98 protein-coding genes, 3 tRNA genes, 3 rRNA genes and 2 pseudogenes (2 of these 106 running past the window's edge) are annotated in these 114,687 nt (G+C 66.8%); 62 read left to right on the plus strand and 44 right to left on the minus strand.

Features of this window, described 5'->3' with window-relative positions; genetic code table 11:
* The 4 genes from ACW170_RS08650 to ACW170_RS08665 all read left to right on the plus strand — a co-directional run.
* On the plus strand, positions 1–1,047 hold the 3' portion of the coding sequence (locus ACW170_RS08650) for a Mur ligase family protein (protein WP_492086332.1). Its footprint begins 483 nt before the window's first position; 1,047 of the gene's 1,530 nt are visible here — the last part of the coding sequence; its start codon lies off the left edge, out of view; it ends in the stop codon at positions 1,045–1,047.
* Complete coding sequence (locus tag ACW170_RS08655; RefSeq protein WP_492086333.1) at positions 1,044–2,222, plus strand: peptidoglycan glycosyltransferase FtsW; 1,179 nt, start codon at positions 1,044–1,046, stop codon at positions 2,220–2,222. Before ACW170_RS08650 ends, ACW170_RS08655 begins: the two co-directional genes overlap by 4 nt.
* Before the next feature lie 449 nt (positions 2,223–2,671).
* Positions 2,672–3,778, plus strand: coding sequence for an undecaprenyldiphospho-muramoylpentapeptide beta-N-acetylglucosaminyltransferase (murG, locus tag ACW170_RS08660; protein WP_492086334.1), 1,107 nt, complete (start codon positions 2,672–2,674; stop codon positions 3,776–3,778).
* Between the two features lie 15 nt (positions 3,779–3,793).
* Positions 3,794–4,945 (plus strand): mechanosensitive ion channel family protein, encoded by a 1,152-nt coding sequence (locus ACW170_RS08665; RefSeq protein ID WP_492086335.1) that lies wholly within the window; start codon positions 3,794–3,796, stop codon positions 4,943–4,945.
* On the opposite strand, the gene ACW170_RS08670 is transcribed toward ACW170_RS08665, so the two are convergent.
* The 6 genes from ACW170_RS08670 to ACW170_RS08695 all read right to left on the minus strand — a co-directional run bounded on the left by ACW170_RS08670 (position 4,896) and on the right by ACW170_RS08695 (position 10,983).
* A complete protein-coding gene (locus ACW170_RS08670; protein WP_492086336.1) occupies positions 4,896–5,309 on the minus strand; it encodes a surface-adhesin E family protein in 414 nt (137 codons plus the stop codon). The genes ACW170_RS08665 and ACW170_RS08670 overlap by 50 nt on opposite strands.
* Positions 5,306–8,743, minus strand: a complete 3,438-nt coding sequence (locus ACW170_RS08675; protein ID WP_492086337.1) for an AAA family ATPase — start codon at positions 8,741–8,743, stop codon at positions 5,306–5,308. Before ACW170_RS08675 ends, ACW170_RS08670 begins: the two co-directional genes overlap by 4 nt.
* Positions 8,744–8,755: 12 nt before the next feature.
* A complete protein-coding gene (locus ACW170_RS08680) occupies positions 8,756–9,358 on the minus strand; it encodes a thioredoxin domain-containing protein (protein ID WP_492086338.1) in 603 nt (200 codons plus the stop codon).
* A gap of 3 nt (positions 9,359–9,361) precedes the next feature.
* Positions 9,362–10,006: a DsbA family protein gene (locus ACW170_RS08685; protein ID WP_492086339.1), complete on the minus strand. Its 645-nt coding sequence runs from the start codon at positions 10,004–10,006 to the stop codon at positions 9,362–9,364.
* 131 nt (positions 10,007–10,137) lie between these two features.
* Entirely contained in the window at positions 10,138–10,380 is a 243-nt protein-coding gene (locus ACW170_RS08690; protein ID WP_492086340.1) for a hypothetical protein, read from the minus strand.
* A 51-nt stretch (positions 10,381–10,431) separates the two neighbouring features.
* Positions 10,432–10,983, minus strand: coding sequence for a DUF721 domain-containing protein (locus ACW170_RS08695; protein ID WP_492089160.1), 552 nt, complete (start codon positions 10,981–10,983; stop codon positions 10,432–10,434).
* A gap of 21 nt (positions 10,984–11,004) precedes the next feature.
* Here ACW170_RS08695 and mutY point away from each other — a divergent pair, with 21 nt between their 5' ends.
* Positions 11,005–12,051, plus strand: coding sequence for an A/G-specific adenine glycosylase (mutY, locus tag ACW170_RS08700; protein ID WP_492086341.1), 1,047 nt, complete (start codon positions 11,005–11,007; stop codon positions 12,049–12,051).
* Between the two features lie 4 nt (positions 12,052–12,055).
* On the opposite strand, the gene ACW170_RS08705 is transcribed toward mutY, so the two are convergent.
* Entirely contained in the window at positions 12,056–13,150 is a 1,095-nt protein-coding gene (locus ACW170_RS08705; RefSeq protein WP_492086342.1) for a site-specific DNA-methyltransferase, read from the minus strand.
* 744 nt (positions 13,151–13,894) lie between these two features.
* Positions 13,895–16,819, minus strand: a complete 2,925-nt coding sequence (ileS, locus tag ACW170_RS08710; RefSeq protein WP_492086343.1) for an isoleucine--tRNA ligase — start codon at positions 16,817–16,819, stop codon at positions 13,895–13,897.
* A gap of 336 nt (positions 16,820–17,155) precedes the next feature.
* On the opposite strand from ileS, the gene ACW170_RS08715 reads away from it, so the two are divergent.
* Positions 17,156–18,037 (plus strand): hypothetical protein, encoded by an 882-nt coding sequence (locus ACW170_RS08715; RefSeq protein WP_492086344.1) that lies wholly within the window; start codon positions 17,156–17,158, stop codon positions 18,035–18,037.
* Between the two features lie 139 nt (positions 18,038–18,176).
* Here the strand turns inward: ACW170_RS08715 and ACW170_RS08720 are convergent, their stop codons facing one another.
* Together ACW170_RS08720 and ACW170_RS08725 are read right to left on the minus strand one after the other, a co-directional pair.
* The gene (locus tag ACW170_RS08720; protein ID WP_492086345.1) at positions 18,177–21,071 is read right to left on the minus strand and encodes a M16 family metallopeptidase; all 2,895 of its coding nucleotides are present in this window, start codon (positions 21,069–21,071) and stop codon (positions 18,177–18,179) included.
* A gap of 556 nt (positions 21,072–21,627) precedes the next feature.
* Complete coding sequence (locus ACW170_RS08725) at positions 21,628–22,377, minus strand: phosphatase PAP2 family protein (protein WP_492086346.1); 750 nt, start codon at positions 22,375–22,377, stop codon at positions 21,628–21,630.
* A gap of 169 nt (positions 22,378–22,546) precedes the next feature.
* On the opposite strand from ACW170_RS08725, the gene ACW170_RS08730 reads away from it, so the two are divergent.
* Both ACW170_RS08730 and ACW170_RS08735 read left to right on the plus strand, forming a co-directional pair.
* Positions 22,547–23,224 (plus strand): response regulator, encoded by a 678-nt coding sequence (locus ACW170_RS08730; RefSeq protein ID WP_492086347.1) that lies wholly within the window; start codon positions 22,547–22,549, stop codon positions 23,222–23,224.
* Entirely contained in the window at positions 23,221–24,609 is a 1,389-nt protein-coding gene (locus ACW170_RS08735) for a sensor histidine kinase (RefSeq protein ID WP_492086348.1), read from the plus strand. Before ACW170_RS08730 ends, ACW170_RS08735 begins: the two co-directional genes overlap by 4 nt.
* A 235-nt stretch (positions 24,610–24,844) precedes the next feature.
* On the opposite strand, the gene ACW170_RS08740 is transcribed toward ACW170_RS08735, so the two are convergent.
* The 4 genes from ACW170_RS08740 to hfaA form a co-directional block, all read right to left on the minus strand.
* Entirely contained in the window at positions 24,845–25,528 is a 684-nt protein-coding gene (locus ACW170_RS08740) for a phytanoyl-CoA dioxygenase family protein (RefSeq protein ID WP_492086349.1), read from the minus strand.
* 340 nt (positions 25,529–25,868) lie between these two features.
* Positions 25,869–27,128: a holdfast anchor protein HfaD gene (gene hfaD / locus ACW170_RS08745; RefSeq protein ID WP_492086350.1), complete on the minus strand. Its 1,260-nt coding sequence runs from the start codon at positions 27,126–27,128 to the stop codon at positions 25,869–25,871.
* Entirely contained in the window at positions 27,055–28,071 is a 1,017-nt protein-coding gene (hfaB, locus tag ACW170_RS08750; RefSeq protein ID WP_492086351.1) for a holdfast anchoring protein HfaB, read from the minus strand. Before hfaB ends, hfaD begins: the two co-directional genes overlap by 74 nt.
* Complete coding sequence (gene hfaA, locus ACW170_RS08755) at positions 28,068–28,511, minus strand: holdfast anchoring protein HfaA (protein ID WP_492086352.1); 444 nt, start codon at positions 28,509–28,511, stop codon at positions 28,068–28,070. Before hfaA ends, hfaB begins: the two co-directional genes overlap by 4 nt.
* 118 nt (positions 28,512–28,629) lie before the next feature.
* Here hfaA and ACW170_RS08760 point away from each other — a divergent pair, with 118 nt between their 5' ends.
* The 8 genes from ACW170_RS08760 to ACW170_RS08795 all read left to right on the plus strand — a co-directional run bounded on the left by ACW170_RS08760 (position 28,630) and on the right by ACW170_RS08795 (position 35,732).
* On the plus strand, positions 28,630–29,334 hold the full coding sequence (locus tag ACW170_RS08760) for a rhomboid family intramembrane serine protease (protein WP_492086353.1): 705 nt from the start codon (positions 28,630–28,632) through the stop codon (positions 29,332–29,334).
* A gap of 93 nt (positions 29,335–29,427) precedes the next feature.
* Positions 29,428–29,856: a CBS domain-containing protein gene (locus ACW170_RS08765; RefSeq protein ID WP_492086354.1), complete on the plus strand. Its 429-nt coding sequence runs from the start codon at positions 29,428–29,430 to the stop codon at positions 29,854–29,856.
* Between the two features lie 630 nt (positions 29,857–30,486).
* Positions 30,487–31,947 (plus strand): 16S ribosomal RNA (locus tag ACW170_RS08770).
* 179 nt (positions 31,948–32,126) lie between these two features.
* Positions 32,127–32,203 (plus strand) — tRNA-Ile (locus ACW170_RS08775).
* An 84-nt stretch (positions 32,204–32,287) separates the two neighbouring features.
* A tRNA-Ala gene (locus ACW170_RS08780) sits at positions 32,288–32,363 on the plus strand.
* A 200-nt stretch (positions 32,364–32,563) separates the two neighbouring features.
* Positions 32,564–35,365 (plus strand): 23S ribosomal RNA (locus tag ACW170_RS08785).
* 87 nt (positions 35,366–35,452) lie between these two features.
* Positions 35,453–35,567, plus strand: a 5S ribosomal RNA gene (gene rrf, locus ACW170_RS08790).
* Together the 16S, 23S and 5S rRNA genes with 3 tRNA genes alongside form the textbook arrangement of a ribosomal RNA operon.
* Positions 35,568–35,655: 88 nt before the next feature.
* Positions 35,656–35,732: transfer RNA gene (locus ACW170_RS08795), tRNA-Met, on the plus strand.
* 101 nt (positions 35,733–35,833) lie between these two features.
* On the opposite strand, the pseudogene ACW170_RS08800 reads toward ACW170_RS08795, so the two are convergent.
* Positions 35,834–36,115, minus strand: a pseudogene (locus ACW170_RS08800) (integrase core domain-containing protein); the annotation flags it as partial.
* A gap of 311 nt (positions 36,116–36,426) precedes the next feature.
* Here ACW170_RS08800 and ACW170_RS08805 point away from each other — a divergent pair.
* A complete protein-coding gene (locus tag ACW170_RS08805; RefSeq protein WP_492086355.1) occupies positions 36,427–37,410 on the plus strand; it encodes a bile acid:sodium symporter family protein in 984 nt (327 codons plus the stop codon).
* On the opposite strand, the gene ACW170_RS08810 is transcribed toward ACW170_RS08805, so the two are convergent.
* Positions 37,395–37,805, minus strand: coding sequence for a hypothetical protein (locus ACW170_RS08810; protein ID WP_492086356.1), 411 nt, complete (start codon positions 37,803–37,805; stop codon positions 37,395–37,397). The two genes, ACW170_RS08805 and ACW170_RS08810, sit on opposite strands and share 16 nt — an antisense overlap.
* 179 nt (positions 37,806–37,984) lie before the next feature.
* Here ACW170_RS08810 and ACW170_RS08815 point away from each other — a divergent pair, with 179 nt between their 5' ends.
* Positions 37,985–38,635 carry a cyclic nucleotide-binding domain-containing protein gene (locus tag ACW170_RS08815; protein ID WP_492086357.1) on the plus strand — a complete coding sequence of 217 codons (651 nt, stop codon included), beginning with the start codon at positions 37,985–37,987 and terminating at the stop codon, positions 38,633–38,635.
* 237 nt (positions 38,636–38,872) lie between these two features.
* Here ACW170_RS08815 and ACW170_RS08820 read toward each other — a convergent pair whose 3' ends face one another.
* Both ACW170_RS08820 and cydD read right to left on the minus strand, forming a co-directional pair.
* A complete protein-coding gene (locus tag ACW170_RS08820; RefSeq protein ID WP_492086358.1) occupies positions 38,873–40,525 on the minus strand; it encodes an amino acid ABC transporter ATP-binding/permease protein in 1,653 nt (550 codons plus the stop codon).
* Entirely contained in the window at positions 40,525–42,138 is a 1,614-nt protein-coding gene (gene cydD, locus ACW170_RS08825; protein ID WP_492086359.1) for a thiol reductant ABC exporter subunit CydD, read from the minus strand. Before cydD ends, ACW170_RS08820 begins: the two co-directional genes overlap by 1 nt.
* Positions 42,139–42,335: 197 nt before the next feature.
* On the opposite strand from cydD, the gene ACW170_RS08830 reads away from it, so the two are divergent.
* The 6 genes from ACW170_RS08830 (at position 42,336) to ACW170_RS08855 (ending at position 47,879) form a co-directional block, all read left to right on the plus strand.
* The gene (locus tag ACW170_RS08830) at positions 42,336–43,913 is read left to right on the plus strand and encodes a cytochrome ubiquinol oxidase subunit I (protein ID WP_492089161.1); all 1,578 of its coding nucleotides are present in this window, start codon (positions 42,336–42,338) and stop codon (positions 43,911–43,913) included.
* Positions 43,914–43,939: 26 nt separating this feature from the next.
* On the plus strand, positions 43,940–45,088 hold the full coding sequence (cydB, locus tag ACW170_RS08835; protein ID WP_492086360.1) for a cytochrome d ubiquinol oxidase subunit II: 1,149 nt from the start codon (positions 43,940–43,942) through the stop codon (positions 45,086–45,088).
* Between the two features lie 19 nt (positions 45,089–45,107).
* Complete coding sequence (gene cydX, locus ACW170_RS08840) at positions 45,108–45,254, plus strand: cytochrome bd-I oxidase subunit CydX (RefSeq protein ID WP_054766299.1); 147 nt, start codon at positions 45,108–45,110, stop codon at positions 45,252–45,254.
* The gene (gene hemN / locus ACW170_RS08845) at positions 45,241–46,635 is read left to right on the plus strand and encodes an oxygen-independent coproporphyrinogen III oxidase (protein ID WP_492086361.1); all 1,395 of its coding nucleotides are present in this window, start codon (positions 45,241–45,243) and stop codon (positions 46,633–46,635) included. The genes cydX and hemN overlap by 14 nt, the downstream gene beginning before the upstream one ends.
* A gap of 124 nt (positions 46,636–46,759) precedes the next feature.
* Positions 46,760–47,425, plus strand: a complete 666-nt coding sequence (locus ACW170_RS08850; protein ID WP_492086362.1) for an OmpW/AlkL family protein — start codon at positions 46,760–46,762, stop codon at positions 47,423–47,425.
* Between the two features lie 268 nt (positions 47,426–47,693).
* Positions 47,694–47,879: a hypothetical protein gene (locus ACW170_RS08855; protein ID WP_492086363.1), complete on the plus strand. Its 186-nt coding sequence runs from the start codon at positions 47,694–47,696 to the stop codon at positions 47,877–47,879.
* Positions 47,880–47,952: 73 nt separating this feature from the next.
* On the opposite strand, the gene ACW170_RS08860 is transcribed toward ACW170_RS08855, so the two are convergent.
* Complete coding sequence (locus ACW170_RS08860; protein WP_492086364.1) at positions 47,953–48,408, minus strand: hypothetical protein; 456 nt, start codon at positions 48,406–48,408, stop codon at positions 47,953–47,955.
* Positions 48,409–48,727: 319 nt separating this feature from the next.
* On the opposite strand from ACW170_RS08860, the gene ACW170_RS08865 reads away from it, so the two are divergent.
* The 5 genes from ACW170_RS08865 to ACW170_RS08885 all read left to right on the plus strand — a co-directional run bounded on the left by ACW170_RS08865 (position 48,728) and on the right by ACW170_RS08885 (position 54,538).
* Positions 48,728–49,672 carry a DUF808 domain-containing protein gene (locus ACW170_RS08865; RefSeq protein WP_492086365.1) on the plus strand — a complete coding sequence of 315 codons (945 nt, stop codon included), beginning with the start codon at positions 48,728–48,730 and terminating at the stop codon, positions 49,670–49,672.
* A gap of 76 nt (positions 49,673–49,748) precedes the next feature.
* A complete protein-coding gene (locus ACW170_RS08870; RefSeq protein ID WP_492086366.1) occupies positions 49,749–51,458 on the plus strand; it encodes an alkaline phosphatase family protein in 1,710 nt (569 codons plus the stop codon).
* Between the two features lie 146 nt (positions 51,459–51,604).
* Positions 51,605–53,050: a pyruvate kinase gene (gene pyk / locus ACW170_RS08875; protein ID WP_492086367.1), complete on the plus strand. Its 1,446-nt coding sequence runs from the start codon at positions 51,605–51,607 to the stop codon at positions 53,048–53,050.
* Positions 53,051–53,123: 73 nt separating this feature from the next.
* Complete coding sequence (locus ACW170_RS08880) at positions 53,124–54,161, plus strand: DNA adenine methylase (RefSeq protein ID WP_492086368.1); 1,038 nt, start codon at positions 53,124–53,126, stop codon at positions 54,159–54,161.
* A gap of 107 nt (positions 54,162–54,268) precedes the next feature.
* On the plus strand, positions 54,269–54,538 hold the full coding sequence (locus ACW170_RS08885; RefSeq protein ID WP_492086369.1) for a hypothetical protein: 270 nt from the start codon (positions 54,269–54,271) through the stop codon (positions 54,536–54,538).
* 26 nt (positions 54,539–54,564) lie between these two features.
* Here the strand turns inward: ACW170_RS08885 and ACW170_RS08890 are convergent, their stop codons facing one another.
* From ACW170_RS08890 to ACW170_RS08925, 8 genes are all read right to left on the minus strand, one after another.
* Positions 54,565–55,068, minus strand: a complete 504-nt coding sequence (locus ACW170_RS08890; RefSeq protein WP_492086370.1) for a DUF4262 domain-containing protein — start codon at positions 55,066–55,068, stop codon at positions 54,565–54,567.
* On the minus strand, positions 55,065–55,706 hold the full coding sequence (rnhB, locus tag ACW170_RS08895) for a ribonuclease HII (RefSeq protein ID WP_492086371.1): 642 nt from the start codon (positions 55,704–55,706) through the stop codon (positions 55,065–55,067). The genes ACW170_RS08890 and rnhB overlap by 4 nt, the downstream gene beginning before the upstream one ends.
* A complete protein-coding gene (locus ACW170_RS08900) occupies positions 55,699–56,298 on the minus strand; it encodes a DNA-3-methyladenine glycosylase I (protein ID WP_492086372.1) in 600 nt (199 codons plus the stop codon). Before ACW170_RS08900 ends, rnhB begins: the two co-directional genes overlap by 8 nt.
* Before the next feature lie 202 nt (positions 56,299–56,500).
* Entirely contained in the window at positions 56,501–57,259 is a 759-nt protein-coding gene (locus ACW170_RS08905; RefSeq protein ID WP_492086373.1) for a 3-oxoacyl-ACP reductase, read from the minus strand.
* A 9-nt stretch (positions 57,260–57,268) separates the two neighbouring features.
* Positions 57,269–58,072, minus strand: coding sequence for a CAF17-like 4Fe-4S cluster assembly/insertion protein YgfZ (ygfZ, locus tag ACW170_RS08910; protein WP_492086374.1), 804 nt, complete (start codon positions 58,070–58,072; stop codon positions 57,269–57,271).
* Between the two features lie 57 nt (positions 58,073–58,129).
* A complete protein-coding gene (locus ACW170_RS08915) occupies positions 58,130–59,053 on the minus strand; it encodes an alpha/beta hydrolase (RefSeq protein ID WP_492086375.1) in 924 nt (307 codons plus the stop codon).
* A 26-nt stretch (positions 59,054–59,079) separates the two neighbouring features.
* Positions 59,080–59,760 carry an SdpI family protein gene (locus ACW170_RS08920; RefSeq protein ID WP_492086376.1) on the minus strand — a complete coding sequence of 227 codons (681 nt, stop codon included), beginning with the start codon at positions 59,758–59,760 and terminating at the stop codon, positions 59,080–59,082.
* A complete protein-coding gene (locus ACW170_RS08925) occupies positions 59,757–60,062 on the minus strand; it encodes a metalloregulator ArsR/SmtB family transcription factor (RefSeq protein WP_492086377.1) in 306 nt (101 codons plus the stop codon). The genes ACW170_RS08920 and ACW170_RS08925 overlap by 4 nt, the downstream gene beginning before the upstream one ends.
* A gap of 147 nt (positions 60,063–60,209) precedes the next feature.
* Here ACW170_RS08925 and ACW170_RS08930 point away from each other — a divergent pair, with 147 nt between their 5' ends.
* From ACW170_RS08930 to ACW170_RS08940, 3 genes and pseudogenes are all read left to right on the plus strand, one after another.
* Complete coding sequence (locus ACW170_RS08930; RefSeq protein WP_492086378.1) at positions 60,210–62,381, plus strand: TonB-dependent receptor; 2,172 nt, start codon at positions 60,210–60,212, stop codon at positions 62,379–62,381.
* A pseudogene (locus tag ACW170_RS08935) lies at positions 62,291–63,477 on the plus strand (PepSY-associated TM helix domain-containing protein). The gene ACW170_RS08930 and the pseudogene ACW170_RS08935 overlap by 91 nt, the downstream one beginning before the upstream one ends.
* Positions 63,474–63,656 carry a hypothetical protein gene (locus tag ACW170_RS08940; RefSeq protein WP_372705443.1) on the plus strand — a complete coding sequence of 61 codons (183 nt, stop codon included), beginning with the start codon at positions 63,474–63,476 and terminating at the stop codon, positions 63,654–63,656. Before ACW170_RS08935 ends, ACW170_RS08940 begins: the two are co-directional and overlap by 4 nt.
* Positions 63,657–63,662: 6 nt before the next feature.
* Here the strand turns inward: ACW170_RS08940 and erpA are convergent, their stop codons facing one another.
* Complete coding sequence (gene erpA, locus ACW170_RS08945) at positions 63,663–63,980, minus strand: iron-sulfur cluster insertion protein ErpA (RefSeq protein WP_492028093.1); 318 nt, start codon at positions 63,978–63,980, stop codon at positions 63,663–63,665.
* Positions 63,981–64,122: 142 nt separating this feature from the next.
* On the opposite strand from erpA, the gene ACW170_RS08950 reads away from it, so the two are divergent.
* From ACW170_RS08950 to ACW170_RS08975, 6 genes are all read left to right on the plus strand, one after another.
* Positions 64,123–65,313 (plus strand): deoxyguanosinetriphosphate triphosphohydrolase, encoded by a 1,191-nt coding sequence (locus ACW170_RS08950; RefSeq protein WP_492086379.1) that lies wholly within the window; start codon positions 64,123–64,125, stop codon positions 65,311–65,313.
* An 81-nt stretch (positions 65,314–65,394) separates the two neighbouring features.
* Positions 65,395–66,180 carry an SPOR domain-containing protein gene (locus tag ACW170_RS08955; RefSeq protein WP_492086380.1) on the plus strand — a complete coding sequence of 262 codons (786 nt, stop codon included), beginning with the start codon at positions 65,395–65,397 and terminating at the stop codon, positions 66,178–66,180.
* Entirely contained in the window at positions 66,177–67,226 is a 1,050-nt protein-coding gene (nagZ, locus tag ACW170_RS08960) for a beta-N-acetylhexosaminidase (RefSeq protein WP_492086381.1), read from the plus strand. The genes ACW170_RS08955 and nagZ overlap by 4 nt, the downstream gene beginning before the upstream one ends.
* Entirely contained in the window at positions 67,223–68,041 is an 819-nt protein-coding gene (locus tag ACW170_RS08965; protein WP_492086382.1) for a segregation and condensation protein A, read from the plus strand. Before nagZ ends, ACW170_RS08965 begins: the two co-directional genes overlap by 4 nt.
* A gap of 21 nt (positions 68,042–68,062) precedes the next feature.
* Positions 68,063–68,722 carry an SMC-Scp complex subunit ScpB gene (gene scpB / locus ACW170_RS08970; RefSeq protein WP_492086383.1) on the plus strand — a complete coding sequence of 220 codons (660 nt, stop codon included), beginning with the start codon at positions 68,063–68,065 and terminating at the stop codon, positions 68,720–68,722.
* Positions 68,723–68,812: 90 nt separating this feature from the next.
* Positions 68,813–70,417 carry an ATP-binding protein gene (locus ACW170_RS08975; RefSeq protein ID WP_492086384.1) on the plus strand — a complete coding sequence of 535 codons (1,605 nt, stop codon included), beginning with the start codon at positions 68,813–68,815 and terminating at the stop codon, positions 70,415–70,417.
* On the opposite strand, the gene ispH is transcribed toward ACW170_RS08975, so the two are convergent.
* Entirely contained in the window at positions 70,389–71,360 is a 972-nt protein-coding gene (gene ispH, locus ACW170_RS08980) for a 4-hydroxy-3-methylbut-2-enyl diphosphate reductase (protein ID WP_267515894.1), read from the minus strand. The genes ACW170_RS08975 and ispH overlap by 29 nt on opposite strands.
* A 238-nt stretch (positions 71,361–71,598) precedes the next feature.
* Between ispH and ACW170_RS08985 the strand changes: the two genes are divergently transcribed.
* The 5 genes from ACW170_RS08985 to ACW170_RS09005 all read left to right on the plus strand — a co-directional run bounded on the left by ACW170_RS08985 (position 71,599) and on the right by ACW170_RS09005 (position 74,187).
* Positions 71,599–71,958, plus strand: coding sequence for an AtpZ/AtpI family protein (locus tag ACW170_RS08985; protein ID WP_373997411.1), 360 nt, complete (start codon positions 71,599–71,601; stop codon positions 71,956–71,958).
* Between the two features lie 6 nt (positions 71,959–71,964).
* Positions 71,965–72,750: a F0F1 ATP synthase subunit A gene (locus ACW170_RS08990; protein ID WP_426026299.1), complete on the plus strand. Its 786-nt coding sequence runs from the start codon at positions 71,965–71,967 to the stop codon at positions 72,748–72,750.
* Between the two features lie 56 nt (positions 72,751–72,806).
* The gene (locus ACW170_RS08995; protein WP_008261286.1) at positions 72,807–73,031 is read left to right on the plus strand and encodes a F0F1 ATP synthase subunit C; all 225 of its coding nucleotides are present in this window, start codon (positions 72,807–72,809) and stop codon (positions 73,029–73,031) included.
* A gap of 68 nt (positions 73,032–73,099) precedes the next feature.
* On the plus strand, positions 73,100–73,672 hold the full coding sequence (locus ACW170_RS09000; protein ID WP_492086385.1) for a F0F1 ATP synthase subunit B family protein: 573 nt from the start codon (positions 73,100–73,102) through the stop codon (positions 73,670–73,672).
* Entirely contained in the window at positions 73,672–74,187 is a 516-nt protein-coding gene (locus ACW170_RS09005) for a F0F1 ATP synthase subunit B (RefSeq protein ID WP_492086386.1), read from the plus strand. Before ACW170_RS09000 ends, ACW170_RS09005 begins: the two co-directional genes overlap by 1 nt.
* Before the next feature lie 77 nt (positions 74,188–74,264).
* Here the strand turns inward: ACW170_RS09005 and ACW170_RS09010 are convergent, their stop codons facing one another.
* From ACW170_RS09010 to trmFO, 3 genes are all read right to left on the minus strand, one after another.
* Positions 74,265–74,735, minus strand: coding sequence for a DUF6789 family protein (locus ACW170_RS09010; protein ID WP_492086387.1), 471 nt, complete (start codon positions 74,733–74,735; stop codon positions 74,265–74,267).
* Positions 74,736–74,867: 132 nt separating this feature from the next.
* The gene (locus ACW170_RS09015) at positions 74,868–75,191 is read right to left on the minus strand and encodes a hypothetical protein (RefSeq protein ID WP_492086388.1); all 324 of its coding nucleotides are present in this window, start codon (positions 75,189–75,191) and stop codon (positions 74,868–74,870) included.
* 332 nt (positions 75,192–75,523) lie between these two features.
* Positions 75,524–76,918: a methylenetetrahydrofolate--tRNA-(uracil(54)-C(5))-methyltransferase (FADH(2)-oxidizing) TrmFO gene (gene trmFO, locus ACW170_RS09020; RefSeq protein WP_492086389.1), complete on the minus strand. Its 1,395-nt coding sequence runs from the start codon at positions 76,916–76,918 to the stop codon at positions 75,524–75,526.
* 76 nt (positions 76,919–76,994) lie between these two features.
* Between trmFO and ACW170_RS09025 the strand changes: the two genes are divergently transcribed.
* From ACW170_RS09025 to ACW170_RS09035, 3 genes are all read left to right on the plus strand, one after another.
* The gene (locus tag ACW170_RS09025; RefSeq protein ID WP_492086390.1) at positions 76,995–77,789 is read left to right on the plus strand and encodes a hypothetical protein; all 795 of its coding nucleotides are present in this window, start codon (positions 76,995–76,997) and stop codon (positions 77,787–77,789) included.
* A gap of 72 nt (positions 77,790–77,861) precedes the next feature.
* On the plus strand, positions 77,862–78,743 hold the full coding sequence (locus tag ACW170_RS09030) for a hypothetical protein (RefSeq protein WP_492086391.1): 882 nt from the start codon (positions 77,862–77,864) through the stop codon (positions 78,741–78,743).
* A gap of 28 nt (positions 78,744–78,771) precedes the next feature.
* Complete coding sequence (locus ACW170_RS09035; protein WP_492086392.1) at positions 78,772–79,722, plus strand: CPBP family intramembrane glutamic endopeptidase; 951 nt, start codon at positions 78,772–78,774, stop codon at positions 79,720–79,722.
* 9 nt (positions 79,723–79,731) lie between these two features.
* Here ACW170_RS09035 and uvrA read toward each other — a convergent pair whose 3' ends face one another.
* Entirely contained in the window at positions 79,732–82,689 is a 2,958-nt protein-coding gene (gene uvrA, locus ACW170_RS09040) for an excinuclease ABC subunit UvrA (RefSeq protein ID WP_492086393.1), read from the minus strand.
* Positions 82,690–82,822: 133 nt separating this feature from the next.
* Positions 82,823–83,317 (minus strand): group III truncated hemoglobin, encoded by a 495-nt coding sequence (locus ACW170_RS09045; RefSeq protein ID WP_492086394.1) that lies wholly within the window; start codon positions 83,315–83,317, stop codon positions 82,823–82,825.
* 205 nt (positions 83,318–83,522) lie between these two features.
* Here ACW170_RS09045 and ACW170_RS09050 point away from each other — a divergent pair, with 205 nt between their 5' ends.
* The gene (locus ACW170_RS09050) at positions 83,523–85,133 is read left to right on the plus strand and encodes an ABC-F family ATP-binding cassette domain-containing protein (RefSeq protein ID WP_492086395.1); all 1,611 of its coding nucleotides are present in this window, start codon (positions 83,523–83,525) and stop codon (positions 85,131–85,133) included.
* Here ACW170_RS09050 and ACW170_RS09055 read toward each other — a convergent pair.
* Positions 85,130–85,579, minus strand: coding sequence for a tRNA (cytidine(34)-2'-O)-methyltransferase (locus ACW170_RS09055; protein ID WP_492086396.1), 450 nt, complete (start codon positions 85,577–85,579; stop codon positions 85,130–85,132). The two genes, ACW170_RS09050 and ACW170_RS09055, sit on opposite strands and share 4 nt — an antisense overlap.
* Before the next feature lie 194 nt (positions 85,580–85,773).
* On the opposite strand from ACW170_RS09055, the gene petA reads away from it, so the two are divergent.
* From petA to ACW170_RS09090, 7 genes are all read left to right on the plus strand, one after another.
* Positions 85,774–86,310: a ubiquinol-cytochrome c reductase iron-sulfur subunit gene (petA, locus tag ACW170_RS09060; protein ID WP_492086397.1), complete on the plus strand. Its 537-nt coding sequence runs from the start codon at positions 85,774–85,776 to the stop codon at positions 86,308–86,310.
* A gap of 16 nt (positions 86,311–86,326) precedes the next feature.
* Entirely contained in the window at positions 86,327–87,655 is a 1,329-nt protein-coding gene (locus tag ACW170_RS09065) for a cytochrome b (RefSeq protein WP_492086398.1), read from the plus strand.
* Positions 87,656–87,660: 5 nt separating this feature from the next.
* Positions 87,661–88,533, plus strand: a complete 873-nt coding sequence (locus ACW170_RS09070) for a cytochrome c1 (protein WP_492086399.1) — start codon at positions 87,661–87,663, stop codon at positions 88,531–88,533.
* 150 nt (positions 88,534–88,683) lie between these two features.
* Complete coding sequence (locus tag ACW170_RS09075) at positions 88,684–90,342, plus strand: M28 family metallopeptidase (RefSeq protein ID WP_492086400.1); 1,659 nt, start codon at positions 88,684–88,686, stop codon at positions 90,340–90,342.
* Positions 90,343–90,407: 65 nt separating this feature from the next.
* Positions 90,408–92,057 (plus strand): M28 family peptidase, encoded by a 1,650-nt coding sequence (locus ACW170_RS09080; RefSeq protein ID WP_492086401.1) that lies wholly within the window; start codon positions 90,408–90,410, stop codon positions 92,055–92,057.
* Between the two features lie 175 nt (positions 92,058–92,232).
* On the plus strand, positions 92,233–92,628 hold the full coding sequence (locus tag ACW170_RS09085) for a hypothetical protein (protein WP_492086402.1): 396 nt from the start codon (positions 92,233–92,235) through the stop codon (positions 92,626–92,628).
* 427 nt (positions 92,629–93,055) lie between these two features.
* A complete protein-coding gene (locus ACW170_RS09090) occupies positions 93,056–95,449 on the plus strand; it encodes a TonB-dependent siderophore receptor (protein WP_492086403.1) in 2,394 nt (797 codons plus the stop codon).
* Positions 95,450–95,506: 57 nt separating this feature from the next.
* Here the strand turns inward: ACW170_RS09090 and ychF are convergent, their stop codons facing one another.
* The 8 genes from ychF to ACW170_RS09130 form a co-directional block, all read right to left on the minus strand.
* The gene (ychF, locus tag ACW170_RS09095) at positions 95,507–96,601 is read right to left on the minus strand and encodes a redox-regulated ATPase YchF (protein ID WP_492086404.1); all 1,095 of its coding nucleotides are present in this window, start codon (positions 96,599–96,601) and stop codon (positions 95,507–95,509) included.
* Between the two features lie 69 nt (positions 96,602–96,670).
* Positions 96,671–97,165, minus strand: a complete 495-nt coding sequence (locus tag ACW170_RS09100; RefSeq protein ID WP_492086405.1) for a copper chaperone PCu(A)C — start codon at positions 97,163–97,165, stop codon at positions 96,671–96,673.
* 13 nt (positions 97,166–97,178) lie between these two features.
* Complete coding sequence (locus ACW170_RS09105; protein WP_492086406.1) at positions 97,179–98,534, minus strand: PepSY-associated TM helix domain-containing protein; 1,356 nt, start codon at positions 98,532–98,534, stop codon at positions 97,179–97,181.
* Positions 98,534–100,600, minus strand: a complete 2,067-nt coding sequence (locus ACW170_RS09110) for a TonB-dependent receptor family protein (protein ID WP_492086407.1) — start codon at positions 100,598–100,600, stop codon at positions 98,534–98,536. Before ACW170_RS09110 ends, ACW170_RS09105 begins: the two co-directional genes overlap by 1 nt.
* Positions 100,601–100,666: 66 nt before the next feature.
* Positions 100,667–101,053 (minus strand): DUF2946 family protein, encoded by a 387-nt coding sequence (locus ACW170_RS09115; RefSeq protein WP_492086408.1) that lies wholly within the window; start codon positions 101,051–101,053, stop codon positions 100,667–100,669.
* A gap of 37 nt (positions 101,054–101,090) precedes the next feature.
* The gene (pth, locus tag ACW170_RS09120) at positions 101,091–101,711 is read right to left on the minus strand and encodes an aminoacyl-tRNA hydrolase (protein ID WP_492086409.1); all 621 of its coding nucleotides are present in this window, start codon (positions 101,709–101,711) and stop codon (positions 101,091–101,093) included.
* Positions 101,712–101,798: 87 nt separating this feature from the next.
* The gene (locus ACW170_RS09125) at positions 101,799–102,410 is read right to left on the minus strand and encodes a 50S ribosomal protein L25/general stress protein Ctc (protein WP_492086410.1); all 612 of its coding nucleotides are present in this window, start codon (positions 102,408–102,410) and stop codon (positions 101,799–101,801) included.
* Between the two features lie 144 nt (positions 102,411–102,554).
* Positions 102,555–104,840 carry an ATP-binding protein gene (locus ACW170_RS09130; RefSeq protein WP_492086411.1) on the minus strand — a complete coding sequence of 762 codons (2,286 nt, stop codon included), beginning with the start codon at positions 104,838–104,840 and terminating at the stop codon, positions 102,555–102,557.
* A 156-nt stretch (positions 104,841–104,996) separates the two neighbouring features.
* On the opposite strand from ACW170_RS09130, the gene ACW170_RS09135 reads away from it, so the two are divergent.
* From ACW170_RS09135 to phoB, 6 genes are all read left to right on the plus strand, one after another.
* Entirely contained in the window at positions 104,997–106,412 is a 1,416-nt protein-coding gene (locus tag ACW170_RS09135; RefSeq protein WP_492086412.1) for a sensor histidine kinase, read from the plus strand.
* 141 nt (positions 106,413–106,553) lie between these two features.
* Complete coding sequence (gene pstC / locus ACW170_RS09140; RefSeq protein WP_492086413.1) at positions 106,554–107,984, plus strand: phosphate ABC transporter permease subunit PstC; 1,431 nt, start codon at positions 106,554–106,556, stop codon at positions 107,982–107,984.
* Positions 107,977–109,281, plus strand: a complete 1,305-nt coding sequence (pstA, locus tag ACW170_RS09145; protein WP_492086414.1) for a phosphate ABC transporter permease PstA — start codon at positions 107,977–107,979, stop codon at positions 109,279–109,281. The genes pstC and pstA overlap by 8 nt, the downstream gene beginning before the upstream one ends.
* A 4-nt stretch (positions 109,282–109,285) precedes the next feature.
* Positions 109,286–110,239 carry a phosphate ABC transporter ATP-binding protein PstB gene (pstB, locus tag ACW170_RS09150; RefSeq protein WP_492086415.1) on the plus strand — a complete coding sequence of 318 codons (954 nt, stop codon included), beginning with the start codon at positions 109,286–109,288 and terminating at the stop codon, positions 110,237–110,239.
* The gene (gene phoU, locus ACW170_RS09155; protein ID WP_271163956.1) at positions 110,239–110,967 is read left to right on the plus strand and encodes a phosphate signaling complex protein PhoU; all 729 of its coding nucleotides are present in this window, start codon (positions 110,239–110,241) and stop codon (positions 110,965–110,967) included. The genes pstB and phoU overlap by 1 nt, the downstream gene beginning before the upstream one ends.
* Positions 110,968–110,987: 20 nt before the next feature.
* A complete protein-coding gene (gene phoB / locus ACW170_RS09160; RefSeq protein WP_271163955.1) occupies positions 110,988–111,677 on the plus strand; it encodes a phosphate regulon transcriptional regulator PhoB in 690 nt (229 codons plus the stop codon).
* Positions 111,678–111,714: 37 nt separating this feature from the next.
* On the opposite strand, the gene ACW170_RS09165 is transcribed toward phoB, so the two are convergent.
* On the minus strand, positions 111,715–112,638 hold the full coding sequence (locus ACW170_RS09165) for an Hsp33 family molecular chaperone (protein WP_492086416.1): 924 nt from the start codon (positions 112,636–112,638) through the stop codon (positions 111,715–111,717).
* Between the two features lie 210 nt (positions 112,639–112,848).
* Between ACW170_RS09165 and ACW170_RS09170 the strand changes: the two genes are divergently transcribed.
* Positions 112,849–114,291: an SDR family oxidoreductase gene (locus ACW170_RS09170; protein ID WP_492086417.1), complete on the plus strand. Its 1,443-nt coding sequence runs from the start codon at positions 112,849–112,851 to the stop codon at positions 114,289–114,291.
* 121 nt (positions 114,292–114,412) lie between these two features.
* Positions 114,413–114,687 carry the 5' portion of a phosphoglycerate dehydrogenase gene (serA, locus tag ACW170_RS09175; protein ID WP_492086418.1) on the plus strand. The gene runs 1,618 nt beyond the window's last position, so the window shows 275 of its 1,893 coding nt (coding positions 1–275); the start codon lies at positions 114,413–114,415; the stop codon falls past the right edge of the window.

A 114,687-nucleotide genomic window follows, 5' to 3' on the forward strand; every position in this document is an offset into this window, starting at 1 on the left:
ACGCCGGGCGCCGTCTATGTGATCGAGGTCTCCAGCTATCAGCTGGACCTGACGACCCGTTTCGCCCCGGACGTGGCGATCCTGACCAATGTCTCGCCTGACCATCTGGACCGTCACGGCGGGATGGAGGGCTATGTCGCCGCCAAGCGGCGGATCTTCGCCGCCCAGGGGCCGGACGCCGTGGCCCTGGTCGGCGTGGACGAAGACTGGGGGCAGGGGATTGGCGAAACCCTCTCCGACGGCGGCCGCCCCATCACCCGCATCTCCACCCTTCCTTCTCCCCTTGCGGGAGAAGGTGGCTCGCGAAGCGAGACGGATGAGGGGTTGCTCCCGCCTCCACCGTCCTCCGCCGTCGAGGCTGAACCGACCCCTCATCCGAGCCCTTCGGGCCCACCTTCTCCCGCAAGGGGAGAAGGCTATGTGGCGCGGGCCGGGCAGATCTTCCGCGACGGTCATCTGATCGCCGACCTCTCCGCCGCCCGCTCGCTCCCCGGCCGCCACAACGCCCAGAACGCCGCCTTCGCCTATGCCGCCGCGCGGGCATTGGGCGTATCGCATGACGCCGCCGTCAAAGGCCTGCTGACCTTCCCCGGCCTGGCCCACCGGATGGAGGCCGTCGGCCATATCGGTCCGGTCCGCTTCATCAACGACTCCAAGGCCACCAACGCCGACGCCGCGCGTCAGGCCCTGTCCTCCTATTCCAAGGTCTTCTGGATCGCGGGCGGCAAGCCCAAGGACGGCGGCATCGACGACCTGACCGACCTCTTCCCGCGCGTGGCCAAGGCCTATCTGATCGGAGACGCCGCAGAGGCGTTCGCCACGACGCTTTCCGCGAAGGGGGGCGACACGCCCCACGTCATCTCAAAGACCATGGACGCCGCCGTCGCCGCCGCCGCCGCAGACGCCCAGGCTGCGGGCGGCGACCAGATCGTGCTACTGTCGCCCGCCTGCGCCAGTTTCGACCAGTTCCCCGACTTCGAGGCGCGGGGCGAGGCCTTCCGCGCCGCCGTGCTGGCCCTCGGCGCAACCCCGGAGACAGCCCGATGAGCGCCTCCTACACCCCCGCCTTCTCCCGCAACGACCAGAGCCCGGTCGCCCAGTGGTTCTGGACCGTGGATCGCGGCCTGCTGGGCGCGGCCCTGGCGCTGATGGGGCTTGGGGTCGCGCTCAGCTTCGCCTCCAGCCCGGCCGCCATCCTGGCCGATGAATCGATCACCGACCCCTTCCACTATTCGTGGCGGATGATGGTCTTCTCGGGCCTGGGCCTGACCCTGATGCTGACCAGTTCGCTGCTGTCGCCGCGCGGGGTGCGGCGCATCGCCGTCCTGGCCCTGTTCGGCGCCATCCTCGTGATGATGGCCCTGCCCTTCATCGGCGACACGGTGAAGGGCGCTGCGCGCTGGGTGAATTTCGGCCCCTTCAGCCTGCAACCGTCCGAGTTCGCCAAGCCCGGCCTGATCGTCTTCGCCGCCTGGATGTTCGCCGAGGCGCAGAAGGGGCAGGGGGTGCCCGGCGTGACCATCGCCTTCGGCTTCTACGCCCTGACCGTCTGCCTGCTGCTGATCCAGCCGGACATCGGCCAGACCCTGCTGATCACCACCACCTTCATGGCCGTCTTCTTCATGGCCGGGGTGCCGTTCAAGTGGATGGCGGTCCTGGCCAGCGCGGGCATGGCCGGCCTGGTCTCCCTCTATTTCGTCTTCGGCCACATGCGCGACCGTCTCAGCCGCTTCTTCTCGCCCGACACCACCGACACCCATCAGATCGACGCCGCCGCAGAGGCCATTCGCGCCGGCGGCCTGGTCGGACGCGGGGTGGGCGAGGGGGTGATGAAGCGCCGGGTGCCCGACCTGCACACCGACTTCATCTATTCGGTCGGCGCCGAGGAGTTCGGCCTGGTGCTCAGCCTGATCATGATCGGCCTCTACGCCTTCATCGTGGTGCGCGGCATGCGCCGGGCCATGAAGCTGACCGACCCGTTCGAGCAGACGGCGGCGGCCGGGCTGTTTATGCTGATCGGGCTTCAGGCCTGTATCAATGTGGCGGTGAACCTGAACCTGATCCCGACCAAGGGCATGACCCTGCCCTTCATCAGCTACGGCGGTTCGTCCATGATCGCCATGGGCCTGACCATGGGCTTCGCCCTGGCCCTGACCCGTCGCCGCCCGGGGGCGTATGAGCCTGGCGCCAGCCTGGCGCGGCCGGGACGGCGGTTGCTGTAAGCGGCTTTCTTCTTTCGTCATCCTCCGGCAAGCCGCGTCTTCGCGGCGCAGACCGGGGGACCCAGCGGCGCCGAAGGCGATGCAGCCGCCGCACGACGGTTGAGATCTCGTCCGCGACAGGTTCGCGCTATCGCGCGCCGCTAGGTCCCCCGATCTCGCTACGCTCGTCGGAGGATGACGAAAGAGGGGGGCTCAAACGCGCATAATCTGGATCGCAAATCTCCGCCTTATCAAGGCGCTGACCACACCGAACCGCCTTCTCCTCACCGCCCTCCAAAACCATGCCATCCTGTCGCCTTCGAAGGTGGAGGACCAAGGGCGTAGTTTCAGACTATTCAAACGGCACGTGGCGCTTTTGGCGCCTTGTCACCCTGTTTTCGTGACACGCCCCCCGTGTCCCTGCGGCCAATTGAGCCTATGCAGACCCAGCCTTTCGGAGACCGCCCCTGATGTCCAAACTCTGCGTCGTCGCCGCCGGTGGAACCGGCGGCCACATGTTCCCGGCCGAGGCCCTGGCGCGGGAACTGGCCGCGCGCGGCTGGCGCGTGGTGCTGGCGACCGATCATCGCGGCGAGCAATACGCCCACGCCTTCCCGGCCGAAGAACGGCTGGCCCTGGACGCGGCGACCGGCGCTGGCCCGCTGGGTCTGATCAAGGCGGGCGTGGCCATCTTCAGGGGGGTGATGCAGGCGCGCGCGGCCTTCGACCGGCTGGGCGCCGACGTGGTGGTGGGCTTCGGCGGCTATCCCTCGGCCCCGGCCCTGGTGGCGGCGGTGACGTCGCAGCGCCCGACCGTCATCCATGAACAGAACGCGGTCCTGGGCCGCACCAACCGCATCCTGGCCCCCTACGTGAACCAGGTCGCTTCGTCCTTCCCCACGCTGGAGCGGGCGCCGGCCAAGGTCCAGGGCCGGTCGCACGTCGTCGGCTCGCCGGTGCGGGCCGAGATCCGCACCCTGTTCGACCGCCCCTACGCCGCGCCGGTCGAGGGCGGCCCGATCCATGTCTTGGTGACCGGCGGCAGCCAGGGCGCCCGCATCCTGTCCGAGACCACGCCCCGCGCCCTGGCGGCCTTGCCCGAAGCCCTGCGCCGCCGCCTGAAGGTGCAGCAGCAGTCCCGGCCCGAAACCCTGGAGACCGCCCGCCAAGTCTATCTGGAAGCCGGGATCGAGGCCGAGGTCGCCCCCTTCTTCCGCGACATGGCCGAGCGACTGTCGAAGGCGCATCTGGTCGTGGGCCGTTCGGGCGCCTCGACCTGCGCCGAACTGGCCGTCGCGGCCCTGCCGTCGGTGCTGATCCCGCTGAAGATCGCCATGGACGACCACCAGCGGCTGAACGCCAAGGCCCTGGTCGACGCCGGGGCGGCCGAGATGGTGCTGGAAGACGACCTGACGGTTCAGGGCCTGACCGCGACGCTGGAGGGATTGCTGTCCAACCCGGCGCGTTTGTCCGCCATGTCGGCGGCGGCGCGTTCGGTCGCCATACCCGACGCGGCCGAACGCCTGGCCGATCTGGTGGAGGCGACGGCGGGAAACGGTCAACCGCAACGGATCTGATGCGTTAGGACGCTCATGCCTCCCGAAATCATCGCAGCCACCCGCCAGATCCGCGCCCTGTGGCGCCAGTTCGACTGGCTGCCCGAATGGGCGGTGATCGGCCTGGTCCTGCTGGTCTTCGTCGGCGGCGGCTGGCTGACGCACAAGATCGTCTTCGCCATTCTGCGCCGGGTGGTGAAGAACAAGGACGTCTTCTGGCGCGGGGCGGTCGAGCGCGCGCGGGTCAAGCTGCGGGTCCTGATCATCATCATCGGCATCGGCATCGGCGTGACCGTCTCGCCGATGGACCCCGGTCCGTCCCAGGACATCCGCAACATCCTGCAGTTCCTGTTCGTTCTGACCCTAGGCTGGCTGGCCTCGGGCCTGCTGGACATGTGGTCGGTGATGCACCTGAAGCGGTACAATATCGCCGTCGAGGACAATCTGCTCGCCCGCAAGCACCTGACCCAGACCCGCATCCTGCAACGGGTGGCCAAGGTGATCCTGTTCATCGTCACCGTCGGCCTTGCCCTGATGACGATCGCCGGCTTCCGCCAGTGGGGCGTCAGCCTTCTGGCCTCGGCCGGTGTGGTGGGCATCATCGCCGGTCTGGCGTTGCAGCCGATCCTGACGAACATGGTCGCCGGCATCCAGATCGCTCTGACCCAGCCGATCCGTCTGGACGACGCCGTCATTGTCGAGAACGAGTGGGGCAATGTCGAGGAAATCACCGCCACCTATGTGGTGGTCAAGCTCTGGGACTGGCGGCGAATGGTGCTGCCCCTGTCCTACTTCATCTCGACCCCGTTCCAGAACTGGACGCGCGAGAACGCCCGTCTGATCGGCACGGCCTTCTTCTACGTCGATTACGAGGCGCCGATCGACAAGCTGCGCGCGGCCTTCGAGGGCATCGTGAAGAGCTCGAAACTGTGGGACGGCGACGTCCAGGTCATGCAGGTGACGGATATCACCGAACGGGTGCTTCAGGTCCGCTGCCTGGCCAGCGCCCGCTCCGCCCCGGTGGCCTTCGACCTCCGCTGCGAGATCCGCGAGAAGCTGATGGCCTTCATGCGCGACCAATGCCGCGAAGCCCTGCCGCGCGACCGCCTGGAATGGCCGCAGGGGGAAGAGCGGCCGGTCAATCCGCCAGCGCCGCCTGCCCCCGACGGATTGCTTCGTCCAGCCTGATCGGCTTGCGAGCAGGACCATGTCCGCACGCCACAGCCAGCAGTTCCGCCGCGTCTCCGCCCGGCGCCGCCGCATAGGCCGGGGCGGGGTCTGCGGTCGCGGGGCCTTCGGTTCCGTCTTCGCGCAGGGACGCGAAGTCGAGCCGATCCGCCGTGTGCGCCCGGCAGTCGAAGGCCCAGCGGGACCATCCGCCGACATAGGTCACATCCCCGACCTTGAACCCCGCTTCCGTGACCTGAAGCTCGCGCATCCGGGCCGTATCGCCGTCGCGTTCGATCGAGGCGACATCGGCATAGATGGCGAACCGGCCGACGCCGGTCTCGACCAGTTGGGGATCGGCGAGTGCGAGCAGCAGGGCGATCATGCGACCAGTTTCTCCGCCTGGTGCAGATCCACGCTGACCAGCTGGCTCATGCCGCGTTCGGGCATGGTGACCCCGTACAGTCGGTCCATCCGGCTCATGGTGACGGGGTTGTGGGTGATGACGATGAAGCGGGTGTCCGTGCGGGACCGCATCTCGTGCAGCATCTTGCAGAACCGATCCACGTTCGCATCGTCCAGCGGGGCGTCCACCTCATCCAGCACGCAGACCGGCGCGGGGTTGGCCAGGAAGACGCCGAAGATCAGGGCGGCCGCCGTCAGGGCCTGTTCGCCGCCGCTCATCAGGCTCATGACCGACAGCCGTTTGCCGGGCGGGCAGGCGTATATCTCCAGCCCGGCCTCCAGCGGATCGTCGCTCTCGACCAGTTTCAGCTCGGCCTGGCCGCCGTCGAACAGGGCTTCGAACAGGGCCTTGAAGTTGGCGTTGATCACGTCGAAGGCGGCGATCAGCCGTTCCCGGCCTTCGGCGTTCAGTTCGTCGATGCCGTCGCGCAGCTTGGCGATGGCCTGGGTCAGGTCGATCCGCTCGGACCTCATGCTGTTCAACCGCTCGCCGTATTCGGCCGCCTCGTCCTCGGCGCGCAGGTTGACGGCGCCCAGGGCTTCGCGTTCGCGCTCCAGCCCGTATAGCAGGCTCTCGGCGCCGGCGGCGTCGGGCGGACGGGCCACGGCTTCGTCGGTCAGCTTGCGGGCTAGGTCTTCGGGCGACATCTGGGCGGTCTCACGCAAGGTCGCCTCGGCCTCGGTCAGTTTCTCGGCTGCGGCCTCGGCGCGAGCGGCCAGACCGGCGCGAGCCTCTCGGGCCTGGGACGCGGCGGCGTCGGCGGCGCGGGCGGCGCGATCAGCCTCCGTCGCGGCGGTCTCGGCTGTGGCCATGGCGTCGGACGAGGCCTGTTTGCGCTGTTCGGCGGCGGTCAGCGCATCCAGCAGCTTGCTGCGCTGTTCCGCAAAGCCCTGGGGCGCGACCTCGGCCTGTTTCAGCAGGGCGGCGGTCCGCTCGGCGTCCTTGGCCAGGGCGGAGACGCGGGCGGAGCTGTCCTTGGATCGGGCGATCCAGCCTTCGCGGGCGCGGGTCAGGCTGCCCAGGCGTTGTTCGCGGCCCTGGCGGTCGCGGGCCTCGGCGTCGCGGTCTGATCGGGCGGTCTGGGCGGCGATGCGAGCCGCGTCGGCGGCGGCGCGGGCGGCGGTCAAGTCGTCGTGCAGGCCGGCCAGGGTCTCGGATGGGGCGTCGACGGTCTGTGCGGCGGCCAGGGCGGCTTCGGCCTCGGCCACTTCGGCGGCCAGGCGCGCCAAGGCCTCGTCCAGGGCCTGGGCGCGGGCTTCGCGGCGGGTCTGGTCGCGCATCAGGCTTTCGACGCGGTCGCGGGCGGCGGTGACGGCCTTGTCGAGGGCGAAGGGTTTCAGGCGGGCGGTCTTGACCGTCTCCTCCGCCGCGCGGAAGGCCTCGGCCGTGGTCTTCTGCTGGGCCTGGGCCTGCTCAAGCGCCGGCTTGCCCTTGTCGATCTCGGTTTCCAGCTCGGCGAGCCGGGTGCGTTGGGCCAGACGGACGGCGGCGGGTCGGGGCGCCTCGGCCCGGCTGACGAAGCCGTCCCAGCGGAACAGGTCGCCCTCGGGCGTCGCCAGTCGGGCGCCGACCGGCAGGGAGCGGGCCAGTTCGGCCGCCTGGACGCGGGGCGCGACGCCGCACAGAGCCAGGCGGGCGGCCAGTTGCTCGGGGGCCTGGACGTGATCCGACAGGGGCTCGACGCCTGCGGGCCAGACCGGCGGGCGGGGCTCGGCGCCGCCCCAGTAGGCCGCGGCGCGGGCGTCCAGGGCCGCGTCCAGGTCTTCGCCAAGGGCGGCGGCGAGGGCGGCTTCATAGCCCCGGTCGGCGCGGACCTTGTCGAGGGCGGGGGGATGGTCGCGCTTGCCGCCGACCAGAAGCTGGGCCAGGCCGCGCGCCTCGGTCTGGAGCCGACCCAGCCGGTCTTCGGCGGCGCGGGCGGCGGTGCGGGCCTCTTGCTCGGCGCGGGCGAGGTCGCCGCGCTTGGCCTCCGCCGCCTCGACGGCTTCGCGGGCGGCGGTCAGTTCGGCCTGGGCGGTCTCCAGCGCCTGACGGGCGGCCTCCAGCTCGGGCGTCTCCAGCGGGCCAAGGGCCTCGCGTTCGCGCTTCGCCTGCTCCAGCTGCGCGGTGACGCGGGACAGACGGGTCTCTGCGTCTCGGCGGCGGGCGGCCTCTGCGTTGGCGCGGGCCTCGACGGCGGCCAGGGTTCCGGCCAGGCGTTCGACCTCGGCGTCGGCGGCCTTTCGAGCCTCCTCGGCGGCGGCCAAGGCCCTGTCCAGTTCGGGGCCGCGTTCGGGGGCGGCGGCGATCTCGGCCTGGAGACGGGTCAGTTCGTGGTCCAGCCGGTCCAGCTCGCGCCGGGCGTCGGCGGCCATATTGGTCTCGCGCTCGGTATCGGCGGCGATGCGCGCGGCCTCGGCCTTCAAGCGGTCCACCTCGGCGCGGGCGGCCTGTTCGGCCATGTCGAGGCGGTCGCGCTCCAGGCTAGCGCGGTGCAGCAGGGCGGACGCGACGGCGTCTTCTTCCCGCGCCGGCTTCAGCGCCTCCTGGGCGGCGAGGGCGGCGGTCTGGGCGGTCGCAGCAGCGGTGGTGGTCTCGGCCACCGCGCGGTCGGCGGCGCGCAGTTCCTCGGCGCCGGTTTCGGCCGCCATTTTGGCGTCGTTCCAGCGGGCGTAGAGCAGGGCGGCCTGGAGGGCGCGGATCTCGGCGGAGATCTTCTTGTATTTCTCGGCCTGGCGGGCCTCGCGCTTCAGCCGGTTCAGCGCGGTTTCCAGCTCGCGGCCGATGTCGTCGAGGCGGTCCAGATTGGTCTCGGCGGCCTTCAGGCGCAGTTCGGCCTCGTGGCGGCGGGTGTGCAGACCGGCGACGCCGCCCGCTTCTTCCAGGATACGACGGCGGTTCTGGGGCTTGGCGGCGATCAGTTCCGAGATCTGGCCCTGGCGGACCAGGGCGGGGGAGTTGGCGCCGGTCGAGGCGTCGGCGAACAGCAGTTGGACGTCGCGGGCGCGGACCTCTTTGCCGTTGATCCGGTAGGTCGAGCCCTGGCCCCGGTCGATGCGGCGCGAGACCTCAAGCACCGGGCTGTCGGTGAAGGGTTGGGGCGCGCGGCGCTGGGCGTTGTCGATGGTCAGCTGGACTTCGGCATGGCTGCGCGGGGGACGGCCCGAGGCGCCGGCGAAAATGACGTCGTCCATGCCCTGGCCGCGCATGGCCTTGGCCGAGTTGGCGCCCATGACCCAGCGCAGGCTTTCAAGGACGTTGGACTTGCCGCAGCCGTTGGGGCCGACGATGCCGGTCAGGCCGGATTCGATATGCACCTCCGCCGGGTCGACGAACGACTTAAAGCCGACGAGCCGGAGGCGCTGGAATTGCATCGGTCCTGGCGTTTACCGGCGCAGCAGCGGATCGACGGCGGCCGAGAGGGCCTCCAGCGAGTGTTCGGCGACGGGCTTGCCGTTGACGAAGAAGGCGGGCGTGCCCGCCACGCCGGCTTCCTGCGCCCCTTCGATCTGGGCCTGAAGCGCGACGCCGGTGGCGGGGTCGCTGAGGCAGGTCTCGATCTGTTCGCGCGTCTTGCCGCTGGCGGCCAGGCCGGCGTCGAACCAGGGCTTGGCGCCGGTGGTGCGCAGATTGGCCTGGTCGCGCATGAAGACTTCGGCGACGTCGAAATAGCGGCCGGGCGCGGCGCAGATGGCCACGGCCGCCGCGGCGGCGGCGACATTGGCCGGGGCGGTCGGCAGGTTGCGATGGACCAGCCGGACCTTGCCAGTGTCGATATAGCGGGCCTTGAAGGCCGGCAGGACGTCGTTGTGGAAGTCGGCGCAGTGCGAGCAGGTGAAGCTGGCGTATTCGATCACCGTCACCGGCGCGTCGGCCCGACCCAGGACATGATCCTGAGCCGTCACGGGCGGCGGGGGCTCGGCCGCGAAGGCCGGCCCCGCCAGCGCGGCGGTCAGGAGGGCGAAGGCGAGGACGGCGCGCCGGGTCATGACTTACTTCGCCAGTTCGGCGTCGATGGCCGTGGACAGGTCGGCTAGGCTGGCGCCTTCGCCGCCGGGGGTAATCACCTGGGTGTCGTTGACGTAGAAGGCGGGGGTGCCGGTCACGCCGGCGGTACGGGCGGCCTGGACGCGGGTCTCCATGGCGGCGACGGCGTCCTTGTCGGTGACGCAGTCGTTGAACTGCTGTTCCGACAGGCCGGCGGCCTGGGCGGTGCGCAGCAGCCAGTCGCGCGGCGTCGAGGTCAGCATCTCCTGCTGGGTGGCCATCAGCTGGTGGACGACGTCGAAATACTTGTCCGGGCCGGCGCAGCGGGCGACCAGGAAGCCGGCGGTGGCGGCGTCGACCGGCGGGGTCGGCAGTTCGCGGAAGACGTAGCGGACCTTGTTGGTGTCGACGTACTTGGCCTTGAACGCCGGCCAGGTGTTCTTCTGCCACAGGGCGCAGTGGGGGCAGGTGACCGAGGCGTATTCGACCACGGTGACCTTGGCGCCTTCCGGCGCGCCCAGGCCCATGTCGCCCTCGGCCGCGCCCTTGGAGCCGCCGCCGCAGGCGGCCAGAGCCATGGTCGCCATGGCGGCGCCGGTGATGGCCGCACGGCGGCTCATGCGGGCGAAGCGGGTTTCGAAGTTGGCCATGGGACTTCCTTGGTCGGAGCGTTGCCGGATGATCGCGCGATTCTCTCGGAACCACGGAACCCTAGATTAGTCGAGACTGGGTGCGGCTTTTTCCGGGCCGCGACTGTCTGATAACGCGAAGTTCGCGGGGATCAAAGATCGTTGGCCGTACGTCGCTCTGGTCGTTTCCTGTCCCGACTGAGCGTCAGCTCGATAAGGGTCGATCCGATCGAGACGATGAGGGCGAAGATGACGCCTGCGGGCGCCTTGTCCATCAAGGTCGTATCAAGCGGGATCAGGACTGCTGCGATGGTGAAGCCAATTCCGGCGCCCAGGAATGAGCCGACAAAAACCCTGAACCAATAGGCCTTTCGATTCTTGCCACGCCGATCCATCAGCCCATTTCCCTCACCCAGGTCGAAGAAGGTTTCCGCGGCGAAGATTTGTCAATCGCGGTCGTTTGAACGCGACAGGGTGGCGCGGCCCAGGCGGGCCAGGGCGGCGCGGAGTTCGTCGGGGACGTCGGCGATAGAGGCGGCCAGATCGGCCTCTGCTTCGGCGGCCAGGGGCGGGGGGATGGCGGCGCGTTTGGGGCGGGCGGCGGCCTCGGTCAGGGGTTTGATCGGGCCCTGGGCGATGCGGAGGCGGTCCACCGAACCCGCGCCGAGGAACAGGTTCACCCGGGCCAGGATGTCTTCGGACTGATGCTGGACCAGAAGCGCGGCGGCGCCGGCGACGCGCAGCTCCAGCACGCCGGGCTGGCCGGCCTTGCCCTTGGTCAGTTTCTGGGGGCGGGTGACGCGGGCCAGACGGTCGCCGACGATCTCGCGCCAGCGGGGTTCCAGCGCGCCGGCCCCGCGACCGAATTTCTCGTCCAGTTTCTTGATCAGCGGCGTCAGGGCCTTGCCGGCGCGCGGCGCCGGGCGCGGCGCCGGGCGGGTGCGGCGGCGCGACAGGATCTCGCGGACCTCGGCGTCTGTGGGCAGCGGGCGGCGCATGTTGCTATATAGCGTCATCCCATGCTCCCCGTCTCTCCCAACGTCTCTCTGATCCGTTCCGAATTGCTGGCCTGGTACGACGGCCATGCGCGCAGCCTGGCGTGGCGCGCGCCGCCGGGGGCGGAGAGGCGGACCGAGCCCTATCGGGTCTGGCTGTCGGAGGTGATGCTGCAGCAGACCACGACGCCGCATGCGACGCCCTATTTCCAGAGCTTCACCGCCCGCTGGCCGACGGTCTCGGATCTGGCGGCGGCCGAGGACGGGGCGGTGATGGCCGCCTGGGCGGGGCTGGGATATTACGCCCGGGCTCGCAATCTGCTGGCCTGCGCCAGGGCGGTGGCGGGCGAGCATGGCGGGGTGTTTCCGGATACGGAGGCGGGCTTGCTGGCCCTGCCGGGGGTGGGCGCCTATACGGCCGCGGCCGTGGCGGCCATCGCCTTTGATCGCCCGGCCAATGTGGTGGACGGCAATGTCGAGCGGGTCATGGCGCGGCTGTTCGCGGTCGAGACGCCGGTTCCAAAGGCCCGGCCCGAGTTGAAGCGGCTGGCGGGTCTGTTCGTCACCGATGAGAGTCCGGGGGATTGGGCTCAGGCGCTGATGGATCTGGGGGCGGCGGTGTGTCGGCCCAAGTCGCCGCTGTGCGGTCAGTGCCCGGCGGCGGACCAGTGTCTGGGCCGGGCCGGCGGGAGCCCCGAGCGGTTCCCGGTCAAACTGAAGAAGGCTGAGCGTCCGCATCGTCGGGGTTTCGCCTTCGTCATGATCGATCCCGACGGACAGGTGGCGCTGGAGCGGCGGCCGGACAAGGGGTTGCTGGGCGGGATGTTAGGCTTGCCGACGTCGGACTGGAGCGCCTCGCCGGATGCGATGCCGCCCGTGTCCGCCGACTGGCGCGAGGCGGGGGCGGTCGAGCATGTCTTCACCCATTTCAGCCTGACCCTGACGGTGCGCATGGCGCGGGTCGAGGCGGGTGGGGATTATCAGTGGCTGGCGCTCGAGGCGGCGCGGGCCGCCTTGCCGACCGTCTTCGCCAAGGCGCTGGATCGGGCCGGCGAACCGGCCCTGATCTGACGGCCTATTGCATCCCGGCGCGGACCTCGGCGCGGAGGGCGTCGATGGATTTCAGGCCCTGGTCGGTCTTGAAGCGCCAGTAGGTCCAGCCGTTGCAGGCGGGGGCGTTCTCGAACAGGGCGCCCAGTTTGTGGATCGAGCCGGTCATCGAGCCGGACACCAGGGAGCCGTCGGCGCGGACGCGGGCCTCGCGCTCGCCCTTGGGGCAATAGAGGCGGTCGCCGGGGTGCAAAAGGCCGGCCTCGACCAGGGCACCGAAGGGCACCTTGGGCTCGGCGCGCTTGGAGCCCATGACCATCAGGTCTTCCGGATTGGCGGGAATGACCGAGGCGATGCGGGTCTCAGCGACCTCGGCATAGGTCTCGTCCCGCTCGATGCCGATATAGTGGCGGCCCAGGCGTTTGGCGGCGGCGCCGGTGGTGCCGGTGCCGAAGAAGGGGTCCAGCACGACGTCGCCGGGACGGGTGGCCGACAGCAGGACGCGGTGCAGCAGGGCCTCGGGCTTCTGGGTCGGATGGGCCTTCTTGCCGTCCGCGTCCTTGATCCGCTCTTCGCCGGTGCACAGGGCGAAGGTCCAGTCCGAACGCATCTGGGTGTCTTCGTTGAAGGCCTTCAGGGCGTCGTAGTTGAAGGTGTAGCGCTTCTGCTCGCGCGAGCGGGCGGCCCAGATCAGGGTCTCGTGGGCGTTGGTGAACCGGGTGCCCTTGAAGTTCGGCATCGGGTTGGACTTGCGCCAGATGATGTCGTTCAGCACCCAGAAGCCCAGATCCTGGATCGCCGCGCCCAGGCGGAAGACGTTGTGATAGGAGCCGATCACCCAGATCGAACCCTCGGGCTTCAGAACCCGGCGGCATTCGGTCAGCCAGGCGCGGGTGAAGGCGTCGTATTCGGCGAAACTGTCGAACTTGTCCCAGTCGTCGTCGACGGCGTCGACCTTGGAATTGTCCGGACGCAGCAGGTCGCCGCCCAGCTGGAGATTATAGGGCGGGTCGGCGAAGACCATGTCGACCGAGGCGTCGGGCAGGCTTTTCAGCACGGAGATGCAATCGCCACGGTGAATGACGTCCTTGGCGAGGACGGGGGTGTTGAGCTCGGACATGGAACGCGGCCTCGGAACAGTGAGACGGTCATGGTGAATCCTTACGGTTAAGGCAGTGTTGATTCCGGGGGTTTCTTTGCGCGCCGTGATGCAGGCGAGCGGAGGCGCCGACGCGCTTTCGCTGCGAAGTCTGGAGGGCGGGACGGAGCGCCGGGCCTCGCCCGGAGTGAATAGTTTTTACCGTTTCGACGAAGACAGACGCTCCGCGCGCAGGGTGTTTCTGCCGGCCGGGGATATTGAAGCGGCAGTTGTGATGCCTCTTCCCCAAGGCCTGCGTCAGGTCGGCGATCCCTGCGAAGGATCGTCCCGAGTGCGACCGGGTTCCTAACCCCGAGTCCTCCGCCGACGTTTCTGCGCGGGATGAGCCCACCGATGCACCGTCATGCGGCGCGAGGGAATCCCACCCCCGCCCCTGATCCCTACGCTCCCGCCGCCGCAAGGTCGCAGGCCTTACGAGCCCTCCTAGCGACGAGACCGACAGGAGTATGCGCGCGTTTTGAGGGGTGATTAGAAGTGGGGGGTGAGATTCTGTTAGAGCGTTGAAATCTTTAGGAACGGACCAGCGTCATTGTGCGCGCTGAAGACCTTCCCCCGCTTGCGGGGGAAGTGTCAGGCCGTGGCGCGCAGCGACACGCCTGACGATGGGGGAAGTCTTACTTCAGGCGACACTCCCCCCTCCGAGCCTGGTCCGCTGCGCGGACGTCGGCCCACCTCCCCCGCAAGCGGGGGAGGGTCTTTAGGGCGTCAGCCGTGCGTCTGGTCCCAGTACCGGACCGCATCGGCGTCGCGGGCCGAGAGGTCGGGGTAGGCGGGGTCGGAGCCGACGTCGGGGACACGGCGCCAGGAGCGGGCGCATTTCGGATGGTCGGCGAGGGCCACCGTCACCGCCAGTGTTTCGCCTTCGACCAGTTCTGCGCCCGAGGTGCGGAAGATCTCGGCCGCGTCCAGACCGTTGAACGGGGCGAAGGTTCCGGCCGGCGCCGTGACGGTCGGCCAGGCGTCCAGCGCCCCGCCGATTAGTTTGTCGCGACGGGCGGCCTCCAGCGATTCATTGACCACTTCCAGCACGGTGTTGATCTTCGCCCACCGCTCCGCCTCGGCCGCATTCTCCCACTCCGCCGGCGTCTCCGGAATCACCCGCGCGCAGTTCGTCCCGCCTTCAGGGAACCGCGTCGTCCACGCCTCTTCCATCGTGAACGGCGTCAGCGGCGACAGCCAGGCGGTCAGGCGCAGGAAGACCGCGTCCATCACCGTCCGGGCCGCGCGGCGACGCATTTCGTCGGGGCGGTCGCAGTAGAGGCTGTCCTTGCGGATGTCGAAATACAGGGCCGACAGGTCGTTGGAGCAGAACTCCAGCACCGGGCGCACCACGTCCTGGAACCGGTATTCGGCATAGGCCTGGCGCACATGGGCGTCCAACTCCCACAGCCGGTGCAGGATGAACTTCTCCAGCGGCGGGAACTGGTCGTAGTCGGTCAGCCGCTCGGCCTCGTCGAAGTCGGCCAGGGCGCCCAGCAGATAGCGGACCGTGTTCCTCAGCTTGCGATAGGCGTCGACCGTGGTCTGCAGGATCTGTTTGCCGATCCGCTGGTCCTCGGAATAGTCGACCAGCGACACCCACAGACGCAGGATGTCCGCGCCGCTCTCCTTGATGATGGTCAGGGGGTCGGTCGTATTGCCCTTGGACTTGGACATCTTCTCCCCCTTCTCGTCGAGGGTGAAGCCGTGGGTCAGGACCGCCTTGAACGGGGCGCGGCCACGGGTGCCGCAACCTTCCAGCAGCGACGACTGGAACCAGCCGCGGTGCTGGTCCGAGCCTTCCAGATACAGGTCGGCCGGCCAGTGCGCCGGGCGGTCGCCGGTATAGCCGTGCTCGGGCAGGCGCGGGTCCAGGGTGAAGGCGTGGGTCGAACCGGAGTCGAACCAGACGTCCAGGATGTCCTCGACCTTTTCGTAGCGGGCGGGGTCGTGGGCGCCCAGGAAGTCGCTGTCCGGGGCGGTGAACCAGATGTCGGCGCCGTGTTCGGCCACGGCCTTGACGATCCGGGCGTCAACCTCGGGATCGTGCAGGGGCTGGCCGGTCTGTTTGTCGATGAACATGGCCAGGGGCGTGCCCCAGGCGCGCTGGCGGCTGACCAGCCAGTCGGGGCGGCCCTCGACCATCGAGCGGATGCGGTTGCGGCCGGCGGCGGGGTGGAATTCGGTGTCGTCGATGGCGGTCAGGGCCGTTTCGCGCAGGGTGTCGCCCGACTTCAGGGGCTGATCCATGCGGATGAACCACTGGGGGGTGTTTCTGAAGATGATCGGGGCCTTGGACCGCCAGGAGTGGGGGTAGGAGTGTTCCAGCCGGCCGCGCGCCAGCAGATTGCCGACCTCGATCAGCTTCTCCATCACCGCGCCGTTGGCGGGCCCGAACTTGCCGGTCTTCTTGCCCTCGGTCTCCAGAACCTTCAGGCCGGCGAACAGGGGGACGTGAGGGTAATAGGCGCCGTCCGGATCGACCGTGTCCGGCACCTCGTGATGACCGTGGGCCTTCCACACCTCGAAGTCGTCGGCGCCGTGGCCCGGGGCGGTGTGGACGAAGCCGGTGCCGGCGTCGTCGGTGACATGGTCGCCGGCCAGCAGGGGCACCGAGAAGCCGTAGCCGCTGTCGAGGGCCGCCAGGGGGTGGGCGCATTCCAGGCCCGACGGATTGATGTCGTAGATCCGGGTCCAGGCGGCGATCTTGGCGGCCTTGAACACATCCTCGGCCAGCTTGTCGGCGACGATCAGTCGGTCGCCCGGCTTGGCCCAGGGCGCGAACTCCAGACCCTCTTCCATGGCCGTGACCTCATACAGGCCATAGGCGATCTCGGGGCCGTAGCTGATGGCCCGGTTGGCCGGGATGGTCCAGGGCGTGGTGGTCCAGATGACGATGGACGGGGTGCTGGTGCGGAAGGCCAGCAGGTCGTCGGGGTGGTCGTCGGACGCGCCGGTGACCGGGAACTTGACCAAGATCGTGGGGGAGACGTGGTCGTGGTATTCGATCTCGGCGTCGGCCAGGGCCGTGCGCTCGACCGGCGACCACATGACAGGCTTGGAGCCGCGATACAGCTGGCCCGAGTTCTTGAACTTATGGAACTCGGCGACGATGGCCGCCTCGGACGCGAAGTCCATGGTGGCGTAGCGGTTGGCGAAGTCGCCGGTGATGCCCAGGCGTTTGAACTGGTCGCGTTGCAGGTCGATGTATTTGCCCGCGTATTCGCGGCAGGCGGCGCGGAACTCGTCCTTGGAGACCTCGTCCTTGCGGCGGCCCTTGGCGCGGAACTGTTCCTCGATCTTCCACTCGATCGGCAGGCCGTGGCAGTCCCAGCCGGGGACATAGTCGACGTCATAGCCCAGCAGGAACCGGCTGCGGACCACGAAATCCTTCAGCGTCTTGTTCAGCGCATGGCCGATGTGGATGTCGCCGTTCGCGTAGGGCGGGCCGTCGTGCAGCACATAGAGGGGCGCGTTTTCGGATTGCCGCTGCGCCCGGAGGCGCCCGTACAGGTCGCCCCACTGCTCGAGGATCAGCGGTTCCTTCTGCGGCAGGCCGCCGCGCATGGGGAAGGGCGTCTCGGGCAGGAAGACGGTGTCGCGATAGTCGCGGCCCGCGGGGGTGTCGGTGGTGTCTGTGGCGTCGGCCATGGGTCGTCTCGGCGTCGTGGGGTGAGCGTTCGCATCTTTGTTCGCCCTATCGCGCTTCGCGCTGCGTGAGGGCGGCTTCTGTCGCCCTGATGGGCGGTCGTCCCGACGTGCGCTGGGAAAGACCCAGAAGCGCTACGCCGGGCGGCTAATCGAAATCAGGCGAATGTGGACGCGGACGGTCATTGTGCGGGCGGTCTAGCAGACGGATGCGGCATTGCGCCATCCCGAACACCGCCTCGTCTCAACGGAAACGAAAGGCTTTTGCCGTCTTGGTTAAGGCTGGATCGTCCGGAAGTCTGTCCAGACGACGTGAGAATTCGTTCGGGAGTCCCGCCGATGCGGCAGCGGATCAGGAATTGGATGCTGGGTCTGGCGGCCGGCGTGGCCGTGTTCGGCGTCGCCGGCGCGGCGACGGCGCAGAGCTGTGGTCAACCCGCGTGCGAGCCCCCGCCCTGCACCTCGTGCGAGCCTCCGCCGCCTCCGCCGCCTCCGCCTTCCTGCGGCGGCGGATCGTGCGGCGGCGGCGGGAACGGCGGCTGGAACTCGAACGCCAACGTCAATGTGAACGTCAACGTCAATGCGGGGGCCAGCGCCACGGCCAACGCCGGCGCGCGGGCCTATATCAATGCGCGGGCGGGAGGCTTCTCGGGCAGTTACGGCGGGGGCGGCGGCGCAGCCTATGTCACCGTGGACCAGCCCTATCCCACCACCATCCAGGGCCTGGCCGTCGAGGGTCTGACCCAGACCGTCCGCGCCCCCTTCACCGCCTATCGCCGCAGCATGAAGCGGGTCGTGATCCAGGCCGTCTGCATGGACGACCGCCAGACGCCGCACCCGGCGTCCCAGGTGAAGCCGGATCGCGAGATCGCCGACGGCTATGAGGGCGAGATCTACCGCTGCCTGGCCGGAACCTGGCTCCAGGCGACGATCGCCGACTATGAGGGCGACATCAAATTCGACCATGGCGCGACCCTGACCTGCAAGAAGCACGAGGCCCTGTGGTTCGGCGGCGAGGGCCGGCTGGAATGCCGCCCCGAAAAGCCCGAGCGCGACTGCAACGAACGCTCGCTGCTGCGCCGCTATGGGGCCGGGGTGAAGATCCTGACCATGTACCGCGAAGAGGAATACACCGAATACCGCGAGGAACAGGTCCAGAGCGCGACCGTCATAACCGGCGCCATCACCCTGGACGGCGGCGTCGGCGGCCGGGTGTTCTGAACCGGAGCTGACACGCTTCGTTCAGGCGCGGCTCAGGCTGGGCAACGCAAGATAAGACCGTCGGCTCTCCGTCGACGATCCTGAAGACTGGCCCCAAAAAGGCTTGGCCCCGGCTCTCACGAACCGGGGCCATTTTTTCTTACTGGGCCGGCTTGTCCGAGACGACCTCGGCGCGCCAGGCGGTGTCGGGCTTCAGATACTGCTGCGCCAGCCGTTGCAGGTCGGCGGCGGTGACGGCCTCCAGCACCGCGATATTGTTGCGGATCTGGTCCAGCGAGGCCGGATTCGACTGGGCTTCCGACAGCTGCCCCAGCCAGTAGCCGTTGTCGGCCATGCTGCGCCGCAGCCGCTCCACCGCCGGGCGGCGGGCGCGGTTCAGTTCGTCGTCGCTCACCGGATTGTCGCGCAGGTCGGCGGCGATCAGGTCCACCGCCTCGAACAGTTTCGTCAGCGACTCCGGCGGCGTCTCGGCCGCCACGGCCATATAGCCATAGCCCTTGAAGGTGTCGGAGGTGGTTCCGCTGGCGTTCGGCGAATAGGCGATGGCCTGTTTCTCGCGGATCTCCTCGTTCAGGCGGAGTTGCAGCACGGCCTGCAGCACGCCCAGCTGGCGCGCCGTCGTGCGGTCGCCGATCTGGTCGGTGGTGGGCCAGGCCACGACGCCCAGGGCCTGGGTCGCCTGGCCGGCGTGGGTCAGGCGGATCGGGGTCGCGGTCGGGGCGGGGAAGCGACGCTGGGCCGAGGCCGGCGCCGGGGTCGGCGCCGGACCGCGTGCGGGCAGGGCGGCGAAGGTCGAACCGACGGCGGCGATCACCGCATCCACATCGACGTCGCCGACCACGGTGATCTCGATCGGGCCCTGGGCCAGGGCCGCCTTGATCTGTTCGCGCAGGGACTCGATCTCGACCGACTGGAACTCGTCATTGGTCGGGGTCGCCGCCCGCTGATCGCCGCCGGCCAGCAGCACGCCGGCCTTGAGCCCGAAGGCCCCGCCGGGCGTCGAGGCCCGCTGTTCCAAGGCCTGCGGATAAGAGGCCTTGGCCTGTTGCAGCGGCGCCGCTCGCAGACCGGGATCGGTCAGATAGGCGGTCAGGATCTGCATCGTCAGCGCCAGATCCTCCGGCCGCGTCGTCCCGCCCAGATTATAGGAGTCCAGCCCCTGGCTGATGCTGGTGTTGAAGACGTGGCCCGCCAGCACCCGGTTGATCTCGTCCACCGTCAGCTTGCCCAGCCCGCCCGAGTTCAGCACGGCGTTGGCGGCGAACAGGGGCGAGAACCGGTCGGTCGGCATGCCCAGGCTGCCGATCCCCGTCGTGGCGCTGATCAGCACCTGATCGTCGCGGAAGTCGGTCTTCTTGATGTTCAGCAGGGTCCCGTTGGGGAAGCGGACCAGGGTCGCGCCCAGGTCGGCCACCTCGGTGCGCGATTCCGGCACGGCGGCCGGGCCGAAGGTCTCATAGGGCCATTTCAGTTCGGCCTGCGCGGCCGGCGCCGCCACCGGAACCTGACGCGAGGCCTCCAAGGCGGCGGTCACGGCCGCCTCGCCCCCTTCGACCGGGACCGGGCTGGTGAACAGGACCAGCGGCCCCTGGCCTTCGAACACCGGGCGGACGGCGGCGTTGACCTGTTCGGCCGTCAGGTCGGCGACCACGGCCTCGAACCGGGCCAGATTGTCCTGCGGGGTCGAGAAGACCGAATCCCCGTTGACGGCGTTCAGCAGGGCGCCGGCCAGGGCCGGGGTCGAGCGGGTCGCGGCCGTGGCCACGGCGTTCTGCAATCCGGTGCGGTATTCGGTGATTTCGCGATCCAGCTCGGCCTGGGTCACGCCGTACTGGCTCAGGCGGCGCGCCTCCTGTTCGGTGGTCTCCAGCGCCCGTTTCCATTCGCCCGGCGTGAAGGCGACCGCCAGGACCCCGGCGTCCAGACTGTCGAACAGGCCCTGATAACCGGCGTTGGCCCCCAGGAAGGGCGGATTGTCGGCCCGCGCCATCTCGCCCAGCCGGCGGTTCAGCACGGCCAGACCCAGGCTGCGGCGGGTGTCCTCGGCCCGCTCGGCCGCCGTATCGGGATCCAGGTCGGGCGCCTTGATCCAGTTGATCTGGATCGACGACTGCACGCCGGGTGCGACGATTATGCTGGTCTGGGGCTCGCGCGGCGCCACCACGCCCAGGTCGGGCTCTGGCCCGTCGGCCGCCTTGGGCGTCCAGTCGCCGAAGACCCCGCGGATCTTGGCCTCCATCGCGTCCACGTCGAAGTCGCCCACGGCGATAAAGGTCGCCCGCGACGGGCGGTAATAGGCGTCATAGAAGTCCACGAACCGGTCGCGCGGCGCGGTGCGGATCACCTCCAGGTCGCCGATCGGCAGGCGTTGCGACAGGCGCTGGCCCGGCGCCAGCAGGCCCAGCTGGGTCTTCAGCACGCGGAACTGCGGCGTGTCGCGCGTCCGCTCCTCGCCCACGATCACCCCGCGCTCGGCGTCGATGGCCTCGGACGCCATCAGGGCGTCGCCCATCATCTGGCGCATCACGTACAGCGACGTATCGACCGTCTCGTCCTGGGTATTGGGCAGCTCCAGCATATAGGCGGTCTGGTCGAAGCTGGTGAAGGCGTTGGTGTCGGCCCCGAAGGCCAGGCCCAGCCGCTCCAGGATCCGCAGCATCTCGTTCTCGGGAATATCCTTGGTCCCGTTGAAGGCCATATGCTCCATGAAGTGGGCCAGCCCCTGCTGGTCGTCCCGCTCCATCAGCGAGCCCGCGTCGATCCGCAGCCGGAACGAGGCCTGACCGGGCGGGGTGGCGTTCTTCAGCAGGGCGTAGCGCATGCCGTTCGGCAACAGGCCGTACCGCACCGCCGGATCGGCTGGAATATCACTGGCCGCCTGGGCCCAGGGATCGGACGGCGGGACCTGGGTCTCAGCCTGAGCGGCGGCGGGCGCAAAGGCCAGGGCCAGAACGGGGGCGGGAACGCTGAACGCCCCCACCGACAGAGCCAACCCCGAGGCCGCAACCAGCAGCAGATGACGCGCAGAACGCATGATATAACTCCGAAACACCGCAACCCCCGATGGAGCGGCCGATGACTGGAGTAGGCGAGGGCGGGGGCGAGGGCAAGGCGACGATTGGTCTCTGGCCAATCGTCGCCTCGGGGGCGGGCGTGCAGGTGGTGCGCTCGGCGAGTTGGACCCGCTAGTGACTCATGGCGGCAGTCGGGAACGGCGCATTGCGCTGGCGTTGCGCTACAGGGCCGTGCTTGACATTTTGCGGGCCTCGGCTGGGCCACTCTTGGAGGCCGCAGCAGCCAGCGGCGCAAGCTTCCAGCTGAGGCCCCATTGCGTGAGTGCCATTCCCGCCGTCACAATGCTGTCGGCGCCCACGCCGTACGCCCCGTGGCGCAAGTCTAGGGCCGTGGGCGCGGGCGCCTATCGCGGCGCGCACATCCTGAGCGCATCGTTGAACCTGCGGGCTGTGATCTGGCGAAGCTCCGGCTCGGTGATATCGCTCAGGGCGGCATCGCTCGGCAACGATAGACGATTATCCAGCAAAGGACCGGTCGGCCGGTTGCCCATGCCCAGCGCTGCCGGATGATAGGGGCTAATGCTGCAGCTCCGGCTCCGATTGAGGACGGGGCGACGACTGGCGTTCGTGGCTGGTCTGGCCCAGCATCAACTGATGGAGGGCGGCGAAGATGAACCCGCAGAGAAGCCAGGCCAGCACGACATCCGAGAGGAAATGCCCGCCGAAAGCGATCCGATTCAGTGACAGAGCGCCCGCGTAGACGACCGCCGTCGCTGTCGCCGCCGGCCTGACGGCCTTCGGCGTGACCAGCGCCGCCGCGACGAGCCAGGCGGCCGAGGACGCCTCGCCGCTGACGAACGAACAATTCCGATCGCACCAGTCGCTGACGACCCAAACCTTCTGGTGGACCGCGTCCCCGCCGAAGACGTCGATCGTGATCGGGCGAGGTCGACCCCAGTTCGCCTTCAGCAGTCCGTTCACCAGCAAACCCGGACCGAGGGCCAGACCGGACAGCAGCCAGATCGGCGTGCGGACGCGCGACCAGGCCAGGGGGCCTTTGACGGCCTCTCGCGCAAGACAGAACAGCGCGATCAGAACGACCCCGATCAGCGCCCAGGACGAGCTTGCGCGAAGCAAACGAAGGCCCGGATCGGCTGAAAGGACGAAGCCGTCGTCCGGGGTGTAGAACCAGCGCGTGACGGTCAGGTCCAGCGTCGGAAACGCCCAGAAGACCAGGCTAGTCGTCACGACGCCCGTGGCGAGCGCCACGGTCACCCGGTTCGAGGACACTGCGGGCAGCGGGGAAATGCGGGAGAGTGTGCTCATGGCCGAGACGCCTGCGCCCTGCAGCTTGCAGTTCGCTTGCAGCGCGGACCGCCATTGCCGGGCTGTCGTCCTGTCATTCGCCGATCTCCGGTGCACGGGCGCGTGGCGGGTCGTCAGGGCTGGGAAATCTTCGTGTTGACCAAGCCGGGGCGGCTGTGGAGAAAGCCTGATGCGGATCCTGCTCGCCGAGAATGATCGCCTGCTTTCAGAGGCCCTCGGCCAACGTCTGGGGGAAGCGGGTCATGCGGTGGACGTCTTTGCGACCGTCGCAGACGCCGAGGCGGCGTGGCGAACGACGGCCTATGACCTGTCCATCGTCGATGTCATGCTGGACGACGGCGACGGCCGGGCGCTCGTCAGATCGGTCCGCGCCGCCGGTCTGAGAACACCGACCCTGATGCTGACGGCGCGCGACGAGATCGGGGATCGGGTGGCCGGACTGGATGCGGGCGCCGACGACTATCTGGTGAAGCCGTTCGCGACCGAGGAGTTGCTGGCCCGGCTGAGGGCGCTGCGGCGACGTTCGGCCGACGCGACGGTGACCGAGTTCCGGATCGGCAACATCGTCTATGCGCCCCAGAGCATGAGCCTGGTGGTGGGGGACGGAGCAGTGCGGCTGACCGCCCAGGAGCATGCGGCCCTCGACAAGCTGATCCGGGCCGGCGACCGCGTAACGCCCAAGGCGGTGCTGGGCGAGCATCTCTATGCGCTTCATCAGGACTGGTCGGACAACGCGATCGAGACTGTGGTCCATCGGCTTCGCAGGAAGCTGTCGAAGGCGGGGGCGTCGGTGGAAGTCCAGGCGCTGCGCGGCCTGGGCTATGTCCTGTGCGAGACCCGAGCATGAAGGGGGCCTATCGGCTCGATGTCAGGCTGGCGGTCGTGGTGACCGTCGTGTCCGCCCTGACCCTGTTCGCCGCCGGGTCGATCCTGACCCTGGAGTTCACACGGGGCCAATTCGCGATCGAGGAGCGGGGCCTGGCCACTCAGGTCCGGGAGTGGGCCGGGTCGGTCCGCCGCGACCCCGACGGCCGTGTGGCGTTCGTCCGACCGGCGGAGCCCGCGTCAGAGATTGATCCGCCCTATACCGGGCTCCTGTCGGGCGCCCGCCCGGTCTATGGCTACACCGTCGTCGCCCAGGACGGGATGGTGCTGGCGCGTTCCGAGGCCAATGCCCCCGCCGGCCGGCCGGGTCCAGCGCGTGCCGAACCGGTTCTGTCCAGCGGCGTGTCGCTCGACGGCGCCGGGCCGCTGCTGATCGCCGAACTTTATGTGCCGGAAGCCGGCGTGTGGTTCCGGCTGGCGCGGTCGCGGTCGGACATATCCGCCCTCGCCAACACCTTCTTCGCCCAGTCTCTGGAAGAACTGGGATGGGCCGCCCTGGCGATGCTTCTGGTCATGGTCATCACCGCCGTCGTCATCGTCCGTGTCAGCCTGCGGGGACTCCGGCGCGTCGCCGCGCAGGCGGAAGCGATCACCTTCGACACCCTGGGCCATGAGCGTCTGGCCGGGGCGTCCGCGCCGGCGGAGGTCCAGCCGCTGATCGCCGCCGTCAACCAGGCGCTGGACAGCATCGAAGCGGGCGCCGTGGCTCAGCGGGATTTCTCGATCCATGCGGCCCATGAGCTGAGGACGCCCCTTGCGGACCTCAAGCTGCGTCTGGAAGGCCTGGCCGGCGGCCCGGACCGGGACGCGGCCATGCGCGACGTCGATGCGATGGCGCGCCTGATCGAGCAACTGCTGCACATCGCGCGACTGGACGGGGGCGCCGCGTTCGCCCTGGGGCCGCTCGACCTGGCCGAGACCACCGCCCGGATCCTTCAGGAGGCAGCCCCGCGCCTTGTGGCGGCCGGATGGTCGCTGGAGGCCGAGGGTCTGGAGGCGTGCGTCGGGGTCATCGGCGACCCGACCCTGATCGCCCTCGTGCTCCGAAACCTGCTGGAGAACGTCCGCAAACACACGCCTGTCGGCACGCGGGTCCGGGTTCTGGTGACCGCAGACGGGTCGCTCGTATTTCGTGACACCGGCCCGGGCCTGCCATCGGCCTTTCCCGATGCGGGTTTCGCGCGGTTCATCCGGGGAAGCGACGACGCGCGTTCCGGAAGCGGACTGGGGCTCGCGATCTGCGAAAGCGCGATGCGCCGCATGGGCGGCGCCTTCAGCCGGGAGCCAGGAATGGCGGGCGCGACGTTCCGAATGACCTTCCAGACGCCGGAACTATCGCAGCATTAGTCGCGCTTCAGACGCTCGTGATGTAAATCCAGCTCACAAGGCCAGGCGGCTTGACCTTGCATACCCCTACGGCCTCTTGAACTCGCTGCGATGTCTCGGCTTGCCTTTAAGCGGCCGTCGCGAACCCCTGCTTTGAGGCGGATTGCGAATGAGCATTGCACCCGAGAGCAGATCTCCGTTCACACTCGGAATGCCGTGTTTGCGGCATGGTTCGCATGTCCACACATGGCGCGTTTCAGACGCCAAGCCACTGCAGTCCGCCGGGAAGTTCGCCGACGGCATAGTCCACCTGTAGAACTCGGCGATGCGTCGCCGCAGACGCCCTATCTGACGCGTGCAGGATCGGCGTGGCGTAGGTCCAGACGTCGCCCGCTTCAGCCAGACACATAGCGACGCCGCACCTGCTCACCACCTCTGGAACATCAGACTCGGGGATTCTACCAAAGCGGTGCGAGCCCGGCGCGATAAGCAAGGGGGCGTTGGACTGAGGTACAGGGTCGAGATGGGCGCGCAGTGTGAGCATGCTGGCGAGAAGATCGAATGGCGGCGCGACGTGCAGGGCGCCATGCTTGCGCGTCCAAGGCCCGAAGCCTTCGACTTCTTTTTGTTCACGCACTGCAATCACGCGGTCTTGGTGCCACGCCAATGACCAATTCGCGGACGCTGTCTTGTCGAACAGGATCGCCCGCACCGGCCGCGCCATCTCACCCAGATTTCGTGCAGCAATGGATCCGATCGGACCGTTGGTGGCGAGGAAACCCAGCAGCCCCTCAACGTCGAATAGCCTGACGCCCGCGACGTCTCGCGGCTGGCCGGCGAGCACCTGTTCCAAAGCAGCGAGTGTGGAGCTGTCGAGCGCCTTGGGCGCTAGCTCAGCGCCGTCTCGTCCGAGTTCAAGCGGGGCAACCGGAGCAGGCATGTCGCTGCTTACCGCCAACCGGTCACGCGCTCAATGAAAGTCGGCTGTCAGGCGCTGCTCGGACCCCGCCTTCTATCCCAACACCCGCGAAAATCCCCGGCCTTTTCAACGCCCCGCCGCCCGAATCCGCCCCTCAACCCATCACGCCCCAAAACCGTGCGATACTTCTCCCGCACGGTCTTTGACAACCAAATCTCCCTCCCGTCGCCCTCTCGGGAAATGGCGCTTTGGCGCTTTGTCACCCTGTTTTTACGACAAGGTCCTTTCCACCCAGCCCCCGCGTCCCCGCGGAGACGAGACGAAAACAGGCCCTCTTTTCGCAGTGGATCGAGTCTAGTCCTCAGCCGCCCGGCCGGCTGACGTAAAAGGTAGCGCTGTTGCCCACGGCGGTCGCGCCGACCACGGCGGTGCGGCCGGCGCCGATGGCGGCGGTGGTCGTGGCGGTGACATTGGCGTCGTTGGTCTGGCTGTTGGTTACATTGACCTCGCCGCCGCACTGGGAACAGGCATAGCCGGTGACGCTGTTGCCCACGGCCTCGGCGCCGACATAGGCGTCATAGCCGCTGACGCCCGTATAGGTCGCGGTCGCCTCGACCCCGCCGGTGTTCAGCTGGATGTTGTCCAGCTCCAGATAGAGGTCCTGATTGCCGGCGATCACCTCATTGGCGACGGCGCGGGCCGAGACGGTGGTCTGGCCCTGCAGGTTGGTCTGGGCCTGGGCTGAGGCGCGGACCCGGCCCTGGTTGGTCTGGTCAGTCGCCGCGACCAGCGAGCCGCCCGCATTGTAGAGCACCGTCTGGTTGGCGCCGGCCTTGGCGCGCGCGGCCAGGTTCCAGGCGTTGTCGACATAGACGTCGGTGCGGGCCTCGACGGTCGAGGGCGCGTTGGTCTGGCGGATCGTCAGATCCTGGTGCGAGGCGCCGGTGGTCGAGGTCTGGACCGCATTGGCCACGGCCTGGGCGGAGAAGTCGGCGGGGGCCGGCATGTACTGAACGTCCGCGACGGTCTCGGCCAGGACGGTCGTCTGGGCCGACTGGTCCACGGTCCCGGTGATGGACGAGGACGGGCCGCCCAGGGCCACGCCATTGGCCACAGCCGTCGTCGCGGTGAACCCGCCCTCCAGCATATGGCCGGTGGGGGACTGAAGCGCCGTCCGGGCGGTGACCTCGGCGCCCGTCGCCGCCTGGGTCGCGTCCAGGGCGAAGGTCGCGCCGTCGGTGGCGACGGACAGCTGGTTGGCCTGGGCCCGGGTGGTCACGCCGATCACGCCTTCGGACTCGCCGTTCAGGACAAGGGTCGTCCGGGCCCGAGTCGCGCCGGTCATGGTCTGGCGCGACGTCAGGGCGCCCGAGGTCGCCTCGATGCCGCCGGACAGGGCGTTGCCGGTGGCGTAGGTCGTCACCTCCAGCTGATCGACCGTGACGTTCAGGTCCACCGCCCCGGTGACGTCGCCTGACTGGGTCTGGGCGCTGGAGCAGGTGGACCCGGTCTCCGGGTCGCACAGCGGCGTCTGCTGGGCGCTGGCCTCAGTAGCGGCTAGGGCGAACGTCGCCGTCGCGGCGATCATGCCAGCGAGACGGATCGGCGCGGGTCTGGCCATTGTTGGTTTCCGTGGTGGGGTAGGCCGGATAGAAGCCGCCGGTCGGGCCGACGGCGCTGTCGCCGAGCGGGTCGTTTGCGGCGTCGAGGCAGATTTCGGGGCCTGGGGCGCCGTACAGATTGGCCATGAACTCGACCGTGGCCCGTTCGACCAGGGCGCGCACGGCCAGCTGCGTCGGCTCCATCCCGCCGGACCCGGCCGAGATGTCGAAGACATTGCCGTTCAGGAAGTCGAACACCCCGGCGGAGATCTCGCGGCCGATGATCTGCTTCTGGTACGAGACGACGTCCACGACCTCGAGCGTGGTGGTCTGCACCAGCCGCAGGTCCATGGCGATGTTCATCACATAGGTGCGGTAGGTGGCGATGCCCGATCCGGGCCGGTCGCTGTCCACCTCGCCCATGGCGGCGTCGAACCCGCCCGAGCGGATGTTGTAGTTCACCTCGGTGATCCCGCCGACGATGTAGAAGTCCGAGCCCGGCACCTGACCGGCCAGGATGCGGCGGTACTGGGTGTCTTCCGGGCCCTGCGCGCCGGGGGTCTGGTCGCCGATCAGCTTGTTGTTGGCGTAGCGCAGCTCCAGCTCCGACACCGAGGTGTCGTAGCGTTCGACGATCCGCGCCCCGGCCTTGGCCAGGGCCGAGTTGGCCATCAGCGAGGCGCCGCCGGTGATCTGGCGCCCGCCGTCCGAGGAGACGGTCCCGGTGTAGTCGCTGATCCGCCCCACGGCCATGCGCGGCGAGGGCAGGTTGTAGCGGCGGGCGTAGTCGGCCAGGCAGTAGAGGGCGGTCGAATAGGGGGTCGGATTGGACGTGACCGGCGCATTGCCGATCGGCGTCGCATACTGGCCCGACGGCCCGGCCACCGGGCTGACGCAGCCGGCCAGCAGCAGGGCCGCAGCGGTCGCGACGGCGCCGGTGCGAATGAGGACAGGTCGGCTCATGGCAGGTTGAGGCTTCCGTTCAGGGCCGTGCCGGCGTTGACGTCGCCGTTGTTGGTCTGTTTCGAATTGACGATGACGGTGTTGTGGCTGCCCTGGACCACGACGTTCAGCTGATTGCCGATGGCGGTCGAGCCGCCGACGGTCGACCCGCCGCTGCTGCTGGACGAACCGGCGCCGGCGTAGGCCGAGGCCACGCCGCCCGACTGGCTGGAATAGGAAGAGGCGCCGGACTGGATGATGCCGTTGACGATCAGGCGGTTGCCGTTGGCGTCCCGGGTCGAGCCGGTGGTTGCGCGGGTGGCGGCGCTGCGGGCGGCGCCATAGCCCTGCTGAAACTGGGCGGCGCCGCTGGATCCCGTGGTCTGAGCGGCAGCCGGGGCGGCCAGGACCAGGATCGCGACCACGGTCGGCAGGGGGGCGATCAGCCTCTTGACCGGCATGGGGGTTGCTCCTCGCGCACAAACGAACCGCGGACCGACGCACGATCCGCACCCCAAACTGCGTTAAGGTTATTAAGAAGCGCTTGAGATACGGGAAATCCCTGCGCATGGGTGACGAATGTCCGAGCCCGACGGTCGATTCGCCGCGCCTCCCGAACCCCGGGAGCCCAAGTCCGAGAGGATGTTCAACGCCCCGGTCACGGTGGTGCTGATCGCCCTGTCCATGCCTGTGCTGTTCTTCTTCCAGCGCCAGTTGCCCGACATGGGCGGCGCCATGGCATTTGCGCCGATCGATCTGGAGAACGGGCGATGGGGCGGCTTGTTGACCGCCATGCTTCTGCACGGCAGCTGGACACACGCCATCATGAACGCGGTCGGGGCGCTCGCCTTCGGCGCGCCGGTGGCCCGTCTGTTCGGCGACCGGATCGGCCCGACTGTCTTCCTGCTCTTCTATATAGGCTGCGGCGTGATCGCGGCTCTGGGCTATGGACTGGTTCACTGGGGCTCGAACGACGCCATGGTGGGAGCCTCCGGCGCCGTGTTCGGCCTGATCGGCGGGGCGACCCGTCTGATGGGCGGGCAGGGCAGGGTGCTGGGCCTGTTTGATCGGCGCGTGGTCAGCGCCTCCCTGGCCTGGATGGCGGTCAATGCGGTGACGGGGCTGATCGGCTATGCGCCAGGCGCCGACGGAGCCCGTATCGCCTGGGAGGCGCACGCCTTCGGCTTCTTCGCCGGCCTGCTGGCCATCGGTCCGCTGGCGCGCGCCTTCGGCAAAGGGCCGCTGTCCTACGCCGCGTCCGACGAGCCCGAATCCCGGATTTGATTCCTGCGGCCCCATGAGCGATCATGGTTATCGAGCGGCCCTGTCGCCATTCCGGCCCCGCGGTCGTCTCTTAACCATAGAGAAGGAGCCGCGATGTTCGTCGCCGAGATCCTCAAGACCAAGGGAAACGCCGTCTTCTCCATCGCGCCCTATCTGACGGTGGCGCGCGCCTGCGAGGAATTGGAACTGAAACGCGTCGGGGCCCTGGTTGTCTGTGACGGCGATACCGTCGTCGGCGTGTTTTCCGAAAGGGACGTGGTCAAGGCCCTGGCCGCTGACGGCCCGTCCGCCCTGAGCCGCCCTGTCGGAGACTATATGACGGCCAAGGTGATCTTCGCTGAACCGGGCGAGGCCATGTCCGCCTTGATGACCCGGATGACCGACCGGAGGATTCGCCATTTGCCGGTGATGGACGCGGGGCGATTGGTCGGCGTCATCTCGATAGGCGACGTCGTCAAATGTCAGATCCAGGAACACGCCCGCGAGGCCGAGAGCCTCAGAACCTATATCACCGCTGGCTGAGCGGGGTGCGGCGACGCTTCGGAGATTCCGACTCCGCGAGATTCTTCATCGATCTGTCAGAATCTGGTTGCGGCCTAAAAGTCTCCCCCGTATAGGACCGCCTCGCTCGGAAACGGGCCGGCCCTGAGGGCTTCGGAGCTTCGGTTTCGAGGGTTTTGAGGGGAAGAAAGAGTTGAGAAACTTCTTGCTTTCCTGGGTTGGTTTCAATAGGTTCCGCGCTTCAATCGAATCGCCGAACGGTTAAGAGGAAGGCCTCTTGGTTTTCCTCCGGTGATTTTTTGTGGTTTTGAGGCTTCGGTCTTGGTTCTGCAAAATCTCTGAAAAGAGCGGTTGACACGAGGTTCGCGGTTCTCTAAATCGCCGCCTCCGCCGACGACGAGGCGCTAAACAAGTCGGGCCGCTGATGCGGTTTAGGTCTTTGACATTGTTGATATGGAAAGAGAAACGCAGGCGGCGGTGTTCTAGCGATAGTCCTAGAGGCTATCATACGACACTGACTATCTGCGGTCTTTTTGAAAAGATACCATGCGTCGGTCTTCGGATCGATGACGTGGGAACTCGTCAATAAAATACGTAGAACTAATGCCAAGATCACTTCGGTGGTCTTCAAGCTTAGGTCAGAAGTCAACTCAACCTGAGAGTTTGATCCTGGCTCAGAGCGAACGCTGGCGGCAGGCCTAACACATGCAAGTCGAACGAACTCTTCGGAGTTAGTGGCGGACGGGTGAGTAACACGTGGGAACGTGCCTTTAGGTTCGGAATAACTCAGGGAAACTTGTGCTAATACCGAATGTGCCCTTCGGGGGAAAGATTTATCGCCTTTAGAGCGGCCCGCGTCTGATTAGCTAGTTGGTGAGGTAAAGGCTCACCAAGGCGACGATCAGTAGCTGGTCTGAGAGGATGATCAGCCACATTGGGACTGAGACACGGCCCAAACTCCTACGGGAGGCAGCAGTGGGGAATCTTGCGCAATGGGCGAAAGCCTGACGCAGCCATGCCGCGTGAATGATGAAGGTCTTAGGATTGTAAAATTCTTTCACCGGGGACGATAATGACGGTACCCGGAGAAGAAGCCCCGGCTAACTTCGTGCCAGCAGCCGCGGTAATACGAAGGGGGCTAGCGTTGCTCGGAATTACTGGGCGTAAAGGGAGCGTAGGCGGACATTTAAGTCAGGGGTGAAATCCCGGGGCTCAACCTCGGAATTGCCTTTGATACTGGGTGTCTTGAGTGTGAGAGAGGTATGTGGAACTCCGAGTGTAGAGGTGAAATTCGTAGATATTCGGAAGAACACCAGTGGCGAAGGCGACATACTGGCTCATTACTGACGCTGAGGCTCGAAAGCGTGGGGAGCAAACAGGATTAGATACCCTGGTAGTCCACGCCGTAAACGATGATTGCTAGTTGTCGGGATGCATGCATTTCGGTGACGCAGCTAACGCATTAAGCAATCCGCCTGGGGAGTACGGTCGCAAGATTAAAACTCAAAGGAATTGACGGGGGCCCGCACAAGCGGTGGAGCATGTGGTTTAATTCGAAGCAACGCGCAGAACCTTACCACCTTTTGACATGCCTGGACCGCCAGAGAGATCTGGCTTTCCCTTCGGGGACTAGGACACAGGTGCTGCATGGCTGTCGTCAGCTCGTGTCGTGAGATGTTGGGTTAAGTCCCGCAACGAGCGCAACCCTCGCCATTAGTTGCCATCATTTAGTTGGGAACTCTAATGGGACTGCCGGTGCTAAGCCGGAGGAAGGTGGGGATGACGTCAAGTCCTCATGGCCCTTACAGGGTGGGCTACACACGTGCTACAATGGCGACTACAGAGGGTTAATCCTTAAAAGTCGTCTCAGTTCGGATTGTCCTCTGCAACTCGAGGGCATGAAGTTGGAATCGCTAGTAATCGCGGATCAGCATGCCGCGGTGAATACGTTCCCGGGCCTTGTACACACCGCCCGTCACACCATGGGAGTTGGTTCTACCCGAAGGCGCTGCGCTGACCGCAAGGGGGCAGGCGACCACGGTAGGGTCAGCGACTGGGGTGAAGTCGTAACAAGGTAGCCGTAGGGGAACCTGCGGCTGGATCACCTCCTTTCTAAGGATGCTTCTCCAGGCCGTCTCTCACGAGGCTGTCTATTGAGGCTCCAATAAACTGCGGGACGCCGCCGTCTCCGTTTCTCTTTCCACTTTCGTCATCGACGCATCGACCATACGGGTTGATGTATTGGTGACGCGATCGCGAGCCTGGGTTTTTAGCCCGGCTGTCGCTGCCATAGGCCCGTAGCTCAGGTGGTTAGAGCGTACGCCTGATAAGCGTAAGGTCGGCAGTTCGAGTCTGCCCGGGCCTACCAGGACTTCTGGTTCGCTGGGGGTTCTCAGCCTCAAGACGGCATCGCCGACAGCTCTCCTGGGCTTCGCACTGTTCCTGATGGAACGGGGCCATAGCTCAGTTGGTAGAGCGCCTGCTTTGCAAGCAGGATGTCGTCGGTTCGACTCCGTCTGGCTCCACCAGGAGCTTGTGATCGCATTCGAGTTTGCCGTTGGCCGTAAGGCCGGCGTGCATTGAAATCGTGAAGGAAGAACGTGACCGGCTCCCCTGAGCTTGAAGGTCTTGTTCGAGAAGAAGACATTGTCTGACAAAAATCAGGCTTGGTCCCCCGGCAACTTTCCAGTCGGGCGGAATAAACCAAGCATGAGTTTTGCTGAGAAACGATCAAACGTTGAAGGGCTTCTGACGGATGCCTTGGCGTAGAGAGGCGATGAAGGACGTGGCAAGCTGCGATAAGAACCGGGGAGGCGCTAGCACCCTTTGATCCGGTTATTTCCGAATGGGGAAACCCACCTTTACAGTCTTCCAACTTCGTTCTGAGCTTCATCCTTGTGGTGGGGGCCAGGGCGGCGATTGGCGGATTGTTTAAAGGTATAATGAGCTGAATACATAGGCTTCATTAAGCGAACCCGGGGAACTGAAACATCTCAGTACCCGGAGGAAAGGACATCAACCGAGACTCCCGTAGTAGTGGCGAGCGAACCGGGACCAGGCCAGTGCTCTTGTGAAATAAAGACGAACGATCTGGAAAGGTCGGCCATAGTGGGTGAAAGCCCCGTAGTCATCAAACAGCAAGAGACTCGAGTAGGGCGGGACACGTGAAATCCTGTCTGAACATGGGGGGACCACCCTCCAAGCCTAAGTACTCCTCTACGACCGATAGTGAACAAGTACCGTGAGGGAAAGGTGAAAAGCACCCCGACAAGGGGAGTGAAACAGATCCTGAAATCGGAAGCCTACAAGCAGTCGGAGCCCCCAAGCGGGGTGACGGCGTACCTTTTGTATAATGGGTCAGCGACTTCATGTGTCGAGCAAGCTTAAGCCGTTAGGTGTAGGCGCAGCGAAAGCGAGTCTGAATAGGGCGCTAAGTTCGACGTATGACGACCCGAAACCAGGTGATCTATCCATGAGCAGGTTGAAGGTTGGGTAACACCAACTGGAGGACCGAACCCGTGAATGTTGAAAAATTCTGGGATGACTTGTGGATAGGGGTGAAAGGCCAATCAAACCTGGACATAGCTGGTTCTCCGCGAAATCTATTTAGGTAGAGCGTCCGACGAATTCCTTGGGGGGTAGAGCACTGGATGGTTGCGGGCTGCGCGAGCGGTACCAATACTAACCAAACTCCGAATACCCAAGAGAACTATCGGGCAGACACACGGCGGGTGCTAACGTCCGTCGTGAAAAGGGAAACAACCCTAACCATCATCTAAGGCCCCCAAGTCACGGCTAAGTGGGAAACGATGTGGGATTGCTTTGACAATCAGGAGGTTGGCTTAGAAGCAGCCATCCTTTAAAGAAAGCGTAACAGCTCACTGATCAAGCGATCCTGCGCGGAAAATGTAACGGGGCTCAAGCCGTGCGCCGAAGATATGGGTTTGCAGTTTACTGCAAGCGGTAGCGGAGCGTTCCGTAGGCCGGTGAAGGTCAGGCGTGAGCCTGGCTGGAGGTATCGGAAGTGAGAATGCTGACATGAGTAACGATAAGAGTGTGAGAGACACTCTCGCCGAAAGACCAAGGGTTCCTGCGTAAAGCTAATCTGCGCAGGGTTAGTCGGCCCCTAAGGCGAGGCTGAAAAGCGTAGTCGATGGGAAGCAGGTAAATATTCCTGCACCAGCTGGAAGTGACGGATGGCTTAACTCGTACCCACTTATTGGATTGTGTGTGCGGGGGCGTTGTCCCAGGAAATAACTCCAGCAGAGACCGTACCCGAAACCGACACAGGTGGTCAGGTAGAGCATACCAAGGCGTTTGAGAGAACTATGCTGAAGGAACTCGGCAAATTGCACGCGTAACTTCGGAATAAGCGTGACTCACCCTGGGCAACCAGGACTGAGTGGCACAAGCCAGGGGGTAGCGACTGTTTAGCAAAAACACAGGGCTCTGCGAAGCAGCAATGCGACGTATAGGGTCTGACGCCTGCCCGGTGCCTGAAGGTTAAAGGGAGATGTGAAAGCGTCGAACTGAAGCCCAGGTAAACGGCGGCCGTAACTATAACGGTCCTAAGGTAGCGAAATTCCTTGTCGGGTAAGTTCCGACCTGCACGAATGGCGTAACGACTTCCCCACTGTCTCCAGCATAGGCTCAGTGAAATTGAATTCCCCGTGAAGATGCGGGGTTCCCGCGGTCAGACGGAAAGACCCTATGAACCTTTACTATAGCTTCGCCTTGGCGTTAGCGACCGTATGTGTAGGATAGGTGGGAGACTATGAAACCGGGGCGCCAGCTCTGGTGGAGTCGTCCTTGAAATACCACCCTTACTGTCGTTGACGTCTAACCGAGGGCCGTTATCCGGTCCCGGGACATGGCGTGGTGGGTAGTTTGACTGGGGCGGTCGCCTCCTAAAGTGTAACGGAGGCGCGCGATGGTGAGCTCAGAGCGGTCGGAAATCGCTCGTCGAGTGCAATGGCATAAGCTCGCCTGACTGCGAGACTGACAAGTCGAGCAGAGACGAAAGTCGGCCATAGTGATCCGGTGGTCCCGAGTGGAAGGGCCATCGCTCAACGGATAAAAGGTACTCTAGGGATAACAGGCTGATTTTGCCCAAGAGTCCATATCGACGGCAAAGTTTGGCACCTCGATGTCGGCTCATCACATCCTGGGGCTGGAGCAGGTCCCAAGGGTATGGCTGTTCGCCATTTAAAGTGGTACGTGAGCTGGGTTCAGAACGTCGTGAGACAGTTTGGTCCCTATCTGCCGTGGGTGTTCGAAGCTTGAGAGGATCTGTCCCTAGTACGAGAGGACCGGGATGGACATACCTCTGGTGTACCTGTCATGGCGCCAGCTGTGCAGCAGGGTAGCTAAGTATGGAATAGATAACCGCTGAAAGCATCTAAGCGGGAAACTAACCTCAAAACAAGGCTTCGCTGAGGATCGTGGAAGACTACCACGTTGATAGGCCAGGTGTGGAAGTGGGGCGACCCATGAAGCTTACTGGTACTAATAATCCGATCGGTTTGATCGTTTCTCAGCAAAACTCATTCGATGATTGCTCCTTGACCGAAGCAATCTCAGACAATGTCTTCTCATCATCCGCTGTCCGCCTTGTTGACCTGGTGGCTATGTCGGAGGTTCCCCACCCGATCCCATTCCGAACTCGGTCGTTAAGCCCTCCAGAGCCAATGGTACTTCGTCTCAAGGCGCGGGAGAGTAGGTCGCCGCCGGGTCTACAAGGCGGACAGCCGATGATGAAAAACAAATCACCGCTCTCAGCGGTCTTCTCGAAACGTTCTTCCTCACGACACTACCGTTTGCCGCGGGATGGAGCAGCCCGGTAGCTCGTCAGGCTCATAACCTGAAGGTCGTAGGTTCAAATCCTACTCCCGCACCCAGATCAACCTCACACCTTGTGAGGCCCCCAGAAGCCCCGCCCGAAACGGCGGGGCTTTTTGCTGTCTGGGCTTCACTCAGACCCAGCAACACGGCCAGGCTTCTAACCTGCCACTGAAGGTCCCTCGATCATTATGAGAGCCCGAGGGGGGATAGCTGATCTGCGTCGCCGGTGGGAACAGCCGCGGTGTTCAGGCGCACCCGGGGTCAGGCCCCCGTGCGCGGAGTGCGGCCCGACGTGGTTGTCGTCGATGCGCCGGCGCTCAATGACGGCGCGGGCCTCGGCCAGGGCGGCGAAGACCTCCTCGTTCAAGCACTCGTCGCGGAGCCCGCCGTTGAAGCTTTCGACAAGGCCGTTCAACTGCGGCTCGCCCGGCGCGATGTAACGCCTGGCGTACGCCGATGATCTGCGCTTCGTTGAACCTAGTCTTCTTCAAGTCCGTCTCCTTGATGAACACGGACTCTCACTCAAAACGAGGGACCAGAGGGAGCACGTCGAACCTTCCGGCAGGTGGGAGGTGAAGCGGGGTGCGAACTCCCGGATCCAAGATTTAGCCCGCTGTCCGAGAGGATAGCGGCGTAGGGGCGCTGGATTTGCAGCGCAAGGCTGGCAAGTGGCCATGGCCGGTTCGGAGCTCCTGTCTTCCGGTGAAAGAGCCTTGCGGCTCCGGCGCAGCAAGGCCTAGGAGCGGCGGCATGAACGCCCTGCGCCGACTGATCGACCCATATCTGCTCATGCTGATCGGCACGGTGGCGCTGGCGGCGCTGGTCCCGGTCAGGGGCGGCGGCGCGGATGTAGCGGAGGGCTTGGCGACGGCGGCGATCGCGCTGTTGTTCTTCCTGTATGGGGCGCGTCTGTCGCCTGGGGCGATATGGGCGGGGCTGTCGCACTGGCGGCTGCAGGGGATGGTGCTGGCTAGCACCTTCCTGCTGTTTCCGCTGCTGGGGCTGGCGGTGTTCTGGGCTGCGGGGTCTTGGCTGGCCGAGGATCTGAGGGTCGGGTTGTTCTATCTGTGCCTGCTGCCCTCGACGGTGCAGTCGTCGATCGCCTTTACGTCCATCGCGCGGGGCAATGTGCCGGCCGCCCTGTGCGCGGCCTCGGTGTCGAACCTGGCGGGGGTGTTGGTCACGCCCCTGCTGGTGATGCTGCTGCTGCCGGTGGGAAGTGCGGGGGTGTCGCTGTCGTCGGTCGAGAGCATCGCCCTGCAGATCCTGGCGCCCTTCCTGGCGGGGCAGGCGGCGAGGCCGTTCATGGGGGGCTGGCTGATGCGGCATGGGCGGCTGACCTCGGCGGTGGACCGGGGGTCGATCCTGCTGGTGGTCTATGTGGCCTTCAGCGCGGGCGTCGTGTCTGGGGCCTGGACCCGGCTGTCGCGCCTGGACCTGGCGTTGGTGGTGGTGCTGGACATTGTGATTCTGGCCATAGCCCTGGCGGTCACGACCCTGGCCAGCCGGAGACTGGGCTTTTCGCGCGAGGACGAGATCGCCATCGTCTTCTGCGGGTCCAAGAAGAGTATGGCCAGCGGCCTGCCGATGGCGGCCATCCTGTTCGCCGGGCAGAGCGTGAGCCTGATCGTCATCCCCCTGATGCTGTTCCATCAGATCCAGCTGTTCGCCTGTGCGGTTCTGGCCAGGCGGTATGCGGAGGCGGCGCCGGCGGAAGGTCAGATGACGCGGTGAAGCACGGCGGCGTCGGCGATCTGGCGCATGACGGCCTCATAGCCCGGCGCGTCGATGGGGCTGGACAGGCCGATGGAACTGCAACCCCGGCGGGCCAGATCGCAGGCGGCGGCGACCAGGGGCTCGATCAGCTTTTCCGGCCGTAGAAGGTCGAAGGCGACCAGGGTGTCGACCATGAACTGCCGCTCGCCCGAGGGAGTGGTGGAGATGGAATAGGCCAGTATGGCCCGGACGCACTCGTTGGCCACGGCGGCGAGCACTCCGCCGGAGGCGGGCGGCGCGTCGACCCGGGCGCGCCACGAGTCCAGCGTGAGGCGCGGGTTTCCCATGTGGGCCAGCACATAGGTCTGGTCGGCTTCGTCGCGTTCGAGGCGGCGATATTGGAGGGCGCTCATTCTCGGCCCCTTAGGCCATGGACGAAAGGACCGCCTTGATCTCCGTCAATCCGTTTGCTTGCTTCGGGCGCGAGGCCTAACTTGATCGAACCATGCTTGAACTCAGATCCCTGCCCACCGACTGCGCTCAGCGCCGACAGGATTCGGTGTGCTCGACCTGTGGGGCGCGAGCGTTCAGCGTGTGCAGCAGCCTGGACCCGGCCGATCTGGCGGGGTTGGACGCGATCGCCGAGCGGGTGACGCTGAAGGCGGGCGAGTCCCTGATCCGAGAAGGCGATCCGGCGGTCCACCTGTTCAACATCACCTCGGGATCTGTGAGGATTTACAAGCTGTTGCCGGATGGGCGGCGCCAGATCACGGGCTTTCTGTTCGCGGGGGACTTCGTCGGTCTGGCGACCGGTCAGGACTACGCCTTCTCGGGCGAGGCCATCGAGGACGCGACCCTGTGCCGGTTCCGCAAGACCGACTATCGCGCCCTGATCCGCGAGCGGCCGCTGCTGGAAGAGGCCCTGCTGGATCGGGCGACGCACGAACTGGCGGCGGCGCAGAATCAGATGCTGCTGCTGGGCCGTAAGACGGCGCAGGAGCGGATCGCCTCCTTCCTGCTGGACCTGCCCACCCGGGATCCGTTGCGGCCGTCGGCCGAGGATCAGGTGCGGCTGCCGATGACGCGGTCGGAGATCGCCGATTATCTGGGCCTGACCATCGAGACCGTGAGCCGGGTGCTGACCAAGCTGAAGACGACCGGGGTGATCCGGCTGCTGGCGCTGAACGAATTGCGGATCGAACAGCCCGATCGTCTGCGCGACATCGCCGAGGGCGACGCCTAAGCCCAGACCCGGCGAATGCATTGGGTGGCGTCGTAAAAACATACCGCCAAACCGCCAAACCGCCAAAATGCGGCTTCATCCCTCATGTCCTTCGCCTCTGCGTCATCAAGGTTCGTGGCGCGGAGAGGAGTTTAACCCGGCGGGCGGGCCTGTCGGGTTGAAGGGTGAAAACGCGCCGCAAACCCGCAGCCCAGCGTGAATCGCAGCGCGCGCAAATAAATCCGGGTGTGGCCGTCTTCAGACCAGGGCCTGCTGACGGTGGGCGGTCAGACGCACGCGGCCGTCGGTTCCGACGCCCTCGATCCGCAGCGTGCGGTCGCACAAACGGGTCGGGGCCGGGCGGTGGCTGACGATGATCAGGCCCTGGCCGGCGGCCTTCAGGCGGCGGTCAAGCGCGGTCAGAACCTGGGCCTCTGTCGCCGGATCCAGGCCTTCGGTCGGTTCGTCCAGCACCAGCCAGGGCGCCGGGCGCAGATAGGCGCGGGCCAGGCCGAGGCGGCGGCGTTCGCCGCCCGACAGGCGCTCGCCGTTGGGACCGACGCGGGCGTCCAGACCCGCCGGATCGGCGTGGACCCGGTCGGCCAGAGCCGCATCTTCCAGCGCCCGCCATAGGGCATGATCGTTTGCGGGCCCCGCGAGCAGAAGGTTCTCGCGGATCGTGCCGTCGATCAGGCGGATGTCCTGAGCGGCGTAGGCGAACAGGGCCAGCCGGTCGTGGGATGCGATGTCGGCGATGTCCCGCCCGTCCAGTTGCGCCTCGTCCGCGACGGCGTCACGCAGGCCGACCAGGCGTTCGATCAGGGTGGTCTTGCCTGCACCGGACGGACCGATCAGGCCCAGGCGTAGCGGCGGCGCCATGCGGTCGCCGCCTGCGGAAAGGGTCAAGCTTGCGGTGGTCGGAGCGGCCCCCTGCCGCGCCGACGGGGGCGAAGCCAGGGCGTCGAGGCGGGCCGTGGCCTCCACGGCGGCGCCGTTCTGCAACAGGGCGCCGACCAGACCGGCGGCGGATTCGATGCCCATGACGGCGGCCAGGGCGGCGAGGGCCGTCATCGGCAAGGGCGCGCCCAGGGTGGCGGGAATGACGGCGGCGACGGCGAGGCCCGTGACCGCCGCCTGCCAGGCGGCCATCCAGCCGCCGGCCTGCGTCAGGGCGATCTGGGCGCGGTCGAGAGCGGCGGCGGCGTGGGCCGCCTCGCCGGCCGCCCAGCGATCCAGGCCATAGGCCTTCAGCTCCGGGGAGACGGCCTCGAGCGCGGACAGCCGATCCTTGAGCGCGCCCGTGGCGATCTGAACCTGGCGACCGGCGGGGGCGGCCAGCCGCCGGGCGAGCAAAACCGAGCCCGCCGCGCCGAGACCCATGGCGAGCAGCAGCATCAGACCGGCGAGGGGGCTGGCCATGCCCGCGAGCAGGGCGGAAGAGGCGACGCCCGCGCCCATGGCCCAGGGCGCCGAGAGCCGGACGAACAGGGTCTGGACCGCGTCCACATCCTGGACCAGCCGGGCCGAGGCCTCGCCGGACGACAGGGAGAGGGCCTGGGCGGGGGGAGCCGAGGCGAGGGCGTCGAACAGTTGCGGACGCAGCCGCGCCAGGGCCTTCAGCGCCGCCTCATGGCCGGCGACGCGTTCGATGTAGCGAGCGCCGGTGCGCAGGACGGCCAGCAGACGGATGGTCGCGCTGGGCATCATATAGTTGAAGGCCTGGACGGCGACCGATCCGGCGACCCCCGCAATGGCTGCGCCGGTGATGAACCAGCCTGACAGGCCCAGCAGACAGGCGGCCGCGACCGCGACAGTCGCGCCCCCCGCGGCGGCGAGGCGCAGGCGGGTCCGTTGAGCCTGACGTTGCGCGGCGATCAGGGCGCCGACGCGCGAGGGGAGGGGACGGGTCATCACAGGCGCACCACGCGGTCGGCCATGGCCGCGACGGCGGCGGAATGGGTGGCGATCAAGGTCGTGCGGCCCCGCGTCGCCTGACGGATCAGGTCCAGCATGGCTTCTTCCGAAGCGGGGTCCAGATTGGCCGTCGGTTCGTCCAGCAGCAGTATGGGGGCGCGCTTCAGAATGGCGCGGGCCAGGCCCAGACGCCGCCGCTCGCCGCCCGACAGGCCGCCGCCGCGCTCGTCGATCGGGCGGTCCAGGTCGCCGAACAGGCCGGCCTCGCCCGCAGCGACCAGAATACGGCCGGGGCAGGCGGAGGGATCGGCCAGTCGGATGTTGTCGCCCAGACTGCCGGGCACGACGACGGGGTTCTGGCTGGCCCAGGCGATCTGGCCGGCGAAGCCGCCCGCCTCGCTGAGCCGCGCCCCGCCGACCTCGACCTCGCCGGCGGTCAGGGGCGATAGGCCCAGGAACAGATGCAGCAGGCTGGACTTGCCCGAGCCGCTGGCGCCGACCAGGGCGACGATCTGGCCGGGGCGGACCTCCAGGTCGAAATCGGCGATCACGGGGGCGGCGTCGCCATAGGCGATGGAGACCTTGGTGAAGCGGATCGCCGGGGCGTCTTCCGGCAGGATATGGCGGTCCCGCGTCGGGGCCTCGGGCGTGATCAGGGCGGGGACAGCGGATTCGGCGGCCTGGCGGTCATGATAGGCGGCGGCGAGGCGACGCAGGGGCTGATAGACCTCTGGCGCGAGGGCCAGGACGAAGAAGGCGCGGCTCAGGTCCAACTGTTCGGGGGCCGGGAAGGGGAGCAGTTTCAGCAGGTTGAAGCCGCAATAGACGGCGATCAGGGCGACGGACAGGGCCGAGAAGAACTCCAGCACCCCGGACGACAGGAATGCGATCCGCATGACGCGGTTGGTGCGACGCTCCAGTTCGTCCGATGCGCGGGCGATTTCAGTGGTGGTGCGGGCGCGGGCGTCGAAGGCCAGGATGGCGGGGAGGGCGCGCACCCGGTCGACGAACAGGCCAGACAGCCGCTCCAGCGCCTGGAACTGGCGGCGGCTTTCGCCCGCCGCAGCCGTGCCGGCCAGGATCATGCCGAAGATGAAGGGCATGAGGGTGAAGATGAGGATGCCGGCCGAGAAGGGGCTGGCCACGGCGGCGACGGCGATGATCAGCAGGGGGGACAGGCCGGCGGCCATCTTCAGCGGGGTGAAGCGCGACATATAGCCGTCCAGCGCGCCGACGCCTTCGACGACAGCGGTGAGGCGGTCATCGGAACGGGCGCCGCGTCCGAACAGGTCGGCCAGCAGCCGGTCGCGCACGCTGGTCTTGACCGAGCGGCCGAGGCGCGCGCCGACGACCACCGCCGCCTGGCCGACCAGGCCGCGCACGACCAGGCTGACGACGGCCAGCAGCAGCCAGGGCAGGGCGGCGAAGGGCGAGACGCCGAAGGTGGCCACGGTCATCGCCAGGCCGCCGGCGAAACCGACCGCCGGAACCACATCCGCCACGGCCAAAAGACCCGCCAGGGCCGTTAGCCGGCGCCAGGGCGCGGCGGCCTGTTTCAGCCAGGCGGCGGGGGAGGCTGCGGGAGAGGCCGTGATCGGCGCCGAGGTCATTCGAACACTCCAGCTTTGGGACGCCCCGAAAGCCATTGGACAAACCGTCGTTGGGCGAAATGTCCAAGGACGATCAGTCCACTACGACCCACCGTGCAACAGGGCTTTGATCGAAATCAAGGCGACCGCCCCGCCTTGGTTCTAGGGCGGGAGAAACGTCGGTCGTCGGGGCCGGCTACAAGGAGCCTAGAGCCATGATCGACCTCGCGGTCGTCGACCTATCCAGGCTGCAGTTCGCGCTGACAGCCCTTTATCACTTTCTGTTCGTCCCCCTGACCCTGGGGCTGTCGTTCATGCTGGTCATCATGGAGTCGATCTATGTGATGACCCGCCGGCCGATCTGGCGGACCATCACCCGCTTCTGGGGGACGCTGTTCGGCATCAACTTCGTGCTGGGCGTCGCGACCGGCATCACCATGGAGTTCCAGTTCGGCATGAACTGGAGCTATTACAGCCACTACGTCGGCGACATCTTCGGGGCCCCGCTGGCCATCGAAGGCCTGATGGCCTTCTTCCTTGAAGCCACCTTCGTCGGGTTGATGTTCTTCGGCTGGGAAAAGCTGAAGCCGTCGGCGCACCTGTTCGTCACCTTCATGGTGGCGCTGGGCACGAACCTGTCGGCCGTGTGGATCCTGATCGCCAACGGCTGGATGCAGAACCCGGTCGGCGCCGCCTTCAATCCCGACTCGATGCGGATGGAAGTGACGGACTTCATGGCCGTGATCTTCAACCCGGTGGCCCAGGCCAAGTTCGTCCATACCGTCAGCGCCGGCTATGTCTGCGCCGCCGTGTTCGTGCTCGGGGTTTCGGCCTTCTATCTGCTGCGCGGCAAGCATGTCGGCTTCGCCAAGCGTTCGATGACGGTGGCCTCGGCCTTCGGCCTGGCGGCCTCGCTGTCCGTCGTCGTCCTGGGCGACCAGTCCGGCTATGCCCTGACCGATAACCAGAAGATGAAGCTCGCCGCTCTGGAGGCCATGTGGCACACCGAGCCCGCGCCGGCCGGTCTGACCCTGATCGGCATCCCCAGCATGAAGGACCGCGAGACCCACTACGGCGTCCATGTGCCGTGGGTCATGGGCCTGATCGCCACCCGCACCATCGACAAGCCGGTCGAGGGCATCTTCGAACTGGTCGCCACGGCCGAGACGCGGATCGAATCCGGCGTCATCGCCTATGACGCCCTGGAGAAGGTCAAGGCCAATCCGGCCGATCCCGCCGCGCGCGCCCTGTTCGAGACCCATCGCCGCGACCTGGGCTATGGCCTGCTGCTGAAGCGCCACGTCGCCGATCCGCGCATGGCCTCGCCTGAGCTGATCCAGCAGACGGCCTGGGAGACGGTGCCGAACGTGCCGGCCCTGTTCTGGAGCTTCCGCATCATGGCCGGCGTCGGCATGTTCATGATCCTGTTCTTCGCCACAGCCTTCTACCTGTGCACCGTGCGCAAGCATCAGACCCGCTGGTTCCTGCGGCTGGCCGTTCTGGCCCTGCCGCTGCCGTGGGTCGCGATCGAGTTCGGCTGGATCCTGGCCGAGTTCGGGCGTCAACCCTGGGCGGTGGAAGGCGTGCTGCCCACCTTCCTCGGCGCATCGTCCCTGACCGTGCCCCAGCTGTGGGCGACCATCATCGGCTTCACCGCCCTGTACGGCGCCCTGGCCGTGGTCGAGGTCCGGCTGCTGCTGTTCGCCATCAAGAAGGGTCCGTTCCACGAGCAGGAAGCCTTCGCACCCGCCCCCGAGGCGCCCGCGACGCCTGTCGCCGCGCCCGCCGTGGCCTGAACCAGAGAGACTTAGGACATCCGACAATGGATCTTCCAATCGACTTCGCAACCCTTCGCCTGATCTGGTGGGCCCTTCTGGGGGTTCTGCTGATCGGCTTCGCCCTGACCGACGGTTTCGACCTGGGCGTCGGATCGCTTCTGCCCTTCGTGGCCAGGACCGATGAAGAGCGCCGGATGGTGATCAACACCGTCGGCGCCACCTGGGAAGGCAACCAGGTGTGGTTCATCCTGGGCGGCGGCGCGATCTTCGCCGCCTGGCCCTTCGTCTACGCCGTCAGCTTCTCGGGCTTCTACCTGGCCATGTTCCTGGTGCTGTCGGCCCTGATCCTGCGGCCGGTGTCGTTCAAGTACCGCTCCAAGCGGGCGTCGCCCAAGTGGCGGTCGTTCTGGGACTGGTGCCTGTTCATCGGCGGCTTCGTGCCGGCCCTGGTGTTCGGCGTCGCCGTCGGCAACGTGCTGCTGGGCGCGCCCTTCCGCCTGGATAGCGACCTGCGCTCCTTCTACGACGGCAGTCTGCTGGGCCTGTTCACCCCCTTCAGCCTGATCGCCGCCCTGCTGTCGGTGGCCATGCTGGTGCTGCACGGTGCGGCCTGGCTGTCGGTGAAGGCCGAAAAGGGTCCGGTGCTGGAGCGGGCGCGTCTGTACGGCACGATCGCCGGCGTTCTGGCCCTGGTGCTGTTCGCAGCGGGCGGCCTGTATATGGCCTTCGGCGGCGTCGGCTACCGGATCACGGGCGACCTGGACATCCAGGGCTTCTCCAACCCGCTGCGCACAACGGTCGAGGCCGCGCCCGGCGCCTGGCTGGACAACTACGGCCGCTATCCGTGGATGATGATCGCCCCGACCCTGGGCTTCGTCGGCGCGGTGGTCGGGTTGTCGGGCATGTGGCTGCGGTCGGCGCCCCTGGCCTTCGGCGGATCCTCGCTGTCGACCGTCGGCATCATCTCGACCGTCGGCCTGTCGATGTTCCCCTTCATCCTGCCCAGCTCGATTGATCCGCAGTCCAGCCTGACGGTCTGGAACGCCTCCTCCAGCCACGTGACCCTGTTCATCATGCTGATCTGCACGCTTATCTTCCTGCCGATCGTGCTGATCTACACCAGCTGGGTCTATTCCGTGCTGTGGGGGCGGACCTCGACCGCCGCACTCAAGACCAACCCCGACCTCTACTGAGCTCAAGGAGCATCAAGTCATGTGGTATTTTTCCTGGATACTGGGTGTCGGTCTGGCCGTCGGGTTCGGCGTGCTGAACGGCCTGTGGCACGAGTTCCACCTGTTCGACGAGGGCGACCAAGGCCTGTCGGTCGATGCGGCGAAAGAGGGCGATGTCCCTCTCTAACCCCACCGGCGCGCTCCATGGCGGCGTGCAGACGACGCGCGAGCTGATCGCCCGCTACGACGCCCACGCGCCGCGTTACACCTCCTATCCGACGGCGGCGCAGTTCACGCCCGCCGTCGGGGCCGCCGACTGGGGGGCGTGGCTGTCGGCCGCGCCCCTCGATCGCGCGGTGTCGCTGTATCTGCACATCCCCTTCTGCAAGCGGCTGTGCTGGTACTGTGGCTGCAACACCCGGGCGATGAACCGGGTGGCGCCGATGAGCAGCTATGTCGATCTGCTGCTGAAGGAGGCCGACCTCGTTCTGGCGCGGATCGGTCGCCCGGTGCGGGTCGGCTCGATCCACCTGGGCGGCGGCACGCCCAACATGTTGCCGCCGCAAGAGCTGGAGCGGCTGTTCGCCGGTCTGGCCGCGCGGTTCGACCTGGGCGACTGTTTCGAGATCGCCGCAGAATTGGACCCCGAAGTCCTGACCCAGGAGTGGGTCGAGGCCGCCGGACGAATCGGCCTGAGCCGCGCCAGCCTGGGCGTGCAAGATCTGTCGCCCAAGGTTCAGGCGGCGGTGAACCGGCCCGAGTCCTTCGAGACCATCCGATGGGCGGCCGAGGCGCTGAGGGCGCAGGGCGTCACCTCGTTGAACCTGGATCTGATGTACGGCCTGCCGCTCCAGGCGGTCGAGAATGTGATCACTACGGTGGCCCAGGTCGCCACGCTGCGGCCCGACCGGATCGCCCTGTTCGGCTATGCCCATGTGCCGTGGATGAAGCCGCACCAGAAGCTGATCAACGAGGCCGATCTGCCGGGACCTGAGGCGCGCTTCGCCCAGAGCCAGGCGGCGGCGCGGTATCTGGTGCAGAAGGGCTGGCAGGCGGTGGGTCTGGACCATTTCGCCCTGCCGCACGACTCGATGGCCGCAGCGGTGCGGGCCGGCCGGCTGCGTCGCAACTTCCAGGGCTATACGACCGACGAGGCGCCGGTGCTGATCGGCCTGGGGGCGTCGTCCATCAGCCGAACGCCGAGCGGCTTTGTGCAGAATCTGACGCAGGAGCGCGACTGGCGCGCCGCCGTCCAGGCCGGAGACCTGCCGGTCGCGCGGGGCGTGGCGCTGGATCCGCGCGACGCCTTCGTGGGCGAAATCATCGAACGGCTGATGTGCGACTTCGCCGTCGATGTCGCCGCGATCGCCGGACGACACGGGCGAGCCCTCAGCGATGTTGATCGGGCCTGGCCCCGGCTGCTGCCGTTCCAGCTGGACGGCCTGGCCGAGGTGGACGGGTCGGTGGTGACGGTCTCGGACCTGGGCCGGCCGTTCGTGCGCGCGGTCTGCGCCGCCTTCGATCCGGGGGGCGTCGATATAGAGAAGCGGCACGCCCGCGTGGTCTGATTGGACAGATTGTCCAACCCCTGCATGGGTTTGCGCTGGATCAAGGCCGGACCGATGCAGGGGGCGCATCTCCCTCTTCAAGACGCTCGGAACGGGTCGCATGAGGCGGCAGCGGGCGTCGGGGATGAGCAAGATGAAACTGAAAACCCTGATCCTCTCCGCCGTCGCCGCAGCAGCCTTCGCGGCGCCGGCCCTCGCGCAGAGCCCCGCCGCCTGGGAAATGCCCAAGAAGGGCGACTGGATCATCACCGGCCGTGTGACCGACGTCTTCTCCGACGCCGATAACGCCATCACCACCGCCGCCGGCGTCGATTCCGGCCTGAAGGTCGATGTGGGCGACAGCGTCATGCCGACCTTGGGCTTCACCTATTTCCTGACCGACCATCTGGCGGTCGAGGCGATCCTGGGCACGACCAAGCATGAGATCCGCGCCCAGGGCGGGACGACGGACGTCGCCGTGCACGAGACCTGGGTCGTGCCGCCGATCGTGACCCTGCAATATCGCCCGCTGACCGAGGGGCGGTTCAGCCCCTACGTCGGCGCGGGCATCAACTACATGCTGTTCTATAGCGGCGAGGACAAGAACGGCTTCACCGTCGATCTGGACGACGGCTTCGGCTACGCCCTGCAGGCGGGCGCCGATATCGGCATTCAGGGGCCGTGGAGCCTGAATGTGGACGTCAAGAAGGTCTGGTTCAACACCGACGCGGACGTCAACAACGGCGCACTGAAGAGCGATGTGGATCTGGACCCGTGGGTCGTTTCTGTGGGGGTGGGCCGTAAGTTCTAAGAAAAATCGACATCGGAAAATGCGTTTGAAATGGAAGCCCCGTCGGTTCGCCGGCGGGGCTTTCGCTCGTTTGCGGAGGCGCTCGACAAGACGGGCGGCGCGCCGTAGCGAGGGGCGAGTCGGTTGCTGCGACGCAATCTTGGGATACTCGCATGCCTTCCGGCCTGATCGCTCTGCTCGCCAGGTTACACAACGATGCTAACGCCTAGACAGCCTGGCGTTGTGGTGTTTGATTGCTTGTCGAAACCGATGGACCATGAGGATTGCCATGCAGAACGGAACCGCCGCCTTCGCCCTGTCACTCTCGACCCTTAATACGCTCTACGAGCTGAAGATCATATCGATGGAGCAAGCTCAGCAGACGGTAGAGATTGCTATTAAGGCGCTAGATCCTGAGTTGCATGAATCTTGTCGGGCCTTGATCAAAAAAACCATCCCGGCATTTGTTCGTTAGCCTCAAGCTCAACGTTCCGCTGGGCTGCCATAACTTACGGCCCACGCCCAAGGAAACGACCCACGGGCCAGATCTAAATGGCCATCTTGGCCAGTCCGGGGGGCGGCGGGCTAAAAAGGATGGGGCTTTTCGACCTCAACCATCGTGTTGTCGATTGTTCCGCCCCACCTGCGTCATGCGGGGCAAACCCAGCCAGGCGATAAGTCACGCAGGCAGCGTATATCAGGCCAAATAAAGCGTGCGGATCAGTTCCATTTACAAGCGACGGGTCTTCGTAGACGTAGCGCCATTTCTCGAAAGCATGAGCCATCGCTTTCAATTTCAGCCATCCTACCTCAGGTGGGTCTCCAGTGTAGGCGGCATATGCAGAGAGTATTTGCTGTGCCAGGAGATGCGGAAGTTGGTTGAACAGAACTTCTAGATTGTGCCCCCGCGCACTCTGCCCAGAACCAACGAGCAGCGCTTTCAGGTGCAGCTCGACAGCAAAAGCACCGCACGCGAAACCAGCAGGCACGGGTACTATCGTCACCGACCCCTCTCGACAGGGTTCGAAGGCCCTCAGCATCGCTTCGGTAAACTGAAGCCCTTGAATATAGGGACCATAGCTAGGTCCCCTAGCGTCCCTTCCTACTGAAGCCTCCATCACGCATCCTCTATGAAAACGCCCAAACTTCGCACCGCTTGGGAAGAGCCTGCCTAATCCCAGAGCATGGATAAAGCATCGCCCGCGACGTCGCACCCATCCATCCGGCGGGCTTTCGTCCGTTTGCGGAGGCGCTCGACAAATCCGGTGTCGCGCCCTAGGCGGGGTGCGACCGCCTGTCGCGGCGCAATCTGGGGATTCTCGCATGCCTTCCGGTCTGATCGCCCTGCTCGACGATGTGGCGGGGATCGCCAAGATGGCGGCGGCGTCGATCGACGATGTCGGGATGGCGGCCGGCAAGGCCTCGACCAAGGCCGCGGGCGTGGTGGTGGACGATGCGGCGGTGACGCCCCGCTATGTCACCGGCCTGTCGCCCAGCCGCGAACTGCCGATCATCGGCAAGATCGCCCTGGGGTCGTTCCGCAACAAGCTGATCTTCATCCTGCCGGCCGCCCTGCTGCTGAGCGCCTTCGCCCCCTGGGCCATCACGCCGATCCTGATGTGCGGCGGGGCCTATCTGTGTTTCGAGGGCGCCGAGAAGTTGATGGAGGCCTTCGGGCACGCCGGCCATGAAGAAGAGGCCGCCGCCGAGGGCGATCCTGCGTCGCTGGAAAAGGCGACGGTGGCCGGGGCGGTGCGGACCGACCTGATCCTGTCGGCCGAGATCATGGCCATCGCCCTGGCCGACGTCTCGACCCAGCCCATCGTGACCCAGGCGGCGATCCTGGCCGTGGTGGGCGTTGCGATGACTGTCGCCGTCTATGGGGTCGTGGGCCTGATCGTGAAGATGGACGACATCGGCCTGCATCTGGCCGAGCGTCCCAATGGCGGAGTGCGCGCTCTGGGACGGGGCCTGGTCAAGGGCATGCCGGTGGTTATGAGCGCCCTATCGGTCATCGGCACGGCGGCGATGCTGTGGGTCGGCGGCGGCATACTCGTGCACGGGACGCATACGTTGGGCCTGCACTGGCCAGCCGAGCCGCTGGAGCATCTGGCCCATGCGGTCGGGGCCGCGACCGGACCGCTTCACAGCGTGGCCAGCTGGGCGGTGACGGCTCTTGGTTCGGCCGTCGTCGGCGTGATCGTGGGGGGAATGATCGCCGTGCTGATTCATCAACTGGGGCGGCTGCGGTCCACGCCCGCCCACTGACCTCGCGACCGCTCGGCTGTCATGCGATTGCCATCGCCGGCCCTTAGAGCGCCTGCCTGAATATCGGAGTAAGCCCATGTCCCTGTCGCGCACCACGGTTGCGGCCCTGGCCGCCCTTTCATTGGGGGCCGCCGCCGTCCCGGCCATGGCCCAGATCGAGGCCCCGCAGGGGGCCGCTCCGGCAACGGCCCATGCGGCCCTGACGCCGCCGAAGCTGATCGTGACCATCGTGGTGGACCAGTTCAGCGCCAATCTTTTCGATCAGTATCGCGGTCGCTACACCGGCGGCCTGCGCCGAATGGCGGACCAGGGACTGGTGTCGATCAATGGCTATCAGACCCACGGCCTGACCGAGACCTGCCCTGGCCACTCCACGATCCTGACCGGCGTGCATCCGACCGAGACCGGCATCCCGGCCAATGACTGGATCGACGGCAAGACCGGCAAGGAAGTCTATTGCCTGGCCGCTCCCGCCAACCATCTGGCCCACGGACGCGACGATACCGACAATGGTCCAGTCGGCCCGGAACAGCTGCGCGCCACGACCCTGGGCGACTGGTTGAAGGCCGTCAGCCCGCAGAGCAAGGTCGTCGCCGTGTCCGGCAAGGACCGGGGCGCGATCAACCTGGCCGGCCATCAGGGCCAGGCCTTCTGGTTCACCGAGGGTTTCGGCCTGACCACCTACGTCGAGCCGGGCGAGACGGCGCAGGCCAAGCTGGCGCCGGTCGCGGACTTCAACAGCGGGTTCCGGGCGTGGGCGTCGGCGACCCCGGTGGCGTGGGATTACGCCCATGACCAGTGCCGGGCCCTGGCCGGCGACTGGACCATTCGCGGCCAGACCTTCCATTCGACCCTGCCGCCGGCGGGGTTGAAGTTCGACACCTCGCCCCTGCTGGACGAACAGACGCTGAAGGCGGCCGAATATCTGCTGGACAGCCAGAAGCTGGGGCAGGGGGCGGCGACCGACATGCTGGGCGTCAGCCTGTCGGCGACGGACCGGATCGGCCACATGTACGGCACCCAGGGGCCGGAGATGTGCGAGCAGATGCTGCGGCTGGACGCGGCCCTGGGCGCGTTCCTGGACCGGTTGGCCCAGGTTCCCGGCGGCGCCTTGGTGGTGCTGACGGCTGACCATGGGGGATCGGACTTCGTCGAACGCCTGCACGACCACGGCTATCCGCATGCGCGCCGCGCCGATCTGGCCGCGATCCAGGGCGTGAACGACGCGCTGAAGGCCCGGTTCAACCTGACCGCCGACCCGTTGCAGGCCGGGGGCAGCGGCCTGATGGTCGCCGACGCCCAGCACCGGTCGCTGCCCGACCCGCTGCGGACCCAGGTCGCCGAGGCGGCGGTGGAGATGCTGCGCGTCCTGCCGGACGTGGCCTTCGCGGAGACCCGCGACCGGCTGCTGGCCGAGCCTTTGCCGGACAGCCGCCAGCCGGAGATGATGAGCCTGCGCGAGCGGATGCGCCTGTCCACCGTGGCGGAGCGGTCGCCGGACATTCAGTTCGCCTGGGCCCAGAACGTCACGGCCGGCGGTCGGGTCGGCTCGACCCTGGCCGGGCATGGCACGCCGTGGGAGTATGACCGCCGGGTGCCGATCCTGTTCTGGTGGCCCGGCGCGACCGGTGAAGAACGGTTTCTGCCCATCCGCACCATCGACATCGCCCCGACCCTGGCGCATGTGATGGGGGTGGCGGCGCCCAAGGTCGAAGGTCGCTGTATCGACCTGAACGGCTTCGCTGTGGCCGATTGTCCGGCGACGGAGACGACCCCGGCGCGATAAACTCCTGTTTCGCACCCGTAAACTCATGTTTCCCAGCGGGGGCGTGGCCTTACGTCGGGACAGTTTCATCGGCAGAAGGGGGCAAATCGTCCTAGGCTAGAGTTCTCGAAGCCGGGCGACCCAGAAACGAACAGGAAGCGTCCCCCATGAACAGAGCCCGCCGCGCCCGCATCGTCGCGACCCTGGGGCCTGCGAGCCGCGCCCCCGGCACGGTCAAGGCCCTGGCCCAGGCCGGGGTGGACGTCTTCCGCCTGAACTTCAGCCACGGCACGCACGAAGACCACGCCGCCGCCCTGAAGGCCGTGCGCGGCGCCGAGATGGCGCTTCAGCGTCCGCTGGGCGTGCTGGCCGACCTGCAGGGGCCAAAGCTGCGGCTGGGCCGGTTCAAGGATGTCGAGATCGCGGTCAAGCCGGGTCACAAGATGCGGTTCGACCTGGACCCGACGCCCGGCGACGAAACCCGGGTGCAGATGCCGCACCCCGAGATCTTTAAGGCCCTGCGCACCGGCATGCTGTTGCTGCTGGACGACGGGCGGGTGCGGCTGCGGGTCAATGACCGGACCGACGACTGGGCCGATGTGACGGTCGAGAGCGGCACGAAACTGTCGGACCGCAAGGGCGTCGCCGTTCCCGAGGCCGTCATCCCCGTCTCGGCCCTGACCCCCAAGGACCGCGAGGACCTGGCCTTCGCCCTGCGTCAGGGCGTGGACTGGGTGGCGCTCAGCTTCGTGCAGAAGCCCGAGGACATGGCCGAGCTGAAGCGGATCGTGAACGGTCAGGCGGCCTGTCTGGCCAAGATCGAGAAGCCGGCGGCTCTGGCCGATCTGGAGGCCATCCTCGACTATTGCGACGGGGTCATGGTGGCGCGCGGCGACCTGGGGGTCGAACTGGACCCCGAGGACGTGCCGGTGGCGCAGAAGCAGATCGTGCGCGCGGCCCGTAACCGCGGCGTGCCGGTGATCGTGGCGACCCAGATGCTGGAGTCGATGACCAGCGCGCCTTCGCCGACCCGCGCCGAGGCCACCGACGTGGCCAATGCCGTCTATGAGGGGGCGGACGCCCTGATGCTGTCGGCCGAGACGGCCTCGGGCGACTATCCGCTGGAGTCCGTCGAGATCATGAGCCGGATCATCGAGCGGGTCGAACGCGATCCGATGTGGCCCAAGCTGATGGGCGCCGAACACGCCGGCATGGACGAGCATGACGTGGACGCCCTGGTCGGGGCGGCGGCCATGGCGGCCAGCGCGCCGTCGACGGGCTGTCTGGTGGTCTACACCACCCTGGGCGGCACCGCCCGGCGGATGGCGCGCGAGCGGCCGCTGAAGCCGATCCTGGTGTTGACGCCCAATGCGAACACGGCGCGTCGACTGGCCCTGGTCTGGGGTCTGGAGCCGCGTCTGGGCGACCAGCCCTCGTCGCTGGAGGACGTTACCGACGACGCCGTCAACGGGGCGGTCAAATATGGCCTGGCCGAGCCGGGGCAGCGGATCCTGATCCTGGCGGGCACGCCGTTCGGCGCGCCCGGCGCGGCCAATCTGCTGCGTCTGGCCCATGCCCCGGCGGCCAAGGCGGCGCCCCGAAAGAAGGGCTGAAGCCGCCCCAAGGCCAAGCCTCTGGCTTAGCCGGACGATCCGGCTACTGTATGCGGATGAATCGGCGGTCCGCATGATCAAATATATCGGCTCCAAACGCGCCCTTTTGGGGCATGTGACCGGCGCCGTGGCGGGGGTGTTGCCGCAGGGCGGGCGGGTCTGCGATCTGTTTTCGGGCACGGCGCGGGTCGGTCATGCGCTGAAGAAACAGGGGTTTCAGGTCTGGTCGAACGACCACAACGCCTATGCCCACACCCTGGCGACCGCCTATGTCCAGGCGGATCGCGAGCGCTGGATCGAGCGGGCCGAGGCGGTGCTGGCCGAACTGCGGACGGTTGCGCCGCAAGCCGGCTGGTTCACCCAGGCCTTCTGCCACGACGCCCGCTATTTCCATCCCGACAACGGGGCGCGGATCGACGCCATGCGCGACCGGATCGAGACCTTGGGCCTGGAGCCCGAGCTGAAGGCGATCGCCTTGGTCAGTCTGATGGAGGCGGCCGACCGGGTCGATTCCACGGCCGGGGTGCAGATGGCCTATATGAAACAGTGGGCCCCGCGGGCGCTGAAGCCGTTGGAGCTGCGTCTGCCCGACCTGCTGCCGTCGGTCGGGGCGCCGTGCCGGGCGACGCAAGGCGACGCCGTCGAAATGGCCGAACAGGTGGAGGCGGACCTGGTCTATCTGGACCCGCCCTACAACCAGCATTCCTACCTGGCCAACTACCACTGCTGGGAAAGCCTGGTGCTGTGGGACCGGCCCGAGACCTATGGGATCGCCAACAAGCGGGTGGATGTGAAGACCCGTAAGAGCGCCTTCAACAGCCGGCCCGGCATCGGCCCGGCCCTGCGTTCGGTGGTCGAGCGGATCAAGGCGCCGAACCTGATCGTCAGCTTCAATGACGAAGGCTATCTGAGCCGGGCGGACCTGGTGGAGATGCTGTCGGCGCGGGGCCATGTCCAGGTGGTCGAGATCGCCCATCCCCGCTACGTCGGCGCCCGCATCGGCATCCATAACCCCAAAGGCGAGAAGGTGGGGCAGGTGGGGCGGTTGCGGAACGTCGAACATCTGTTCGTGGTCACGGACCGGCCAGTCGAACTGCCCGTCGCGGCCTGACGTCAGGTCAGCTTGCGTCGGGAACCCGAGTCGGCGGGCGCCGTTGATCAACCATGCAACCGCCCGTCACACATACCGGAATTCCCGCCCGCGAAGAGGATTACCGCGTGCGCCCGGCAGCCGAGCCCAAGTCGTGGGTGTCGGATCAGCCAGTTGAGGCGCTGGGGGCGGACGCTGCGGCCTGGCCTGATAAGGGTGCGCGGCTGTACACCCACAATGTGGAACACTTCGCTCGCGCTGAAGCGGCGCCGCTGGAGATGGCGGAGCCTGACGTCGAGCCCACGGTGAGCCCCCCGCCCCATTGGATGATCATGATCGCCGGCGCCGCCGTCGCCGCCCTGATGGGCGCGCTGCTCGGCGGGATGATGCATATCTGAGGGCGCGCTCCGTATCGAGCGTGTCGTCAGTAAGACAGGGCGGCGCGCCATCCGTTTTCAGTCAGGTCGGGCTGATCGTTAGCAAATGCGGGGTCGAAACCTATTTCCCAGGTGAATAGCCCGGCGCGATCAGGCCAGACAATCTGAAGACAGGGAAAGTCGTCCTTGCCGTAAAACCAAAGGCTAGAGCCAAGGTATTCGGTATAGAATCGCTTCGCGACGGGAAACACATAGGCGGGCAGGTTGCCGAAAACGCGGTCAGTGCGTGTGCTGAGTTTCAGAGGGTGACCGTCTCGCGCGTCGCGGAAAAGATCCCAGAAAATGTCATGCGCCGTTTTGGAGGGCAAGCCGAACATGATAACTTCCGGCCGGCTGGTGGTAAGCCAGTACCCTGTGGAATATGAAAAGCTGGGGCCTTGTTCGTCCCCGGAGACGCTTGTGTTGAACCAGCCGTGCTTGCGGACATTATCGACAAAGTCCCGTTCATAGCTGTTGAGTGCGTCACGCGATGCGTCGAGCGCCGTTCTCATGTTCTTTCCAAAAGGGTTCGGATCGGCGCCCAGCTACGCCGATGGGCGGGACAGGGGCCTAGGCTTTTTAGCGCGGCCTGGTGGACGGGCGCGTTGTAGCCCTTGTGCCCGGCGAAGCCATAGCCGGGGTATTGGGCGTCCAGTTCGATCATCAGTCGGTCGCGCGCGGTCTTGGCCAGGATCGAAGCGGCTGCGATGGACAGGGACAGGCCGTCGCCGCCGACCACGGTCTGGATCTCGCAGGGCAGTTTGAACCGATAGTTTCCATCCACCAGGGCCGCGACCGGCGGAACCGACAGGGCCTCGATGGCGCGGCACATGGCCAGGCCGGTGGCGTGCAGGATGTTCAGGTCCTCGATCTCCTCCACCGAGGCGAAGCCGACGCCCCAGGCGACGGCGCGGGCCTTGATCTCAGGCTCGAGGGCCGCGCGGCGCTTTTCGGTCAGGGCCTTGGAGTCGTCGATGCCCGGCGGCAGGTCGTCGGGGTTCAGGATCACCGCCGCCGCCGACACCGGCCCCGCCCACGGCCCGCGCCCCGCCTCGTCCACGCCGCAGACGGGGCCGTTGACGCGCTGGATCAGCACGGTCTCGAGCGCGAGGGTAGGGAAGGCTTTCGGATTCGCGGGGGCTTTAGCCATGGCCCGCCATCGCACGAACCTGGGCGTGACGGAAGCAGGTCGTCTGGTGGTCGTTGACCATGCCCACGGCCTGCATGAAGGCATAGACGATGACCGGGCCGCAGAAGTTGAAGCCGCGCTCCTTCAGGGCCTTGGCCATGGCGACGGACTGTTCGGTCTGGGTCGGGGCCTGGCGGTAGTCGGCGAAGGGGGTGTGGATCGGCTCGCCGCCGACGAAGGACCAGAGCCATTCGGAGAAGTCCTCTCCGTTGTCGCGCATCTCCAGCCAGATCTGGGCGCCGCGGATGGCGGCGTTGATCTTGGCGCGCGAGCGGATGATGCGGGGGTCGCCCAGCAGGCGCTGGATGTCGGCCTCGTCATAGCGGGCCACGATCTCGGGGTCGAAGCCGTCGAAGGCGTCGCGGATGCCCTCGCGTTTTCGCAGGATGGTGATCCAGGCGAGGCCGGCCTGGAAGCCGTCGAGGACCAGCTTTTCCCACAGGGCGCGGGGGTCGCGTTCCGGCACGCCCCATTCGGTGTCGTGATAGGCGATGTAGAGCGGGTCGGTGGTCCCGCACCAGCCGCAGCGGCCCGAGGCGTGTGAGTCGGTCATGCGGCGATGTTGCCGGTTTGGTCGGCGTGAGGGAAGGAGCGCGACCCTCTCCCGCTTGCGGGAGAGGTGGCCCGGCGTCCGCGCAGCGGACCAGGGTCGGAGAGGGGAGTGTCGCTCAAAGGAAGACTTCCCCCATCGTCAGGCGTGTCGCTTCGCGCCACGACCTGCCACTTCCCCCGCAAGCGGGGGAAGGTCTTGAGGCTCAATCCCTGACCAAACCCCCGTCGACCACCAGGTTCTGACCCGTCACCGCACGGCTCCAGGGGGAGGCGAAGAACAGGGCGGCGTCGGCGAATTCCTCCGGCGTCGTGACCGACCGCAGCGGGGTCATGCCGGCGATGAAGTCGAAGACGGCTTCCGGCGTGGCGGCGCTGGCGTCGGTGGTGCGCAGCAGGCCGCCGGAGACCATGTTGACGGTGACGCCGTCGGGGCCCAGGTCGCCGGCTGCGGTGCGGGTCAGGGACAGGAGCGCGGCCTTGGCGGCGGTGTAGTCGTGATAGGGCACGACCGGGTTCTGGAACAGGTTGGTGCCGATGTTGATCACCCGCCCGAACCGACCGGCGGCCATGCCCGGCGCCGTGGCCTGTATGGTGTTCAGGGCACCGCGCACGACGGTCGAGAACTGGGCCGCCAGTTCGTCCCAGCCGATGTCGGTCATCTGCGACCGGGCGTCGCCGTTGAAACTGTAGTCCAGGGCGTTGTTGACGACGGTGGTGATCGGGGCCCCGAAATGGGCCTGTGCGGCGGCGACCAGGGCGTCGACGGCGGCGCGGTCGGTCACGTCAGCCTGGAGGGCGATGGCGCGGTCGCCGATCTCGGCCGCCAGGGCGGTCGCGGCCTCGCCGCTGGCGCGCCAGTTGATGATCACGCGCGCCCCTTCACGCGCGAAGGCGCGGACGGCGGCGGCGCCGACGCCGCGCGCGCCGCCGGTGACGAGGACGATCTGGTCGGCGATCTTCATGGGAGGGACTCAGTCGGTTGAGGAGGGAAGGACGTCCTGACCCATCCAGGCGGGTTTGCGCAAGCGCACCGGGCGGCCCTCGACGGTCAGGTCGCCGTCGAGACGGTCGATGCGCAGCAGGGCCATGGCCGAGCCGTCGCGACCCGACAGCACCTCGCCCGCGCGCAGTTCGCCCTTCAGCACCTCGGCGCCGAAGGGGGGCGGGGGGCCGTCGAAGTCCAGGGCCAGCATGCGGTTCTTGATCGAGCCCCGCCGTTTCATCCGCGACGTCGTCTCCTGGCCGACGAAACAGCCTTTCTGGAAGTCGATGCCGTTCAGCAGGTCGAAATCGGCCTCAATCGGATAGGTCTTGTCCTGCGGGGCGTCGGCGGTCGGATCGGGGACGCCGACCGACAGGCGGTGGGCGTCATAGTCGGCCTCGGTCGCGTCCGCAGCCGCTTCGCCGTACAGGCGGCCGCCCATCAGGGGCGTGCGGGGGTCGGGAATGAAGCCGGCGGGGGCGTCCGGCCAGGCGGCGAAGACCGGGCGGTCGTCGGCGGCGACCTGGACCTTGGCGCGGAGCTTGTACATCGACAGCCGCTGGATCAGGGCCTCGCGGCGCTCGGCGGCCACGTCCAGCAGAACCCCTTCGGCCTCGCCCAGGATGAACAGGTCGAACAGCAGCCGGCCGGGCGGGGACAGCAGGGCGCCGAACCGCAGTTCGCCGTCGCCCAGCGTCTCCACATCCTGGGTCAGCAGATCGTGCAGGAAGGGCCTGGCCTCCTCGCCCGTGGCGGAGATGAGGGCGCGGGAGGAGAGGCGGGCGATAGGCATAGCGCCAAGATAGGGACGCGCAGGCCTGGGCTCCAGACCTGTTGTCGCCGCAAGCCGTCAGTGGGGCGTTCGGGCCTGGATGAAGGCGGCCACATCCTCGACCACGCCCGGCGCAAGGGGCAGGTCGGGGTTGGAATAGGCGGCGATGTTTGCGGCCCGGTCGGCGGGGGCGGTCTTCAGCACATGATTGACGCCATCCCACAGTTTCAGCGTCGCCTGCGGATCGGCGGCGGCCAGGGCCTGGGCGTCCGCGACGCCGACCTGGATGTCGGTGGTCCCCTGGCCGATGAAGACGGGGCCGCCGTAAGCGGCGATCAGGGCGGCGGGGTCCAGAGGCAGCCAGGAGATCAGATAGGGCTGGACCGACGGACGGAACAGGGCGGCCAGGGCGGGCGGCGTATCGGCGACGGTGCGGCCGGCCTCCAGTTCGGTCAGGGCGGAAAAGGCCTGGGCCTTCATCGGTTCCGGCAAGGCGGCCAGTTGTTCGCGAATGACCACGCCCGCCGGACGGCCGGCGCCGGACAGCAGCAGCAGGCCGCAGACCTTTTCGTCGCCGCCCTCGACGGCCTTCAGGGCGATAAGGGCGCCCTCGCTGTGGCCGATCAGCCAGGCGCAGGGCTTGCCGGCGCGGCCGGCGGCCTCGGCGGCCCAGGCGCGGGCGTCGGCGACATAGGCGTCAAAGCGCAGATCGAACTCATCTCCTCCGGCCGCCGCGCTCTGGCCGACGCCTCGCTTGTCGATGCGAAGAGTGGCGATCCCCTGCGCCGCCAGCCCGTCCGCCAGCAGGCGGTAGGTCGAAGCTGAGACGCCGAGAGGATTGTTTCCATCCCGATCCGTCGGGCCGGAGCCGGGCAGGATGACGGCGACGGCGCTGACGTTCTCAGGCGCCATCAGGGTTCCGTGCAGGGGCGCGGGCTGGGCGGGCAGGGCGATCTCGGTGGAGACCGGGCCGGCGAGCAGGGCGAGGGTCAGCATCAACATGGCGGTCTCCTTATGTTGGATGAGGTTCAGAAGGGCTGGCGGTCGGGATCGCTGCGCCAGACGCGCCAGCTCTCGAAGACCGACAGGGCGGCGACGATCAGGGCGGCCCCCGTCAGCGACAGGGCGCCCAGCGGCTGGGGCGCGAGGGGGGCGGCGATTAGGCCGGCGAGGCCCAACAGGCAGAACAGACGCCCCGCCAGTCGGTTGGAACGGTCCCAGGCCAGGCGGCTCTTGTAGCTCCAGGGCGTGCGGACCCCGACCAGCGGATTGGGCGCGACCCGCCCGAGGAAAGCGCCCAGGACCAGAAGGATCAGCGACACCCCCGCCATGGTCACGACCGGCCCGGTCTCGACCGTGGCGTTGCCCAGCCCCGCCCAGCTGATCAGCAGGCCGATCGTGGTGAAGACGAACAGGGTGATGCCCTGACCGATCCGCAGGGAACGACCGCGCGAGGCGTCGCCCTGGGATACGGCTCGCATGGCGCCTAGGCTCAATCCGGCCACGGAGATGAAGCCGATCAGCGTCATGCCGCCGAGGAAGGTCGCGAACTCGACCCGGCTGCCCCAGCGATCGACCTCCCAACTACTGTTCCAGTGCATCGGCATCGGCGTGGTCGGCCCGTTGAAGCCGACGTGCAGGGCGAAGGCCGCCTGGATCGCGAAGACGGCGAGGGTGAAATAGTCCAGCAGCGACAGGCGGTCCTTCATCGACGGGGCTCCTTTTGGGTCACGGGCAGGACTTCGGCGGCCTCGCCCGTGCCGACGATGTCCATCAGAAAGGCCATGGCCTCTTCGACCGCAGAGATTTCCAGCCGATAGCGAATAGTCTGGCCCTCGCGCTCGGGACTGACGAGACCGGCTTCCTTCAGGGCGTTGAGGTGGCCGGTGATCGTCGGCCAGCTCATGTCGAAGCCGGCGGCGATGTCGCCGGAGGCCAAAGGACCGGCGCGCAGCATGGCGATGATGCGACGGCGCACCGGATGCGACAGGGCTTTGAACAGGGTGTTCATAGGAAAGGCCCTAATTAGGGGATGGGCTAATTGCAAGAGAGGGTGCGGCAAGACGCGCGGAGGCGAGACAAGGTGCGCCATTGCAAAGCAATCGCATCAAGGCGTATGAGCCGCCTCTTCCTTGATCTTGAGAATATTTTGCAAACCATGGCTCGCTCGACCCGCCGTCTCGCCTGCGCCGCCAGCCTGCTGGCCCTCACTGTCGCCACGCCCGCCCTGGCCCAGCAGGCGGCGACTGCGCCCGCCGAGCTGGAGGAGATCGTCGTCACCGGCTCGCAGGTGCGGCTGACCAGCGTGGCGGCCGGCGGGCAGGTGGCCACGGGCGGGCGGGTCGGTCTGCTGGGCAATATGGATGTGATGGACACGCCCTATTCGACCAGCAACTACACCGAGAAACTGATCCGCGATCAGCAGGCGCGCGGCATCGGCGACGTGCTGCAGAACGATCCGACGGTGCGGGTGTCCAAGGGGTTCGGCAATTTCCAGGAGCTGTATGTGATCCGGGGCTTCCCGGTCTTCTCGGACGACATGAGCTACAACGGCCTGTACGGCGTGCTGCCGCGCCAGTTCGTGGCGGCCGAACTGATCGAGCGGGTCGAGGTGTTTCGCGGCGCCAGCGCCTTTCTGAACGGCGCCGCGCCGGGCGGGACGGGCGTGGGCGGGGCCTTCAACCTGACGCCCAAGCGCGCCGGCGAACCCCTGACGCGTCTGACCGCCGGGGTGTCGGGCAATGACGAGATCTACGCCGCCGCCGATCTGGCCCGTCGCTTCGGGGCCGAGGAAGAATGGGGCGCGCGCCTGAACCTGGTCAGCCGCGACGGCGAGGGCTCGGTGGAGAACGAGAACGGCCAGCTGCGCGTGATCGGCCTGGGCGTCGACCGCCGGGGCGACCGCGCCCGCTTCTCGGCCGACCTGGGCTGGCAGGACCATCGCATCGACGCGCCGCGTCCGACCGTCACGCCTTCCGGCGGGGTTCCCGAGGCGCCCTCCGCCGACAAGAACTTCGCCCAGCCCTGGACCTATACCGATGAGGAACAGCTGTTCGGCGCCGCGCGCGGCGAGTTTGACATCACTGACAGCGTCACCGCCTGGGCGGCCTTCGGCGGGCGTCAGGGCAAGGAAGACAATGTCCTGGCCAACCCGACCGCCCAGGCCGACGGAACCCTGAGCGCCTATCGGTTCGACAATGTGCGCGAGGACACGGTCTGGTCGGGCGACGTCGGGGTGCGCGCCGACGTGACCACGGGCCCGGTGGAGCACCGTCTGGTGGTGTCGGCCTCTCAGGTGCAGTCGAAGTCCAGGAACGCCTACGCCTTCTCGAACTTCTCGGGCTTCGCCAGCGACCTGTACAATCCCGTCTTCGTCGCAGCCCCGACCCCGGACTTCTTCGTCGGCGGCGATCTGGATGATCCCAACGTGACGGAGCGGGTCCGCAACTCTTCGGTCGCCGTGGCCGACCGCCTGTCGTTCCTGAACGGCCGGTTGCTGGCGACCGTGGGCGTCCGCTATCAGGAGATCAAGACCGGCTCCTACGACTACAACACCGCCGCCGGGCTCTCGTCCTATTCCAGCGACGCGACCACGCCGGCCTTCGCCCTGGTCTACAAGCCCAGCGACAAGATCTCGCTGTACGCCAACTATGCTGAGGCCCTTGTGCCCGGCACGACGGCGCCGGCGGTGGTCAATGGCGTGACGGTCGAGAACGCCGGCGAGGTCCTGTCGCCCTTCCGCGCCGAACAGGCCGAGGTCGGCGCCAAGTATGACGCCGGGTCGTTCGGCGGTACGCTGAGCGTCTTCCGCACCACCCTGCCGAGCGCCTATTTCGATCCCGACACCGCCGTCTACTCCGACGGCGGCGAGCAGGAGAACCAGGGCGTCGAACTGACCGTCTATGGCGAGCCGGTCGCCGGCCTGCGCCTGATCGGCGGCGCGACCTGGTTGGAGGCCGAGATCAACCGCTCGCTGACCGCCGCGAACGCGGGCAAATCCGCCATCGGCGTGCCGGACTTCCAAATCAACGCCAATGTCGAATGGGATGTGCCGATGGTCAGCGGCCTGACGCTGGAGGGCCGTGCGGTCCATACCGGCGCGCAGCCCGCCAATGCGACCAACACGCTGGAGCTGGAAGAATGGACCCGGTTCGACGCCGGCCTGCGCTACGCCTTCGTCGCCGGCGGCAAGGATCTGACGGTGCGGGCGCGGGTCGAGAACCTCGCGGACGAGGACCAGTGGGTCGCCGTCGGGGGCTATCCGGGTTCGAACTATCTGACCCTGGGCGCGCCGCGCACCTTCCGCCTGTCGGTCTCGGCGGAATTCTGATCGGATGAAGACGCGGACGATCCGCGCCTGGTCCTGGACGCACAAATGGTCGAGCCTGGTCTCCACGCTCTTCCTGCTGATGCTGTGCGTCACGGGCCTGCCGCTGGTCTTTTCCCATGAGATCGAAGAGGTCTTGTTGGAGCAGGCGTGGACGCCGGCCAATCCGGGCGGACCGCTGCTGAGCCTGGACGAAGTGCTGGCCGCAGGCCTGGCGCTTCACCCGGGCGAGGTCCCCGCCTTCATGAGCTTCGACGAGGACCGGCCGGTGGTGAACGTCACCAGCGTGGATCCGAACGGCCCGGCCGGCGCCTACAGCTTCGAGCCGATCGACCAGACCAGCGGGGCAGTGGCCCCGCCGGTGGCGGGCCATCCGGTGATGGAGTTCCTGCTCCAGCTGCACACCGACATGTTCCTGGGCCTGCCGGGCATGCTGTTCCTGGGCCTGATGGGTCTGATGCTGATCGTGGCCGTGGTGTCGGGGGTGGTGCTGTACGCCCCCTTCATGCGTCGGCTGCCGTTCGGCACGGTGCGCGCGGCCAAGGCGGCGCGAACGCGGTGGCTGGACTATCACAACCTGTTGGGCGTGGTGACCGTGGCCTGGGTGCTGGTGGTCGGGGCGACGGGCGTGGTCAACACCCTGGCGACGCCGATCCTGGCCTATTGGAAGAACACGGCGCTGAAGGAACTGACCGTCGCCTATGACGCCCCGGCGCTGGCGGGTGAGCGGGCCTCGCTGGATGCGGCGGTGGAGCGGGCGAAACAGGCCCTGCCGGGCATGACGCTTCAGTTCGTGGCGTTTCCGGGCACCGACTATTCGACCGATCACCATTACGCCGTCTTCTTCCACGGCGACACGCCGCTGACGACCCATCTGACGACGCCGGCCCTGATCGACGCCCGGACCGGGGCGCTGGCGGCGGTGGCCCCGACGCCCTGGTATGTGAAGGCCCTGTCGCTGTCGCAGCCGCTTCACTTCGGCGACTATGGCGGGCTGGGGCTGAAAATCCTTTGGGCGCTGCTGGACCTGGCGACCATCGCCATCCTGGGGTCCGGCCTCTACCTCTGGCTGGTCAAGGGACGGCGGAAACCGGCATGAGCCGCAAGGACCTGACTATCTGGGCCATCTTCGGAGCGCCCGTCGTGGTCTTCGTGCTCAGCCTGACGGGGCTGATCGGCGCCCTGCTGGGGGACGGCGTCTGGGATGCGGTCTTTTCGGCCCTGCTGGCCTCGACCGTGATCGTCACCGTCTGGGCCTTGATCCGACGCCGACGGTGACCGGGTTCAGATCGAGAAGCTGACGCCGCAGCCGCAGCTGGAGGCGGCATTGGGGTTGCGGACCACGAACTGGGCGCCGGCCAGTTCGTCGACATAGGCGATCTCGGAATTCTTCAGGAAGGGGACCGAGACGGGGTCGATCAGGGCGGTCTGGCCGTCGGCCTGGATGCGCAGGTCGTCGTCCTCGGCCGTCTCGACCAGTTCGAACCGGTACTGGAAGCCCGAACAGCCGCCGCCGTCCACCGCCACGCGCAGCATCAGGCTCTTGCCCTCGGCCGCGCCCAGTTTGGCCAAGCGTTTGGCGGCGCTGGCGGCCAGGACTATGCCTTCCGGCGCGCGCGTGGCGACCGTAAAGGCGGGTGTGGACGGTTCTGTGGATTGGACGGTGCTCACGGCTGTCTATATGAGGCGCGCAAGGGCGTTCGCAAAGGGCCGCCCGCATCAAACCAGCCTCAAAGTTGATGACTTGAGCCAGACACCTCTCGCCTCCTACGCCGAACGCGCCGATCTGACCAAGGGGCGCCGCTTCTTCGAGCCGCCCAGCCGGACCCGCACAGCTTTCGCGCGGGACCGCGACCGCATTATCCATGCGACGGCTTTTCGGCGCCTGAAGGAAAAGACCCAGGTCTTTGTCGCGCATGAGGGCGATCACTATCGCACCCGCCTGACCCATTCGCTGGAAGTGGCTCAGATCGCGCGGTCCCTGGCCCACGCTCTGAGGCTTGACGACGACCTGGCCGAGACGGTGGCCCTGGCCCACGATCTGGGCCATCCGCCCTTCGCCCATGCGGGCGAGGACGAACTGGTCATCCAGATGGCCGACCACGGCGGCTTCGACCACAATGTCCAGAGCTTCCGCGTCGTGACCGAGCTGGAGAACCGCTATCCGCAGTTCGACGGCCTGAACCTGAGCTGGGAGACGGTCGAGGGGGTCATCAAGCACAATGGCCCGGTGTCGCACCGGCTGGACGAGCCGGCCTGGTCGGTGGTGCGGCCCTACCGGACGGGCGGGGAGGCGGGCTGGGATCTGCGCCTGGGCACCTTCGCCTCGCTGGAGGCCCAGTGCGCCGCCATCGCCGACGACATCGCCTATAACAACCACGACGTGGATGACGGGGTGCAGGCGGGGCTAATCACCCTGCAAGACCTCGATCAGGTGCCGCTGATCGGACCCATGCTGGCCGAGGTGCGGCGCGACTGGCCGGCCATCGACGACCGGATGCTGCGGATCGAGGCCGTGCGGCGGATGATCGGCGTCATGGTCGAGGACGTCCTGGCCGAGACGGCGCGGCGGCTGGAAGAGGACCGGATCGGCTCGACCGAGGATGTGCGCACGGCGACGCGGACGATGGTGGACTTCTCGCGGTCGATGCACGCGGACCTGGCCGTTCTGCGCAAGTTCCTGTTCGAGCGGATGTATCGCCACTACCGGGTCAACCGGACGCGCAGCCAGGCGCGGCGGGTGCTGTCGCAACTGTTCGAACTGTTCATGGCCGAGCCGGAGGTGATGCCGCCGGAGTGGGGTGTGCCCGCCCTGACCGAGGATCGAACCCAGAGGGCGCGCGCGGTGTGCGACTATATCGCCGGGATGACCGACCGCTATGCGATAGAAGTCCACCAGAAACTGTTCAGCCTCGACCTGGCGCTCGATCTGTGATTCGAAAGACGGCGGCGGGGCGTTAGACTAACCGTTCGACGCGCCGATTCGCGGCGTCGGACAGAACGGCGGAGCGCGACCATGTCTTTCGATGACGACAACCGACCCGGCCAGGGCGCCTATACGCCCCCGACCGACGATGACCTGCCGTTCCGTCGCAACTCCTATGATCCGCGCGCCGGCGGTGGCGGCGGTCGCAATGTCGGGTCGGGCGGGGGCAAGTCGCCGCCCGTGACCCTGATCGTCAGCGCCGTGATCCTGCTGGTGCTGATCATCGCCGTGATCTTCTTCTACCGGTCCGGCATGCGCGCCTCGACCGACGCCCCGCCCGCCGTGGGTCAGCCCGTCGGCGAGATGAAGACCGCCGCGCCGGTCGACGCCCAGCCGGTCGATCCGGCGGCGGGCGTCCGCGTGTATCGCGACGAGGCCGAGACCACCGACGCCCCCGTGACCTTCACCCCGCCGCCCGAGGCGCCTCAGCCGCGTCCGGCCGCGCCCCCGACCGCCGCTCCGACCGGCCAGGGCCTGCCGACGGCCGCCCCCGCGCCCCGTCCCGCCACCCCGGCGCCCAAGACCGAGGCCCCGACGTCCGCCGCTCCGGCCGCGACGGCCCCCGCCGCCGCCAGCGGTTCGGCCTCGGTCCAGATCGGCGCCTTCTCCTCGACCGAGATCGCCGACCGGGAATACGCCGCCGTCGCCGGCCGCTTCGGCCAATATGCGTCGGGCGCCGAGAAGCGCGTTACCGAGGTGACCTCGTCCAGCGGCTCGACCCTGTACCGCACCACCTTCACGGGCCTGTCGCGCGAGCGGGCGGTCGCCTTCTGCAACGCCCTGAAGGCCGCTGGGCGGGATTGCATCGTTCGGTGACTTCCGCCGCCATTTACGGCTGCGCAGGCCACCGGCTGACGGAGGATGAACGCGCCTTCTTCGCCGAGGCGCGGCCGTGGGGCTTCGTGCTGTTCCGGCGCAACATCGACAGCCCGGAACAGGTGCGGGCCCTGACGGACGAGCTGCGCGCTGCGATCGGCGACGTCGACGCGCCGATCCTGATCGACCAGGAAGGCGGGCGGGTCCAGCGGATGGGGCCGCCTCACTGGCCCAAATACCCGCCGGGCAATGCCTATCTGAAGGCGACGAATGACCCGATGGAGGCGCGCGAATTGGCGCGGCTGGGCGCGCGGCTGATGGCGCATGATCTGCGCGAGGTCGGGATCAATGTCGATCTGCTGCCGGTGCTGGACGTGCCGGTGCCCGGGTCCCACGACATCGTCGGCGACCGCGCCTATGGCCAGGATCCGGCCACGGTCGCCCTGCTGGGTCGTGCGGCGGCGGAGGGCCTGCTGGCCGGCGGGGTCCTGCCCTGTATCAAACATATGCCGGGCCACGGCCGAGCCTTCGCCGACAGCCATAAGGACCTGCCGACGGTCCACGCCGATTTCGACACGCTCGACGCCTGGGACTTCGCGCCCTTCAAGGCGCTGTCGGACATGCCCTGGGCCATGACGGCGCACATCGTCTTCACCGCCGTCGACAAGAAGCGCCCGGCGACCCAGTCGAAGAAGGCGATCAAGATGATGCGGGGGCATCTCGGTTTCTCCGGCCTGATCATGAGCGACGACCTGTCGATGCAGGCTCTGAGCGGATCTCTGGGCGAGCGGGCGTATCAATCCTTGAAAGCGGGCTGCGACGTGGTGCTCCACTGCAACGGCGACCTGGCCGAGATGCAGGCCGTGGCCGAGGCGACAGGCAAGCTGAAGGGCAAGGCGAAGGCCAGGGCCGAGGCGGCGATGGCGCGGATCGTCCGTGTTCCGGAGCCCCTCGATCCGGTCGCGGGGCACGAACGCTTCTTCCGGGCGATGGCCGGCAAGATGGACGCGGCGAAAGGACCGGACGTGGGGGAGGCGCAGGCGTGAGAGAGGCGTTTCAGCCGAACCTCGACTTCAACGCTGAGGAGGTCGAGGAACGCGAAGCCTTCGTCGTCGATCTGGACGGCTATGAGGGGCCGCTGCACGTCCTGCTGGCCCTGGCTCGGACGCAGAAGGTCGATCTGCTGAAACTGTCGATCACCCGGCTGGCGGAACAGTATCTGGCCTTCGTGCACGAGGCGCGGCGGCGCAACTTCGCCCTGGCGGCCGACTATCTCGTAATGGCGTCCTGGCTGGCCTATCTGAAGTCCCGCCTGCTGCTGCCGCGCACCGAAAAGGACAAGGGCGAGGAGCCGCCGGCCGAGGCCATGGCCGCCGCCCTGGCCTTCCGGCTGCAGAAGCTGGAGGCCATGCGCAAGGCGGTGGACCAGCTTTTGGCCCGGCCCCAGCTGAAGCGCGACGTCTTCACCCGCGGCGACCCCGAGGCGACGGTGATCGTTCCGTCCGACCGGATCGACGCCAGCCTGTATGACCTGATGAGCGCCTATGTGACCCAGCGCCGGCGCGAGGAGTCGCGGCGCTATTCGCCCGGCCAGCGGGTCGAGGCCTTTCCGCTGGAGGCGGCGCGCGACTGGCTGCGCGAGATCATGCCCCGTCTGGCGGATTGGACCCCGCTGGATCAGGTAGCGCCCCATCGCGACGACGCGGACGGTCCCAGCCAGGCCAGCTATACGGCCTCGACCCTGTCGGCCAGCCTGGAGCTGGTGAAGGAGGGCGCCATGGACATTCGCCAGACGGCGCCGTTCGCGGACCTGTATCTGAAGCGGCGGGGAGAAGGGCATCCGCTGGAGCTGACGCCGTGATGCGCGGATTGACGAGGGCCCATGTCTGACCTCTCCTTCAAACCCGACGATGGCGAGATCGAGCGCCGGGTCGAGGCCCTGCTGTTCGCCGCCGCCGGGCCGTTGAGCGCCGCCGAGATCGCCGCCCGCCTGCCGGAAAACGCCGACGTCGCCCGCGCCCTGTCGGGTCTGCGCGCCCGGTACGAGGGGCGGGGCGTCGAGCTGGATTGCGTCGCCGACCGTTGGCGGTTCCGGACGGCGGCGGACCTGGCCTTCATGATGACCGAGGAACGCGAGGAGCCGCGTCGTCTGTCCAGGGCCGCGCTCGAGACCCTGGCCATCATCGCCTACCACCAGCCCGTCACCCGCGCCGAGATCGAGAGCGTGCGGGGCGTCACCCTGTCCAAGGGCACGCTGGACCTGTTGCTGGAGATGGGGTTCGTGCGGCTGCGCGGTCGTCGGCGCACGCCGGGGCGGCCCGTCACCTACGCCACCGCCGACCGGTTCCTGGAACATTTCGGTCTGGCCAGTCTGTATGATCTGCCGGGGGTGCAGGAGATGAAGGCCGCCGGGCTGCTGGATCTGTCGCTGCCCGTGGGCTTCGAACTGCCTGATCCGGGCCGCACCGACGCCACCGAGGATGAGGGGCCCGTCATGGACGACGACGCGCCCGAGTTCGCCCAGGACTTCGTCGGCGACTAGGTGGCGATTAGGGGGAAGCCCCTATAGCTCCATTAACGAGGGTCTAGCGCATACCGCCGTTAGCTTGCGGCAGTATACGGGGGACGCGGCGTGAAGTCAGATTTGACCGGTTTCCGGATCGTTGCCGTGCTGATGCTGGCGGTCGTCGTCGGCATGATCGGCGTGCTGAGCATTGTCAGCAAGGGCATCGACGACCATCAGCGTGCGCGGGAACAGGCTGTGGTCGGTCTCAGACTGGCCCGCGTCGTTGAGACCGTCGGCGAGGATTTGGCGCCGGTGACGATCTGGGACGAGGCGGTGCGGGAGTTGAGCGCACCGACCACCGCATCGTGGTTCGACCGCTTTGTGGGCGGCTTCTACACCTCCCGCTACGGACATCTGGCGACCCTGAGCTATGATCCGTCAGGTCGCCTCCTTCGAGCCAATCATGCCGATCGGCCGCCGCATGCGGATGAAACCGACCCTATGTCGCGTGCGGCCCGCCCCTTGGTCGATCAACTCGCGGCCCAAGCCCGAAACCGTGATCGTTCGACCCACGGCGCGGCGGCGGCCCTGCTGAAGACGAGCTTCATCGATGTCGACGGCGTCATCTATGTGGTCGGGGTCTCGACCGTGGTTCGTCACACCCCGGCCGGCGTCGTTCCCGCAGCGGATCCCATCATAGCGTCGTTCAAGGCGTTCGAGCCCGAGGTGCAATGGCTCCGTACCCGTCTGGGCCGGTCCGACGCCCACTTTCAAGCAGGGACCCAGCCGATCGACGGCATGACGGGGATCACCATCTTCGACCCCGCAGGCCGTCCACTCGGCCAGGTCGTCTGGACCCCCGAGCGCCCCGGCTACAGTATCCTGACCCACGCATTGCCGCTTCTGTTGCTGATGATGGCCTTGCTGGCGGCGGGCGGCGGCTTGCTGATGTGGCGGATGTTGACGGACATGCGGCGTCTGCGGGCCTCGGAGGCGGCGTTGTCCGCCGCCCTGGAACACGCTGAGGCGGCGAACGCGGCCAAGACCCGCTTCCTGTCCAACGTGAGCCACGAACTGCGCACGCCGCTGAACGGCGTGCTCGGCATGGCCGAAATCCTGGGCCAGGACGTTCTTACGCCCCGGCAGCGGGAACGACTCAACGTGCTGAAGGAGTCCGGCAACCGCCAACTGCGGTTGATCGAAGACTTGCTCGACGTCGTCAGACTGGGTGACGGCGTCGTGACGCTGGACGAACGTCCCTTCCGACCCGTCTCCCTTCTACGCGGTCTTTATGGCGATCACCGCAGCGAAGCCTCAGCCAAAGGGCTGAAATTGAGGGTCGATGCGGTCGAGGGTGAATGGATCGGGGATGTCGTGCACCTGGAGAAGCTGCTCGGCGCCCTGGTTCACAACGCCATCCGATTTACCGTTTCGGGCGAGGTGATCGTGCGCGCGCTGGATCTCGACGGCCTGACCTTCGAGGTTCAGGACACGGGGCCGGGCATGACCAAGGCGGAAGCGGCGGTTTTGTTCGACGCCTTCGTCCAGGGCGACGACAGCAGCACCCGCACCGCCGAGGGGCTTGGGTTGGGCCTGACGGCGGCCAATGGGCTGGCGCGGCTGATGGGCGGCCGGATCGAGGTCGAAAGCAGCCCGGGCTGCGGCAGTCTGTTCCGCGTCACCCTGCCGCTGGCGCCTGCGCTCAGGTCGTCAACAGCCGCGGCAGCTTGAAGGTCACGGTCTCGCGCGCGCCGCCGTCCTCGGTCACCGTGGCGTCGAACCGTTCGGCGATGGCGTCCACCAGGGCGGCGATCAGAGGTTCAGGCGCTGACGCTCCGGCGGTGACGCCCACCGTCTGAACCCCGTCGAACCAGCTCCAGTCCACCTGGGAGGCGTCATCGACCAGCCGGGCGTCGCGGGCGCCGGCGCGCATCGCCACCTCGACCAGCCGGGCCGAGTTGGACGAGTTCTTGGACCCGACCACCAGCACCAGTTCGCAGCCCTCGCCCAGCACCTTGACCGCGTCCTGGCGGTTGGTGGTGGCGTAGCAGATGTCTTCCTTGTGCGGGTCGGGCAGTTCGGGGAAGCGTCGCTTCAGCACCTTCAATATGCCCGCCGTGTCGTCGACCGACAGGGTGGTCTGGGTCGCATAGGCCAGGGGCGCGTCGCCCGGCCGCTCGAACGATTCGGCGTCGGCCTCGGTCTCGATCAGGCTGATGGCGCCCGGCGGCAACTGGCCCATGGTGCCGATCACCTCGGGGTGGCCGGCGTGGCCGATCAGGATGATGTGGCGGCCTGCGGCATGATGACGCTCGGCCTCGACATGGACTTTGGACACGAGGGGGCAGGTGGCGTCGAGGAACAGCAGCTGGCGCGCCTGGGCGTTGGCGGGCACGGACTTGGGCACGCCGTGGGCCGAGAAGACGACCGGCCGGTCGTCCGGGCATTCGTCCAGTTCCTTGACGAACACGGCCCCCATGGCCTTCAGCCGCTCGACGACGTGGCGGTTATGGACGATCTCGTGGCGCACATAGACGGGGGCGCCGAACTTCTCGATGGCGCGCTCGACGATCTGGATCGCCCGGTCCACCCCGGCGCAGAAGCCGCGCGGCGTCGCCAACCGCACCGCGATGGGGCGGCGTTCGGGCGAGGGGGAGGGGACGTGCATGTTCATGGCCGCCAACCTAGTCGTTCGCGCGTCATATCGCCATGCGGAGCGAGCGAATCCCCGCCCTCAGACAGCGACGCATCGCCACGGTCACGCTGTTTTGGACGAAAGATCATGCCGAACAAAGATTTAGCTTCGAGTCACGACGCCTTGACCAACCGGCCGCTCACGATTAGTTTCCGCGCCGAATTCAGACCCGCCCGAACAGCTTGTTCAGGCGCTGAGCGCACAGGTCCTGTCCCCCATGTCGGAATCGCGCGAAGAGGCGATCAAACGCCTCCAAGACAGCGCATCCGCATTGGAGGCGCGGACGACGGCGGAGAAATCCGCCGAGCTGACCGGCCATCAGGTGGCGGGGCAGGCCTACAAGATCATCGCCGAGCTTCTCGGCGGGGTTCTGATAGGTCTGGCGTTCGGATTTATCGCGGATTGGGTCTTTGGGACCCGGCCGTGGGGTTTGATCGGCGGGGTCCTGTTGGGCTTCGCCTTGTCGATTTACATGGCGCGTCGCACAGCAAACCGGCTGATGGCGCAGGCCAAGGCGTTAGGGACACCGGCTCCGGCCGATCCTTACGTCGAGGCCGACGAAGACGGGGAACGATAGGGCTTCATGGCCGATCCGATTCATCAGTTTCAGATTCAGAAGGTCATCGACCTTCCTGACGTGACCCTGCCTGTGCTGGGCACGGTCGATTTGGCCGTGACCAATTCACACATCGCCATGACGGCCGCCTTCGTCGTGATCGTCGGTTTCCTGGCCGCCGTGACCTCGAACGCCAAGGTCGTTCCGGGCCGCTTGCAGGCCGCCGGCGAAGGCCTGTTCGGCCTCATCGACAATCTGGCCGACTCGATCATCGGTCACGAAGGCCGCAAGTATTTCCCGTTCGTCTTCACCCTGTTCGTCCTGATCCTGGGCATGAACATCCTGGGTCTGTTCCTGACCTTCACGGCGACCTCGCAGCTTGCCATCACGGTCACCTTCGCCCTGATCACCTTCGGCCTGGTGCTGGTCGTCGGCTTCGCCAAGAACGGCCTGGGCTTCTTCAAGCTGTTCTGGCCCATGGGCGCGCCGCTGGCGCTGCGCCCGGTCGTCGGCCTGATCGAGTTCGTCTCCTTCCTGCTCCGTCCGGTTACCCTGGCGCTTCGTCTGTTCGGCAACATGCTGGGCGGCCACGTCGCGCTGAAGATCTTCGCCGGCTTCGTCGTTTCGCTGGGCCTGTTGGGTCTGGGCGGCGGCGTCGGCCTGCTGGCCTTCCCGGTTGCGGCCCTGTCGCTGGGCATGGTCGTGGCGCTGACCGCGCTGGAGTTTCTCGTGGCCTTCCTCCAGGCCTTCGTTTTCGCCGTTCTGGCCTGCATCTATCTGAATGATGTGGTCAACCTGGACCACGCCCACTAAGGGCCGGACCAGTCTCTTCACCCCAACCACCAACGACTTAATCTAGGAATACAATCATGGACGCTGAAGCCGCCAAGTACATCGGTGCCGGTCTCGCAACCCTGGGCATGATCGGTTCGGCCCTGGGCGTGGGCAACATCTTCGGCCAGTTCCTGGCCGGCGCCCTGCGCAACCCGTCGGCCGCCGCCGGCCAAGTCGGCAACCTGTTCGTCGGCGCCGCTCTGGCCGAAGCCCTGGGCATCCTGGCCTTCGTGCTCGGCATCCTGATGATCTTCGGCTGATATCAGCCGATACCGGCGCGCGGGGTTCGCCCGCGCGCCGTTTCATCTGATCCTGCAGCAGACGGTTCATGGCCAGCACCCACACCAACGACGCGCTTCCCGCTTCGGTCGAAGCGGACCTGCACGCCGAGACGGCGACCGCCGCCGAGCACGGCTCGGGCGGCCTGCCGCAATTCCAGTTCGAACACTGGGCGGGCCAGATCGGCTATCTGCTGATCCTGTTCGTCATCCTGTACGTCCTGGTCTCCAAGGTCTTCGCGCCTCGCCTTCGCAAGGTGATGGACGAACGGGCCGACACCATTTCCACCGCCGTCGCCACCGCGCGTCAGGTCCAGGCCGAGGCCGCCGAACAGGCCGCCCTGGCTCAGGCCGAGGTCGCCAAGGCTCGCGCCGACGCCCGCGCCATGGCCGCCGCCGCCAAGGCCCGCGTGACCGAAGACGCCAATGCCCGTCAGGCCGCTGAAGAAGCCGTGGTCAACGCCCGCATCGCCGAGGCCGAGACCGCCATCGGCAAGACGCGCGACGCCGCCATGGCGAATGTCGCCGTCATCGCCTCCGACGCCGCTGGCGCCATGGTCGAGCGCCTGACCGGCAAGGCCGCCACCTCGGCCGAACTGGCTACGGCCAAGGGAGCCGTCTGATGAACCTGATCTTCGAACACGGCATCTGGAGCTTCGCCAATGCGGAGATCTGGGTCGGCATCGGCCTGCTGATCTTCTTCGGCATCCTGATCGCCGCCGGCGTGCCCAAGATCGCCGGCGCCGCTCTAGACGCCAAGGGCGCCAAGATTCAAGCCGACCTGGACGAGGCCGCGCGTCTGCGCGCCGAGGCCGAGGCCCTGCTGGCCCAGATCCGCAAGGAGAAGGCCGAGGCCGAGGCTCAGGCCGCCGAGATGATGGCCCAGGCGGAAGCCGACGCCCGTCGTCTGGAGGTCGAGTCCAAGGCCAAGCTGGAAGAGACCCTGGCCCGTCGCCAGAAGATGGCCGAAACCCGCATCGCCCAGGCGGAGGCCCAGGCCTCGGCCGAGGTCAAGGCTGCCGCCGCCGACCTAGCCGCCAAGGCTGCGGAACAGATCCTGGCCGCCCGCCTCGCCGGCGGCGCCAAGGACCCGCTGCTGGACGCCGCCATCGCCCAGATCGGCGACCGCCTGAACTGAGCCGGCCGGCTCAGCCGAACGAAAAAAAAGGCCCCCGGCGTCGCTGGGGGCCTTTTTCTTATTTCGGTTGCCCGCTTTCAGTGGGCGGTGGCGCCGCCCATGAAATGCGCCGCCTGGCGCTTCTCGCGTGTCACCAGCCGGGCATAGACATTGCCCAGCACGATGCCGAACACCGCATGGGTGATCAGCAACCAGCCGAAGGTGCCGAAACCGGCCGCTGCGGTGAAGGTGCGGTAGTCGCCGAACATCATGATGGCGCCCATCATCACCACCCAGGCCCCGACGGCGAACACTATGCCCTTGGTTTCCGGAGTGTCCGTAGGCATGCGGGGACACAGCACCCCGAACAGCGGCCCCAGGATGAAGACGCCGCTGACGGCGTGGATCGCCCAGCCGACGGCCATGTTGCCGGGCATGCCGATCATGGTGGCGATGACCCCCTGAAAGGGGTCGAACCAGTTCAGGAATAGATTGGGTATTTCAAGCAAGGAAACGGCGATGGTGGCGGCTAGACCCGCAATCATGCCCTTTTGTACGCGTGACATCATGACCTTAGCGCCTCCCAACGCATTGGTGGTTCTCTGATAACGCCCCGGCAGAATACGCCTGTAGAGGGAGAAGGGCGTTCACGATGATGTGGTTAGCAGTTGCGACAACGCAACCGCGAGATAGCCTGTCAACTAGCGGAAAAGCTTCCGGAAATAGCGCCGCAGCTTCTTCCGTGCCCGGATCAGGCGACGACGGGGTCTCTTAAGCACGACCTTTTCGGCCCGCAGCGCCTGCTGCCAGAAGACCGGGGCGAACTCGGGCTTCTTCCGCATGAGTCGGCGGAAGGGATAGACCCACTTCGGCCGGGCGTACTGGGCGCGGATGAACTGGCGCTTGGCCCAGAAGGAGCTTTTGAGGATCAGCATCAGGCCGACGGCGATGACGGGAATCCCACCCGGGCCCGGCAGTGGGGCGATCAGGATCCCAAGCAGGACCACGAACAGTCCGCCGGCCATCAGCGCCCAACGCCTCAAAGCGCGCAGCGTGCGGCTGCGTGAGCGGGAGGACGGAAGGCGGATCGCAGTTGCGAAGGTCAAGACGGCGCCAGACGGAGAGGAGGGAGGAGGCCCTGTGACAACGATCGCAACGACCGCCCGATCCCGGCTCGGGAAGGGAAAGAGCGACCGTGGCCAAGCTGCCACAGGCCCGTTAAGACCGTGTGTCCATGGCCGATCCATGTCTGCGATGTGAAGCTTTGGTCATGATTGACCAAGGGCGCCCGGTTGTTGCCCTCCGGACACAATGGGAGCCGTGGCCCTAACCGTAGCCACCCTCAAGTGGCTGAGCCTCAGCCCGCATCCCGCCATGCCTTCAGGCTGTCCATCGCGCGGATGCTCTGCAGCCGCTTCTTGGCCCGGCCGCGTTCCTTGGGGTTGATGCGTTTGCCCGTTTCGTCGACCTTGGGCGCCTCAAGCGGGGGCAGCAGGCCGTAGTTGATGTTCATCGGCTGGAACTTGGAGCCTTCCAGGTGTCCGCCGGTGATGTGTTCGACCAGGGCGCCCATGGCGGTCTCGGGCGGGGGCGCCGACAGGTCGCGGCCCAGCGCTTGCGCGGCGGCGAGGCGGCCGGTCAGCAGGCCCATGGCCGCGCTTTCGACATAGCCTTCGACCCCGGTCACCTGGCCGGCGAAGCGCAGGCGGGGCATGGCCTTGAGCCGCAACTGCTTGTCCAGCAACTGGGGACTGTTCAAATAGGTGTTGCGGTGCAGGCCGCCCAGGCGCGCGAACTGGGCGTTCTGGAGGCCGGGGATCATGCGGAAGACCTCGGCCTGAACGCCGTGCTTCAGCTTGGTCTGGAAACCGACCATGTTGAACAGGGTGCCCAGGGCGTTGTCCTGACGCAGCTGGACGATGGCGTAGGCCTTGATCAGGGGATCGCGCGGATTGGTCAGGCCGACCGGCTTCATCGGGCCGTGACGCAGGGTCTCGCGGCCCCGCTCGGCCATGACTTCGATGGGCAGGCAGCCGTCGAAATAGGGGACGTGCTCCCAGTCCTTGAACTCGGCCTTGGGGCCGTTCAGCAGGGCGTCGATGAAGGCCTCGTACTGGGGCTTGTCCATCGGGCAGTTGACGTAGGCGGCGGCGTCTCCGCCCGGGCCTTCCTTGTCATAGCGCGACTGCCGCCAGGCGATGTCGAAGTCGACGCTATCGGCGTGGACGATGGGAGCGATGGCGTCGAAGAAGCTGAGGCTTTCTTCGCCCGTCGCCTTCAGAATGGCCTCGGCCAGGGCGGGCGAGGTCAGGGGGCCGGTGGCCACGATGACATTGTCCCAGTCCTCAGGCGGCAGGCCCGCGATCTCCTCGCGTACGATGGTGACCAGAGGATGGGCCGTCAGTTTCGCCGTGACGGCGTCGGAGAAGGCGTCCCTGTCCACCGCCAGAGCGCCGCCCGCCGGCACCTGATTGACGTCGCCGCAGGCCATGATGATCGAGTCCAGCGCCCGCATCTCGGCGTGCAGCAGGCCGACGGCGTTGTATTCCCAATCGTCCGACCGGAAGGAGTTGGAGCAGACCAGTTCGGCCAGGCCGTCGGTCTGGTGTGCGTCGGTCTTCACGCCGGGCACGCCGCGCATCTCGTGCAGGATGACGGGCACGCCGGCCTGGGCGATCTGCCAGGCGGCCTCCGAGCCGGCGAGGCCGCCGCCGATGACGTGAACGGGGGAAGGAGAGGGGGAAGCAGTCATCGCGGCCTTCTAGCGGCCGTCTGGCGTGATGTCATGATCCCCTGCTATGTCGGAGGGGGGATATGGGGGCGTAAGCGTGAGCAGTCATCGTCATCTGCGGCTGGGCCAAGCCCTGTCGGCGGCCTTCGCGGGGCTTCCGCGCGCCTGGCGCGGCGCCTGGGGCGCGATCCTGGTCGGGATTCTGGTGTGGAGTTCGGCCTGGCTGGCGCCGGGCGCAGCGCGTGTGATCTGGGCGCCCTTTGGGTTGATGGCGACACTGGCGCTGATCGGCGGCCTGACGCGGATCGCCATCAGCGATGACAGGCAGGCGGCGAAACGACTGGGGCTGGGGCCGGCGGGGCTTCAGTTTCGCTTGCCCGAGTTTCGCCTGCTGGGGGCCGCCCTGTTGTGCGCGGTCTTCATGGCCATGATCCTGTCCGTCGTCGCCCTCTTGCTGCTGGCGGTGTTCGGCATGGCGGGTCTGGACGCCGAGGCGATCAACCAACGGAACTGGGCGGCGGTCGGGCCGGTTTGGAAGTTGGCGCTGCTGGCGGTCGTGACCCTGCTGGCCCTGTATGGCCTGCTGGTGATGGTCGTACGACTGTCGCTGTTCGCGCCGGCGACCTTGGGGCGGGGACACATGGTGTCGCTGAACAGCATGGGCGTCGCCCAGGGCAGTTTCTGGCCCTTGCTGGGCGGACTGGTCGTCGTCGGTCTGCCCAAGGTCGTGCTGCTGGTTCTGGCGGCAGGGGGCTTTCTATCGGGTGTCGTCGGCTGGATCGTGTCGGCGGTGGTGCTGTGCGGTCTCGAGGCGCCGCTGACGACAGGTTTCCTCGGCGCCGCCTATCGCCAGTTGGAGTACTGGACGCCGCACGCGCGTTCCGGAGGCTGACGCTCATTTGCGCGATGAGACGCGATGGCGGCTATGGTCTAGGGTGATCGAGAATCTGGTCTGGAGTCCGTAATGAGTTTTTCCGCCACTGAAGCGGCGTTCGAAGGTTTCCGGGTGGTTCGTCGCCACCCGATCACCGCCCTGTTCTGGGGGCTGGCCTATCTGGTCCTGTTCCTGGGGATGTTCGGCCTGGGGGCCGGGCAATGGGCGGCGATCATGGCGTCGGCGGAGGTGATCGAGCAGTCGTCGAACCCGTCGCCCGAAGATCTGATGGAGCTTGGCCGCGCCTATGCCGGCCTGTTCGTCTGGATGGCGCCCCTGGGCCTCGTTGTCGGGGCCGTGCTCAGTGCGGCGGTGGCGCGGGCCGTCTTGCGTCCGTCGGAGAGCGCCTGGGGCTATCTGCGCTTCGGGATGGACGAAGTTCGGGTGTTGGGGGTCACGGTCGCGATCGCTTTGATCCTCGGTCTGGCCAGCGGTGTGTTGTTCCTGCCTGTGGGCATCCTGTTCGGGATCGGGGCCGCCTCGGGGCAGGCCGTGATGTTGCTGCTCGCCCTCATACTCATGCTGGCGGCCATCGGCGTCAGCATCTGGCTGTCGGTCAAATTCTGTCTGGCCGTGCCCATTACGATGGATCGCCGCAAGTTCAGCCTGGTCGAGTCCTTCGCCGCGACCAAGGGGCAGTTCTGGCCGCTTCTCGGCATGGCCCTTCTGGCCATTGTCATGAGCTTCGTCGTCAGCATCCTGGGCACGATCATCAGTGCGGGAACCGACCTGGCGACGGGCGGGGTTTCCAGCCTGTCGCGTTTCGACGGCCTGACCACGGTCGAGGTTTTGGCGCAGGCCTGGCCCGCCATTCTTGTGTGGTCGGTGGTCAACGCCATTCTGTCCGCCCTTCAGCTGGCGGTGCTGTATGCGCCGTTCTCGGCGGCTTGGCAGGGACTTCGAGACCGCTGAGCGTTCGAATATCTAAGGGGGAGACGATATGGCTGGGATTGAGCTCTACGCGCCGAGGACGCCGCGCCATCGGCGTACCTGGACGGCCGCCGCTCTGGTTTTGGCGGTGGTCTTTATTGCTCTGGGCCAGACCGTCACCGCGGTGCCCGGTATCATGCTGGGGCTGATGTCGATGGAGGGATCGGTCAGTGGATGGACCGGGACCGCCTACATGCTCGCAGGGTTTGCGGCCATCGCCGTCATCACCCTCGCCTGGGTCGCACTGTTCGAGCGTCGTGGCTTGGCGACCGTCGGCTTCAACGGTGCGGGTCTGACGCGCTTCCTGCGGGGGTACGGTATTGGATTGGCCTTCCTTCTGGTGGTCGTAGGTGGGATCGCGGCCCTGGGCGGCTACCGTATCGAGGCCGGCGGCGCCTTCACGGCTCCGTCGATCCCGGCGGCGCTTGGTCCCATTCTCGTGCTGATGTTCGGCTTCATCATCCAAGGATCGACCGAAGAGATCGTCACGCGCGGCTGGCTGATGCAGGTCATTACGTCCCGCCATGGGCTGGGTTGGGGAATAGGGTTGAGCGCCGCCCTGTTCGGTCTGCTGCACGCCGCCAACATCAAGCCTTCGCCCGAGCTGATGATGGGGGTGACGAATGTGATCCTGTTTGGCGTCTTCATCGGCCTGTACGCCGCCCGCGAAGGGGCGCTGTGGGGCGTGTGCGGCTGGCACGCCGCCTGGAACTGGCTGCTGGGCCTGGGGTTCGGCCTGGAGGTGTCGGGCAAGGTGGTTGAGACCAAGCCGCTCGTCCTCGATCTGGCCACGCGGCCGGAACTGCCTTGGTGGGTCACCGGCGCCGCCTTTGGGCCGGAAGGTAGTATAGTGACCACGGCCGTCCTGCTGATCGCCTCGACCGTGCTGGCGGTGCGCGGCCGCAGCGAGGACTATGGCGTCACTGGCGCCGTCACCAGCGCCACGACACTGGAACCTTAACTTGGGCAGCTAGGCCGAGGCCTTCGCCCGCTTCTTCTTCGCCGGCTCGCTCGCCGATCCGCCGACCGATCCGCCCAGGGCCGCGACCCGCGCCTTGCGGCGGGTCTCGTGCCGGTCCAGCACCTCCTTGAGGTATTTGCCGGTCCAGCTGGCGGTATTGTCCGCCACCTGTTCGGGCGTACCGACCGCGACGATCTCGCCGCCGCCGTCGCCGCCCTCGGGGCCGAAGTCGAGCAGATAGTCGGCGACCTTGATGACGTCGAGATTGTGCTCGATCACCACGATGGTGTTGCCGGCCTCGACCAGTTCCTGAAGCACTTCCAGCAGTTTGCGGGTGTCCTCGAAATGCAGGCCGGTGGTCGGCTCGTCGAGGATGTAAAGGGTGCGGCCGGTGGCGCGTTTCGACAGTTCCTTGGACAGCTTGACCCGCTGGGCCTCGCCGCCCGACAGGGTGGTGGCCGGCTGGCCCACCTTGACATAGCCCAGGCCGACCCGTTCCAGCGTCAGCATCTTGTCGCGGATCGGCGGCACGGCCTTGAAGAAGGTCGCGGCCTCCTCGACCGTCATGTCCAGCACGTCCGAGATCGACTTGCCCTTGAAGACGATCTCCAGCGTTTCGCGATTGTAGCGTTTGCCCTTGCAGACGTCGCAGGTGACATAGACGTCGGGCAGGAAGTGCATCTCGATCTTGATGACGCCGTCGCCCTGGCAGGCCTCGCAGCGACCGCCCTTGACGTTGAAGCTGAACCGGCCGGGGCCGTAGCCGCGCGCCTTGGATTCCGGCAGGCCGGCGTACCAGTCACGGATGGGGCCGAATGCGCCGGTGTAGGTCGCCGGGTTCGAGCGCGGGGTGCGGCCGATCGGCGACTGGTCGATGTCGATGACCTTGTCGAAATGCTCCAGCCCCTCGATCCGGTCGAAGGGGGCAGGGGCTTCGGACGCATTGTTCAGGCGGCGCGCGGCGGCCTTGTACAGGGTCTCGATGGTGAAGGTGGACTTTCCGCCGCCGGACACGCCGGTGATGCAGGTGAAGACCCCGACAGGGATCTCGCCGGTGACGCTCTTCAGATTGTTGCCGCTGGCGCCGCTGATCTTCAGCATCCGTTTGCGGTCGATGGGACGACGGCCGTCGGCGGGGATCTCGATCTCGCGCTCGCCGGTCAGGTATTTGCCGGTGAGGGAGTTCGGATTGGCCATGACCTCGGCGGGCGTGCCCTCGGCGCAGACCTTGCCGCCGTGGACGCCGGCGGCGGGGCCCATGTCGATGACATAGTCGGCGGTCAGGATGGCTTCTTCGTCATGCTCGACGACGAGCACCGAGTTGCCCAGGTCGCGCAGCCCCTTCAGGCTTTCCAGCAGACGGGTGTTGTCGCGCTGGTGAAGGCCGATGGAGGGTTCGTCCAGCACATAGAGGACGCCGGTCAGGCCCGAACCGATCTGGGACGCCAGGCGGATGCGCTGGCTCTCGCCGCCCGAGAGGGTGCCGGAGGATCGCGACAGCGACAGATAGTCGAGGCCGACGTTATTCAAGAAGCGCAGCCGGTCGCCGATCTCCTTCAGGATGCGGCGGCCGATCTCCATCTGCTTTTCGCTAAGCGCTTCGGGCAGGGCCAGAACCCAGTCGTAGGCCTTCTTGATCGACAGGGTGGAGACGTCGGCGATGTCCTGGCCGCCGACCTTGACCGCCAGGGCCTCGGGCTTCAGCCGCTTGCCGTGGCAGGCGTCGCAGGGCGTTTCGGACTGATAGCGGGCCAGCTCCTCGCGCACCCAGGCGCTGTCGGTCTCGCGCCAGCGGCGCTCCAGGTTCGGCAGCACGCCCTCGAACGGCTTGGAGACCTCATATTTGCGGGCGTTGTCGTCGTAGGTGAATTTGATCTTCTCGGCGCCGGTTCCATAAAGGATCGCCTTGTGCGCCTGGGCCGGAAGCTCGCGCCAGGCCACGTCCATCGAGAAGCCGTAGTGGCGGCTGAGCGACTGCAGCGTCTGGGTGTAGAGGGGCGAGGGGCCGCGCGCCCATGGGGCGACGGCGCCCTTGTGCAGGCTCTTGTCGCGGTCCGGGATCACCAGATCGGCGTCGAAGGCCAGCTTGACGCCTAAGCCGTCGCAAACCGGGCAGGCGCCGAAGGGATTGTTGAACGAGAACAGCCGCGGCTCGATCTCGGAGATGGTGAAGCCGGACACCGGGCAAGCGAACCGCTCGGAAAACAGCAGGCTGCGCGGCGCGGTCTCGCCCTCGGCCGTACTCGCCCATTCCGCGTTGGCGATGCCGTCGGCCAGACCCAGGGCGGTCTGAAGACTGTCGGCGTAGCGGGCTTCCTGGTCAGGCTTGGTGACGATCCGGTCCACGACGATGTCGATGTCGTGCTTGAACTTCTTGTCCAGGGTCGGGGCTTCGTCGATCGGATAGAATTGGCCGTCGATCTTCAGCCGCTGGAAGCCCTGGCGCTGCCACTCGGCGATTTCCTTCTTGTACTCGCCCTTGCGGCCCCGGACGACGGGGGCCAGCAGCAGGATCCGTTCGCCGTCGGGCAGGGCGACCAGCTTGTCGACCATCTGGCTGATGGTCTGGCTCTCGATCGGCAGGCCGGTGGCCGGCGAATAGGGCACGCCGACCCGCGCCCACAGCAGGCGCATATAGTCGTGGATTTCGGTGACCGTGCCGACGGTCGAGCGCGGGTTCTTCGACGTCGTCTTCTGCTCGATGGAGATGGCCGGCGACAGGCCCTCGATCAGATCCACGTCCGGCTTGCCCATCAGCTCCAGGAACTGGCGCGCATAGGCCGACAGGCTCTCGACATAGCGACGCTGGCCCTCGGCGTAGATGGTGTCGAAGGCCAACGAGGATTTGCCCGAGCCCGACAGGCCGGTCATCACCACCAGCTGTTCGCGCGGGATGTCGAGGTCCACGCCTTTGAGATTATGCTCGCGGGCGCCGCGAACGCGGATGAAGTTGTGCTTTTCGGTCATGCTGTCCGGGAACGCGGGTAGGGCCGGTCGGGTCCGGCGCGACATCGCTATATGGGGATGAATCGCGCGATTGAAGCAAGAACAATGTGCGAACATTGCGGCTTCCGGTAGACTGATTAGTCGTCGGCCTGACCTACTCCGGCGTCCACGCCTGCGTCGGCCGCACGAACCGCTCGCCTTTGGCCAGCATCACCCCGTTGGCGGTGGCGATCCCAAGCTCCAGGCTTTCGGCGATGCGGCGGGCGCGTTCGATGAAGTGGTTGGCGGCCACGGGCGGGCACAGGTCGCGGGCCGTCTCGACGAAAACCTCCAACCAGCGATCGAAATGGCGGGCGTCGATGGGCAGGGGCAGGTGCTTCGGCATAGGTCGCCCCTGATAGACCCCAGTCGACAGGGCGACGGACGACCAGAATAGTTTCATCTGCGCCAGGTGCGGCGCCCAGTCGGTGATACGGTCGGCGAAGATCGGGCCGATCAGGCGGTCGTCACGGACGCGGGCGTAGAAGCCCTCGACCAGGGCGTCGATCATCACCTCGTCTATACCGGTCTCGTCGCGCAGGCGCTGAACAGCGGCGTCGCGACGGGCGCTGGCGCCGGCGGGGTCTTCGATGCGGAAACGGCTTTCCATAGGGCGGGGAATAGCCGGGCGTCGAAGCTCGCGCCACTGGACGATCCGCCCAACCTCACGCGGCCGTGTTCGACGTCAGACTTGCGCATCGCAGGATTACGACCCATCCTCCTTGTTCTGACGCGTTTTGCAGAAGGTTTGACGATCATGATCATCGCATTGGCCACCGGTTCCGCCCTGTCCGCCATGCTGCTCGTGATCCTCCATGCCAACCAGCCCAAGCCGAAGCGCGTCCCCGTCCGCGCTCGCGACCCTCGACAAGGTCGCCGCTAGGACGCCCGCCGGCGTTACGCTTTTCGACAATCTGAGCCTGACGTTCGGGGCTGAGCGCACGGGCGTCGTTGGTCGCAACGGCGCCGGCAAGAGCAGCCTGCTACGTTTGATCTCGGGCGACCTGTCGCCGGCCGAGGGCGTGGTGACGCGCGTCGGGACGATCGGCATGCTGGATCAGCGCCATGATCCTGCGCCGGGCGAGACGGTCGCCCAAACGCTCGGCGTCGGCGAAGCCCTGGCGGTGATCGAGCGGGCGTTGGCCGGCGAGGGCGACGCAGAAGTTCTCGCGAACGCCGACTGGACGCTGGAGCTCCGGATCGCCGAAGTCCTGGCCGAGGTCGGGCTGGCGGACCTGCTCATGGACCGGGCCACGATCAGCCTCAGCGGCGGCGAACAGACCCGGCTGCGGCTCGCCGGCCTGCTGCTGGCGCGGCCGGACCTGATCCTGCTGGACGAGCCGACCAACCATTTGGATGTCGAAGCGCGGCGACTAGTCGCCGAGGTGCTGGGCCGTTGGGATGGCGGGGCGGTGGTGGTGAGCCATGACCGCGATCTGCTGCGGCGCATGGACCGGATCGTCGAGGTCTCCAGCCTGGGCGTCGCCGTCCACGGCGGGAACTACGATCTCTACGCCGAGCGCAAGGCGACCGAGCGGGCGGCGGCGGAACGCGATCTGGCCGGCGCCGAACGGACGGCTGCTCGCGTGGGGGCGGACGCCCAGCGCCGTACGGAGATGAAGGCGAGGCGCGACGCAGCCGGACGGCGCAAGGGCGCCAAGGGCGACATGCCGAAGATCCTGATCGGCGCCAGAGCGGAGCGGGCCGAGAACAGCGGCGCCGGCGACCGGCTGCTGGCGGCGCGGCAAGCCGCGGAGGCGGAGGCGGCCCTGGCCACGGCGCGTGAGCGGGTGGAGCGCACCCGCGCCCTGTCGATTCCCATGCCGTCGAGCGGCCTGGCGTCAGGCCGGACCCTGCTGGTCCTCGACGATGCGACCTGGGAGACGCCGCAGGGGCGCACTGTGGTGGGGCCGGTCAGCCTGCGGTTGACGGGGCCGGAACGGGTCGCGATCACAGGGCCGAACGGGGCCGGCAAGACGACCCTGCTGCGGCTGATCCATGGGGCGCTGGAACCGACGACCGGGCGAGTGGAGCGGCCGTGTCGGGCGGTGCTGCTGGATCAGGAGGCCGCGATCCTGAAGCCGGATGAAACCCTGGTCGAGGCCTGGCGGCGGCTCAATCCTGAAGGCTCGGTCAATGACGCCCAAGCGGCGCTGGCGCGGTTCCTGTTCCGGAACGTGGCGGCGCACCGAGAAGTCGGCGAGTTATCGGGCGGCGAGCGGCTGCGGGCGGCCCTGGCCTGTGTCATGACCGGGGCGGCGGCGGCGCAACTGCTGATTCTGGACGAGCCGACCAATCATCTCGATCTCGACTCGGTGGCCGCCGTGGAAGGCGCGCTGCGGGCCTATGACGGCGCCCTGGTCGTGGTCAGTCATGACGCCGACTTTCTGGACGCCATAGGCATAGAACGGACGATCGCCCTTTAGCCGATCCCGCCGGTCTGGCGCAGTCCTTCCCACAGGGCGATGCCAGCGGTGACCGACAGGTTCAGCGAACGCGCATCAGGACGCAGGGGAATCACCACGCGGGCGTCGACGGCGGCGTGGACATAGTCGGGCGCGCCGGAGGTTTCCTTGCCGAACAGAAGCGTGTCGTCGGGTTGAAAGACGAAATCGGACAGGGGCGTCGCGCCGCGGGTGGTGAACAGAATCAGCCGGCCGGCGGGGCGGTCGCGCTGAAACTCATCCCAGTCGGAATGGCGGCGCATATGAGACAGGGGGCCGTAATCCAGGGCCGCCCGCTTCATGGCGCGGTCGTCGAAACGGAAGCCTGTAGGCTCGACGACGTGCAGCTCGACCCCAAAACAGGCCGATAGCCGGATGCAGGCGCCGACGTTCTGAGGAATGTCAGGTTGAAAAAGGGCGAGACGCATTCTAATCCCTAGATATACGCGACCTGGGGGTTTGTCGCGGTCTGTCTGCGAACGTTTCGCAAGAAACGTCAGCGACTTGCGGTCATAGGCCGCAAATACAGGCCGGGGGGAATACTGGGTCTCGCTTTTAGGGTTCGTGCCGCAAAAGAGGAGCGCCAATAGAGGCGGTCCCGGCGGTCTTCGAGAGGTGAAACGTGGCCGAAACGGGTGTGATTCCGGAAGGCGAGGGCGATCCGAATCGCCGCGACTTCATCCATATCGCAGCGGGCGCCGCTGCGGTCGGCGTCGGGGCGATGATCGCCTGGCCGCTGATCAACCAGATGAACCCCGCCGCCGACACCCTGGCCCTGGCTTCGATCGAGTTCGACCTGACCAAGGTTCAGGAAGGCCAGCAGGTCGTGATCAAATGGCAGGGCAAGCCGGTGTTCGTGCGTTATCGCACGCCGGCCGAACTGCAGAAGGTCGTGACCGAGGGCGCCGTGGGCAGCCCGCCTCAGACCGACGCGGAACGCACCAAGTCCGGTCATGAACAGTATCTGGTCGTGGTCGGCTCCTGCACGCACCTGGGCTGCGTGCCCACCTTCAACGCCGGCGACTACGGCGGCTGGTTCTGCCCCTGCCACGGCTCGCACTATGATGCGTCCGGGCGGATCAGAAAGGGGCCGGCGCCTCTGAACCTGATCGTGCCGGACTACGAATATACGTCCGACACCCGCGTAAGAATCGGTTGAGGGCGAAGGGGAGGACATGAGCGAACACGAATCCACCTACGTCCCGAAAACGGGCGTCGAGAAGTGGCTGGACACCCGGCTGCCGATCATCCGCTTCGGCGCAGACTATATGTCGCTGCCGACACCCAGAAACCTGAACTACTGGTGGACCTTCGGCGGCATCCTGGCCCTGTGCCTGATGACGCAGATCGTCACCGGCATTGTTCTGGCCATGCACTATACGCCGCACGTCGACATGGCCTTCGCCTCGGTCGAGCGGATCATGCGCGACGTCAACGGCGGCTGGCTGATCCGCTATGTCCACGCCAACGGCGCCTCGATGTTCTTCATCGCCGTCTATCTGCACATGCTGCGCGGGCTGTACTACGGCTCGTACAAGGCGCCGCGCGAGATGATCTGGATCATCGGCTGCGTCATCTTCTTCCTGATGATCGCCACCGCCTTCCTGGGTTACGTCCTGCCCTGGGGCCAGATGTCCTTCTGGGGCGCCGAGGTGATCACCAATCTGATCGGGGCCATCCCGGTGATCGGCGAGCCGATCCTGATCTGGCTGCGCGGCGGACCGGCGATCGACAATGCGACGCTGAACCGCTTCTTCTCGCTGCACTATCTGCTGCCCTTCGCCATATTGGGCTGCGTCGTTCTGCACCTGTGGGCGCTGCACTCGGCGGGTCAGAACAATCCGGTCGGCATCCTGATCCCTGCGGATCGCTCGAAGAAGGACATGCTGCCCTTCCACCCCTATTTCACGCTGAAGGACGGGTTCGCGATCATCCTGTTTCTGCTGCTGTTCGCGATCTTCGTCTTCTATCAGCCGAACGCCCTGGGCCACGCCGATAACTATATCCCGGCCAACCCGCTGCAGACGCCGGCGCACATCGTGCCCGAGTGGTACATGCTGCCCTTCTACGCCATCCTGCGCGCCGTCCCGGACAAGTTCGGCGGCGTGGTGGCCATGTTCAGCGCCATCGGCGTGCTGTTCGTCCTGCCCTGGCTGGATACGTCCAAGGTTCGGTCGATGCGCTATCGCCCGACCATGCGGACCTTCTTCTTCATCTTCCTGGTGGTGGGCGTGGGTCTGGGCTGGTGCGGTGGTCAGCTGCCGGATGCGCCGGTTATTCCGGGCCTCGGCGGGTTCGTTCTGCTGGACGGTAACATCAACTCGTACCTGTGGCTGACGCGGCTGTTCACGGCCTACTACTTCTTGTTCTTCCTCGTGATCATGCCGTTCGTCGGTCTGAAGGAGACGCCCCTGCCGATCCCGGCGACCATTTCCGAGCCGGTCCTGACCGGCGCGGACGCGATGCCGGCGCTCGCTCCGGCCTCGCCTGAGAAGAAGGGGTGAGGGCCATGATGATCGGAAAAATCAAAGTTTCGGTGTCCAGAATCATCGCGTCGACCGCCGTGGCCGTCGGTCTTCTGGCGGCGGCTCCGGCCCTGGCGGCTGGCGGAGCGGCTCATCCGCGCTCGGGCGGGTTCAGTTTCGAAGGGCCGTTCGGGGTCTATGACCAGGGCCAGCTACAGCGCGGCTACAAGGTCTACCAGGAAGTCTGCGCCGCCTGTCACGGCATGAACCTGATGCACTATCGCAATCTGGGCGACCGCCACGGGCCGTTCTGGAATCCCAAATATCCGAACCCGAACGACAATCCGGTGGTGAAGGCTCTGGCCGCTGAGGTTCAGGTGCCGGATATCGACAGCGAGACCGGCGAGCCGATCCAGCGCGACGCCACGCCCGCCGACAAGTTCCGCAGCCCCTATCCGAACGCAACGGCGGCAGCGGCGGGCAACGGCGGTGCGGCGCCGCCCGACCTGTCGGTCATGGCCAAGGCGCGCCACGACGGGGCCAACTACATCTACTCCCTGCTGTCGGGCTATCGCGCCGCGCCGGCGGGTCTGCAGATCCGCGATGGGCAGCACTACAACCCCTATATGGCCGGCGATCTGACGCCCTTCTGGACGGGCGATCCTCACCATGTGCCGGAGGGCGGCTTCATCGCCATGCCGCCGCCGCTGCAGAACGGCCAGGTGACCTATGACGACGGCTCGCCCCAGACGGTGGACCAGTATTCCAAGGACGTTGCGGCCTTCATCGCCTGGACGTCGGAACCCAAGATGGTCGAACGCAAACAGGCCGGGTTCGGGGTCATCCTGTTCCTGCTGATCTTTGCGGGCCTCACCTACGCCAGCTATCGCCGCGTCTGGAAGGGCGTCGCCCACTAGGCGTCGCTCACACGACCTGCTCATCAGCCCGCCGAAGTCCGCTTCGGCGGGCTTTTGTTTGCGACAAAAGGCGCGTGACATGGAATCGACACGGTGGGTTTCGCCCCCTAGGGTCGGCGACTTCATTTCCGGCTGTGGGGCCAAGTGTTCATGCGTATCGTCTCGTCTTTCGCCGCCGTGCTGTTGGCCGGCGTCACCCTGTCCGCCTGCGCCACCGCCGGATCGGATCAAGCCGCCGTTTCCTTCGACGCCGCGCGGATTTCAGAGGATATCCGCGTCCTGTCGAGCGACGCGTTCGAGGGGCGCGGCATCGCCACCCCGGCCGAGGACAAGGTCGTGCGCTATCTGAGCGAGGGCTACGCCGCCGCCGGGTTCGAGCCGGGCGGGCCTAACGGCCAGTGGACCCAGGACGTGGTTCTGAACCGCTTCGTGCAATCCAATGTCCGCGCCTCGCTGAAGCTGGGGGATTGGAGCCTGCCGATTACCCAGGGGCGGGAAGTGGCCATTTCCACGCGTCGCCCCGCCCAGCATGTCAGCCTGAAGGACGCGCCCCTGGTCTTCGTCGGCTACGGCATCAATGCGCCCGAGCGCCAGTGGAACGACTTCAAGGGCCAGGACCTGCGCGGCAAGATCCTGGTCGTCCTGGTCAATGACGCCGACTTCGAGGAGCCGGCGCTCAACACCTTCGGCGGCAAGGCCATGACCTATTACGGCCGCTGGACCTACAAGTACGAAGAGGCGGCCAAACACGGCGCTGCGGGCGTTCTGATCGTCCATGAGACGGCGCCGGCCTCTTACGGTTGGGCGACCGTCGCCAACTCGTGGGGCGTTCCCCAGTTCGACATCCTGCGCCCCAATGCGGCGGCCGAGCGGGTGCCGATGGAGGGCTGGATCCAGCGCGATGTGGCGGTGGACCTGTTCCGCCGCGCGGGGCTGGATTTCGAAGCGCTGAAGGTCCAGGCGCGCAGCCGCGACTTCCAGCCCGTGGCCCTGCCTGGCGCCGCCTTCTCGACCGACTTCGATGTGGCGACCAACCAGGTCACCAGCCACAATGTGATTGCCCGCCTGCCGGGCACGACGCACCCCGACCAAACGGTGCTGTACACCGCCCACTGGGATCACATCGGCATGGGCGAGCCGGACGCGACGGGCGACCGGATCTTCAACGGCGCCGTCGACAACGCCTCGGGCACCGCCGGGCTGCTGGAACTGGCGCGGATGTATGGACGCAGCCCCCGCACCGAACGGTCGGTGGTGATGATCAGCTTCACCGCCGAGGAAAGCGGCCTTCTGGGTTCGGAATACTATGCCGTCAATCCGGTCTATCCGCTGGCCAAGACGGTGGGCGGGTTCAACATGGATTCGATGAACGTCTACGGCCGCGTCGCCGAGCTGGGCGTCACGGGCTACGGCCAGTCCGACTTCGACGAGCGTCTGGCGGCGGCGATCCAGCCCCAGGGCCGCACCCTGGCGCCGGACTACGAGAATGCGGCCGGCACCTATTACCGCTCGGACCACTTCCCCCTGGCCAAGCGCGGGGTGCCGATGGCCTATGCCGGCAGCCGGGGCGACTTCCGCGACGAGCCGATCGCCCAGCGTCAGGCCGACCGCGCCGAATACGGCGCCAAACGCTATCACCAGGCGGCGGACGAGTGGTCGCCGAACTGGGACTATCGCGGCATGATCGAAGACCTGACGGTCTTCTATGACGTGGGCCGCGCCCTGGCCAATGGTCGCGACTGGCCGGAGTGGAAGACGGGCTCCGAGTTCGCGCCCGTGCGCGCCACCACCGCCGCCCAGCGCCGCTAAGGCTCCATCAAGGGCCGGGAGCCGCGCCCGGCCCTCCATTTTTATATCCCTTTCGAGCAGTGTTCATGTTTTTTCGGCCTAGACTGATCGCGCTTGCGGTGCTGTTCCTCGCGACAGTCGCGTCCGCCCCGGCCGGTGCAGCGCCGGTCTCGGCCGACGCCTTTGCAACGGCGTCGTCCGCCAGGCCTCAGTTCAGCGCCGATCGGCTATCGGATCACATCAAATACCTGGCTTCCGATGAGTTGGAGGGGCGGTTCCCCGGCTTGGTCGGCGAACGTCTGACCCTGGACTATCTCCAGGGTCAGTATGAAGCCATGGGGCTGGAGCCGGGCGGCCGGAATGGGAGCTGGCTGCAGCCGGTCGAACTGGTGCGTTTCACGCCCGAGCGTGCGCCGACGGCGAGTTGGACTGGGGCGGACGGCGTTCTTCATGACCTGGTCTCGGGGACGGACATCACCCTGCGCGCCGGTCCTGCCGATCCTGCGCTGAAACTCGAAGACCTGGCTGTGGTCTTCACCGGATACGGCGTGGTCGCACCGGAGCGGGGATGGGACGACTACGGCGCCTCCGACCTGACCGGCAAGGTGGCGGTCATCCTGCGCGGTCAGCCCGAGCCCTTGGGCGTCGATCCGAACTTCTACGGATCGACTGAGCACAAGATGCAGGAGGCGTTGAAGCGCGGGGCCGTGGGCGTCATCACCCTGCAGGAAGAGAACAGCCGCTGGCGTCGCGCCGTCGGTGGCGCGACCCGGCCGCAGATGACCGTCAAGGGCGCCGCGGACGCGCGGTTCACCGGCTCCATCACCATGGCGACGGGGACCCTGATCGGCGGCGCAGCACTGACGGAGGCGGTCGTACGGGCCAAGACCGCCGGTCTCGGCGGCGCCGTCGCTCTGGAAGGCAGCCTGTCGCTGGGTATTGCCGAAACGACCGAGGTCATCCACTCGAACAATCTGCTGGCGAAAATTCCAGGCGCCACCCGTCCCGACGAATATGTGGTCTATTCAGCCCACTGGGACCACGTCGGCAAGGCCAAGGAGCCGAACGCCGAGGGCGACGACACCTATAACGGCGCCTGGGACAATGCGTCGGGCACGGCGGGCCTGATCGAGATGGCGCGGGCCTTCAAGGCGGGGCCGGCGCCGGAGCGGACCGTGGTCTTCCTGCACGTCACGGCTGAGGAGCAGGGGCTCTTGGGTTCCGAGGCCTATGCCGCCGACCCGATCTATCCGCTGGCGAAGACGGCGGCGGATATCAACATCGACATGCTGCCCTTCACGCCCGCGACCCGGGACGTGGCGGTGTTCGGCGTCGGCAAGTCGGAGCTGGAGGATATTCTGGCGCGGTTCGCGACGGTTCAGGGGCGCACCGTGACCGGCGACGGCTATCCCAAGGAGGGCTTCTACTACCGCTCCGACCACTTCAACTTCGCGGCGGGCGGGGTGCCTGCCCTGATGCCGTGGAGCGGTCGCGATTTCGTCGAAGGCGGCATGGAGGCGGGCACGCCCTACTATGAGGCCCAGATGGCGCGCTATTATCACAAGCTGACGGACGAGTGGCGCGCCGACTACGACTTCACAGCGGCGCTGCAGAACCTGGACCTGCTTTACCGGCTGGGGCTTACGGTGGCTGACAGCGAGACCTGGCCTGCATGGAAGCCGACGGCGGAGTTCAACGCCATTCGCGACGCGACCGCAGATCAGCGGCGTCCATGAGGCGCGCCGGACGACAAGGCGGATTGAACCTTGGCCGTCGTCCCAGCGTTGTCGGCGGATGAATTTAGCCGCGCCTTCCGCCTTTACTGTTATTGCCTTGGTCCTGAGCGCCTGTGGCGAGCATCAGGTTAATCCGCCGGACCAACCTGCCGCCCCGCTGAGGACGCCTGAGGCCATGATGGCGGTTGAACCGCCGGGGCCCTCGTCGCTGGCGTCTCGGGGGCCGCGCAGCTTCGTAGGAGTATGGGCGGCCAATCCCGCCTGGTGCGCCCGGTCCGCCGGCGAGCGTCGGCCGATCACCGTCACGCCGATGCGGTTCGAGGGCTATGAGAACAGTTGCGATATCGCCCGCATCGATGAGACGCCTAACGGTTATGTCGCGACCTTGAGCTGTGCGGCGGAGGGGCGAACGGCGACAGAACGGGTTCACATGGCGGCCATCGGCGACGTCATGAACCTGACCTGGATCGACCGGGATATGACGACAGTCAAGCTGGCGCGGTGCCCAGGGTCGCCGCGGGCGCCGGATCCGACTAATCCGCTTGGGAAGATGCTCAAGACGGAACAGTAAAATGGCGCCCGCGCCCTCAGGATGGCGCAGGGGCCCGCTGCTCGACGAAGTCTGAAGCTGGGCGGCCGCTGGACGCACTCCTAGTCCATCGAGCGAAAGATTGAAGTTTAGATGCCGAATTTCATTCTCGGAATGATCTCAAAAACGGCAGCTCGACTCTACGTAGAGAATCGTATTCATCTAAGTATATTATACTAAGTGATAGTCCATAGAGTGGTTAGATTGAGTGATTGCAAATGGGGAATTTATATAGCTGTTAACCTGTGTGGGCACGTCTTCAGGAAAATAAGCCTGGAGGACGCCCGTGATAGTGAAAAAATTATTCATCTCGATCGCCCCGGTGATGGTTGCTTCCGCCTTTGCCTCAGCGCAAGCGGAGGAGCGGAGCGGCGTCTCTGGTGAAGTCATTGTCACCCAGCATCAGAACATGACCGCGAGACCTCCGGCCTCGGCGACCGCTCAAGCGATCTTCTCTACAGGCGTGGCCCGGGGACGTGATCCGCTGGACAGCGCCACGTCCACCAGCGCCCTGAGGCAGGATGCGATCCAGGTCCTCGGAGCTCGCTCGCTGGGCGACATCCTGCGCAACATTCCTGGGATCCGGACCGAGTCGTCGACCGGCGACGGCAGTTCCGCCTATACGATTCGTGGGCTTCCGCTCGCGTCCGGCGGCTCCAAATACATGCAGATCCAGGAGGATGGCCTACCCGTCCTCGAGTTCGGCGACTTCTTCAACGGCGCGACGGACATCTTCATCCGCGCCGACTTCAACCTGGCGGCGGTGGAAGCGATCCGGGGCGGTTCGGCGTCGACCTTCGCCTCGAACTCGCCGGGCGGGGTCATCAACTTGATCTCCAACACGGGCGAGGTCGAAGGCGGCGCCGTCCAGGTGACCACCGGGCTGGACTACGACAGCAACCGGGTGGACTTCCGCTACGGCGGCCCCATCACCGACACCCTGCGTTTTCATATGGGCGGCTTCTATCGCTCGGGCGAGGGTCAGCGCGACGCCGGTTTCCGGGCCTATGAGGGGGGGCAGTTCAAGTTCAACCTCACCAAGACCTTCGCGAACGGCTATGTCCGCCTGTCCGGAAAATACCTGGACGATCGGTCGCCTCATTATCTGCCTGGCCCGGTTCGGATCACCGGCACGAACGACAACCCGGTCTTCGGCAGTTTTCAGGGCTATGATGTTCGGCGCGATTTCATCATGTCGGGCCATCTCGGCGATGTCGTCACCCTGGACTCCGACAACAATCCCGCCGTCCTTCGACGCAGCCAGGGGCAGGACGCCCATGTGCGGTCCATCGGGGTGGAGTCCCGTTTCGACGTCCGTGACTGGACCATCATCCATCGCGCCCGCTATTCGGAAATTGCCGGCGGCACGACCCGGAACCTGGTTTCGGCCATCTATTCCGGCAGCGCCCTGCCGGCCTCCCTGGGAGGCGGGGCGGGGAGCTTCACCTATGCGACCGGTCCCAACAAAGGGCAGGTGATCACCGACATCGGATCCATCAACGGAAACGGCCTGGTCGTCGCCTCGGCTCTGAACCGGATCGACTCCAGCGATCTGGGCAATTTCATCAGCGATCTGCGCGCCACCCGGGTCTTCGACGTGCGTAGCGGTGAGCTGACCCTGACCGGAGGCGTCTACAACTCGACCCAGAGCTATAGAAGCGACTGGCTCTACTCGAACCACCTCCAGGACATCGCCGGCGGCGGTCAGTCGGCCCTGATCAACTATACGACCCCTGGCGGCGTGCTTCAGTCGCAGGACGGCTATCGTGGCTTCAACCGCTCGGGCCCCACGGCCTTCTTCCGGCGTAGATACGACGTCGATTACGACATCGTCGCCCCCTATGGCTCGGTCAACTACCGGCTTGGACGGGTCGCGGTCGGGGCCAGTGTTCGATACGACAGCGGACAGGTCGGCGGCCAGCTGTACGGGGCTGATCTGGGCGGCGGTCGTGTCGGCATCCAGTCGTTCGACTTCAACGGCGACGGCGTGATCTCGATCGCGGAATCCCGCACCGCCTTTACGCCGCTCGATCGTTCTGCGCCGGTCGACTACGACTACAGCTATGTCAGCTATTCCAGCGGCATAAACTTCCGCGCGTCCGAGCCTTTCGCCCTGTTCGCCCGCTACAGCCGGGGCGCACGAGCGGGGGCGGACAAGGTGCTGTTCTCGAGCAAGGTCAGCACGATCGACGGGAGCATGGCCGATCCGGACGACGGCTATGACATCGTCGAACAGCTGGAGGGCGGATTCAAGTACCGCACGCCTCAGCTGACGGTGAACGTCACCGGCTTCCAGGCCGACACGGAGGACACCAATGTTCAGGCCGGCGCGATTACGACGGACCGGGAATACACCGCCTATGGGGTGGAAGCCGAGGCTGCTTATCGCCGCGGCGGCTTCAGCCTGACGGGCGGGGTCACCTGGACCCAGGCCGAGATCGTCAGCGACAAGCTGAACGCCGCTGTGGCCGGCATGGTCCCGCGGCGTCAGCCCGATTACATCTTCCAGGCCAGCCCCCAGTATGAAACCCGCAGGTTCACGGTCGGGGCCAATGTCATCGGCGCCACCAGCAGCTGGGTGCAGGACGTCAACCAGATGAAAATGCCAGGCTATGTCCTGGTCAACGCCTTCGTACAATACCGTCCGACGGACCGGATTCAGTTCATGGTCGACGCCAACAACCTGTTCGACGAGGTGGCCTTTATCGAGATCACCACCCCGTCCGTGCCGGCCACGGGCGTCGGCATGGGGCGCGCCGCCAACGGTCGCACCGTCAACTTCTCGATCCGCTACGACTTCTGACGACGGCGGCTCAGCGGAACAACGCCCCCGCCGTCTCGACGGCGGGGGCGATTGGCGTCAGTTGAACAGGAAGTTCATCACGTCGCCGTCCTTGACGACATAGGTCTTGCCTTCCGCGCGCAGCTTGCCCGCCTCGCGCGCCTTGGCCTCGCCGCGCAGGGCGACGAAGTCGTCGAAGGCGATGGTTTCGGCGCGGATGAAGCCCTTTTCGAAGTCGGTGTGGATGACGCCGGCCGCCTGGGGGGCGGTGTCGCCGACATTGATCGTCCAGGCGCGGGCCTCCTTGGGGCCGACCGTGAAATAGGTCTGCAGGCCCAGCAGCTTGTAGGCTTCCCGGATCAGGCGGTTCAGGCCGGGTTCTTCCAGACCCAGGGTCTCGAGGAATTCCTTCTGCTCCTCGTCGTCCAGGACGGCGATCTCGGATTCGATCTGCGCGGAGATGACGACCGAGTTGGCGTTGTCCGTGGCGGCGCGGGCGGCGACCTTGTCGGACAGCTCATTGCCCTTGTCGGCCGAGCTTTCCTCGACATTGGCGACATAGAGGGCGGGCAGGGCGGTCAGCAGTTGCAGCATGTGCCAGGCCTTGGCGTCTTCCTTGGAGACGTCGGCGGTGCGGGCGGGCTTGCCGGCGTTCAGCTGGGCCAGGGCCAGATCGACCAGTTTCAGCGTCAGGCCGGACTCCTTGTCGCCGCCCTTGGCGCGCTTCTCCAGCTGGGGCCGGCGGCGCTCCAGGCTTTCCATGTCGGCCAGCATCAGCTCGGTCTCGATGATCTCCAGATCGGCGATCGGATCGATGCGGTTCTCGACGTGGGTGATGTCGTCATCGACGAAGCAGCGGGCGACGAAGGCCACGGCGTCGCAGTCGCGGATATTGGCCAGGAACTGGTTGCCCAGGCCCTCGCCCTTGGACGCGCCGCGCACCAGGCCGGCGACATCGACGAAGGTGATGCGGGCCGGGATGATTTCCTTGGACCCTGCGATCTCGGCCAGGGCGTTCAGACGCGCCTCGGGCACGGCCACGTCGCCGGTGTTCGGCTCGATGGTGCAGAACGGATAGTTGGCCGCCTGGGCCGCCGCCGTCTTGGTCAGGGCGTTGAACAGGGTGGACTTGCCGACATTGGGCAGGCCGACGATCGCGACTTTAAGAGCCATGGTATTCCTCGTGAGCGCGAGCCTTTAGCGGGTTCGATCCCGTTTGTCAGGCTCGCGCTGCAAAAGGCGTCAGTGGGCGCTGTGATCCATGCCCGCCATGGCCGCCATTGCGGGCTGGCGCACCGCCGCCTGAACCGTCACCTCGGGCGCCGAGGCGAACTTCAGGGTGATGGGCACGGTCTCGCCGGCGACCAGGGGCGCGGTCAAGCCGATCAGCATCAGATGATTGCCGCCGGGCGCCAGGCCGACCGCCTGACCGGCCGGCAGCGGCAGACCCTCGGTCAGCTGGGCCATCTTCATCATGCCGTTCTCGGTCTTCATCTCGTGGACCTGAAGTTCGGCCGCGCGGGGGCTGGCGCCGCCGGTCAGGCGGTCGTCGGTCGCGGCGGTCAGGGTGACGTAGCAGCCGCCGGCCTTGGCTCCGTTGGGCGAAGGGCGGCACCAGGCGTCGGCGGCGGTCACGGCAGCGGCCGTCGCCTCAGCGGCAGGGGCCGGCTTGTCCGCAGGCGGGTTGCAGGCCGCCAGAACGAGGGCGACGGCGGCGAGGGACAGATGGGTTTTCATGGCGTCGGTTCTTTCAGGAAACGGCGGGACGACGCCGGATCATCGGCCGCACGGCTCGATCGAGCAATACGGCGAAGATCAGGCTCAGGCCCGTCAGGGGATAGAGGACGGCGAGGGGCAGGACGATGCCCAGGACTGCGGCGCGGACGCGCGGTCCCGGCGGGGCGGGCGGGGCGCCCAGGCGCAACCGCGACAGGTTGGGCGGGCGGCGCTTCCACCACATGATCAGGCCGCTGATCGCCAGCAGCCAGACGCCGATACAGCCCAGCAGCATGACGATCCGGTTCGCCTGTCCGTACTGGGTGCCCTGGTGGGTATAGACGCCCCATTCAATGGCCTTGGCGCCGGCGCCGAACCGGTCATAGCCGAGGTCGGCCAGCACACGGCCTGAAGCGGCGTCGATGTACATAGAGCGGCTGTCCTGGACCCGCCGGGCCTGGGTCGTGATCGTATAGGCCGTGCCCGAGGCGGCGGGAATGGAGACGGCGTAGGGCCGGGCCAGACCCGCGTCGTCGGCTGTCTTCAGCACCCGGCCCAGGGCGCCGTGACCGGCGTGGTCGTGGGCCATGACCATGTCGTCCATGGCCCAGCCGGCGCCCAGCGGCTGGTCATGGTGTTCGGCGCGCTGCCAGGCCCCCGCGACGGGCGCCGGGGGGCGGCCCAGACCGCTGGACTTGACCGCGTCCATCACCGTGTCGCCCCAGAAGGCCGACCAGGGCATGCCGGTGACCGCCAGGAACAGCACGACCCCGCCGACATAGACGCCTGTCAGGGCGTGCAGGTCGCGCCAGAAGGGGCGTCGTCGTGTGTCGGTCGTTTGGGGCGAGACGGTCGCCACGGCCCGTCCGCGCGGCCACCACAGATAGAGGCCGGTGGCGAACAGGATGATGGTCCAGCCCGCCACGATCTCGACCAGGATGTTGAACGGCCGACCCAACAAGGTCAGGCTGTGGGTCTTCTTGACCAGTTCCATGAACCCGCCGGCGGGAATGACGCCGGTCGCGCGGCCGGTGTGGGGATCGACGAAGACCGTCTTCTGCATCCCATCGGGCCGATCCACGCGCAGGCGGACGGCCTGGTCCGGCCGGGCGGGCAGGACCAGATTGGCGACCCGACCGCCGCCGGCGGCCTGGGCCGCCGACGCCACCCAGGTGTCCGGCGCGGCCTGGGTGTGGGCCGCCGGCACGCGGATCATGTCGCGATAGAGGGCGCCGTCGATCTCGTCCTTGAACAGATACAGGCCGCCCGTCAGGGCCAGCAGCATCAGCACGGGCATGACGAAGACGCCGGCGTAGAAATGCCAGCGCCAGACGACGCGGTATGCGCCGGACAGATCGTCCGGCGCCGGGGTTGCGGCTTTGCGGGCCATCAGTAGCTCATCCTGACGCCGACATAGGCCGAGCGGCCTTCGCCGGGGAAGAAGACGGCGGTGGAGACGCTGGCCAGGCTGGCGTCGGTGACGGCGCTGAAGTTCGAGACATAGGCCTCGTCGAACAGATTGCGGATGTCTGTGAATACGGTCAGGCCGTCCCGCACGTTCCAGCCCATGTTCAGGTTCGCCACCGTATAGGCGGGCGACTTCAGCGTATTAGCGTAGTCGACCCTGGAATCGGCCATCGACCACTCCACGCTGGGCGCCAAGAACCAGCCGGCCGGGTGATCATACCGCAGCTCGGCCCGATACAGGTGCGGCGGCACGACCGGCAGGTCATTGTCGCCGTAGACCTTGTCTCCGTCGAAGTAGAAGTCCGAGAAGGCGTAGGTCTGGCGCAGGCGCCACTGCGGCGCGATCCGCCAGCCCAGCCCCGCTTCGATCCCCTGGTGAACCGTGGGCCCGGCGTTGAAGGTGGAGGCGGGAATGCCCAGCGCGTTGTCGATCACGAAATTCAGCAGCTCATGGTCCAGATCGGCGCGATAGGCGGTGACATCCCAGGTCACGGGGCCGCGGCGGCCGCGCGTGCCGAGTTCCCAGGTCACGGCTTCCTGCGGGACCAGGGGCTGATAGCCGGCGGCGGTCGGCGACAGGGCCGAGAAGTTGGGTGGCTCGACCGAGCGGGTGACGTTGGCGAAGACCTGATCGCCTTCCTCGCTTTCCCACAACAGGCCGGCGCGGGGCGCGAACCAGTCAAACGTCTTATCGACGGTCAGGTCGATCGTGCCGGCGACGCCGGGGACCACATAGTTCTGGTAGCCCCGCTCGGCGCGGCCCCAGGTTCCCCCGGCGACCAGGGCCAGGCGGTCGGTGACGAACAGCCGCCCCTCGCCGAAGACGTCCAGCCCCTTGCCGTTCTGGAAGCTGCGGGCGCGCAGGCCGTTCTGCTGTCCGGCCAGATTGCCCCATTGTTTGGCGTCCAGGTCGCCCTGACGATACCAGGCGCCGTAGAAGGCGTCGGCGCGCAGGCCAAAGACCTGCCCCTGCCAGTCGAACCGGCCGAAGGCGCCGTAGTTGCGGCTTTCCTGATCGATGACCTGGAAAATGGGGTGGTCCAGATCCTTCCAGGTCCCGTAGATCGCGCCCTCGAACACGGTGGACTCGTCCAGCCGCCAGCGCGTCTGCAAGGTCGTTCGGATCGATTGCATATTGCGCTGATAATTCAGGGTGATGTTGCCCGGATTGGCCGCTGTGGGATCGTTCAGAGCGCCCGACAGGCTGACGCTGCCGGGGATTTCCTGATGGATGTCGCCGCCCGAGACCAGCAGGCGCACCTCGCGGTCCTGACCGAAGCTACGGCCGATATTGGCGGACAGGTGCAGGGACTTGCCCTCGCTCTGCTGACGCCAGCCGTCCACGCTCTGGCCGGTGACGGCGGCGAAGCCGTCCCAGTCGCCGCGCACGCCCGCCACCTCGGCATGGGCGCGCACCGTGCCATAGGAGCCGCCGTCCAGACGCAGGCTCAGGTTCGAGGCCGCCGTACGGCCGGTCGGCGTGACCAGATTGACCGCCCCGCCCAGCAGGGCGCCGCCGAAGCGCAGGGCGTTGCCGCCCTTGTAGACCTCGGTATAGCGGGCGATCAGCGGGTCGATCAGTTGGAAGTCGCCGAAGCCGTCGGCCTCGTTGAAGGGAACGCCGTCCTGGGCCAGCAGGGTGCCGCGATTGTGGCTGGAGTTGCCGATGCCCGAGCCCCGGATCGACAGCCGGATGTCGCCGCCCCACTTCTTCTGGGCATAGACGCCGGGGGCGTCGCGCAGCACGTCGGCCAGGTTGGGGGCATAGCGGTCGGCGTAGGATTCCGCTGAGACGACGGCGACCGCGCCGGGCGTGCGAGACAGACGTTCCCGCGCCTCGGCGACGACGGCGGGGTCGTCGGCGTTGCGACGGGCGGTGACGATGACGGTGTCGAGGACGGCGGGCTCGGACGCCTGTTGCGCCAGGGCGGGGCTGGCCCATGAGGCAAGCAGCAGGGCGCAGGGCGCCGCAGTGGTCTTGAGAGACATGATGATCCTGAAGTCAGAACGAGAAGGGCGCGCGGGCGCAGGGCCGGCGCGGGCTTTGGGTCTGGTTCAGGCGTGGGGCGGGGCGGTGGACGGGGGACGCGGCGGCGCGCGGGCCGGCGGCGGGGGGCTGACGCGGGCGGGCGTATAGACGACGGTCTCGACCGTGCGGATGACCGGCGCCGGTTCGGGCGCGGGCGGGGCGGGGAGGGCGGCGGCCAGAGGCACGACGCAGGCGGCGCACTTGGCCCCCAGGTGCTTGTTGACCGGGCCGTCCATGCCGCCGGTCTGGATGGTCTGCGGCCCTTCGGCGGAACAGATGACCAGAGGCTGCCCCGGCTGGGCCGCCGCCAGGGCCCCGAAGGGCAGCAGGCTTCCGAGCACGATGGCGAACACCGCCGCCAGGAAGGCGAGCGATCTCGATGTCGACCAGTGATCGGCGTCGGAATGGTTCACGCCTCGCCTCTACGGCCTTTCGCCGGGGGCGTACAGGCTACAGTTCGCCGCGCGCCGCCTGGCGAGGGCTGAACTTGGGCGCGGGGGCCAGGCGCATCACCTCGCCCTGATAGCGCTCGTCGTCGCCGGCGGCGGCGAAGGGCAGGGCGTCGGCGCAGGCCTGGAGCAGGGCGTCCAGCCAGGGCTGTTCGGCCTTGTGGAAGTCGCCCAGCACATGGGGCATGACCATGTCCTTCTCGCCCGGATGGCCGATCCCCATGCGGGCGCGCCGGAAGTCGGCGCCCAGGTGGCTGATCAGCGAGCGGACGCCGTTCTGGCCGGCGGCGCCCCCGCCGGTCTTCATGCGGAACCGGCCGGGGGCCAGGTCGATCTCGTCGTGGAAGACGATGATCTCGGACGGCTTGATCTTGTAGAAGCGCGCGGCCTCGCCGACCGCTCGGCCGCTCTCGTTCATATAGGTCTGGGGCTTCATCAGCAGGACCTTGACCGGCCCGTTCGCCGTCTCGACCTGACCTTCGCTGACGATCGACTGGAACTTGGCCCGCTCGGGGCCGAACCGCCAGCGCCGCGCGATCTCGTCGGCGGCCATGAAGCCGATGTTGTGGCGGTTCTTCTCGTACTTTGCGCCCGGATTGCCGAGCCCGGCGATGATGATCATGGCGTCCTCATGCCGTGTGCGTCGCACAAAGAAAAGCCCCGCCGCGGCGAACCGGGCGGGGCCTGATCTTGTCGAAGCGACGAAAGCTTAGGCTTCGGTCGTCTCGGTGGCTTCGTCAGCGGCGGCCGAGAGGGCGGCCGACGAGACCTTAATCGTGGCGATCACGAAGTCGCGGTCGGTGATGGTGGGCTCGACGCCCTTGGGCAGTTCGATGTCCGAGAAGCGGATGGTGTCGCCCATCTGGGCCTTGGCCAGGTCGACAACCAGTTCTTCCGGGATGCTGTCGGCCTTGACCATGATTTCGACCGCATGGCGGACGACTTCCAGCGAGCCGCCTTGGCGGGCGAACGGCGCTTCGTCGGCGTTCTTGAAGTGAACCGGCACTTCGATCTTGACCGGGGCGTGCTCGTCGACGCGCATCAGGTCGAAGTGCATCGGGCGGTCCGACACGGGGTCGAACTGCACGTCCTTGGCGATGACCGGCTGGGTCTCTTCGCCGTACTTCAGCGTCACCAGGTGGCCCAGCAGCTTGCCGGTGTAGAGCGACTTGCGGAAGTCCTTCTCGTTCACCGAAATGGAGACGGGGGCCTTGTCGCCGCCGTACAGGACGCCCGGCACGAAACCGGCGCGACGGGCGGCGCGGGCGCCACCGGTGCCGACGCCATCGCGGACGTCCACGTTCAGAATGATCTCGGCCATCTGGCTCGCCTCAACAACAACGGAAACACCGCGCCAACCCTGGGCCCGCGCGGCGGGGGTCATGAACCCTCGAATTCAAGAGCGCGGGCTATTACACGCATCATGACGGATGTGCAACCGCCATGGTCGAGATCCCGCGCGAGATCAGGCCGCCCTGACCACGCCGCTCAGTAGAGCCTCGGGATCGGCGACGATGGCCAGCAGTTCGGCGGCGTCGAACGGTTTGGCCAGATGATGATCGGCCCCGGCCGCCCGTCCGGCGGCGACATGTTCTGGCATGGCGTTGGCCGTCAGCATCACGATCGGCACGCGCGCGCCGCCCATGGCCGTCTCGTGCAGACGAATTTCTCGCGTCGCGGTCAGCCCGTCCATCACCGGCATCTGCATGTCCATGAGCACCAGGTCGAAGTCCTGGGTCCGGAACGCCTCGACGGCCTCGGCGCCGTTCTCCACCGCGAAGATGTCGGCCATGGCCTGGCCGAGAATCAGTTCGATGACGCGGCGATTGGTGGGATGGTCGTCGGCGACCAGGACACGAACCGCGCCAAGCCCCCCGTGTGGCCCGCCTGCCGTTTTGGGCTCGCTCTGCGCCGGCTTGTCGCAGACCTTCATCGGAACTGTCAGCATGAAGGCCGACCCGCCTCCGGGTTCGCTCTCGCAGTCCAGGTCGCCGCCCATCATCTCGGCCAATTGTCGACAGATGGAGAGGCCCAGTCCGGAGCCGCCGAATCTGCGCGTAATGCCGCCGTCGGCCTGTTCGAATCGGCTGAACAGGCGTTCGCGGGTCGCGGCGTCGAAGCCAATGCCCGTGTCCTCGACCGTGAACCGCAGGGTCGGGGTCCCGTTCGTGTCGGGACCGCGCTGGACGGTCAGCCCCACGAAGCCTTTGGAGGTGAATTTGACCGCGTTGGAAATGAGATTTGTCAGGATTTGTTTTAGGCGCACCATGTCGCCTCGAATCCACAGGCCTTCTTCCACGTCGATATCGACGTAGAAGCCCAGGTGTTTCTCTCGCGCATTCTCGGCATAGAGTTGCGCCGCCTCGCGCACGGCGACCTCCAGTTCGAAGGCGTCCTCGGTCAGTTCGAGCTTGCCGGACTCGACCCGGGCGAGGTCCAGAATGTCGCTGAGCAGGGTCTGAAGCGTCCGGCCGGAGGCCTGCATCAAATTCAGCATCTCGCGCTGGTCGGGGGTCAATTCGGTCTTTGACAGAGCTTGAGACAGGCCGATCACGCCGTTCAGCGGCGTACGGATCTCATGGCTCATGTTGGCGAGGAATTGGCTCTTGGCGACATTGGCCGCCTCGGCGGCGTCGCGCGCCTCACGCAGGGCGTGGGCGTCGCGCTTCAGCGCCGTGATGTCGTTGCAGACGGTGACAGTGCCGCCGCCGGGCGTACGACGATCCTGGATCTGCAGCCATTGGTCGCCGCCGACCTGCTGTTCGATGGTCGAACATCCCTGGCGGCGGACGCGGATTCGTTCCGCGATCCACTCTTCCTCGCAGCCGATGGCCTCGTCGTACCGGCCTTCGTTGATACCGATCTGAAGAATCTCCCTGAAGGTCATTCCGACCTTCAGGAAGGGCGCGAGTTCCGGGTTCACCTCGGCGTAGCGCGCATTCCACAAGACCAGGCGGTCGTCAGCGTCGTAGAAGCCCAAACCGTCCGACATGGCCTCGACCGCCTCGCGGATGTGACCCAGGGCGCCCGCGCGCGCCATATAGGCCATGAAGACCAGAGCGGCGCCGACGCCCACGATCGATAGAGCGAGGATGAAGACCACGGTGCGCATGGCGTCGGGTGTCAGGCCTGTCTGTTCCCCCAAGCTGGGGTCCGGCGTCACGGTGATCGCGGCCATGCCCACAAAATGCAGGAAGACAACGGCGAGCGAGGCGCCCACGGCCGTGACGGCCAGCCGGCGGAGACTGCCTCGTTGATGGAAGAAGGCGGTGGTTCCGCCGATAGCCATGCCGCCGATCAGTGAGGTGAGGACCAGTTCGGGATTCCAGCTGAGCACCGCCGGTGCGCGCAGCGCCGCCATGCCCAGATAGTGCATTGCGGCGACGGCGGAGACCGCGACAAAGGCGCTCAAAACACGGCGCGGGCGGTCATTGCCTGTCAGGGACACGAAAATGGCCAGCCCCGCGCCGAGGATGATCACCAGAACTGAAGCCAGGGTCAGCGCCGGGTCATAGGTCAGGTCGCCCGCGCCGACATAGCCCTGCATGGCGATGAAGTGCGTCGCCCATATCGACAGTGCGCCAATCAGACTTGCCGAAATCGCAAGCCGTCTACGGCGCGCGCCGTCTGTAATCCGGGCGCGGTCGATGAAGCGGAAGGTCGAACCCATGCCGGCCAGACAGACGATGGCGGCCAGCAGGGTTACCCGCCAGTCGTGGTCATTCGAGATGCAATAAAGTACCCGGTCCACGGCGCCCCCTTCGAAGGGGGACGATGACCGAAACTCCTAAACAAACCGTGCGGCGAAGCTCAAAATAAAACGACGGCGTGTGTCGGCGCGCCGTCACAGAATCCGTGCAAGGATGGGTTTCCCCCTCGGTCGCCCATCTGGAGGCGTGCGCCGCATATGCCTTACGAATCTTCGCCTTCGCCCGTAGCGCCGATTTCGACCTCGCGTCTGTGGACCGTGGGGATCAGCATCGCAATCGCTGTGGCTGTGTTGGTGGGACTGGCCTTCATTCATCCCCAGATCGCCAATTGGCTGTTGGGCGGAGCTGTGATCGTGGCTCTCTCGGCCTGGATCCTCAATGCGCACCCATCGTCTACGACGCCTCTCCCGGAATCGACCGGCGCGCCCGTCGAGCGGCCTGCTGACCCGGCGAAGGCCGAGTTGCTGGATCGGGTGTTCGAGGCTCTGGACGATCCGGTCCTGATCATCAGCGGCGGCGAGCCCGACGACATCGCCGGTCGCCGTATTGTCATGGCCAATAAGGTCGCCCGCGATCTGCTGCGGATTCAAAGCCAGGGCGCGCTTCTGGTGCAGGTGCTGCGAGAGCCCGGCGTTCTGGAGGCGGTGGACGAGGCCTTGTTCGGAGGCATGTCGCGTACGACAGACTATACGACCGGCGGACAGAGAGACCGGCGGTGGCGCGCCTGGACTCGACCGCTCGGTTACGAGGAAGGCGTGGGCGGCGGCGCCTTGGCCATGGTCATCCTGCGTGACGAGACCGATGCGCGGCGAACCGAGATGATGCGCGTCGATTTCCTGGCCAACGCCAGCCATGAGCTGCGCACGCCGCTCGCCTCGCTGAGCGGGTTCATCGAGACGCTGAAGGGCCATGCGCGCGACGACGTCGCCGCCCGTGACCGCTTCCTGGACATCATGTCGGCTCAAGCGGATCGCATGGGCCGGCTGGTCGCCGACCTTCTGTCGCTCAGCCGGATTGAGTTGAACGAGCATATTCCGCCATCGGGTCGGGTGGATCTGGACCGCGCCGCCTCGGACGTCGTTGACGCGGTCAGCGTGCTGACCCAGGAGAAGCAGATCGATGTGATGGTCGATCAGGGGGAGGCGAGGGCCTCGATCAGCGGCGACCGGGACGAGATTCTTCAGGTTGTCCAGAACCTGTTGGATAACGCGGTCAAATATTCCCCAAGGGGCGGGGCCGTAGAAATCTCGGTGCGATCTGACCTGTCGTTCGACGAGGCTTGGGCCTCGCGTATGCCGGGCGCGACGCGTTTGCCGCTTGTCACGCCGGATCGCGCTGTTGGGGTCTTCTACGCCGCTGTGACGGTTCGCGACCACGGGCCGGGCATGGCGCGTGAACATCTGCCGCGCCTAACCGAGCGTTTTTACCGCGTGGAGGGCCAAAAGAGCGGTGAGCGCCAGGGGACGGGTCTGGGCCTGGCCATTGTCAAACACATCATCAACCGCCACCAGGGCGGTCTTGTGGTTGAAAGCGCGCCCGGCCTGGGCACTGCATTTACAGCCTGGTTCCCTATGGTGAGCGAGCGACGGGACCCGCGTACTGCTGCCGCCTGAGGCGCCAAAGGGCCACGCTGTTACCGAACTGTCATCAACTCGTCTTAATGCGCTGACCATTCACAGGCAGTAGTCGCGCCGCGTCGAGCCCGGATCCCCGGTCGCCTTTCGATTCGCGCCTGCCCCCGCTTCGGACCCGGAATGATCTGGATTTATTTGCTGTTCCTTGTTGCGCTGGGCGCCGCCGCCTTTTTAGGCGGTCGCGAGCTTGCGCGTCGTCGCGCGGTCGGGGCCAAGCCGCATTCGCGACCGGGCCAGCATGGCGCCTATGCCTTGATCTGGGTTGCGGCTCCCGCCTTGCTGGTGCTGATCCTTCTCAGCGTGTTTGCGACCCCGCTGGAACGCCAGCTGACCGCTGCCGGCACGCCCGAGGCTGTGGCGGCGCTTGACCCCTTCCGTCGTGACGCCTTCTTCGCCGATGCTCACCGCGTTGGCCGTGGCGAGCCGGCCCTGCAAATCTGGGAACGCCCGCTGGCCGAGCAGCTTCCAGTCGAGGCGCGGCGCATGGTCAGCATCGAACGCACCCTACAATGGGGCGGCGGCCTGGGCGCCATTCTGGCCGCCCTGATCGGCGGCCTGTTCGCCTTCAGCCAGATCAAGCCGCAGACCCGCGCCCGGAACCGGGTCGAGGGCTGGGTCTATGGCGCCCTGTTCGTGTGTTCGGCCATCGCCGTCCTGACGACCCTGGGCATCATTGCCTCCCTGGCCTTCGATTCTTTCCGCTTCTTCCAGACCGTGCCGGTGTTCGACTTCCTGTTCGGCGCCCAGTGGAGCCCCCAGATCGCCATTCGCGCCGACCAGGTCGGTTCGACCGGAGCCTTCGGGGCTGTGCCGCTGTTCGCCGGCACCCTGCTGATCATGCTGATCGCCATGTGCGTGGCGGCGCCGATCGGCCTGCTGTCGGCCATCTATCTTTCGGAATACGCCGGACGCACCACGCGGGCCGTGATCAAGCCGCTGCTCGAGATTCTCGCGGGCGTGCCCACCGTGGTCTACGGTTTCTTCGCCGCGCTGACGGTCGGGCCCATCCTGCGGGTCTTCTTCAACGAAATCGGGCTGTTCCTGATCGGCGGTCCTCTGGACGGCTTGGGCCAGTATCTGGCCTTGGTGCAGAACCAGATGGCGCTGACCGCCGGCGCCGTCATGGGGATCATGTTGATCCCGTTCGTGTCCTCCCTGTCCGACGATATCCTGAACGCTGTGCCTCAGTCTCTGCGCGACGGGTCTTTCGCCATGGGAGCGACCAAGTCCGAGACGGTGAAACGGGTGCTGCTGCCCGCCGCACTGCCGGGCATCGCCGGCGCCCTGCTGCTGGCCGTGTCGCGCGCCATCGGCGAGACCATGATCGTGACCATGGCCGCCGGTCTGGCGGCGAACCTGACCTTCAACCCGTTGGACACCGTCACCACCGTCACGGTGCAGATCGTCACCCTGCTGACGGGCGACCAGGAGTTCAACAGCGCCAAGACCCTTTCGGCCTTCGGCCTGGGCCTGACCCTCTTCCTGGCGACCCTGGTGCTGAACATCGTGGCGCACCGGATCGTCCAGACCTACCGGGAACAATATGACTGACGCGACCCCCGATCAGATCGACGGCGCGGCCGCGAAGGGGCGGCTGGATCGTCTGCGCGCCGGCCTGAAGCGCCGCCATGCCAAGGAAGCCCGGTTCAAATGGTTCGGCCGGCTGGCCATCGCCGCCGCCATGCTTTTCCTCGCCGTTCTGCTGGTGCGGATCGTCGAGCAGGGCCACACAGCCTTCTACACCCATACGGTGACGGTGCCGGTCTATATGGACCCGGCCCGGATCGACCGCGCCTATCCCCAGGGTTCGAATTTCGAACAACTGGCGGCCGAGCAGCAGTTGGCGCGTTGGGGTATTCAGGACGACGCGGCGGGCGCCGCCTCCAGCGAAATGAAGGCGCTGTTCTCGTCCGAGCTCAAGTTCGTGGCCGCCGATCTGGTGGCGAAACGGTCGGACGTGATCGGCGAGACGGTCCCGCTGGCGGTTCCGCTTTCGGACGACGCGGACCTGTATCTAAAAGGCGAGATCTCCAAATCGACGCCGCAGGATCAACGCCGCATCAACGACCGTCAGATCGCCTGGCTGGAGCGGATGCAGGCTGAGGGCGTGGTCGGATCCCACTTCAACACAGCCCTGTTCACCAACGGCGATTCGACCCAGCCCGAGTTGGCCGGCGTTCTGGGCGCCGTTGTGGGTTCGGCCTTGATGCTGATGGTCACGGCGCTGATCGCCATTCCGCTGGGCGTCGGCGCCGCGATCTGGCTCGAGGAGTTCGCGCCCAAGAACAAGCTGACCGACATCATCGAGGTCAACATCAACAACCTCGCGGCCGTGCCCTCCATCGTCTACGGCCTGTTGGGCTTGGCGCTGTTCATCAACTGGATGCACCTGCCGCGCGCCAGCCCGATCGTCGGCGGCCTGGTTCTGGCCCTGATGGCCCTGCCGACCCTGGTCATCGCCACGCGCTCGGCGTTGAAGGCGGTGCCGCCGTCCATTCGTGAGGCGGCCCTGGCCATGGGCGCTTCGAAGACGCAGACGGTGTTCAGCCACGTCCTGCCGCTGGCCATGCCCGGCGTCATGACTGGCGCGATCATCTCCATGGCCCACGCCCTGGGCGAGACCGCGCCCCTGCTGCTGATCGGCATGGTCAGCTTCGTGCCCGGCGTGCCGCATGCCATCGACCAACCCGTCGGCGCCCTGCCTTCGCTGATCTACATCTGGGAGAACGCCTCAGAGCGGGCGTTCCACGAACGCACCGCCGCTGCGATCATCGTTCTGCTGGTCTTCATGATCATCATGAACGCGGCGGCCATCATCCTGAGGCGGCGCTTCGAGCGTCGGTGGTAAGAGAATGAAATTCCGTATTTTCCGCTCCGCCGAAGATCAGACCGGGGCCGGCCCCGTCGATCCCACCGAAACCCCGCGCATGGGCGGGCAGGTCCTGCCTGAAGCCACGACGACCGCCACGCCGAAGGCTACGGAGGAGCCCCGCGCCTATAATGCGTCGGACCTGCCCGGGCCGACCGTGGTGGACAGCCCTCCGGTCGGACCGATCAAGATCGCCGCGCGTGACGTGTCCGTCTTCTATGAAGGCAAACAGGCGCTGTACGACGTCTCGCTGGACATCCCCGACAAGACCGTCACGGCTCTGATCGGGCCGTCGGGTTGCGGCAAGTCCACCTTCCTGCGGACCATGAACCGCATGAACGACACGATTTCCGGGGCCAAGGTCACCGGCCGGATCGCGATGGACGGTGAGGACATCAACGATCGCTCGATCGACCCGGTGCTGCTGCGCGCCCGCGTCGGCATGGTGTTCCAGCGTCCGAACCCCTTCCCCAAGTCGATCTACGAAAACGTCGCCTACGGCCCCAAGATTCACGGCCTGGTCAGCGCCAAGTCTGAGATGGATGGGGTCGTCGAAAGCGCCCTGAAGAGGGCCGGCCTGTGGGACGAGGTCGCGGACCGTCTGCAGTCGTCCGCCATGGGCCTGTCGGGCGGTCAGCAGCAGCGTCTGGTCATCGCCCGCGCCATCGCCGTGAACCCGGAAGTGATCCTGATGGACGAGCCCTGCTCGGCTCTGGACCCCATCGCCACGGCGCGGATCGAGGAACTGATTGACGAACTGCGCGAGCGGTTCTGCATCGTCATCGTCACCCACTCGATGGCTCAGGCCGCGCGGGTGTCGCAGCGCACCGCCTTCTTCCACATGGGCCGTCTGGTCGAGACCGGCGACACGGAAGACATCTTCCAGAATCCCCGCGAGCGGCGCACGCTGGACTATATCACCGGACGATTCGGCTGATGAACCAGCACACGGTTAAGGCTTACGGCGACGAACTGAATCAGATCACGGCCGAGGTCGCCCGCATGGGCGGTCTCGCCGAGGCCCAGGTGTCGGACGCCATCGATTCCGTCGCCCGTCGCGACATCGCTTTGGCGCGCGCGGTGGTCGAGCGGGATCTGAAGCTGGACGCCCTTCACCGGGACATCGAGAAGAAGGCCATTCGCCTGATCGCCCTGCGCCAGCCGGTCGCCAGCGACCTGCGTCGCACCCTGGGCGCCATGAAGATGGCCTCCGACCTGGAACGCACCGGCGACCTGGCCAAGAACATCGCCAAGCGGGCGCTGATCCTGGCTGAGAGCGAGCCGATGCAACCTCTGACCCGTTCGATCGAACGAATGGGGCGGCTGGTGTCGACCCGCCTGCGCGACGTGCTGGACGCCTATACCGCCTCGGAACTGGATCGCGCCGTGGCCGTCTGGCAGACCGACGACGAGGTGGACGAGCACTACAACTCGCTGTTCCGCGAGCTGCTGACCTATATGATGGGCGATCCGCGCACCATCGGCGCCTGCACCCATCTGCTGTTCATGGCCAAGAACCTGGAGCGGATCGGCGATCACGCGACCAATATCGCCGAGACCGTCCATTACGAAATCACCGGCGACGACATGCTTGGCGAACGCCCGCGTGCGCATCCCGGCGCCGAAGACGAAGCCTCTACCCCCAACCTGACGACCTCGCACTAAGCCGCGACCGGAGCCCTGACGTGCAGCCCTATATCCTTGTGATGGAAGACGAGGACGCGTTGGCGACCTTGCTTCAGTATAATCTTGAAAAGGAAGGTTACGACGTCACCGTCGCGGCCGACGGCGAGGAGGGCATGCTCCAGATCGACGAGCGTCAGCCCGATCTGGTGCTGCTGGACTGGATGCTGCCCAAGCTGTCGGGCATCGAGGTCTGCCGTCGTATCCGGGGCAAGGCCGAGACCCGCAATCTGCCCGTCATCATGCTGACGGCGCGGGGCGAGGAGAGCGACCGGGTTCGCGGCCTGGACACGGGCGCCGACGACTATCTGACCAAGCCGTTTTCGATGGTCGAACTGATCGCCCGCATCCGGGCCGTGCTGCGCCGCATCCGGCCGGGCCTGGCCGACGACCGCCTGAACCATGGCGACATCATCATCGACCGCGTGTCGCATCGGGTGAAGCGTTCGGGCCAGGAGGTGCATCTGGGCCCGACCGAGTTCCGCCTGCTGGACCATTTCATGCAGCACCCGGGCCGGGTGTTCAGCCGCGAACAGCTGCTGGACGCCGTCTGGGGCTCGGACGTCTATGTCGAAGCCCGCACGGTGGACGTCCATGTCGGCCGGCTTCGCAAGGCGCTGAACATCGGCGAGAGCGCCAATCCGATCCGCACCGTCCGTTCGGCGGGCTATTCGCTGGATTTGGAAGGCTGAGATAGAAGGGCGGCCGTACCGGCCGCCCTTCTTCGTTTTAGATCTGTTCAGCCACGATCTCGTCCGGCTCCAGCGCATAGACGGTGGCGCAGTATTCGCAGGTGACACGGATCTTGCCGTCGTCCTCGACCATGTCGGCGCGTTCCGAAGGGTCGAAGGAAGCGAGGACCGAGGCGATGCGGTCGCGGGAGCAGCGGCAAACCGCCGTCAGTTCGCGCGCGCCTTCCAGTCGCACGCCGTCCTCGTGGAACAGGCGGAACAGCAGGGTTTCCGGCGAGATGGTCGGGTCGATCAATTCGTCGTCGCCCAGGGTGCCGAACAGGGCCCGCGTGCGATCCCAGACCTCTTCGGTCGAGCCGCGCGCCTCGTCGCCGGCGATGATCTGGATCATCGCCCCGCCGGCGCGCCACTGCGAACCGGCCTCGGTCAGCACCTCGCCGACGGCCAGGCGGACTTTGGTCGGGACCTGTTCGGACTGCTGGAAATAGTGTTCGGCGCACAGGGACAGGCTCTCGCCCTCGATGGGGGTGATGCCCTGGGTGCGTTCGAAGTCGGGGCCGCGATCCAGGGTCATGACGAAGACCCCCTGGCCCAGAAGCGTCTGCGCGCCGGGACGGGCGAAGCCCTTGGACGCCTCGGCCACCTCGGCCTCGTCATAGCGGCAGTAGCCGCGCAGCGAGCCGTCTGTGCCATAGTCGGCGACGACATAGCGCACCGGTCCGTCGCCCTGGGCCTGGACCATCAGGCGGCCGTCGAACTTCAGGCTCGAGCCGATCAGGGCCGCAAGCGCGCAGGCCTCGCCCAGCAGGGCGGCGACCGGCTCGGGATAGTCATGGGCGGCCAGGATCTTGTCGATGGTCGCGCCCAGGCGGACCAGGCGGCCACGCACGGGCCAGCCCTCGATCTGGAAGGCGGCGGCCAGGTCGTCGGAAACGGCGGATTGAGGCGCGTGATCGGTCACGGCGAGGTCCTTGAACGGCGTCATTTCGGGATCGCGGCTATTTAGGCGCCCGAAGCGCCCTTGATAAGGGGGGCGAAGCCGGGGAGCAAAATCGGCCGACCAGGGTGTGGCCATCAAAGGCGCGCCGTCGCCTCGAAAAACCTGTAGAATCCGGCTCTACAAACCATGGAGAACCTCGAAAATTTGTCGAGGCGGGATGCAAGGACGAACATGCGCGCGAAACCTGTGCTGAAGCCGCTGGGCGAGCAGTCCATCGTCGTCACCGGCGCGACGTCGGGCGTCGGTCTGGCGACGGCGCGTCGTGCGGCGCGGGCGGGGGCCAAGGTGTTTCTGATCGCGCGCGGCGAGGCGGACCTGCGGGCGCTGTGCGAAGAGTTGCAGGCGCAGGGGGCGCGCGTGGCCTGGGCGGTCGCCGATGTGTCGGACGCCGAGGCGCTGAAGGCGGCGGCCGAGAAATGCGTGCGGCTGTTCGGGGGCTTCGACACCTGGGTCAACAACGCCGGGGTGGGGCTGTTCGGATCGATCCGCGAGACGACGCTGGAGGATCAGCGGCGGCTGTTCGAGACCAACTACTGGGGCGTCGTCAATGGCGCGATGGCGGCGGTCGAACATCTGCGGACGCGGCCGGGCGGCGGCGCCATCATCAATGTCGGCTCGATCCTGTCAGACCTGCCCCTGCCGGTGCAGGGCGTCTACGCCGCGTCCAAACATGCGGTGAAGGGGTTCACCAACGCCCTGCGTATCGAGCTGTTGCGCGAACAGGCGCCGGTGGCGGTCAGCCTGGTCAAGCCCGGCGCGATCAATACGCCCATAAGCCGGCACGCCCGGAACCTGACGGGTCAGGCGATGCACAATCCGCAGCCCGTCTATGCGACCCATGTGGTCGCCGACACCATCCTGTACTGCGCCACCCATACGATCCGCGAGATCACCGTGGGCGGGGGAGGGCGCGTCATTGCGTCTTTTTACTCGGCTTTGCCGGGGATTGCGGAACCTCTGCTGGCGCGGTTCGCTCCATCTTTGATGCGGGACCGCCGTTCCGCCTATCGGCCGTATGACGACGGGCTCTATGACCCGACCGAGGACGGCCTCGATGAAGAGGTTCACTATCCCATGGTCCGTAATTTCAGCGCCCTGGCCGAAGTCCGCAAACATCCGGGCGTCACCGCCGGCAGCCTCGTGGCCCTCGCGGCCGGCGCCGCTGTGGTCCTGTATCTGACTCAGCGCAGCGGACCGACGCGCTATCAGCGTATCAAGACCCGTATCGATCCGCGCGGATGGGTGGACACGGACGAACTGCGCGAACGTTTTCATGACGCCGTCGACGCCTTCCGCCACCGAGCCGAGGACGCAGGCGAGCGGGCAGGAGACTTCTCCCGTGAGGCGCGCCATCGCGCGAGCGACGTGGCCCATGACGCGCGCGATCGGGCCGACGAATGGTTCCGTTCGACCCGCAAGGGCTCCAAGAAGGCGTTGAAGAAGCACGGCAAGACGGCGCGCCGTTACGCCGACGACGCCGGCGCCTATGCCCGTGATCACGCCCGCGAAGGCGGCGCGCTTCTGGCCGTCGCCACCCTCGCCGCCGCTGTCGGCGCCGCCGTGCTGGAAAGCCGTCGTCCGGACAGCCACGTGCGTCGCATCGCGCGCTTCTGATATTTCTTGCCGTCCGTCTCTGTGAAAATAGCGGCGGGCGGCAAGGTTTAAGCGCAACTGATCGGCTTCATCAGCACGGCTCGGCTTTGCCGCGGGCGCGAAGGCCGCTAAGACGCCGCCCATGAGCGCGCGCCCCACACTGATCTTCGACTTCGATTCGACCCTGGTCGCCTTCGAGACGCTGGAAGCCTTGGCCGATATCGCCCTGGCCGACTCGCCCGAGGCGGAGACGACCCGCGCCGAGATCGCGGACCTGACCGACAAGGCCATGGCCGGCGAACTGGCCTTCGGCGAGGCGTTGCGTCGGCGGCTGGCCCTACTGCCCTTGACCCGCGCCCACGTCGCGGCCCTGGCGGAGACGGCGCCGGATCATCTGACCGCCTCGGTGCGGCGCAA

The organism is Brevundimonas sp. FV2ps16, from assembly GCF_058681075.1.

Bases quoted from the DNA above. Each gene is read 5' to 3' on its own strand.
- ACW170_RS08655 (WP_492086333.1), top strand. From the start codon at position 1,044: ATGAGCGCCTCCTACACCCCCGCCTTCTCCCGCAACGACCAGAGCCCG.
- murG (WP_492086334.1), top strand. From the start codon at position 2,672: ATGTCCAAACTCTGCGTCGTCGCCGCCGGTGGAACCGGCGGCCACATG.
- ACW170_RS08665 (WP_492086335.1), top strand. From the start codon at position 3,794: ATGCCTCCCGAAATCATCGCAGCCACCCGCCAGATCCGCGCCCTGTGG.
- ACW170_RS08670 (WP_492086336.1), bottom strand. From the start codon at position 5,309: ATGATCGCCCTGCTGCTCGCACTCGCCGATCCCCAACTGGTCGAGACC.
- ACW170_RS08675 (WP_492086337.1), bottom strand. From the start codon at position 8,743: ATGCAATTCCAGCGCCTCCGGCTCGTCGGCTTTAAGTCGTTCGTCGAC.
- ACW170_RS08680 (WP_492086338.1), bottom strand. From the start codon at position 9,358: ATGACCCGGCGCGCCGTCCTCGCCTTCGCCCTCCTGACCGCCGCGCTG.
- ACW170_RS08685 (WP_492086339.1), bottom strand. From the start codon at position 10,006: ATGGCCAACTTCGAAACCCGCTTCGCCCGCATGAGCCGCCGTGCGGCC.
- ACW170_RS08690 (WP_492086340.1), bottom strand. From the start codon at position 10,380: ATGGATCGGCGTGGCAAGAATCGAAAGGCCTATTGGTTCAGGGTTTTT.
- ACW170_RS08695 (WP_492089160.1), bottom strand. From the start codon at position 10,983: ATGCGCCGCCCGCTGCCCACAGACGCCGAGGTCCGCGAGATCCTGTCG.
- mutY (WP_492086341.1), top strand. From the start codon at position 11,005: ATGCTCCCCGTCTCTCCCAACGTCTCTCTGATCCGTTCCGAATTGCTG.
- ACW170_RS08705 (WP_492086342.1), bottom strand. From the start codon at position 13,150: ATGTCCGAGCTCAACACCCCCGTCCTCGCCAAGGACGTCATTCACCGT.
- ileS (WP_492086343.1), bottom strand. From the start codon at position 16,819: ATGGCCGACGCCACAGACACCACCGACACCCCCGCGGGCCGCGACTAT.
- ACW170_RS08715 (WP_492086344.1), top strand. From the start codon at position 17,156: ATGCGGCAGCGGATCAGGAATTGGATGCTGGGTCTGGCGGCCGGCGTG.
- ACW170_RS08720 (WP_492086345.1), bottom strand. From the start codon at position 21,071: ATGCGTTCTGCGCGTCATCTGCTGCTGGTTGCGGCCTCGGGGTTGGCT.
- ACW170_RS08725 (WP_492086346.1), bottom strand. From the start codon at position 22,377: ATGAGCACACTCTCCCGCATTTCCCCGCTGCCCGCAGTGTCCTCGAAC.
- ACW170_RS08730 (WP_492086347.1), top strand. From the start codon at position 22,547: ATGCGGATCCTGCTCGCCGAGAATGATCGCCTGCTTTCAGAGGCCCTC.
- ACW170_RS08735 (WP_492086348.1), top strand. From the start codon at position 23,221: ATGAAGGGGGCCTATCGGCTCGATGTCAGGCTGGCGGTCGTGGTGACC.
- ACW170_RS08740 (WP_492086349.1), bottom strand. From the start codon at position 25,528: ATGCCTGCTCCGGTTGCCCCGCTTGAACTCGGACGAGACGGCGCTGAG.
- hfaD (WP_492086350.1), bottom strand. From the start codon at position 27,128: ATGGCCAGACCCGCGCCGATCCGTCTCGCTGGCATGATCGCCGCGACG.
- hfaB (WP_492086351.1), bottom strand. From the start codon at position 28,071: ATGAGCCGACCTGTCCTCATTCGCACCGGCGCCGTCGCGACCGCTGCG.
- hfaA (WP_492086352.1), bottom strand. From the start codon at position 28,511: ATGCCGGTCAAGAGGCTGATCGCCCCCCTGCCGACCGTGGTCGCGATC.
- ACW170_RS08760 (WP_492086353.1), top strand. From the start codon at position 28,630: ATGTCCGAGCCCGACGGTCGATTCGCCGCGCCTCCCGAACCCCGGGAG.
- ACW170_RS08765 (WP_492086354.1), top strand. From the start codon at position 29,428: ATGTTCGTCGCCGAGATCCTCAAGACCAAGGGAAACGCCGTCTTCTCC.
- ACW170_RS08805 (WP_492086355.1), top strand. From the start codon at position 36,427: ATGAACGCCCTGCGCCGACTGATCGACCCATATCTGCTCATGCTGATC.
- ACW170_RS08810 (WP_492086356.1), bottom strand. From the start codon at position 37,805: ATGAGCGCCCTCCAATATCGCCGCCTCGAACGCGACGAAGCCGACCAG.
- ACW170_RS08820 (WP_492086358.1), bottom strand. From the start codon at position 40,525: ATGACCCGTCCCCTCCCCTCGCGCGTCGGCGCCCTGATCGCCGCGCAA.
- cydD (WP_492086359.1), bottom strand. From the start codon at position 42,138: ATGACCTCGGCGCCGATCACGGCCTCTCCCGCAGCCTCCCCCGCCGCC.
- cydB (WP_492086360.1), top strand. From the start codon at position 43,940: ATGGATCTTCCAATCGACTTCGCAACCCTTCGCCTGATCTGGTGGGCC.
- cydX (WP_054766299.1), top strand. From the start codon at position 45,108: ATGTGGTATTTTTCCTGGATACTGGGTGTCGGTCTGGCCGTCGGGTTC.
- hemN (WP_492086361.1), top strand. From the start codon at position 45,241: ATGTCCCTCTCTAACCCCACCGGCGCGCTCCATGGCGGCGTGCAGACG.
- ACW170_RS08850 (WP_492086362.1), top strand. From the start codon at position 46,760: ATGAGCAAGATGAAACTGAAAACCCTGATCCTCTCCGCCGTCGCCGCA.
- ACW170_RS08855 (WP_492086363.1), top strand. From the start codon at position 47,694: ATGCAGAACGGAACCGCCGCCTTCGCCCTGTCACTCTCGACCCTTAAT.
- ACW170_RS08865 (WP_492086365.1), top strand. From the start codon at position 48,728: ATGCCTTCCGGTCTGATCGCCCTGCTCGACGATGTGGCGGGGATCGCC.
- ACW170_RS08870 (WP_492086366.1), top strand. From the start codon at position 49,749: ATGTCCCTGTCGCGCACCACGGTTGCGGCCCTGGCCGCCCTTTCATTG.
- pyk (WP_492086367.1), top strand. From the start codon at position 51,605: ATGAACAGAGCCCGCCGCGCCCGCATCGTCGCGACCCTGGGGCCTGCG.
- ACW170_RS08880 (WP_492086368.1), top strand. From the start codon at position 53,124: ATGATCAAATATATCGGCTCCAAACGCGCCCTTTTGGGGCATGTGACC.
- ACW170_RS08890 (WP_492086370.1), bottom strand. From the start codon at position 55,068: ATGAGAACGGCGCTCGACGCATCGCGTGACGCACTCAACAGCTATGAA.
- rnhB (WP_492086371.1), bottom strand. From the start codon at position 55,706: ATGGCTAAAGCCCCCGCGAATCCGAAAGCCTTCCCTACCCTCGCGCTC.
- ACW170_RS08900 (WP_492086372.1), bottom strand. From the start codon at position 56,298: ATGACCGACTCACACGCCTCGGGCCGCTGCGGCTGGTGCGGGACCACC.
- ACW170_RS08905 (WP_492086373.1), bottom strand. From the start codon at position 57,259: ATGAAGATCGCCGACCAGATCGTCCTCGTCACCGGCGGCGCGCGCGGC.
- ygfZ (WP_492086374.1), bottom strand. From the start codon at position 58,072: ATGCCTATCGCCCGCCTCTCCTCCCGCGCCCTCATCTCCGCCACGGGC.
- ACW170_RS08915 (WP_492086375.1), bottom strand. From the start codon at position 59,053: ATGTTGATGCTGACCCTCGCCCTGCTCGCCGGCCCGGTCTCCACCGAG.
- ACW170_RS08920 (WP_492086376.1), bottom strand. From the start codon at position 59,760: ATGAAGGACCGCCTGTCGCTGCTGGACTATTTCACCCTCGCCGTCTTC.
- ACW170_RS08925 (WP_492086377.1), bottom strand. From the start codon at position 60,062: ATGAACACCCTGTTCAAAGCCCTGTCGCATCCGGTGCGCCGTCGCATC.
- ACW170_RS08930 (WP_492086378.1), top strand. From the start codon at position 60,210: ATGGCTCGCTCGACCCGCCGTCTCGCCTGCGCCGCCAGCCTGCTGGCC.
- ACW170_RS08940 (WP_372705443.1), top strand. From the start codon at position 63,474: ATGAGCCGCAAGGACCTGACTATCTGGGCCATCTTCGGAGCGCCCGTC.
- ACW170_RS08955 (WP_492086380.1), top strand. From the start codon at position 65,395: ATGTCTTTCGATGACGACAACCGACCCGGCCAGGGCGCCTATACGCCC.
- scpB (WP_492086383.1), top strand. From the start codon at position 68,063: ATGTCTGACCTCTCCTTCAAACCCGACGATGGCGAGATCGAGCGCCGG.
- ispH (WP_267515894.1), bottom strand. From the start codon at position 71,360: ATGAACATGCACGTCCCCTCCCCCTCGCCCGAACGCCGCCCCATCGCG.
- ACW170_RS08985 (WP_373997411.1), top strand. From the start codon at position 71,599: ATGTCGGAATCGCGCGAAGAGGCGATCAAACGCCTCCAAGACAGCGCA.
- ACW170_RS08990 (WP_426026299.1), top strand. From the start codon at position 71,965: ATGGCCGATCCGATTCATCAGTTTCAGATTCAGAAGGTCATCGACCTT.
- ACW170_RS08995 (WP_008261286.1), top strand. From the start codon at position 72,807: ATGGACGCTGAAGCCGCCAAGTACATCGGTGCCGGTCTCGCAACCCTG.
- ACW170_RS09000 (WP_492086385.1), top strand. From the start codon at position 73,100: ATGGCCAGCACCCACACCAACGACGCGCTTCCCGCTTCGGTCGAAGCG.
- ACW170_RS09005 (WP_492086386.1), top strand. From the start codon at position 73,672: ATGAACCTGATCTTCGAACACGGCATCTGGAGCTTCGCCAATGCGGAG.
- ACW170_RS09010 (WP_492086387.1), bottom strand. From the start codon at position 74,735: ATGATGTCACGCGTACAAAAGGGCATGATTGCGGGTCTAGCCGCCACC.
- ACW170_RS09015 (WP_492086388.1), bottom strand. From the start codon at position 75,191: ATGGCCGGCGGACTGTTCGTGGTCCTGCTTGGGATCCTGATCGCCCCA.
- trmFO (WP_492086389.1), bottom strand. From the start codon at position 76,918: ATGACTGCTTCCCCCTCTCCTTCCCCCGTTCACGTCATCGGCGGCGGC.
- ACW170_RS09030 (WP_492086391.1), top strand. From the start codon at position 77,862: ATGAGTTTTTCCGCCACTGAAGCGGCGTTCGAAGGTTTCCGGGTGGTT.
- ACW170_RS09035 (WP_492086392.1), top strand. From the start codon at position 78,772: ATGGCTGGGATTGAGCTCTACGCGCCGAGGACGCCGCGCCATCGGCGT.
- uvrA (WP_492086393.1), bottom strand. From the start codon at position 82,689: ATGACCGAAAAGCACAACTTCATCCGCGTTCGCGGCGCCCGCGAGCAT.
- ACW170_RS09045 (WP_492086394.1), bottom strand. From the start codon at position 83,317: ATGGAAAGCCGTTTCCGCATCGAAGACCCCGCCGGCGCCAGCGCCCGT.
- ACW170_RS09050 (WP_492086395.1), top strand. From the start codon at position 83,523: ATGCCAACCAGCCCAAGCCGAAGCGCGTCCCCGTCCGCGCTCGCGACC.
- ACW170_RS09055 (WP_492086396.1), bottom strand. From the start codon at position 85,579: ATGCGTCTCGCCCTTTTTCAACCTGACATTCCTCAGAACGTCGGCGCC.
- ACW170_RS09065 (WP_492086398.1), top strand. From the start codon at position 86,327: ATGAGCGAACACGAATCCACCTACGTCCCGAAAACGGGCGTCGAGAAG.
- ACW170_RS09070 (WP_492086399.1), top strand. From the start codon at position 87,661: ATGATGATCGGAAAAATCAAAGTTTCGGTGTCCAGAATCATCGCGTCG.
- ACW170_RS09075 (WP_492086400.1), top strand. From the start codon at position 88,684: ATGCGTATCGTCTCGTCTTTCGCCGCCGTGCTGTTGGCCGGCGTCACC.
- ACW170_RS09080 (WP_492086401.1), top strand. From the start codon at position 90,408: ATGTTTTTTCGGCCTAGACTGATCGCGCTTGCGGTGCTGTTCCTCGCG.
- ACW170_RS09085 (WP_492086402.1), top strand. From the start codon at position 92,233: ATGATGGCGGTTGAACCGCCGGGGCCCTCGTCGCTGGCGTCTCGGGGG.
- ACW170_RS09090 (WP_492086403.1), top strand. From the start codon at position 93,056: ATGACCGCGAGACCTCCGGCCTCGGCGACCGCTCAAGCGATCTTCTCT.
- ychF (WP_492086404.1), bottom strand. From the start codon at position 96,601: ATGGCTCTTAAAGTCGCGATCGTCGGCCTGCCCAATGTCGGCAAGTCC.
- ACW170_RS09100 (WP_492086405.1), bottom strand. From the start codon at position 97,165: ATGAAAACCCATCTGTCCCTCGCCGCCGTCGCCCTCGTTCTGGCGGCC.
- ACW170_RS09105 (WP_492086406.1), bottom strand. From the start codon at position 98,534: ATGGCCCGCAAAGCCGCAACCCCGGCGCCGGACGATCTGTCCGGCGCA.
- ACW170_RS09110 (WP_492086407.1), bottom strand. From the start codon at position 100,600: ATGTCTCTCAAGACCACTGCGGCGCCCTGCGCCCTGCTGCTTGCCTCA.
- pth (WP_492086409.1), bottom strand. From the start codon at position 101,711: ATGATCATCATCGCCGGGCTCGGCAATCCGGGCGCAAAGTACGAGAAG.
- ACW170_RS09125 (WP_492086410.1), bottom strand. From the start codon at position 102,410: ATGGCCGAGATCATTCTGAACGTGGACGTCCGCGATGGCGTCGGCACC.
- ACW170_RS09135 (WP_492086412.1), top strand. From the start codon at position 104,997: ATGCCTTACGAATCTTCGCCTTCGCCCGTAGCGCCGATTTCGACCTCG.
- pstC (WP_492086413.1), top strand. From the start codon at position 106,554: ATGATCTGGATTTATTTGCTGTTCCTTGTTGCGCTGGGCGCCGCCGCC.
- pstA (WP_492086414.1), top strand. From the start codon at position 107,977: ATGACTGACGCGACCCCCGATCAGATCGACGGCGCGGCCGCGAAGGGG.
- pstB (WP_492086415.1), top strand. From the start codon at position 109,286: ATGAAATTCCGTATTTTCCGCTCCGCCGAAGATCAGACCGGGGCCGGC.
- phoU (WP_271163956.1), top strand. From the start codon at position 110,239: ATGAACCAGCACACGGTTAAGGCTTACGGCGACGAACTGAATCAGATC.
- ACW170_RS09170 (WP_492086417.1), top strand. From the start codon at position 112,849: ATGCGCGCGAAACCTGTGCTGAAGCCGCTGGGCGAGCAGTCCATCGTC.